Consider the following 115,343-nt stretch of genomic DNA (forward strand, 5'->3'; position numbering starts at 1 on the left):
CGACAAGGCCGTGCTCGTGCCCGTGGCAAAGGGCTACCGTTTCACCGTGCCGGAACCGGCGCGCGACATGGTTACGAACTTCTTCTCGAACGTGGGCGACGTGTATAACGTCGCCAACAACCTGCTTCAGTTGGAGATCACGGCCGCCGCGCAGGATCTGATGCGCCTGACGATCAACACCTTCTTCGGTGTCGGTGGTCTGTTCGACTTCGCCACGCCGGCCGGCCTGCCCAAGCACAGTCAGGACTTCGGCGTGACGCTGGGCAAGTGGGGTATTCCTGCAGGCCCATACCTCGTGCTGCCGCTGCTTGGCCCGAGCACGGTGCGCGACGGCGTCGGCATGGCGGGCAACATGTTCATCGACCCGACGTCGTACATCAAGCCGGACTGGATTAGCTACTCGCTGTACGGTGTGCGTCTCGTGAATACGCGCGCCAACCTGCTCGACGCGTCCAACCTGCTTGAAGCCGCCGCACTCGATCCGTACTCGTTCACACGCGATGCGTATCTTGCACGTCGCAAGTATCTGGTGAACGGCGGGGCGACGAGCGATACGTCGCTGCCGAACTACGAAGATGAAGATGGTGCGGGCGCTGCGGGTGCCGCAGGTGCTGCCGCAGCTGGCGGTGCCGGTGCGCAGCCGATGCCTGCCGCCAAGCCCGCTTCGGGCGCGAGCGCTCCGGCGGCTGCCTCAGGTGCGCAGGCCGAACCGGACGCGCCGCAAGGCTCACCCGTGCCGGGCAAGATGGTGCCGGGCGGATTGCCTTTCCGTCGCTAATCGTCACCGATCGTCGGCGACTGTCGCCGACTGTTGTTGAAACGGGGCTCGGCGCGCTATCCACGCGATAGCTGCGTCGTGTCCGGGCAACAGTTTGTTACACGACACTCCCGGCAATCCGAGAACTCCAGACGCCGCGCGGGTATCCAAACCCGCAACACTCGTCACTCGAAAGAGGAAGTCCACAATGAAGAAGTTCTGGCTCATTCCCGTCATGGCTTTCATGACGTACACCGCCGCTGGCTCTGCCATGGCGCAAGCGCAGTCCCCGGACGCACTCGTTAAACAGACCGTGACCGAAGTGATGGCTGCGGCCAAGAGCGACCCCAACATCCAGAAGGGCGATCTGAACAGCATTACGCGTCTGGTCGAGCAGAAAATCATGCCGCACGCCGATTTCACGAAGACGACGCAACTGGCGAGCGGCGCCGCATGGCGTCAGGCCACGCCCGAGCAGAAAAAGCAGCTGACCGAACAGTTCAAGACGCTGCTGCTGCGCACCTATGCCGGTGCCATTGCCCAGATTCGCGACCAGACGGTTGAGTACAAGCCGTTCCGCGGCCAGCCCGGCGATACCGATGCCGTGGTGTACACGAGCGTGGTCAACGCCGGTCAGCCGATCGAGCTCGACTACCGTCTTTACAAGACGGCAAGCGGCGAATGGAAGCTCTATGACCTGAACGTGCTGGGCGCGTGGCTGATTCAAACGTACCGCAATCAGTTCGCCGAGAAGGTGAATCAATCGGGCGTCGACGGTCTGATCCAGTTCCTGACGCAACGTAACCAGCAACTCGCAGGCGGCAAGTAAGCCCATGCTCGCGTTGCAAACCGACCTGACTCACGACACTGCCGGCGACGTCCTCGCGCAGGCCATCGATCGCATCGACGCGGGCGAGACCCAGATCGACTGCGCCGGGCTCACGCATTTCGACTCGTCGGCGCTCGCGGTGCTGCTGGCTTTGCGCCGTCACGCGAGTCGGCGTGGTGCGATGTTGGCGTTCACTAACTTGCCGACGGGGTTGGCCAGTCTTGCACTGGTGTACGGTGTCGACCATCTGCTTTCGAGCTGATTCGTCCGGCCGGACTGCCGCCCTTGAAGAAGCGCCGTCATGTGACGGCGCTTTTTTTATGGCCGAGCGGAAGGCAGCGGAGGCCATAGGCCTTCGGTGCCGTGCCGCTGGTGCGTTACCGAGGTTACAGACGGGCTAAGGTGGGTTAAGGCGGGCGCGAGCACGGCCGCCACCGGCTTCCTTTATAATCAGGGGTTTTCTGCCGACTTTTGGGCAGTGACCCCCGTCCGGACTCCGGCACCGCCATTATGGTGGGTGCAATCCCCCGACCCGGAAAACAATAATGGCGTACCCGCGAAGACGGGTGCGTGCAGTCATGGCCGCCATCGAAATCCGTAACGTCAAAAAACGCTATCAGGCGTTGCAGGCGCTCAAGGGCGTCAGCTTCTCGATCGAAGAAGGCGAATTCTTCGGTCTGCTCGGCCCCAACGGCGCGGGCAAGACCACGCTGATCAGCATTCTTGCGGGCCTCGCGCGCGCGGACTCGGGCAACATCAGCGTGCTCGGTCACGATGTGGTGCGCGATTACCGCGACGCCCGCCGCAAGCTCGGCGTGGTGCCGCAGGAACTCGTCTTCGATCCGTTCTTCTCGGTGCGCGAGACGCTGCGTATCCAGTCCGGCTACTTCGGACTCAAGCGCAACGACGACTGGATCGACGAAGTGATGGCTAACCTCGATCTGACCGACAAGGCGGACGCCAACATGCGTCAGCTCTCGGGCGGCATGAAGCGACGCGTGCTGGTGGCGCAGGCGCTGGTGCATCGCCCGCCGGTGATCGTGCTCGACGAGCCGACCGCCGGGGTCGACGTCGAACTGCGTCAGACGCTCTGGAAGTTCATCTCGCGTCTGAACCGCGAAGGTCACACGATCGTGCTGACCACCCACTATCTGGAAGAGGCGGAAGCGCTGTGCGACCGCATCGCCATGCTCAAGCGCGGCGAAGTCGTGGCGCTGGAGCGTACGGCGTCGCTATTGCAGCGCTTTGCGGGCACGCGTCTCGTGCTGCGGTTCAAGCAGGGCACGTTGCCGGCTGAGCTGCGTCCGTTGCTGGTCGACGGTCAGGACACGAACGGCCATCAGTTCGCGCTGCGTTTGTCGGGCTGCGACGAAGTGGAATCCATTCTCGCCACCTGCCGTGCGGCAGGCGGCATCGTCGAAGACATCGACATTCAGAAGGCCGACCTCGAGGACGTATTCGTGCAGATCATGTCGGGTTCGCGCGCGCAGGAGGTGGCAGCATGACCGGCTTCAGCACGTTGTTTTACAAGGAAGTGCTGCGCTTCTGGAAGGTAAGTTTCCAGACCGTGGCCGCGCCGGTGCTCACCGCGCTGCTGTATCTGATGATCTTCGGCCACGTGCTCGAAGACCGCGTGAAGGTCTACGACCAGATCAACTACACGTCCTTCCTCGTGCCGGGACTGGTGATGATGAGCGTGTTGCAGAACGCGTTCGCCAATAGCTCGTCGTCGCTGATCCAGTCGAAGATCACGGGCAACCTCGTGTTCGTGCTGCTGCCGCCGCTCTCGCATTGGGAGATGTATGGCGCGTACGTGCTGGCGGCGGTTGTGCGCGGGCTGGCAGTCGGGCTGGGCGTTTTCCTCGTGACGGTCGCGTTCACGCATCTGACGTTTGCCGCACCGCTGTGGATTTTGGGCTTCGCCTTCTTCGGCGCGGCGATCCTCGGTACGCTGGGGTTGATTGCGGGCATCTGGGCCGAGAAATTCGACCAGCTCGCGGCGTTCCAGAACTTCCTGATCATGCCTGCGACGTTCCTCGCAGGCGTGTTCTATTCGATTCAGTCGTTGCCGCCGCTGTGGCAGGCCGTGTCGCACTTCAACCCGTTCTTCTACATGATCGACGGGTTCCGTTACGGCTTCTTCGGCGTGTCCGATGTGGCCCCGACGACGAGTCTCGCCGTCGTCGGCGTGACTTTCCTGATACTCGCAACCGTGGCGCTGAATTTGCTGCGCCGTGGCTACAAACTGCGTCACTGAACTTCTCCAGGATCAGCCATGCTGCCTACCCCCGAACAAATCAAACAGTACATCGAAGCCGGTCTGGCTTGCGATCATGTGGCCGTCGAAGGTGACGGTCAGCACTTCTTCGCGACCATCGTCAGCGCGCAGTTCGAAGGCAAGCGCCTCATTGCACGTCATCAACTCGTGTACGGCGCGCTGGGCGACCGCATGAAGGCCGAAATCCACGCGCTCTCGATGAAGACGCTCACGCCGGCGGAGTATCAGGCGCAATGAGGATTACGCAAGAAAGCGCTGGCGCTGCCAGCAACGGCGAGGTTCTCGCCGGCGAGCGTGTGGCCGCGGACCACCTGGAAATCGAAGGCGGCGAGCGGCTGGAAGGCGAGATTACCGTCTCGGGTGCCAAGAACGCTGCGCTGCCCATTCTGTGTGCCAGCCTGTTGACGGCTGAGCCGCTGGTGCTGGGCAACGTCCCGGATCTGCACGACGTGCGCACCATGCTGACGCTGCTCGCGCGCATGGGTGTGAAGGTCGAGCGCAACGGCGAGTCGGTGACGCTGGACGCGTCGCAGATTACCGAACCTGCCGCACCTTACGAGTTGGTGAAGACCATGCGCGCATCGATTCTGGTGCTCGGCCCGCTGCTCGCTCGTTGTGGCGAAGCGCGTGTGTCGCTGCCGGGTGGATGCGCCATCGGCGCGCGCCCCGTCGATCAGCACATCAAGGGCCTGCAAAAGATGGGCGCCGAGATCACGCTGACGCATGGCGACATCGTGGCGCGGGCTTCACGTCTGCGCGGCGAAACGCTGGTCACCGACATGATCACCGTGACGGGCACCGAGAACCTGCTCATGGCGGCCACGCTGGCAGACGGCGTGACCGTGCTGGCCAACGCCGCCCGCGAGCCGGAAGTGACCGATCTGGCGAATCTGCTTGTGAAGATGGGCGCGAAGATCGATGGCATCGGGACCGACCGTCTGGTGGTCACGGGTGTCGCGCGCTTGCATGGTGCAACGCACGATGTCGTGCCGGACCGTATCGAAGCGGGCACGTTCCTGTGCGCAGCTGTGGTCACGCGCGGCGACATTACGCTGCGCCGCGTGGTGCCTGGCACGCTCGACGCCGTCATCGAAAAATTGCGCGAGACCGGCGCGAATGTGACCGGCGGTGCGGATTGGCTGCGCGTGCAGATGGATCGTCGCGCGCAGGCCGTGAGTTTCCGGACGTCGGAATATCCGGCGTTCCCGACCGACATGCAGGCGCAGTTCATGGCGCTGAATTGCATTGCGCAGGGCGCGTCGCAGGTTGTGGAGACGATCTTCGAGAACCGCTTTATGCACGTGCAGGAATTGATGCGTCTGGGCGCGAATATCGGCATCGAAGGCAACACGGCGCGGATTTCGGGCGTGGATCGTCTGTCGGGCGCGCACGTGATGGCGACCGATCTGCGTGCGTCCGCCAGTCTGATCGTCGCGGGTCTGACGGCCGAAGGCCGCACCCTCGTCGACCGCATTCATCACCTCGATCGCGGCTATCATCGTATCGAGGCCAAGTTGTGCGCCGTGGGCGCGCGAATCCGGCGTGTCGAAGCATGCCAGGGAGAGATTGCATGAGTACCGTGAAGCCGGCAAAGTCGGCCCAGCCGCTGGCCCAACCGCTTACGCTGGCGCTCTCGAAAGGGCGTATCTTTACGGAGACGCTGCCGTTGCTCGCAGCGGCCGGTATCGAGGTGACGGAAGATCCCGAAACCTCGCGCAAGCTGATCCTGCCGACGACCGATCCGAATCTGCGCGTGATCATCGTGCGCGCGACGGACGTGCCGACGTATGTCCAATACGGTGCCGCCGACTTCGGCGTGGCCGGTAAGGACGTGCTCATCGAACACGGCGGTGGCGGTCTTTATCAGCCAATCGATTTGAACATTGCGCGTTGCCGCATGTCTGTGGCTGTACCGAAGGGTTTCGACTACGCGAATGCCGTACGTCAGGGCGCACGTTTGCGTGTGGCGACCAAGTACGTGCAAACCGCGCGCGAACACTTCGCGGCCAAGGGCGTGCACGTCGACCTGATCAAGCTGTACGGCTCGATGGAGCTGGGCCCGCTCGTGGGTCTGGCCGACGCGATTGTCGATCTGGTGAGCACCGGCGGCACGCTCCGGGCCAATAATCTGGTGGAAGTGGAGGAGATCATGGATATCTCGTCCCGCCTCGTGATCAACCAGGCTGCGCTCAAATTGAAGCGTGAGTCTTTGCAGCCTATTCTGGATGCCTTCGAGCAGGCGTCCCGGCAAACAGCATGAAACTCGATATTCGCAAACTCGATTCGTCCGCTGAAGGATTCGCCGCGCAGTTGCGCGACGTTCTGGCGTTCGAAGCGAGCGAAGACGCCGCCATCGACCGTGCGGCCGCCGAAATTCTCGCCGACGTGAAAGCGCGCGGCGACGCTGCCGTCATTGAATACACCAACAAGTTCGACCGTCTCAGCGCCTCCGACATGGGCGCGCTGGAGCTGTCTGCCGACGTGTTGGCGGCGGCCCTCGAAGGGCTTGAGCCGAAGCGTCGTGCTGCCCTCGAAGCCGCGGCTGCGCGTGTGCGCGCCTATCACGAGAAGCAGCGCATCGAATGCGGCAGCCATAGCTGGCAGTACACCGAGTCGGACGGCACGGTGCTCGGCCAGAAGGTGACGCCGCTCGATCGCGTCGGCATTTACGTGCCGGGCGGCAAGGCGGCGTATCCGTCGTCGGTGCTGATGAACGCGATTCCGGCGCGTGTGGCAGGCGTCAAGGAAATCGTCATGGTGGTGCCCACGCCGGACGGCGTGCAGAACCCGCTGGTGCTGGCGGCGGCGCACATCGCCGGGGTGGACCGCGTGTTCACCATCGGTGGTGCGCAGGCGGTCGGCGCGCTGGCGTACGGCACCGAGACGGTACCGGCTGTCGACAAGATCGTCGGTCCGGGCAATGCCTTCGTGGCGGCGGCCAAGCGTCGCGTGTTCGGTACTGTCGGTATCGACATGATCGCCGGTCCGTCGGAAATCCTTGTGATCTGCGACGGTTCGACCGATCCCGACTGGGTGGCGATGGACCTGTTCTCGCAGGCCGAGCACGACGAACTCGCCCAATCCATCCTGCTGTGCCCGGACGCCGAGTACATCGCGCGCGTGTACGCGTCGCTGGAACGTCAGATCGACGACATGCCGCGCCGTGAGGTGATTGCGGCTTCCCTGCAAGGCCGTGGTGCGCTGATCAAGGTGCGCGACATGGCCGAAGCGTGCGAGATCGCTAACGTGATCGCGCCCGAGCACCTGGAAATCTCGGCCGAGACACCGCAGCAGTGGGGCGACAAGATCCGCCACGCCGGTGCGATCTTCCTCGGCAAGTTCACGAGCGAAAGCCTCGGCGACTACTGCGCCGGTCCGAACCACGTGCTGCCGACTTCGCGCACCGCGCGTTTTTCGTCGCCGCTGGGTGTGTACGACTTCATCAAGCGTTCGAGCCTCATCGAAGTGAGCGAGGGCGGTGCCCGCATGCTCGGCGAGATCGCGGCCGAACTGGCATACGGCGAAGGCCTGCAAGCGCACGCGCGCAGCGCCGAATACCGTCTGCATCACGAGTCCTGACATGCGCGACGACGCCCTGCGGCCCGCGTACTGTCCTTCGACGCCGGCCACTGCCCGGCGTCGGACCCGCGCAAACGCCACACTCGCATTCCCTCTGTTGGTTTCGCTGCCAGCCCGCGTCTCGCGGGCTGCGCTGCGTGCTGTCGTACGGACGGTCGTGCTGTTCGGTATCGGACTGACGGCGGCCACGGCGGCGCACGCTGCAGGCAGCTATTGCCAGCACGCCAGATTCGAAGGCGCATCCGTCGAGAAGATGACGGTGTGTGTGCGACGTCAGGCGTTCGATAACGACGTGTACGTGCTGCGTCTGGACGGCAAGACCGCGCTGCGCGGCACCGATGACGAAGTGGCGCATGGCGTGTTCGGCCGTGTCGGCAACCGGCTCGTCGCGATGCGCTGCGAGGCCGAGGAGTCGCCCGCACGGGTGAGTCCGGCCGTGGCGCAGGCGTTGTCGTGGCAGACCGGCGTGCGCGTGCAGCGCATCACCGACGCGCTTGGCAGCGTGGAAACCGGCCGCAGGTGCACCGTCAAGATCGACGGGGCCGACGCAGGCTTGCTGACGTTTGCGTTCAACTGAATCCGTTCATTCGCTCCTAACCCAACACCCATCGCCTTCGATTCGCCATGTCCGTCGACCAAGTGATTCGCCCCGATGTGCTCGCCATGAGCACCTATCCTGTGCCCGATGCCAGCGGTTTCCTGAAGCTCGACGCGATGGAGAACCCCTACGGTCTGCCCGATGCGCTGCGCACCGCGCTGGCGCAGCGTCTGGCGGATGTGGCGCTCAATCGCTATCCGGCGCCGCGTCCGCAGGCGTTGCTCGAGAAGCTCTCGCGCACGATGGGCGTGCCCGCTGGCGCGAAGCTGCTGCTCGGCAACGGCTCGGACGAAATCATCAGCATGATCGCGATGGCGACGGCGCGCCCGGGCGCGGCGGTCATCGCACCGATGCCGGGTTTCGTGATGTACGAAATCTCGTCGCGCTTCGCGGGTGTCGAGTTCGTCGGCGTGCCGCTCACGGCCGACTTCTCGCTCGATATGCCTGCGATGCTGAACGCGATTGCGGCGCATCCCGGCGCGGTGGTCTATCTGGCGTATCCGAACAACCCGACCGGTAATTTGTTTGCCGACGAGGATATCGAGACGCTGGTGCGCGCGGCAGGCAACGGGTTGGTGGTGATCGACGAGGCGTACCAGCCGTTCGCGCGCAAGACGTGGATGCCGCGTTTGCCCGAATTCCCCAACCTGTTGGTGATGCGCACCGTCTCCAAGCTCGGACTGGCCGGTATCCGGCTGGGCTATGTGGCAGGCAGCGCCGAGTGGCTGGATCAGCTCGATAAGGTGCGTCCGCCCTATAACGTGAACGTGCTGACGCAAGCGTGCGCCGAATTCATGCTCGACCACCTCGACGTGCTCGACGCCCAGGCGGCCGAGTTGCGCGCGGAGCGCACCCGGCTGGCGGCCGCCGTGGCGGCGCTTCCCGGGGTGACGGTGTTCGCCAGCGACGCGAATTTCCTGCTCGTTCGGGTACTGGATGCCGACAAAACCCACGCCGGCCTGCTCGCGCACAAGGTGTTGATCAAAAACGTGGGTAAAATGCACGTATTGCTGGCCAATTGCCTCAGATTGACGGTCGGCACCCCCACGGAGAATGCCGCAATGGCCAAGGCTCTGGCGGCATCACTCTAACAAGCTATACGACGAGAACTCACCATCATGCGCATTGCGGAAGTCGTTCGCGATACCAGCGAAACGCAAATACGCGTCAAGATCGACCTGGACGGCACCGGCCGGAAGACGCTCGATACCGGCGTGCCGTTTCTGGACCACATGCTCGACCAGATCGCGCGCCACGGCCTCATCGACATGGATGTCGAAGCCAAGGGCGATACCTATATCGACGATCACCACACGGTGGAAGACGTCGGCATCACGCTGGGTATGGCGGTGGCCAAGGCCATCGGCGACAAGAAGGGCATCGTGCGTTACGGCCATAGCTATGTGCCGCTCGACGAAGCCCTCTCGCGGGTGGTGATCGACTTCTCGGGCCGTCCCGGTCTCGAATTCCATGTGCCTTTCACGCGCGCTCGCGTGGGCAACTTCGACGTCGACCTGCTCATCGAATTTTTCCGCGGCTTCGTGAATCATGCGGGCGTCACGCTGCATATCGACAACCTGCGCGGCATCAACGCCCACCACCAGTGTGAAACGGTGTTCAAGGCGTTCGGTCGTGCCCTGCGCATGGCGGTCGAGATCGATCCGCGTGCGGCGGGTGTCGTGCCGTCCACGAAGGGAAGCCTCTGACATTGACGGATCTGTAGCGCTCGTGACGCCGGTCTGACCGGTGTCGCCAGCCGGATAGCCCGCCGGACGCGAGTCCGGCGCCCCTGCGAAGATTCATCGACCGGCCGGACGCCGGCGCCGTGTGCCCCTTATGACGCTCGACGCCTTCAAGTTCTTCATTTCGTTGCTGGCCCTGATCAATCCGCTCGGGGCGATTCCGCTGTTCATCAGCCTGACGTCCTCGCAGACACGGGAGGAGAAGCGCCACACGATCAACGTCGCGGCGATTGCCGTCGCGCTGGTGGTGGCGGGTTCGGGGCTGTTCGGCGAGGCCATCATCCGCTTCTTCGGCATCTCGATTGCGTCGTTGGAAGTCGGTGGCGGCGTGATCATGCTGCTGATGGCGGTGAACATGATCAACGCGCAGACCGGGAACACGCGGGCGACGGCGGAAGAGCGTCACGAAGCGGAGGAGCGGCCGAACATCGCCGTGGTGCCGCTGGCGATTCCGCTGCTCACCGGGCCGGGGACGATCAGTACCGTGATCATCTACTCCGGCCGCGCGCATGGCTGGGCGCAGATTCTGGCGCTTATGGCGATCGGCGTGGGGGTGGGTGCAGTGTGCTGGGTGGCGTTGCGCAGTGCCGGTCGCATCGAAGGCTGGCTCGGGCGCACGGGCATCAACATCGGCACGCGCCTGATGGGGTTGATCCTCTCGGCGCTCGCCGTTGAATTCATTATCGATGGTTTGAAAATACTGCTGCCGGGTTTGAGATGAATAAGATTGCGATTGTCGACTACGGAATGGGCAACCTGCGCTCGGTCTATCAGGCGCTGCGTGCCGCAGCCCCGGAGGCCGACGTGAGCATCAGCAGCGACGCCGCCGAGATTCGCGCCGCCGACCGCGTGGTGCTGCCGGGTCAGGGCGCGATGCGCGACTGCATGGGCTGCCTGAACGAGTCGGGCCTGCGCGAGGCCGTCGTCGAAGCGGCCGCTACCAAGCCGATGTTCGGCGTGTGCGTGGGCGAGCAGATGCTGTTCGATATGTCGGACGAAGGCAACACCCCTGCGCTGGGCCTGCTGCCGGGCCGCGTGGTGCGCTTCGATCTCGAAGGTCAGGTGCAGGATGACGGTTCGCGCTTCAAGGTGCCGCAGATGGGCTGGAACCGCGTGCGTCAGACGCAGGGCGCTCACCCGATCTGGGCCGGCGTGCCCGACGACAGCTATTTTTACTTCGTGCACAGCTACTACGTTGTGCCTGCGAAGCCCGAACTGACGGCCGGTGAGACGGTCTACGGTGTGCCCTTTACCTGCGCAGTGGCCCAAGATAATATCTTCGCCACTCAGTTTCACCCGGAAAAGAGCGCCCAGGCGGGCCTTGCGCTTTACCGCAATTTTGCACAGTGGAAGCCCTGATGACGACCCGTGCGACGCGCCGGACTCCGGTTTCCTTCCCGAGCGTGCTCTCCATCACGGCTTATACTGTGTCATGTTGATGAACCCGATCCCGACGCGCCGAAGTCCGGCAAGACCGGGGTCGGTTTTATGTTGTCCGCGTAACTTGCGAATTCCTTTTACTTCCCACTAGCGACGTTTCACGATTGCCTATGCTGCTCATCCCGGCCATCGACCTTAAAGACGGTCAATGTGTTCGCCTTAAACAAGGCGACATGGATCAAGCCACCGTATTCTCGGAGGACCCCGCCGCCATGGCTCGACATTGGGTCGAGCAAGGCGCGCGCCGCCTCCATCTGGTGGACTTGAACGGTGCATTTGCTGGCAAGCCGCGTAACGAAGCGGCCATCCACGCCATCATCGAGGAAGTCGGCGCCGACATCCCCGTGCAACTGGGCGGCGGCATTCGCGACCTGGGCACCATCGAGCGCTTTCTCGACGCCGGTCTGTCGTACGTCATCATCGGTACGGCAGCCGTGAAGAACCCCGGTTTCCTGCGCGACGCCTGCAGCGCGTTCGGCGGCCACATCATCGTCGGCCTCGACGCCAAGGATGGCAAAGTCGCCACCGACGGCTGGAGCAAGCTCACCGGCCACGAAGTCGTGGATCTGGCGCGCAAGTTCGAGGACTACGGCGTCGAATCGATCATCTACACCGACATCGGCCGCGACGGCATGCTCCAGGGCATCAACATCGAAGCGACGGTGCGCCTCGCGCAGGCGGTGACCGTACCGGTGATCGCCAGCGGCGGATTGTCGAATCTGGGCGATATCGATGCGCTGTGCAAGGTCGAAAACGAAGGCGTCGAAGGCGTCATCTGCGGCCGTGCCATCTACTCGGGCGATCTGAATTTCTCGTCGGCGCAAACGCGCGCGGACGAGCTTTCCGAAGGAGCGGCATAAGCGGGACTCCGGCTGCGGCCGTCTCGCGTGCCAACATCATGGCTCTCGCTAAACGCATCATCCCGTGTCTGGACGTGACGGCCGGCCGCGTGGTCAAGGGCGTCAACTTCGTCGAACTTCGCGACGCTGGCGACCCCGTCGAGATCGCCCGCCGCTATGACGAGCAGGGCGCAGACGAACTGACGTTCCTCGACATCACCGCGACCTCCGACGGACGCGATCTCATCTTGCCGATCATCGAAGCGGTGGCCGCGCAGGTCTTCATCCCCCTCACGGTGGGTGGCGGCGTGCGCGAAGTGGCAGACGTTCGCCGTCTGCTCAACGCCGGTGCGGACAAGGTCAGCATGAACTCGTCGGCGGTCGCGAATCCGCAACTGGTCGCCGACGCGGCGGCCAAGTACGGCTCGCAGTGCATCGTCGTGGCCATCGACGCCAAGCGTGTCTCGGCCGACGGCGAAGCCCCGCGCTGGGAAGTCTTCACGCACGGCGGTCGCAAGAACACCGGCCTCGATGCGGTGGCCTGGGCCAAACAGATCGAGGCGCTGGGCGCTGGCGAGATCCTGCTCACGAGCATGGATCGCGACGGCACCAAGAGCGGCTTCGACCTGGCGCTCACGCGCGCCGTGTCCGACGCCGTGAGCATTCCCGTGATCGCCTCGGGCGGCGTGGGTTCGCTGGCCGATCTGGCCAACGGCGTGACCGAAGGCCATGCGGATGCCGTGCTGGCCGCGAGCATCTTCCACTACGGCGAGCACACCGTCGGCGAAGCGAAGCGCTTCATGGCCGACAAGGGCATTTCCGTACGTCTGTAAGGCCTCTGAACGGGACTCGACGCATCATGACGCAAGACTGGCTGGATAAAGTAAGTTGGGACGCGCAGGGCCTCGTGCCCGTGATCGCGCAGGAAGTCGGCAGCAACGACGTGCTGATGTTCGCCTGGATGAACCGCGAAGCGCTCGCGCGCACTGTGGAAATCGGCGAGGCCGTCTACTACTCGCGCTCGCGCAAGCGGCTGTGGCACAAGGGCGAGGAGTCGGGCCACGTGCAGAAAGTGCACGAGATCCGTCTCGATTGCGACGAAGACGTCGTGCTGCTCAAGGTGACGCAGAACGATGGCATCGCCTGCCACACGGGCCGTCATTCCTGCTTCTTCCAGAAGTTCGAGGGCAACGCCGCGGAAGGTCAGTGGACCACCGTCGAGCCGGTGCTCAAGGACCCGAACAAGATCTACAAGTGATTGCCATGAACGATACGCTCGAGCGTGTTGCCGAAGTGATCGCGTCGCGTAAGGGCGCCGATCCCGACAAGTCTTACGTTGCCCGTCTGTTTCACAAGGGCGACGACGCCATCTGCAAGAAGATCGGCGAAGAAGCGACCGAAGTCGTGCTCGCGGCCAAGGACATTCGCATTGGCGGGGCGGACGATCTGCGTCAAAAGCTCGTCAACGAGACGGCCGATCTGTGGTTCCACTGCATGGTGCTGCTGGCCCACCACGATCTGAGCCCGAACGAAGTGCTCGCCGAGTTGGCGCGTCGCGAAGGGCTGTCGGGCCTCGTCGAGAAAGCACAGCGCGGCACGCGCGGCGAACACGCGGACTGACATTGACGGCTGCCGCTGTCTTGCGGCAGCACACCCAGCCCACTTTGCTCCCTGCACTCCATTTGTCCGACACTGCCGAGTCATCACGAGACATCACGCAGGCTCTCAAGAGGAGACGCTTCATGAACGACCCACAACAATCCGGCGGCCCGGGCCATCCCTATACCGTCAATACGACGACGGTCACGAACGCCCCGAGCGAGGAGCAGGAGCGTGCGATGCGTAAGCTCACGCACGTGCTCTACGCGCTGTATGCGCTGTTCTGGCTCACCGGTGGCGTGACGGCCATCGTGGCCATCATCATCAACTACATCAAGCGCGACGACGCGGCCGGCACGCTGTACGCGTCGCATTTCACCTGGCAAATCCGCACCTTCTGGTGGTCGGTGGTCTGGGCGGTGCTGGGCGTGGCGCTTGCCGTCGTGGTGGTCGGGTTCGCGATTCTCTGGGTGCTCGGCATCTGGACGCTGTACCGGATCGTCAAGGGCTGGCTGTATCTGAACGACAACAAACCCATGTACGCGGCGCGCGCCTGACGGACGCTGGGCGGCGCTTCGATTCATCAGAGCATTCGAGAGGAAGACACAAGCATGACGCACGACAACTGTATCTTCTGCAAAATCGTCGCCGGGCAGATCCCGAGCGCGCAGGTGTATAGCGACGACGACGTCGTGGTGTTCAAGGACATCAATCCGGCCGCCGATCTGCACCTGCTGATGGTTCCGCGCAAGCACATCGCCACGTTGCAGGACTGCCAGCCGGAAGATCAGGCGCTGCTCGGCAAGATGATGCTGCTCGCGCCGAAGCTGGCTCGCGACGCGGGTTACGCCTTTGATGGCGACGCGTCGAAAACCGACGGCAATGGGTTTCGCGTGGTGATGAACACCGGACCGGGTGGCGGGCAGGAGGTTTATCATCTTCATATGCACATTCTGGCCGGACCGCGGCCGTGGAAGCGCATGTAAAGTCCGAGGGACTGCGAAGTCCGGGAATATCGCGACGGTTTGCCGCGTTATGTGATGGAATGGTGCAACGCTCCCGCATCGGGAAAGGTTTCACGAAACATTTATTTCTACCCGGCGTCGCGCCCGGTTACGATGCTGGACGTGACGCGCAATGTGCCACAATGGGGCACATGGTTGCGTCGCATGAGTAACACGGGGCAGACATAGCGCACTGCGCCGAGGGCCGGAAGGCCTGCGCAGTGGGGCTCGATAAAACCTCGTCGCGACGCGGCAGAGGTAGGTAAACGCAAGGAGAGTGGTCATGGGTTCGTTGAGTATTTGGCACTGGCTGATCGTGCTGGTGATCGTGATGATGGTTTTCGGCACCAAGAAGCTGCGCAACATGGGTAGCGATCTGGGCGGTGCGGTCAAGGGCTTCAAGGACGGCATGAAGGAAGGCGAAGCCTCCCCGTCCAAGGAAGATCCGGCGGCTGCCAAGGAACTGCGCGATTCGACCACCATCGACGTGCAGGCCAAGGACGCGAGCAATCACAAGCAAGGCTAAGTCGGCGTCGACATGATCGATCTCGGCCTTTCCAAACTGATGTTGATCGGCGTGGTTGCGCTGGTCGTGATCGGTCCCGAACGCCTGCCCAAGGTGGCACGCACGGCGGGCGCGCTGTTTGGTCGCGCCCAACGCTATATCAACGATGTGAAGGCCGAAGTGAGCCGCGAGATGGAACTCGACGAGCTGCGCAACATGCGCAACCAGTTCGAAGACGCGGCCCGCAGCGCGCAGAACACCGTGCAGAAGCAGTTGCATGAGCAGGAGGCGTCGCTCAACGACGCCTGGGCGAGCGCCACCGGTACGTCGTCGAACGAGATCGCCGGGGGCGGCACCGATGCCGCGACCGGGTACTCCGACAGCTACCTGTCCGAACCGGTGGTGACGTCGAGCCTCCGCGCGAAGCCCAAGCGCCGCAACTGGCGTGTGCGCCGGGCCGCGACGCCCATGTGGTTCAAGCAGGCCAGCACGACGCGCACGCAGGTGCAGTCGGGTGCGGCGCGCGTGGCGCGTCACACACCGGCCAAGCTGCGTCGACCCATCAAGTTCTTCTGAGGCCTTCCGAGGCATAATCGCGCCGAACTTCCCGCCATCGGGCACTGTGCTGGCTTCATTCCTGGATAAGTCGACGTGAGCGACGAGAAACAAATCCCCGACGGGGGCACCGAAGAGACCTTCATCTCGCATCTGGTCGAGCTGCGCAACCGCATCATTCGTGCGGGCACGTCCGTGATCGTGGTCTTTCTGTCGCTGGTCTACTGGGCCCCGGACATCTTCCGGCTGCTCGCCCGCCCGCTCACCCAATCGTTGCCCAAAGACGGCAAGCTGATCGTCACCGACATCACCGGTTCGTTCTTCGTCCCGATGAAGGTCACGCTGATGGTCGCGTTCGTGATTGCGCTGCCCATCGTGCTGTATCAGGTGTGGGCGTTTATCGCGCCGGGGCTGTATCAGCACGAGAAGAAGCTGGTGATGCCGCTGGTCGTGAGCAGTTACTCGCTGTTCCTGATCGGCATGGCGTTCGCGTATTTCCTCGTCTTCCCGACGGTGTTCCACTTCATCGCGCACTACAACGCACCGTTGGGCGCGGAGATGAACACCGATATCGATAATTACCTGAGCTTCGTGTTGACGATGTTCATGGCGTTTGGCGTGACGTTCGAAGTGCCGGTCGTCGTTGTCGTGCTCGCACGCATGGGCGTGGTGAGCATCGCCAAGCTCAAGCAGATTCGTCCGTATGTGGTGGTCGGTGCGTTCGTGCTGGCCGCTGTCGTCACGCCGCCGGACATTCTTTCGCAACTCCTGCTGGCCGTGCCGCTCTGTATCCTTTACGAACTCGGTCTGATTGCTGCACGGATCTTCGTCAAACAGGGACAAGCGCCCAACGGCGAGAACAGCGAAGAGGACGGCAAGGCGACGTCTTAATCGCAGCGTGCCGGGTCAACACAGAAAAGCACGGGTTTCGTCCCGTGCTTTTTTGTTGGCCATAAAGAAAAACGGCCGCGCCGAGGCGCAGCCGTTGTTTCTTGGACCGGGACCGGGACTTCAGTCAGCGTTGTTATCGTCGCTGCCGTCGTCCTCGTCCTGCACCGCGCGCTTGGGCGGCGGCGGACGCTTGCCGATCGTCACCGTCAGATCCAGTTCCTTCTTCTTGCGGGTGACGTGGATCTTGGCCTGCGTGCCCGGCTTGATCTGGGCAATGACGTTGAGCAACTCGGTCGTATCGCGAATCGACTCGTCGTTCACCTTCGTCAGGATGTCACCCGGCTGGACGCCTGCCTTATCGGCCGGACCACCCTGCACGACGCCCGCGATGATGACGCCGGAATCCTGTTGCAGGCCGAACGACTCGGCGATGTCCGAGGTGATGTCCTGCGGCTCGACACCGACCCAGCCGCGCGTGACGCCGCCGGTCGTGATGATGCTTTCGAGCACTGAGCGCGCCGTCGACACGGGAATCGCAAAGCCGATGCCCATATTGCCGCCGCTGCGGGAGTAAATTGCCGTGTTGATGCCCAGCAGATTACCGTTCACGTCGACCAGCGCGCCGCCCGAGTTACCGGGGTTGATGGCGGCATCGGTCTGAATGAAGTTCTCGAACGTGCTGATGTCGAGGTGATTGCGGCCCAGCGCGCTGATGATGCCCATCGTGACCGTCTGGCCGACGCCGAACGGGTTGCCGATGGCGAGGACCACGTCGCCCACGCGCACCTGCTCCATGCGGCCGAGGGTGATGGCGGGCAGATTGTCGAGCGTGATCTTGAGCACGGCCAGATCGGTTTCCGGGTCGCTGCCGACCAGTTTGGCGCGGGCTTTGCGGCCGTCGGCGAGGGCGACTTCGATCTCGTCGGCGCCGTCCACCACGTGATGATTCGTGAGAATATAGCCTTCGCTGCTCACGATCACGCCAGAACCGAGGCTCGACACCGGGTCCTGACGCACCGTGCCGCCGCCGTCTCCGAAGAAATAGCGGAACAGCGGATCATCGAGGCGCGGGTCGCGATTCTGCTTTTGTTCCTTGCTGGAAAAGATGCTGACGACCGCGGGCATGGCTTTTTGTGCGCCATCCGCATAGGAGCCTGCTGCCGGTTTGTCGGACAGACTCGGCGCGACTTCCTGCAAGGCGATGATCGGATTGGCGAGTTGCTTGCCGAATGAACCCTGGCGTTGCAGCCACTGAGGCTTGAGAGTGGCGATGATGAAGAGCAACGCAAGCAGCACGGTGACCGCTTGCGCGAACAGTAGCCAGAAGCGTCTGAGCATGAAGAAGCGAGGCCTTATATGAATCGTGTTGAACTCGAATTGTATCTGAACGATACCCTGCAAACCGCGCAATTTCGCGATTACTGCCCGAATGGCCTACAAGTCGAAGGGCGCAGCGAGATAAAGAAAATCGCCAGCGGTGTGACCGCCAGCCTGGCGTTTCTCGAAGCCGCCCGCGACTGGGGCGCGGATGCCGTGCTCGTCCATCACGGTTATTTCTGGAAGAACGAAGAAGCCCGCATTACCGGGATGAAGCGTAAGCGTCTCGGGTTGTTGATCGGTAACGACATCAACCTGTTCGCTTACCACCTGCCGCTCGACGCACATCCCGAACTGGGCAATAACGCCCAACTCGGCAAGCTGCTGGGATTCGCCGACGATGGCGGCCGTTTCGGCCCCGATCAGCTCGGATGGCTCGGCGCGCCCGCGCAACCGATGACGCTCGCGGCCCTCGCGGCACACGTCGAAACGCAATTGGGACGCCAACCGCTGGTGCTGGGCGACCCCAGCCGTCAGGTGAACCGGGTGGCTTGGTGTACCGGCGGGGCGCAGGGCTTCTTCGAAGCGGCGATTGCCGCCGGGGCGGACGTGTACATCAGCGGTGAGGTGTCCGAACCCACGCAGCACCTCGCGATGGAAAGCGGTGCGGGGTATCTGGCGGCGGGGCATCACGCGACCGAACGCGGCGGTGCCCGCGCACTCGGCGAGCATGTCGCCGAACGCTTCGGACTCGAACATCGCTTCTTCGATATGCCGAACCCGGCCTGAGACCGGGGAGCGCAGCACAGGCCGCCACCCGAGGGGCGGCGGCTTCAAGCGGTTCTGGCGGTTGCCTTACCCGTTCTGCTTCTTGAGGCTGTCTCGGATTTCGCGCAGCAAAACAATGTCTTCCGGGGTCGCTGCCGGGGCGGCCGGGGCTTCCGGCTCCGGACGCTTCAGGCGGTTGATCTGCTTGACCATCATGAAGATGATGAACGCCAGAATCAGGAAGTTCAGGGCGACGGTAATGAAGTTGCCGTAGCCGAACACGGCAACACCGGCCTTGGTCAGGTCGGCGTAGGACGTGGGGTTGCCTTTGAAGTCAGGTGGAATGGTGCCGAGCAGGATGAATTTGCTCGAGAAGTCCAGTCCGCCGAAGATCGCGCCGACGATCGGCATGATCAGGTCTTTGACGACCGAGTCGACGATCTTGCCGAAGGCACCGCCGATGATCACACCGACGGCCAGATCGATCACATTGCCTTTGACGGCAAATTCCTTGAATTCCGACATGAAGCTCATGCCATTCCTCCGCTGTTTTAATGAGTGGCCAGGGGAGCATCGCCGTCGCGCACGATGTCACCGGGGCGAGACAGGGAAAATGATGACTAAATGTCGTGCACGCGTCAACGAAAGCGGCGATGATAGCGGTTCTCGAGCAGCATCCCAAAAGCGAAACCCCGGGTGGGCGGTAGCCACCCGCAGGGTACGTTAATCCTTTGAAAATACGCGAAAACCACTAGGAGACTGAGGCGTTTTGCCGTTGTTTCAGGCATTTACGCTCGCGTATGATTTAAGGTTGACGGAAATACAAATTCAACCGTGTGGGGCTTGTGATGAGTAACAATCAGAAACGTGCCGTCGACAGCAACCGCCGGAACCTTTTGATTGCAACGTCCGTAGTAGGAGGCGTAGGCGGCGTTGTAACCGTGGTTCCTTTCGTCAGTTCCCTCGAACCTTCGGAGCGCGCCAAGGCTGGCGGAGCGCCCGTCGAAGCCGACATCAGCGGGTTGCGGCCCGGAGAGAAGATGACGGTCGCCTGGCGCGGCCTTCCCGTGTGGATCGTACGCCGCACGCCGGACGAAATGGCTTCGCTGTCCAAAGTGACCGCCGAACTGGCCGATCCGGACTCCAAGGAAACGTTTTCCTTTCCGATGCCGGATTACGCCAAGAACGAGTTCCGCACGCGCGTCGAGCATAAGGATCTGCTCGTCGTCATCGGCGTCTGTACGCACCTCGGCTGCATCCCTTCCGGCCCTTACGTAGCGAATACCATCCCGGCCCTTGGCCAGGACCCGGGCTTCCTGTGCCCGTGCCATGGTTCGACCTACGATATGTCTGGTCGTGTTTTCAAGAACAAGCCGGCGCCAAAGAATCTCGACGTTCCTCGTTTCATGTTCCTGAGCGACAGCAAGATCGTGATCGGTAAAGACGAAAAAGGAGAAGCGTAAATGGCCGCCGACAAACAAGTCGACACGACGGGCTTGCTGGGCTGGATCGATCGCCGGTTTCCGCTCACGCAGCTCTGGAAAGACCACGCATCCGAGTATTACGCCCCAAAGAACTTCAATTTCTGGTACTTCTTCGGCTCGCTGGCCATGCTGGTGCTGGTGATCCAGATTCTCACCGGCATCTTCCTGGTGATGAACTACAAGCCCGACGCCAACCTCGCGTTCGCGTCGGTCGAGTACATCATGCGCGAGGTGCCGTGGGGCTGGCTCATCCGCTACATGCACTCAACGGGCGCCTCGATGTTCTTCGTCGTGGTGTATCTGCACATGTTCCGCGGGCTGCTCTACGGCTCGTACCGTAAGCCGCGCGAGCTGGTGTGGGTATTCGGTTGCCTGATCTTCCTGTGCCTGATGGCCGAGGCGTTCATGGGCTATCTGCTGCCTTGGGGCCAGATGTCCTACTGGGGCGCGCAGGTGATCGTGAACCTGTTCTCGGCGATTCCGTTCATCGGCCCGGACCTCTCGCTGTGGATTCGCGGCGACTACGTGGTGTCGGACGCCACGCTCAACCGCTTCTTCGCGTTCCACGTGATCGCGATTCCGCTGGTGCTCATCGGGCTGATCGTCGCGCACATCATTGCGCTGCACGAAGTCGGGTCGAATAACCCGGACGGCGTCGAGATCAAGGACAAGAAGGACGCCAACGGCCGTCCGCTCGACGGAATTCCGTTCCATCCGTACTACACGGTTCACGACATCATGGGCGTGGGCGTGTTCCTGATGGTCTTCTCGGCGATCGTGTTCTTCGCGCCGACGATGGGCGGCTACTTCCTGGAAGCGAACAACTTCATCCCGTCGGACCCTCTCAAGACGCCGCCGCACATCGCTCCGGTATGGTATTTCACGCCGTTCTATTCGATGCTGCGCGCCACGACCGATGACTTCAAGCATCTGCTGATGGGCATTGCGGTGCTGGTCACGGCAGTCTGGTGGATCAAGGGCAAAGCGGCGGTGACCACCAAGGTGGCCGCGTCGGGCGGCGTGGTGTTGCTGCTGCTGGCGATGTACCTGACCGAGGCGAAGTTCTGGGGCGTGGTGGTGATGGGCGGCGCGGTGGTGACGCTGTTCTTCCTGCCGTGGCTGGACCATAGCCCGGTGAAGTCGATTCGTTACCGTCCGGGATTCCATAAGGTGTTGCTGGGTATTCTCGTCGTTGTTTTTGCGGTGCTGGGGTATCTGGGGATCCAGGAGCCGACGCCCGTGAAGACGGCCATCTCGCAGATTGGCGCGCTGTATTACTTCGGATTCTTCTGGCTGATGCCGCTGTGGAGCAAGCGCGGCACCTTCAAGCCGGTGCCGGATCGCGTGACCTTCGCGGCGCATTGAGCGCACTCAAACGACGACTAGGGATATCAAGATGAGAAAACTGTTGCTTATCCTGGCGCTCCTGAGTGGCTTCACGGCGCCGGCTTTGGCTGAAGAGGGTGGAGCGCTGGACACGGCGCCCAACCGGATTGACGATCTGGCGTCGCTGCAGCGGGGCGCCAAAATGTTTGTGAACTACTGCCTGAACTGCCACTCGGCGGCGTCGATGCGGTATTCGCGGCTCAAGGATCTGGGCTTGTCGGATGTGGAGATCAAGAACAATCTGCTCTTCACGACCGACAAGATCGGCGAGACGATGACGGTCGCCATGCGCACGGCGGACGCCAAGGAGTGGTTCGGCTCGGCCCCGCCCGATCTGTCGGTCGAGGCTCGTGCCAAGGGCACGGACTGGCTGTACACCTACCTGCGTACCTTCTACCGGGACGATTCCCGTCCGACCGGTTGGAATAACGTCGCGTTCCCGAATGTGGGCATGCCGAACCCGTTCTGGCAGTTGCAGGGACAGCGGGGTCTGAAGCATGCGGAGGGGGCGGAACATGGCCCGGCACAGTTCGTGCAGATCACTCAAGGGACGATGAAGCCAGTGGAATTTGATTCTGCTATGGCGGATTTGGTATCTTATCTGGATTGGATGTCGGAGCCGGCGCAACGGACGCGTCGGCAGTTGGGTGTCTGGGTTCTTTTGTTCCTTGGACTCTTTACGGTACTTGCCTGGCGCCTGAATTCGGCCTATTGGAAGGACGTGAAGTAAAATAACGTCTGTACGACGGGGCCAGGGTTTGGGAAGCTCGGTTTCCCGCCCCGGCCCCGTTGGTTTTTAAGGAAGACGCGCTATGATGGTTTTGTACTCGGGCACGACGTGCCCCTTCTCCCAGCGTTGCCGGCTGGTTCTGTTCGAAAAGGGCATGGATTTCGAAATCCGTGACGTCGATCTGTTCAACAAGCCGGAAGACATTGCGGTGATGAACCCGTACGGTCAGGTGCCGATTCTTGTCGAGCGCGACCTGATTCTGTACGAATCGAACATCATCAATGAGTACATTGACGAGCGATTCCCGCATCCGCAGCTGATGCCGGCCGATCCGGTGCAGCGTGCGCGTGCGCGCCTGTTCCTGTTCAACTTCGAGAAAGAGCTGTTTGTGCATGTGAGCTCGCTCGAGAACGAAAAGGGCAAGGCGGCGGAGAAGACGCACGAGAGGGCCCGTGCTTCGATTCGCGATCGTCTGACGCAGCTTGCGCCGATTTTCGTGAAGAACAAGTACATGCTGGGCGAGGAGTTCTCGATGCTCGACGTGGCGATTGCACCGCTGCTGTGGCGTCTGGATCACTACGGCATCGAACTGTCGAAGAACGCTGCACCGTTGATGAAGTATGCCGAGCGGATTTTCAGCCGTCCGGCGTACATTGAAGCACTGACGCCGTCCGAAAAGGTCATGCGTCGCTAATGTGTCGATATGCCCGCTGGCGAGGCTGGTTTGCCGGGGAATGGCGAACGGGTTTCGCGGCGGGATAAGTTGGTTATATGCCTGAAACGTCTACCAAGCCTTATTTACTGCGCGCGCTGTACGAGTGGTGTACCGACAATGGGTACACACCGTATCTGGCCGTGCATGTCGATGCCAGAACGCGTGTTCCGCGCGAGTTTGTGAAAGATGGCGAGATCGTGCTGAACATCAGCTTCGATGCCACGAGCGGATTGCAGATGGGCAACGACTCGATTGAATTCAGCGCCCGCTTTGGCGGCATCTCGCAGAAGGTGGAAGTGCAGGTGCCGAACGTGCTTGCGATTTATGCTCGCGAGAATGGTCAGGGCATGGCGTTCCCGGTCGACAAGCAGGCGTCTGCGGACGAGGGCCCCGAGCTGGAAGCGGTGCCGACGGCGCAGGAGCCGGAAGGCGACGACCCGGATCCGACGCGGCCCGGTGGTAATGGCGCGGCTGGCGGCAACGCCGGACGTGCGCATCTGAAGGTCGTGAAGTAATTCGTGACGGCGGTGAGACGCGAGGCTTTCGGGCGTCGCGTCGAGCTGCGAAATATCGAACGATTTCGCACCGACAGGTGGTCGCAGTGACCGACGAATCGGTTATACTACGCGACTTCGCCGGCTTAGCTCATCTGGTAGAGCAGTTGATTTGTAATCATCAGGTGGCGGGTTCGAGTCCTGCAGCCGGCACCAAACAAGACAAGGGGTTACGTGATTTCACGTAACCCTTTGTGCTTTCTGGGGGATGATGGGACCTGCGTGGCCGCTGTCCCTTCAGCACCGGGACGGCTCGATATCCCGAGCCAATCCCCGTACTCCTATCTCTTCTCCGCGTAACACTGCGCACGCAAATCGCTGTTGTTGATGTTTGCGCAGCTCACTTTGCCCTGCTTGGCATAGCAATAAGCACGCTGATCGCTGTTCCCGATGTTCGCGCAACTAACATTCCCCTTCTCGGCATAGCACTGCGAGCGCAGATCGCTGTTGTTGATGTTTGCGCAGCTCATTTTGCCCTGCTTGGCATAGCAATAAGCGCGCTGATCGCTATTACCGATGTTGGCGCAACTGCTATTGCCCTTCTCGGCATAGCACTCCGCGCGGAGATCGCTGCTACCGATGTTTGCGCAGCTTCCGTTGCCTTGTCTGGCGTAGCAGAAAGCACGACGGTCGCTATCGCGTATGTTTGCGCAACTCTGCGCAAAGGCTGAACCCGATGCGCTACAGATCAGCATCGCGAAACAGATCAGGACTTTCTTCATGATGTTCATTTCAGGTTTTTTTGCTCAACCACGCCATGATCGCAATTCATAGAGAAAGCCTCAATTACTACATGGAATCCTAAGTATCTGGATGAATTCCTATATCTGTTAGACGTTGCTTTCACAACTATTTAGCCATGAATGCGCTACTTCGTGCCCGATGCAACCCAAGAAATCAATAAGCTGCGTGATCCTACGTAGTTCGATATAAATCGACGTCTAGAGTGATAGCTTGATGCATTTATTCGTCCCGAAAAAAGCATCGGAGTAAATAAAAACAAATAAAAACGTCGAAACCCTAAAGAAATCTACATCTCGATCCGTAATGCTCTGTCTGGGCTGGTTCTCACCAGTTAGGAATCCGAGGGGCGCGGCGTCTTGCGCAAAGCTGGCACATCACGATAGCCGGCGCACGAGAAGCCGTTTCGGGGAACGCAGACGATGTGACCGTAGGTCACGTTCGACGCGGCCTTCGGATGTTGCGAGCAGTATCACAATCAAAAGAACGAAGATCAGATGCCTTGGCAATCAACGCGCGAAGTCTCGCCGTTGGCCGGCGGGATTGGCGGGCACAGCAAACGCAGCAATCGCAGTTCGGGGATTCAGCGGTTTCAACAGTTTCAACGGGTATCGAGGTACGGCCTGGCGACTTTGCTCGCTGCGGCCGCGCATTGCCATGCCGCGGGCATTGTCCCGGACGGCGGCACCGCGACCTCCGTCACCGTTGGCGCGGACGGACGCCAGAACGTCAACATCGCAGCCCCCGTCTACGGCGTCTCACACAACACCTATACCAGCTTCAACGTCGACCGCGCCGGTGCGACCCTGAACAACACAGGGGTGAACGCACGGACCATCGTCAACGAGGTGACGGGAACTGCCCCTAGCCAGATTCAGGGACAGATCGCAGTGGCCGGGCCGCGCGCGAACGTCATCCTCGCGAATCCGAACGGCATTACCGTCAACGGGGGATCGTTCGTCAACACCGGCCACGTCGCGCTCAGCACCGGGCAAGTGTCGTTCAACGACGTCCTCGTTGCCCCCGGCCTGTACCAGCGCAACGTTGTGCTCAACACCGGCCAGGGCACCATCGAGATCACCGGCGGCGGGCTCGCGGGCACGCTGATCGGTCTGGAACTCATCGCCAAGACGGTCAAGGTCAGCGCGCCCATCACCAACGACTTCTCATCGCCCACGGCGTATGTGCGCGTCATCGCCGGTAGCAGCAAAGTCTCGCTTAACACGAGTTTTTCGCCGGACGACAACAACAACGACTGGGTGACGTTCGCCAATAGCCAGCAATCCAACCCGAACGCCATCGCGCTCGACATCGAGCCCGCAGGCAGCATCACATCCGGCCGGATTCAGTTGTTGACGACGGACCTCGGCGCGGGGGTGCGTCACGCGGGCGCGATGATGGCCAACGCGGGCGACTTCTCCCTGACTTCCGCAGGCGACGTGCTCCTCGCCCCGTCGAGCAAGATCAACGTCGCTAACAATCTGTCGTGGCAGGCGAGCGGACAAACCGCCATGCGCGGCGCGTCGATCCTCACCGGCGGCTCGATCAACCTGTCCAGCGGCAGCGTACTCGTGGCGAACGCGGGCGCGATTCAGTCGACGCTCGTGTCCTCGCGCAGCGGCATCGTCGTCAACGCTCAGGGCGACATCACGAACATCAGCAGCCTGATTCAGGGCGTCACGCGCGAGCGTGCGTTGACGTCCTCCGAAGGCGCAATCACGTTCAACGCTGGCGGCACGATCACCAACACCTCGGACCCTACGAATCCGGGCGGTGCGTTCGGCGTCGTCTTTGGTGTGAGCGACGACGTCGTCATGCGTGCCGCACGCGACATCGTCAACCTGAACGCGCGCGTCGAATCGAACCAGTCGGTCACGATGGCGGCGCAAGGCGATCTCAGCAACGTCATCTCCCACACCGAAGGCGCGAACGGCGGCGTCTCGACCGCCTACGCCAACAGTGGCCGACGCTGGTTGTTCTTCTCCGCCCGCGACGAAGGCTTCTCCGTCGACTACGGTTCGCTTCCCGCGCCGAGCCAGCTCTCCTACATCATTGCGGACGCTGGCAACGTCACCCTCTCCGGACGTAACGTCTACAACACGGGCGGCACCGTGCTGACCAACGGCGGCGATATCCGCGTGACGGCGACGAACACGCTCGTCAATCAGGCGATCATGACGGGACAGGCGTCGTATCAGCGCTCGTGCTTCATCTTCTGTCGGGCAGAGGCGTCGAGCACGACAGCGTCCTTCGGCGGCCAGATGCAGGCATCGGGCAACATTTCGCTCGCCGCCGGACAAAGCGCAACGAACATCGGCGGCAACGTTATAGCCTGGAGCGGCAATCTGACGGTCGACGCGCCACTCGTCACCGCACAGGGCCTGCTCGGATACACCGCCTACAACGGCACGCGTGGCCTGAAGGCGTGGTTCGGCAATCGCTGGGCGGCGATCTACGCGCAGAACGACGGCGGCTTGTTCTCGGCGGCCTCGGGTGAGGTTGTGCTGACCGGGCGCGGTGTGATCAAGGGCGGTGTCATCGCCGGGGCAAAGGGCGTGCGCGCCGCGCAGGGCATCGAGACGGCCTTCGTGCCGTATCGCGACCCGGTCAGGATCGGCACGCATCTCGGTCTGACGACGTGGTTCGGACTATGACGATGCGCCTCCTTAATCCCGCATGCATCGTTGCTGCGTCGCTGGTGGTCGTCTCCGGGACGATGCACAACGCATTCGCGCAAACACCGCCCGGGTTGCCGCCGATACCGTCCGCTCCCGCGGGCATCACGCCACAACAAGACCCCGCGCAGCGCCTGCTCGACGAACAACGCAGCCGCGAGTTGCAGCGCGAACTCGACCGTCAGCCCGCACAGATCGAAGTGGCACCGGCGGCGTCGCCACAGGTGCCGGATCTCCCGGCAGACGCCGACATCGACACGCTGCCGGACCCGGAGCCGACGTTTCGCATCGACCGCATCGTCTTCAAAGGCGACACAGTCCTCAGCGCCTCCGAACTCGACCGGATCACCGCACCGTTCCTGCACAAATCGCTCGGGCGGCGCCGCATCGACTTACTGATGCGTCGCCTGACGGAAGCCTTCGTCGCACGCGGACTCATCACCACGCGCGCTTACCTCGCTACGCCGCAGAACCTGTCGTCCGGCACGCTGGCGATCACGGTCGTCGCAGGCCGCATCAGCGGTTTCACGTTGAACGGCGGCGCGTTGCGTCCCTCGGCCACGGGCGACGGCAAACAAGGCGATGGCGGCGGCCTGCTGACGGACGCCGGGACGGCATGGGCCTTCCCCGCATCGGTCGGTGACGTCCTCGAACTCCCGGCGCTCGAACAAGGTGTCGACCAGATCAACCGTCTACGTCGCAATCAGGCGCAGATTCAGATTCTTCCGGGGCAGGCGGCGGGCGAGTCGATTGTGGCGATCCAGAACCCGTTCGGCAGCCGTCTGAACTACAACGTCGGCTTCGACAACTACGGCAGCACGACGACCGGCAAATGGCGCACACGCGCGTCGGTGGAGGCGGGGAACGTCATCGGCTTGCAGGAATCGCTGAGCTTCTCCTACGTAGGCACGCGTGACAGCAATGCGCTCGTCGTATCGGCGGCCGTCCCCTACGGTTTTCAGACGTTCAGCTACACCGCAGCCCTCTCCGAATACCAGCAGATCATCGGCGGCACGGCCTTGCTTTACGGCCGCACGCTGAGCCAGATTTTCGGCTGGAACAACGTCCTTAGACGCTCGTCCTCGGGGCGAGTGAGTCTCGACGTCACCCTCACGAAGCTCTCGACCGAGCGCGACGTCAACGACATTCCGCTCTCGCCGCAAGACCTGACGATCCTTCGCGTCGGGGTCTCCGGCCTCTGGCGCTTCACGCGCAACGGTCAGTCCGGTGCGTTGACGGCGTCGCTCGGCGTGTCGCAGGGCTTGCCGTGGCTCGACGCCTCGCGCGACTTCGACGGCATTCAGAAGCAGGACGCCCACGCACAGTTCACCAAGCTCGACGCCAGCACGACCGTCCAGATGCCGCTCGCGCAGATCGGCCCGACGGTCTGGACGTGGCGCACCACGCTCACCGGCCAGTACAGCGCCGTCGCTCTGTTCGGCAACGCGCAGATCTTCCTCGGCGGCACGGACTCCGTGCGCGGCTTCATGCAAGGCGGCATCGCGGGCGACAGCGGCTTCTACGTCCGCAACGAAGCCGTGTGGGCCAACGCCCCTGTCTGGCAAGGCCTGCGCTGGGAGCCGTACGTGTTCCTCGACGGCGGCAAAGCGCATCTGGTGGCCGAAGCCGGGTGGCCGACGCTGATCGGCGCCGGTGCCGGGGTCCGCGCGCAATGGCAGTTCCGTGGACAGACGTTCTCCGGCGAGCTGATGGCGGGCCGCGCGCTCGTGCAGCCGTCGTCGATGGGGCCGAAAGGCAGTGTCGTTCTCGTCACGCTCAACTGGGCGGGATGAATTCCGAAGACGCGGACGTGTGGGCGACCGGCTCGCAGCGTCCGTCAACGTTGTGGGAGAGGTATCGATGAAAGCGAAGTTCAGCCGTATGTGGATGGCTGCGGGCGTATGCGCAGCATTGGGCGTGGTGACGTTACCGGCGATGGCAGCGAAGTCGGCGGCCGCGCCGTCGTCAGCGAAGGCAGATGCCAAGGGCGACAGCAAGGCGAACGCACAGAAGCCGTTACCGGCGGATGCCGTCGCCAGCGTCAACGGCGTGGCGATTTCGAAGGTGTCCGTCGACGCGATGGTCAAGGCAAGTGGCCAGCCCGACAGCCCACAACTGCGCGAGCTGTTCAAAGGGCAACTGATCGCCAACGAGCTGCTCAAGCAGGCGGCACAGAAGCAGCACTACGACACGCGTCCTGAAGTGCAGGCGGCCGTCGAAGCGGCGAAGACGATGATCGTCACGCGCGCATTCATGACGGAGCACCTCAACGCTGCACCGGTCAGCGACGCCGACGTCAAGGCGAAGTACGACGCGGTCGTCGCCACGCTCGGCGAGAACGAATACCACGCGAGTGTGATCGCCGTGCGCGACGCCGTCACCGCGCAAACCGTGCTCGATCAACTGAAGAAGGGTAGCGATTTCGCAGCGTTGGCGCGTCAGTACAGCCAGGGGCCGAACGCTGCGCAGGGCGGTCAGTTGAACTGGGTGTCCTTCAAGACGCCGATCACGGCAGGCAACACGCAGAACTGGCCGCAGCCGATTGCCGAAGCGTTGGTGAAGCTGCCCAAGGGCGGCGTGTCGAGCGAGCCGTTGCAGATCGGCGAGCAACTGTGGATCTTGCGCGTCGACGACAAGCGCGCCACGCAGATTCCGAAGTTCGAGGAAAGCGCGCCGCTGCTGCGCAAGCAACTCGAACAGGTGGCGATGGAAAAGGCCACGGCACAAATGATCGGCGATCTCGTCAAGAACGCACGCATCCAGCAGTAATCGGTAATTCATCGAGCGAAGCCGGGCGCGATTGAGGCGCACGGCATCGCTCGACATCGTCGGCCTTCGACGATCCGCAGTTAGCCGTATTCGGTACTCAGCAGTCCGCAGGTCATCGAGTCGCCGCAGGTGGTGTGGCGGTCTCGCGCTAAGCACGTCAAAAACGAACAGGTCACGTCATGAACACATCTTCGCGAGGCATCACCGAAGCTGGAGAAAACGCACGTCAGTCGATGGACATCGACGACGAGGCGATGGATTTCCACTTCCCGGAGAAGCCTGCGATTCGTCTTTGGCAGCGTGCCGTTGCGGCGTGCGTTGCGCTGACGTTGCTTGTCAGCCCGATCTCGGTGACGTTCGAAATAAGCCAGTCGGCCGCACGTGAACTGGCGGTAAACACCGCCGGGAAAGCGGGCTTCGACGAGACCGCTCTGACGGTGATGCGCTCGCTCGCGTCGTTGCGTGTGCACGTCGGCATGCAGACGGCGTCCGCCGCGCCGATCACCGATCCGACCGCACCGGTCGTCTTCGCACCGAAGATCACCACGAGCGGCAACGGCATCCCCGTCGTCAACATCACGGCGCCGAACGCGGCGGGTATCTCGCTCAACCAGTACCAGAGCTTCAACGTTGACGCTGCGGGCCTGATCCTCAACAACAGCCTGCTTAACGGCACGTCGCTCAACGGCGGCGCGATTGCTGCCAACCCAAATCTGTCAGGCCGCACCGCGAGCACCATCGTCAATCAGGTGACGTCATCCGGAGGCGCTTACGCGACGGCACTCAACGGTCCGCTCGAAGTGTTCGGCGCGCCCGCGACGGTGATCATTGCAAACCCGAACGGCATCTCCGTACGCGGTGCGGGCTTCACCAACACCATCGGCGTCACACTGACGACCGGCACACCGCAGTTCCTCTCGGGCCCGGGCGGTACGCCCACCGATTTCGCGAACGCCAACGCGCTCGGCTACAACGTCAACAGCGGCCATATCCAGTTGGAAGGGAATGCCGGGATGAACGGCCCCGGCAGCGGTATCGAAGGCACCGTCGGCGCGATCGATCTCATCGGTCAGACGGTTGGCATCAACGCGCCGTTGTACGCGGGCACGCGCATCAACGTCATCACCGGCAATCAGCAGGTCTTGACGGGGGCGGTGGACGGCACAGGCACGCGCTACATCACGTCGGCCAACGGTGCGGCCAATACGGCGCAGGCCATCCAGAGCGCGACGGGCAATGCGCAGGCGTTCGCCATCGACGCGACGCGCTTCGGCGCAATGACGGCCGGGCAGATTCAGGTCATCGGCACGACGGCGGGTCTCGGTGTTCGCATGGCGGGCGATCTCGCGTCGACGACGGGCGACCTCACGCTCTCGTCGGGCGGCGATCTGACCGTGGCCAACCACGCGGCGCAGCAGCAGGTGCAGATGACGAGCGCGGGCAACGTCGCGCTCAGCGGCACGGGTCTCGGCGAGACCGGCTATCGACTGACGGCGACTGGCGATGTGACGTCGGCCGGATCGCTGCAATCGGGCAAGGCGATGGACGTGCAGGCGGGCGGCAATCTTACGCTCGCGAACCTTCAGTCGAACGGCGATGCCGCGTTGAGTGCAACGAAGGCGCTGGCGCTGAAGGAGGCGCAAATCGGCGGCAATCTGTCGCTCTCGACGCATGACAATGCGCTGGGTGACATCCGTCTGACGGGCCCGGTAACGGTGGGCGGCACCCTCGTCGCAAACGCCGCGCGCGGTCTTGTCGTCACCGACAGCACGGGCGCGAACGGCAATGTGTCCATCGTCACTGGCGGTGATTTCCAGATCGCACAGGGCGCACGTCTGACGGGCCACAGCGCGGTATCGACCCAATCGGGCGGCGATACGCGCATCGACGGCACGCTGGCATCCGGCGCACAACTCGACATGACGTCTAATCGCCGTCTCGACGTGCAGGGCGATGTGGCGTCGAGCGGCACTGCACGCCTGAGTGCGGGCGAGACGCTGAACGTCGACGGCACGTTGCTCGGACAAGCCGACGCGACGCTGCGTGCAGGCAGCGACATCACGGGCAAAGGCAAGCTCGCTTTCGGCACCGATGCCACATTGCGCGCCGGGCGCGACATCTCGCTGACCGGGGCGTTGCTCGCAGGCGCACTGGACGCCGAAGCGGCGAACGGCATTTCACTGGCCGATGTACAAAGCACCGGTGTCGCCGCGTTGCGCGCGTTGGGCAATGCAGGCGGTGGCGACATCGCGCTGCAAGGCAAAGTCTCGTTCTACGGTGCGGCGGCGCTCACGGCAGCGCGGGACATTCTCGTGAATGGCACGACGGCCGGTGCGGATGCCGTGACGCTGAACGCCTCGCGCGACGTCAACGTCGCAGGCTCGCTTCAGACGGCAGGCACCGCGAATCCGCTGACGATCACGGCGGGCAATGCCGTCACCGTCCCCGGAACGATTCAGGCGAGCGCGGACCTCAAGGCGACGGCCGGTACGACGCTCGACGTAGCGGGCACCGCGACCGCAGCGGGCGACGTCGCCCTGCAATCCGGCGGCGACATGCGCGTGACGGGCAACGTGTCCGGCCAACGCACCGGAAAGCTCGATGCCGGTGGCAATCTCGATATCGGCGGCGGCGCGCATTTCCTTGGCGACACCTGGCTGACGTCCGGTGCGAACGCCACGCTGAGCGGCAAGTTGCAGACGGCGAACCTCGTCGTCACGAGCCGCAATGTGGTCACGCTGGGCGATGTTCAGACTGGCGGCACGCTCGACGTGCTGGCGCGCGGTCTCGACGGCAGCGGCGATATCCGGGTGGCCGGACCGTTGGCGTCGTTCGGCGTGGCGACGTTGAATGCCGCGCGCGATGTTGTCATTACCAGCACTGGCAAGATTGAAGCGAACGACAAGCTCGTCGTCACGGCACAGCGCGATGCACAACTCGACGGTGGTGTGACGGCCGTCGGCGACGTGGCGATTACCGCGACGTCCGGCAATCTGACCACGACGGCGAACCTGAGCACGAATAGTCAGCTCGCACTGACCGCCGGGCAAACGGTGACGCTCGGCGCACCGCAGACGAGTGCCATCGGCAACGCCACGGTCACCGCAGGGCAGGACATCGTGCTGAGCGGCGCGCTCGTCGGACTCGCGGGTGTCTTGCAAGCCGGACGCGATCTCGTCGGCACAGGGGCATCGGCGTTCACCAACACCGCGACGCTCGGCGCGAACCGCAACGTCAACCTGTCCGGCGTTTTGCAGGGCAACGGTGTGAGCGTGACGGCGGGCAACAGCGCGACTGTTTCCAGCGTCACGTCCAATGGACTGTTCTCCGTATCGGCCAACGGCAACGCGGGCGGTGGTGACGTCGTCGTCAACGGCGAGTCGAGTGTGGTGGGTGCAATCACGCTGAAGGGCGCGCGCGACGTCACCGTCGCAGGCACTTTGCAGACGGGCGAAGACGCCACGCTCTCCGGCGCACGCGACGTCAACATCACGGGCACGGTCCGCACGGCCAAGGATGCGACGCTGACGGCGACGCAAGGCAGTGTCAACGTCGACGCGCAAGGCAAGCTCGGCGTCAACGGACAACTGACCGTGTCGGCGGGGACGGACGTCGTCATGAACGGGCAGACGGCTGTTGCGGGCAACACGACGCTCACATCGGGTCGCGACACCGTTATCCAGGGCGCATTGAACGGTCAGGGCACCGGACGCATCGATGCAGGCCGCGATGTCAGCGGCGCAGGTTCGGCCTCGTTCACTGGCGCGCTCGACGTGAGCGCAGCGCGCGATGTCGACCAGAGCGGCCTGTTGCAAGGCGGCGGTCTGACGGTCGTCGCGGGCAACAACGTGACCGTCAAAAACGCACAGTCGACCGGCGCATTGGCGCTCACTGCCAAGGGCCTCACAGGCGGCGGCGACATCGTCGTCAATGGCGAATCCGGCGCACCGGGCACGCTCGGCGGCGGCGCTGGCACCACGCTCGACGCGCGACGCGACATCGTTGTGGGTGGCGCGATCCAGTCGGTAGGCGACGCAAACCTGACGGCACGTGGGGGCAGCATTCGCGCGACGGGCGGCGTGAGCGGCGGGGCGAATCTCTTCTTCAACGCAGCGCAAGACGTCACGCTGGGGCAATCGACGAGTGCGTTGCGCGACGTCACGATCAGCGCCGGGCGCGATCTGCAACTCGGCGCGGTGTTGCTCGGGGTGAATGCGAACCTGACGGCGGGGCGCACGTTGCTCGACACAGGCGACGGCAGCAGCAAGGCCGTCTTCACGGGCAACGCCACACTCACGTCGGCGGGCGACACGCGCCTCTCGGGCGGCGTGCAGGCGAATGCCATCGACGTGACGGCGGGCGGCAATGCAACGCTCGGCGTCCTCAACTCGGCCACCGGCATCAAGGTCACGACGACCGGCACGGCGGGTGCGCTGGGCGGTCCGGGTGACATTGTCTTCAATGGCGCAGTGTCTTCGCCGAACGCATTCTCGGCGACGGCCGCACGCGACATCCTCCTTGCAGGCAGCGTGGCGTGCGGTGCGGCATGCGAACTGACCGCACAACGCAATCTGTCGGTGACGGGCACGGCGCTCACGATGGGCGACCTCTCACTGATCACGCAGATGGGCGACCTTGCCATCAGTGGCGAGGTGACGACAGCAGGTGCGCTACTGGCGACGAGCGCAGGCAACGCAACGCTCGGCGGCAAGCTGAGCGTGCAGGGCGATTTGCGTGCAACTGCTGCCAACGATCTCACGCTGACGGGGCAAACCAACGTGCAGGGCATCGGCGCGTTGCGCGCCGGTCGCGACATCCTCGGGGACGGCACGGCATTGTTCGGTGGCGACGTCACGCTCGATGCGGGGCGCAACACAGCGCTGACGGGCGCACTGTCTGGCCAGAACGTCGACGTCCACGCCGCGAACAACGCGGGTCTGCATAACGTGCAGGCGACCAAGGCACTGACGGTAACGGCGGACGGCGGCGATGTGGCCATCACTGGCGACGCCGTCGCACTCGGCACGGTGACACTGACTGGCGCACGCGACGTCGCCGTGACCGGCAAGACGGTCGGTGGCGACAACGTCACGGTGACCGCAGCGGCGGGCGACATTCGTCTGCAAGGCGACACGGCTTCCGAGCGCAACCTCACGCTGACGGCGGCGAACGGCGCGATCGCGACGGGCAACGCGGGCGCGCAGGGCGACGTCACCGTCAATGCGGGCAAGTCGCTGACGATGCAAGGCGACACGACGGCCAACGGTCTGGTGCGTCTGACGTCCGGTGGCGACATGACGCTGGGCAATGTGCGCAGCGTCGTCGCAGACGCTGTCGCGGGCCTGCTGACGGCAGGTGGCAAGCTCAGCGCTACGTCGCTCACGTTCGGCAATGGTGGCCTCACCGCGGTGTCAGGTGGCGCGACGCAAGTCACGGGCGCCATCGTCGTAGGCGATGCCCTGACGATGACCACGACAGGCGACCTGACGGCGGGCTCTATCCAGGCGGGCAAGTCGGCCACGCTCACGGCGGGTGGCGCGGGAGACGTTCGCGTTGCGGGCGACGTCGGCACGGGCACGAGCTTGACCGTCAATGCAGGGCGCGATGTGACGCTCGGTGGCGCAGTGACGGCAGGCGAGGGCGTGACCGTCACGGCCGCGCGCGACCTGACAGTGACTGGCGCGCTGTCGGCGAATCAGGACATCGCACTGACCGCGACGCAAGGCAACGTCACGCTGACCGGCCCCGTTACTGCGATTCAGAACTTCACGGCGAAGGCGGGCAGTGCGCTGACGATGGGGGCTGCGCAAGTCAACGGCGACACGACGCTGACGTCCGGCACCACGATGGCATTGGGCGGTCATCTCATCGGTAAGGGCACGGCGACGCTGCAATCCGGCGGCGACATCACGGGAAGCAACGGTGCGCTGACGTTCGGTAAGGACGTCGCGATTACGTCCGGCGGCAAGCTGACGCTCGGCGGCGTGGATACGGCGGGCGACGTCAAGGTGACGTCGGCAGGCGACGCGTTGCTTGGCGCATTGACCTCAATGGGTAAGGCGTCGCTCATCAGCACGTCGGGCAGTCTGACGCTGGACAAGGTGCTCGTGGGCGGCACGCTCGATATGGCTGCTGCGACGAACCTGACGGCACTGCAAGGCGTGTCGAGCATGGGCGCGATGACGTTGACCGCGCAAAACGGCAATCTCAGCGTCGCGAACGTCTCCGGCAACGATACGGTCGCGCTGCGTGCAGGACAGACACTCACGTTGGGAGGCACCAACACCGTCGTCGGCGACATGACGCTCGATGGCGGCAACGTCGTTATCACCGGTGCGACGACGGCATCCAAATCCTTCACGGTCACGGCAAGCGGTGCGCTCGACGCGAGCGGCGGGCAGCTCTTCGTCACCCAAGACGCGAAGCTGAGCGGCGCACGCATCGACACGGGCGCGATGATCGTCGGTGGTGCGCTGGATGTGACGGCGACGCAGTGGATCAAGACGCACGGCCTCGCGCTCATCAATGGCGCGACGACTTTCAACGCAGGCGCAGGAACGTTCACCAACTCGGCGGGGGCATCGGTACTGAGCGCCGGGCCGTTGTCGGTGACGGCGGGCGGCATCGTCAACGAGGCGAACGGGCAATTGGCGTCGACGAAGGCACTGACGCTGACGTCCACCGGCAACATCGCTAACAACGGGCTGATGAACGGCAGCACGACGTCGGTCACGGCGGGTGGCGCACTGACCAACACCGGGACGGTGCTTGGCGCGAACGGCGTCACGCTCAACGTCGGCGGTTTGAACAACAACGGCGGCATGATCCTCGCGGGCGACGTGACGGGCGCGACACCGGCGAGCGCGGATCTTGCGCTGACGGTCAACGGCGCGGGCACGGTCACGACGGCGGGTGGCGAGCTGGCCGCGACGCGCAACCTCGCGGCGTCGATGGGCGCGGCGACGTTCGATGTGACGGGCGGCGCGTTGCAGGCTGGCGGCACGATGTCGATCACGGCCAACGTCATCAACAACACCGGGTCGCTGCAACTTGGCGGCGCGAACACCGTGCTGACGGGGCTGGCGTCGTTCCTGAACAGCGGCACGATCCAGAGCAACGGCGCGCTGACGCTCGCGAGCAACGGCTGGTTCACGAACAGCGGCAGCGTGGTGGGCGGCAGCGATGTGACGATCAACGCGGCAACGATCAACGGCGTAGGCGCGACGATTCACGCCGACCGCGATCTGTCGCTGACCCGCGACGTCATCAACAGCGGCCTCATCGAGGCGAACCGCAACCTGAGCGCCACTGGCGGCAACTTCACGAACGCGGGTGCGAAGACACAGGCGGCGGGCGACATCACCTTCTCGTTGCCGGGCACGCTGAACAACATCGGCGGCACGATCATCGCAGGCAACAACCTGACGGTGAATGCGGGCGCGGTGATTAATGATCAGGCGGCAGGGTCGGGCGCCGTGACAACTACGACGACGGTCGTCGATCCGAGTCTGATCTGGAGCGCGATTATCGGAACCCGTGGCTCGAAGCTCAGCCTGGGCGCTGGTGGCGGTGAAGGCGACATGAACGTGCGGTGGCTCGATGTGACATCCGCTGCAACGCTCGGAGATTTGCTGTCGCCGACGGGCGTGACGCTGGAAGGTAAGCCGGACGGCGTCAATCCGTGGACGGGGGACCGCTGCAACGGCGGAATCTCTCCGCTGTCGTGTAATGCGGGCACTGCTGCACCGACGACCGGCTCCGGAACGTTCTACATGAACAAGTTCAGGGGAAGTCGCATGGTCGGCGATAACCCTGTCGATTACGACTATTGGCAGGCGAGTGCGTCGCCGATGCCGAACGCGTTGACGTCTGTGGCCATTAACTTGCCTACAGTCAATCAAACGTCCACCGTGACGCAAATGGGCGCGAACGGCGTCATGATTGCGGGTGGCGACATCTCGGTCACGACGTCCAGCCTGTCGAATCGCGGCGGACAGATTGCAGCGGGACGCAACTTGACGCTCAACGTCGGATCGATGGCAAACGGCGCGGTATCGCCGACGACCACCAGTTCGGTGGTGAATGCGGTCGATCAAGGGCAGTACTCCGCGTTCCTCGCTCAGCTCGCGTCGCTGGGGGCTATCGAGGTTCCTACATACCAAAACGAGAATCTGTCCGACGCGCAGCTCGCGCATCAGACGGTGTCGTTCAACATCGCGACAGGATCGGCGGCACCCACCTCGACATCGACGATTGGCTGGTCGACGCCTCTCGGCCTGATCACCGCCGCTAACACGATCAATCTGTACGGCGGCAATCTCGTCAACGAGGGCATGATCTATGCCCAGAACAACGTCAATATCTTCGCGTCGAGCGTCACGAATCAGGGCGGCAATACGCAGCAATTCACGTCGCAGGCCGGATGTGCTGCGGGCACGAGTAACGCCTCCTGCTACCGGGGTAACGACGTTCGCGGGCAGAACCCGAACACCACTTCATTCACCTTCGCGCAGAACAACGCGGCAATCATCGCGGGCAACAACCTCACGATTGCTGCGGGGACGATCAACAACAAGTACGGCGATCTGATTGCGGGTCACGATCTCGTGATCGGCGGTGTCGGCTCGTCGGCGACGGGCACGACTGCTGCTGACTCGCTGACCAACACGTCGGGCAACATCCTCGCGGGTAACAACCTGACTCTGAACGTCGCGGGCGGCATCACCAACACGTTGCCGCCGCCGGTTCAGGTGCATGAGAACTACGGCAAGCTGGAAAAGTATTCGGGCTGTATGACGGCGGGTGGCTACAAGGAGAGCTACTGCGAGGCGTACGTCGATCAGCAGTCGGGCAACTCGTCGATCATCGGCGCAGGGAACAATCTGACGATCAACGCCGGGTCGCTGACGAACGTCGGCAGTTTGATCACGGCGGGTCTTAATGCGACGATCAACGTCAGTGGCCCGGTGGTGAACAGCGCACAGACGCTCAATGCCTACTGGCACTCGCACTGGGTGCAAGAGACGGGCATGTTCGAGTCGGACAAGCGTCATGACGTGTGGAGCTGTGGGAGTGCTGCGGAATGTACGTCGCTGTATGGCGATGCGTACACGAGCGTGGGTGGCGTAATCAACCCGCCGACGCCGGTGGGCAACATCGCGGCGACGATTCAAGCCCCGAACCTGACGGTGACGTCGGGTGGTCAGATCGTCAACGTGGGTAACGTGGTGGGGCAGTCGGTGTCGCTGACTGGTACGAGCCTGATCAACGGCATCACGACGGCGAACACGTACACGCCGCAAGTCGGCAACGCACCGCGAGTGATCAGTCTGGCTCCGGCGAACGGCGGCCTGAATCTGACGATCCCGGCGAGCTTGGGCGGTGCGGGTTCATCGATCCTGATGGGAGCCACAGGCCAGCAGAACGGCCCGAGCTATGTTGTGGGTGGATTGGGCGCAACGCTCGATCCCGTCTCCCCGCAAGTGCTGATCTCTAACTTGCCTGCGTCGCTGCAACCGAGCACGACGACGTTCTATTTCTCACCGCAACAGGAAGCGATCCAACTCCAGCAAGCGGCCCTGATGCAAACGGGCAAGGCGAGTTTCATCAATGGGTTGTCGACGGACAGCACGTCGCAGTTGAGCGTCAACGACCAGCAGAAGCTGGTGATGTACGGCAACGCCGTCGAGTATGCGAAGACGAACAACATCCAGTTGGGTCAAGCCCTCACGCCCGAGCAGGTCGCAGGGTTGTCGCAACCGATGCTGTGGTACGTCGAGCAGACGGTGCCTGAGCCGGGATGCGCGGCAACGGGTAATGCGAAATGCCCGACCGTGACGGCACTAATGCCGCAGGTGTACCTGCCGGAGAACTTCACAGCGCTGTCCGCAGGCGGACAGATTCTGGCGAGCAATGACCTGTCGTTGAACTTCGGCAGCACGGCGACGGGCGGCAGCATCCTGAACACGGGCTCGATCACCTCAGGCGGGACGCTGACGGTGAACACCGGCACGCTGACGAACCGCGCGAACGTGGTGGACGTCGGTGAAATCTGGAGCTACATCAAGGACGCGGGCTACCTGAAGACCACCGGCACGATGGTGCAGCCGGGTGGCTTCATGAGCGCAGCAGCGGGCGGGTTGACGCTCAACGTCGACCAGTTCAACCAGATCGGCGGCGCACTCCAACTACTCGATCCGAACGGCCAAGTCGACCAAGCGGCAACACAAGCGTTCATCGCGGGCGTTGCTGCACAGTTGGGCGACAAGTTCGTCCAGCAGACGCTGCAAAACGACCTGCACACGGATTTCGTGAAGCAGGGCGGCAGTTTCGGGATTCAGCAGGTTGGGATGATCATGGCCTCGGCCATGCTGGCCGGGGCATTGGCACCGCTGATGGCCGGATTGGTCGCGGCGCAACTTGGATCGGTCGCCGCGACATTCGTAGCAGGCGGGTTGGGCAACGTGATGGCGAGCGCAGCGCTCACCGCGATGGCAAGTTCGACCCTCACGCAGGCCATGTTCACCGGCTCGTTGGACTTCGGTTCAGTGCTGAAGACAGGCCTCTCGGCGGCGGTTACGGCTGGATTGCTGAACGGGATCACGTATTCGAGCGCCGATGGCTTGGGGTTCTCGACGACAGCGTCTCCGAATAGCTTGAGTAGTCTGGCTGGCGTAAAGCCAACTTTTGTGGAAGGTACCGCGAGCCAAGCTAGCACGGCCTCCGCGAGCTTCTCAATCACTCAAGGCATGGCGATCTTCGGTCAGTCTGTGATTCAGGCCGGGGTGCAATCAACGATTCAAGGTGGCAGCTTTTTGGATGCGTTGCAGGCAAACGGGATCAGCAACCTTGGCGCAGCGTTGGCGTTCCAGATTGGCGAAGCGAAAGCCGACGGTCTATTTGGGGACGGTCTAAGCAAGAACATCCTTTCTATCGCGGCACACGCAGCGCTGGGTTGCGCGGGAAGTGCGGCGTCCGGAAATGGATGCGCAGGCGGCGCAATCGGTGGGGCAGCAAGTGCGGCATTTACACCGGACTTCATTAAAGGAATCGATCCAAGCGGTGCGCCACTCAACGAGGGCCAACTGGCCGCGCTCTCCATGCTGTCGAGCTTGATGGGGGCGGGGCTGTCGGGGGCAGCGGGAGCAGACGCTAATGCTGGAGCGTTCTGGGCGCAGAACCAAGCGTTGAATAACGATTCTAGATCTTCGAAGCATCGGGAAGATGCCGCGAAGAACGGCGGCGCCTTCTATGCCGTGGACAACTTGCTAGCTCAAGACCCTGATCAATGGCTTCGGAACTTCTTTTCGATCGGGAGCAGGAATGCCAACAAGGCAGAGTCTGACCCTAACCGTCAAATTGATCCGACCGACGGCCCGCGCAATAATGGACCTGGTGCACCGTCCCCGGTTACACCTGCAGTTGTTTTGAGATGTTTGGCAGGGGGCCCGGTAGGATGTGTGGTCGCTGCCATATTAGGATCATTGGTTCGACCGGCTTCTCCGCCACCTAGTAATTGGACATTTTCGAGTGGCGATGGTGGTGCGGATAAGAGCACGACTGACGGCACAGTTGCCAATCCCACTTCGAACGTTCAATTTGGTGCAAATAAGAATCAAACTGATCATGCATTTCGTCATGTAATTGATGGTGGTTATGACGCCGCTGCGGTGCAAAAATCGGTGTCGGATGATCTTGGGAAAATTGGAAAAATGATCCCAGAAGGTTTGTATAACGGTACCGTTTTTGTTGATGGCGTGGAGTTTAACTACAGCGCTTTCAAATTTCCGAATGGAAAAATAAATGTTGGAAGAATAACTTCTCCGAGGTAATGATGGGAAAAAGAAGAAAGTTAAGCGCTCGTGAGTACTCGCTGGTGGTGGGTTTGATTTCTCGATCAGATCTTGGCGAGGATAAAAAAAGCGCATTGATCGAATCGGCTCGCGATGCTCCCGTCGAAGAGTTGTCTGATGGTGGGATGGGAAGTTTGAGGTTTTTTTGGGGTGGTTGTGAAATTAGAAAATTTGGTCGAAAAATAGCGGAGCGTGAGTTTTTTGATTCTGATGGTGTGGAGATTTCCGTGGCAATTAATTTGGACCAATTGGGGGATCTGTATGAATTGGATCTGTGGAAGGTCGATTTTTCCAAGGTGAAGGTTTTTCCATCGATTTGATAGGGTATTTATTCTCGGAAATTGAAAGTCTAATAACTGTCTCGTAGGTGGATTGGGCGCGACGCTCGATCCCGTCTCCCCGCAAGTGCTGATCTCCAACTTGCCTGCGTCGCTGCAACCGAGCACGACGACGTTCTATTTCTCACCGCAACAGGAAGCGATCCAACTCCAGCAAGCCGCCCTGATGCAAACGGGCAAGGCGAGTTTCATCAATGGGTTGTCGACGGATAGCACCTCGCAGTTAAGCGTCAACGACCAGCAGAAGCTGGTGATGTACGGCAACGCAGTCGAGTACGCGAAGACGAACAACATCCAGTTGGGTCAAGCCCTCACGCCCGAGCAGATCGCAGGGTTGTCGCAACCGATGCTGTGGTACGTCGAGCAGACGGTTCCGGAGCCGGGATGCGCGGCAACGGGTAACGCGAAATGCCCGACCGTCACGGCGCTGATGCCGCAGGTGTACCTGCCGGAGAACTTCACGGCGTTGTCCGCAGGCGGACAGATTCTCGCGAGTAACGACCTGTCGCTGAACTTCGGCAGCACGGCGACGGGCGGCAGCATCCTCAACACAGGCTCGATCACCTCAGGCGGGACGCTGACGGTGAACACCGGGACGCTAACGAACCGCGCGAACGTGGTGGACGTCGGCGAGATCTGGAGCTACATCAAAGACGCGGGTTACCTGAAGACCACCGGCACGATGGTGCAGCCGGGTGGCTTCATGAGCGCCGCAGCGGGCGGGTTGACTCTCAACGTTGACTAGTTCAACCAGATCGGCGGCGCACTCCAACTCTTAGACCCGAACGGACAAGTCGACCAAGCGGCAACGCAAGCCTTCATCGCAGGCGTTGCTGCACAGTTGGGCGACAACTTCGTCCAGCAGACGCTGCAAAACGACCTGCACACGGATTTCGTGGAGCAGGGCGGGAACTTCGGGATTCAGCAGGTTGGGATGATCATGGCCTCGGCCATGCTGGCCGGAGCATTGGCACCGCTGATGGCCGGATTGGTTGCGGCGCAACTTGGATCGGTCGCAGCGACATTCGTAGCAGGCGGGTTGGGCAACGTGATGGCGAGCGCAGCACTCACCGCCATGGCGAGTTCGACCCTCACGCAGGCCATGTTCACCGGCTCGTTGGACTTCGGCTCAGTGCTGAAGACGGGCCTGTCGGCGGCGGTTACGGCTGGATTGCTGAACGGGATCACGTATTCGAGCGCGGATGGATTGGGATTCTCGACGACAGCGTCTCCGAATAGCTTGAGTAGTCTGGCTGGCGTAAAGCCGTCCTTCGTCGAAGGTACGGCGAGCCAAGCTGGCACGGCCTCTGCGGGTCTCTCAATCACTCAAGGCATGGCGATCTTCGGCCAGTCTGTGATTCAGGCAGGCGTGCAGTCAACGATTCAGGGTGGAAGTTTCCTTGATGCGTTGAAGGCAAGTGGAGTAAGTAATCTGAGCGCGGCATTGGCGTTCCAGATTGGCGATGCAAAGGGTGATCTCAGTCAAATCTTCGGGCAGAACGGCGGCGAAATTGTGTCCACAATTGCGCACGGCGCTTTGGGCTGCGCAAGTGCGGCTGCGTTGGGCAATGGTTGTGCGGGTGGTGCGATTGGTGGCGCGCTTGGTTCTGCACTAAATTCGATATTCGACCCGAGCCAGGTACTCCCGCCTGAGCTACATGTTGGCCTTATGGGGCTGGCCGGTGCACTAGTTGCTGGCGTATTGGGGCAGGACGCGAATGCTGCGGCAACCGCAGCACAGAACGAGACGCAGAACAACTGGCTTAAACATAAGGCCGAAGCATTTAACAAGCCATCGGAGGCGGATCAACTCAAGGCGGCAGCGTTAGCTTGTAGTGCTAGCGGAAGTCTCAGCTCTGAGAGTTGCGGAAAGCTCAATGAATTGAGGGCGGTGTCTCTAGCTCGCGATCAAGCATTGACGAGTGCTTGTACCGACGCCAGCTCGGCAGCGTGCATGCTCGCGGTGGCAGACGCCAAAGCAAATGGCAACATCGTTGTCCGTGCTTCGAATGGGCAAATGTTTGCAGTCGATCCTGCTGACTCTCAAATCCTGTCGGGAGACTTGAATTCCAAGGCGACATTGCTGGACAAGCAGTTGGGTAGCCCGCTGGGGGCGATTCTCTCAGCCTTAGTCGTTGCGCTGGGCGGTTCTACAGAGACAGCCTTGGAGGGGGCGCAACTGGGGCAGGCCGTGGAGGGAGTGGGGGGCGGTCTCACGTCGCTCGGTGTATCCCCCATTGTCAGATGGCTACATCGCTCCTCGAGTAGTTCGACGCCGCAGACGGTTGCCCCGCAATATGTCTTTGAGGTCGGAGCGAACATAACTCCGATGTCGACGGCAAACGCATATCGGTTCATTGGAGCAAATGGTACTTTCGTGACACCATTGGCGAGCATTGAGTCAGTGATTGGACCGATCGGGTCGATGGCTCGGGAAGTGACGATTTCTAGAAACCAAGCAACGGCGCTAGAAGGTGCTCTCGGACTTAATCCGGGCTCATTAGGAGCATCGAACTTGCTTTCAATCGTCAGCAACATAAGTTCCAGAGCCCCGCGATCCCCACTCTCGGGCAACGATCACTTCCTTGGCGGTGGACAGGGACTTCCGGGCGGTGGGAAGGAGTTGGTCATTGACTCGATACCCAGTGCCGGTGGTGCAGGAATTCGACAAATTACTGTAAAGGTTAAGTGACGATATGAATCCGACTCGGATTTTCCCCGGGCGAATCACGCAGTGCCCAAGTTGTCACGGCGACGTCGCGTATTCATGGTTGACGGGTATGGGAGGGCCTCATTTTCATGTATACGCTATTGAGAATAACGATGTTCTGATCAGGCGAGAATGGTTCGAAAATCTTGAAAAGATGCGTCTCGCCGGTGCCACGGACGCGATGCTCCTAGATGCCATTGAAGATTTGCTGATACCTGCAACTGCGGAGCGGTCGAAGTATTCCTTGTGGAGTAACGTCAAATGTCCCCATTGCCACATTGAATTCCCATATCGGTTCCGTGGCAACCTGGCGTTACGGCTCAGTGATTATTCGGTAGTTTTGGTGGACGGGTGTCAACTCGATACGGATGAAGGTGTTTTTTTGGTGCGTGTAAGTAGCTGAGAGACGAACCTCGGTTAGTGAGCGATTCAGGCTCCGAATCTGACGGTGACGTCGGGCGGTCAGATCGTCAACGTGGGTAACGTGGTTGGACAGTCGGTGTCGCTCACGGGCACGAGTCTTGTGAATGGCATCACGACAGCGAACACCTACACACCGCAAGTCGGCAACGCACCGCAAGTGATCAGCTTGGCTCCGGCAAACGGCGGCCTGAACCTGACGATCCCAGCGAGCTTGGGTGGCGCAGGTTCGTCAATCCTCACGGGAGCCACAGGCCAGCAGAACGGCCCGAGCTATGTCGTCGGTGGATTGGGCGCAACGCTCGATCCCGTCTCCCCGCAAGTGCTGATCTCTAACTTGCCTGCGTCGCTGCAACCGAGCACGACGACGTTCTATTTCTCTCCGCAACAAGAAGCGATCCAACTCCAGCAAGCGGCCCTGATGCAAACGGGCAAGGCGAGCTTCATCAATGGGTTGTCGACGGATAGCACGTCGCAGTTGAGCGTGAACGACCAGCAGAAGCTGGTGATGTACGGCAACGCGGTCGAGTATGCGAAGACGAACAACATCCAGTTGGGTCAGGCCCTGACACCTGAGCAGATCGCAGGGTTGTCGCAACCGATGCTGTGGTACGTCGAGCAGACGGTTCCGGAGCCGGGATGCGCGGCAACGGGTAACGCGAAATGCCCGACGGTCACGGCCCTGATGCCGCAGGTGTACCTGCCGGAGAACTTCACGGCGTTGTCCGCAGGCGGACAGATTCTGGCGAGTAACGACCTGTCGTTGAACTTCGGTAGCACGGCGACAGGCGGCAGCATCCTGAACACGGGCTCAATCACCTCAGGCGGGACGCTGACGGTGAACACCGGGACGCTGAAAAACCGCGCGAACGTGGTGGACGTCGGCGAAATCTGGAGCTACATCAAGGACGCGGGTTACCTGAAGACCACCGGCACGATGGTGCAGCCCGGTGGCTTCATGAGCGCCGCAGCGGGCGGGTTGACTCTCAACGTTGACCAGTTCAACCAGATCGGCGGCGCACTCCAGCTACTGGGTCAGAACGGACAAGTCGACCAAGCAGCAACGCAAGCGTTTATCGCGGGTGTGGCTGCACAACTGGGCGACAACTTCGTCCAGCAGACGCTGCAAAACGACCTGCACACGGACTTTGTGAAGCAGGGTGGTGACTTTGGCATTCAGCAGGTTGGGATGCTGGTCATCATGGCCATGACGGTTATCGCGACGTATGGCTCGTCGCTAACACTGGCGACGGCGGAAACCGCCGCACAGCAGGCCGCACTCGATGCAGCGATGACGGCGATCATTGAAGGTGGTACGGCAGCCGCAGCCGAGACCGCCGCTGCGGGCGTCACAGGTGGGTTGCTCTCCAGCGGACTGTTTGCAGCAGGTACGTTGGGCAATGCGATGGCATCGGCGTTTGCCGCAAGCGCGTTCGCTTCGGCTGCGTCACAAGTGATGTCGAATGGCTCGCTGAACTTCGGAGACGTACTGAAGGCGGGCGTAGTTTCGAGCCTGACGGCGGGCCTCACGCGTGGCATCACGTTCAGCGAAGCCGACGGATTTGGCTTCTCGACGGCAGGCTCATCAGACACCCTCGCGAACATTGCTGGGACGAATCCGAGTATTGCCCAAGGCTTAGCAAGCAACGCAGTAAGTTCGACAGCGAGCGACTTCGCCCGACAACTGGCTGCGATGGCCGGAGTGTCGGCAATCCAAGCTGGTGTGCAGTCGGCGATTCAAGGGGGGAGTTTCCTTGAGGCGTTGAAGGGCAGTGGGATTAGCAATTTGAGTGCAGCACTGGCCTACCAGATTGGTTCGCTTGGTCCGGAAGGCCTCGGACAGTTGGGGTACGTGGGAGCACATGCGGCGCTAGGCTGTGCAAGTTCTTCTGCGCTGGGAACCGGATGCGGTGGTGGCGCTATTGGCGCAGCTACCAGCGCCGTGCTCACCCCATTGTTGCGTGACGCGCTTTATAACGGGTCGGAAACCGTTACGTACACGGATAACGGTGACGGAACCGTCACGAAGACCACGAGTTATGACAACCCTGCAATTAATGCGAGCATCGCGCTAATCGCTGCACTTTCTGGTGCTGGCCTATCGGGAGTGCTCGGTCAGAATCCGAATGGAGGTGTGACGGCGGCGCAGAACGAAGCGGTAAATAACGCTTTGAGCGCAAAACTGATGACGATCATGGTTCCCACGCCATTGGGCCCGATGCTGATGTTCGTCCCTGTGCTGACCGACGATCCGGTAATCGGTACGCCGAACAACGGACCCAAAGGAACGGACCCGCTGGTCAATCCGATTGAAGCGGCGAATGACGGCAACATCATGACGACGCCGAATAATGGAGTCCGTGGTGTAACTGTGACCGAGACGCCGCTGGGCGGTCCACTGACGCCTACGATTTTGGACAATCCCGGTTGTCTCTTGGTACCGGGGCTGTGCGCCGGTCTTATGATCATGGCGCAGGTCCGAGATGGCGCCGACAAAATCTCAAAGCTTCTCGGTACCGGTGGTTCTGACGTCGGCGTGAGGCCTGGCGAGACAACCGTTTATATTTCGAGAGATGAGAACGGGAATACGCAGTATGTAGGTATTACGGATGATCTGGGCGCCAGAGCTCGAGCCCATTTGGCTCAAAAAGGCATATTTATTGAGCCAATAGCTGGTCTTCAAGGAATTGCGCGTGAAGACGCAAGGGCAATTGAGCAGGTTTTGATTGAGTATAATGGTCTGGGGAAAAATTCCGGATCATTGATGAATAAAATAAATAGCATATCAAATAAAAATCCGATTTATGCTGAATCTCTAAAGGGGGGCGTAAAATTGCTGGAGGATATTAAATATGAGGGGTTCGTTAAATGATTAGGATTGGTGACGTATTTTCAATAAAAACTTCGAAAGGGTTGGCGTATTTTCAATATGTTTTAAAGCATAAGTTTATGGGGTCGATGATCAGGGTTTTGCCGGGGGTTTTTGAAGGAGCTCCGGGAAATGTGACGTCTCTCGTTAATGAGGTGACAAATTTCTTTGTCTTCTTCCCGGTTGCGGGGGCGCTGAAGCTAGGGATCATTAGCAAAGTCGGGAATTTTGAAATTCCGAAGTACTCTCGAGGGATGCCACTTTTTCGCGCGGGTAACGCCAATTCAGTCACAAAAAGAGTTGAAAATTGGTGGCTGTGGGATGGTGAAAAAGAGTGGATGGTGGGAGAGATCACGGACGACCAGAGAAAATTGCCGATTCGTCAAATATGGAATGACACCTTGTTAATCAAAAGAATCGAGGACGGCTGGTTGCCCGAGCGCGATAAGACCTAACGTCTCGCAGGTTGGATCGACCATCAACTGAGACTGAGGTCGATTTTGAGGGGCTCAAGTGTTGAACTGTGATTGTTGTTCGGCAGTGCCACAACGCGACGACCAATGCCTGTGGTCGTGCGGTAAACCGCGAGCAGGCGCTCATCGCCTACCGGAACCTGCAGTCCTACGGAATGTACGTCGCTGTATGGATACGCGTACACGAGCGTAGGTGGGGTGATCAACCCGCCTACGCCGGTGGGCAACATCGCGGCGACGATTCAAGCGCCAAACCTGACGGTGACGTCGGGCGGTCAGATCGTCAACGTGGGTAACGTGGTTGGGCAGTCGGTGTCGCTGACCGGTACGAGCTTGGTCAACGGCATCACGACGGCGAACACGTACACGCCGCAAGTCGGCAACGCGCCGCAAGTGATCAGCTTGGCTCCGGCGAACGGTGGCCTGAATCTGACGATCCCCGCGGGCTTGGGCGGCGCGGGTTCGTCGATCCTGACGGGAGCCACCGGCCAGCAGAACGGCCCGAGCTATGTTGTGGGTGGATTGGGCGCGACGCTCGATCCCGTCTCCCCGCAAGTGCTGATCTCGAACTTGCCAGCGTCGTTGCAACCGAGCACGACGACGTTCTACTTCTCACCGCAACAAGAAGCGATCCAACTCCAGCAAGCGGCCCTAATCAGTTCGTATGCCACAACCCGCGTGCAGGAAAATCTCGAAGCGAAGCTCACGCCCGGTTGTAGGCCGATTGCCAACGGACGTCTGAATATCACACCATGAAAGCTGAAATCAAATCGTTGCATTCCTTGCTGTTGGAAGACAGGTTGATCGACTACTGGCCAGATGATGTGTCGAACTTCGGCACATGGATTCGAGCCTACATTGGTCCACGAGGTGAGGTGAGTTCCGAATCGTTCGACATTCACGTTTGCACGCCGGAATGGCTCAAGGCGCAGTGTGCCACTCAAAGTCCGCTTTGGGGCAGGCACATGCTGATTGTCGAAGTCTACGATTACGACGCCATTAAGACGGCTATTGAACGTTACGTAGCAGCTGTCGACGGTGACGATTGGGCGGACATCGCCGCAAAGTTGAGCCGAGTTGGTGCATGGGAGTTTGAAGATTATCAGGATCGGTAACGGGACCACCCGTCATAGGATTTTTGACCACACGCTCGCAGAGCACATTCAAACGGTTGCGGGTGAATTGCCTGTTGACGAAGTCGGCTTGTGGTAAATCGTACCGGCAGGTCGGCAAGGGTTTAGCTTAAGTGGTGCTGACTTGGAAGAGTTTGTGCGTTGCTACAACCGAGCACGACGACGTTCTACTTCTCGCTGCACCAAACAAAAAAAGGGTTGCGTGATTTCACGTAACCCTTCGTGCTTTTTGCGTGACGCACTACTCGTCCCTAGTCCAGTCCCGTCGCGCCCCTATCGCTTCAATGCGTAGCACTGCACGCGCAAATCGTGATCATTGATGAGTCCGCAACTGCTGGCATCCTTCTTTCCATAGCAGTACTCACGCTGATCGTGATCGGTTATATCACCACAACTGCCGCTTCCGTTCTTCATATAACACTGTGCTCGTAAGTCGCGGTCATTGATGAGTCCGCAGCTGCTGGCATCCTTCTTCCCGTAACAGTACTCACGTTGATCGTGATCGTTGATATCACCACAACTGCCACTTCCCCTCTCGATATAGCACCTTGCTCGCAAATCGTGGTTATTGATGTTCCCACAGCTGCCACCGCTCTGCGTCGCGTAGCAGTAAGCACGTTGATCGCTATCGTTGATGTTTCCACAGCTCTGGGAGAAGGCTGGACGCGACACCCCGAACATCAGGATTGCCAAGCTGAGCAGTATTTTCTTCATCATCCTTATTCATCCTTATCTCACGTGTGATTATTCGATCGTACTGTGAAAGTGATTCCTGACGAGAGCGTTAGTAGTCACGTGGAATCCTGAATATATAAATGGATTTAACGCATCTTTGGTTGACGGAGGATTTTTGAAAGACCTCACCCCTGCGCCATCACCTGCTGCGCAATCGCCGCAGTAATTCCAGCCTTATCGTGCCGCGTCCGCTCCAGCAGCCCGATACTCCGTTGCTCCGTCACCCCGGGAAGAGGAATCACGCGCAACGCATCCTCATGCGCCCAGCTTGCGCTTCTCAGCATCGGCACCACGGCCACGCCGACCCGTTGCCGCACCAGCGCCACGATCCCTTCGATGGACGACAGCTCCAGAAAGTCGCTGACCTTCACGTGCTGACGTCGCACCGCACGATCAATCAACGCCCCAGTCCGCTGCGTCCGATCAAACCGCAGAAACCGCTCCGTCTCCAGCAGCTTCGCCACCGACGAAGACTTCAACGCCGACGACGCTAGCAGAACCAACGGCTCCCGATACAACGGCGTCCACCGCACCCCTGCCGGGCGTCTTCCAGATGCTTCCACCAGCACTGCGCAATCGATCTCCCCGGCGTCGAGCTTTGCGGTTAGCTCAATCGACCGTGCCGTCTGAATCGATATCTCCAGATGCGGCTGCGCGTGCTTGATCTGCGACACAGCCCGCGCCAGCGCACTCACCGCTGATTCCACCGCACCAATCGTCACCGGCCCGGCCGTCGATTCGATGCCAGCGGCCAGCGTGCGCATCGTCTGGTACTGCGCCAGCAACTGCTCCGCGTGCGGCAGCAGCAACCGTCCCATCGCATTGAGCGCCACGGAGCGCCCCACGCGATCGAACAAGGGATGGTCGAATTCTTCCTCCAGCGCGCGCATTTGCATGCTGACCGCCGATTGGGTCATGGCGAGATGTTCGGCTGCCGAAGCGAACGAGCCGTATCTCGCGACCGCCGCAAACGTCCGCATAAATCGCAGGTTGCTCATGGGTGACTCACGCTAAACATCTGAATATTCGAAAGAAAGCCCCGGAGAGGCTCGTTGAAAACCGCCATCAACTCATCAAAAAACTTGCGATGACGAATCACAAATTCTAGCTTTTATTGGTTTTTTGGCACAAGCAGAATGGGGCGAAGCGAGTGCGGTCGGCTTGCCACGAAAACACTTCATAGAAGAGGAGTATCCCCATGGAAGTTTCGGTCGGGCGCGACGGCGCCTCGAATACCGCAAATACGGCGCAAACCGAGCGATCGAGCAAACGTATCGACGTCAAGGTCATTGCGGTGTCCACCGTCGGCAATGCGCTCGAATGGTTCGACTTCACCGTCTTCACCTTCTTCGCCGCGAACATCGCGCGTCAGTTCTTCCCCAGCGATAACCCCACCGCCGCACTGCTCGCGGCATGGACGACTTTCGGCGTCGGCTTTCTGACGCGTCCGCTCGGTGGCATCGTGCTCGGCGCTTACGCCGACAAACATGGACGAAAAGCCGCACTGCTCCTGACGATCACCGTCATGGCGCTCGGCGTCGCCGTCATCGCCTTCGCGCCGACCTACGCACAAATCGGCATGGCCGCTCCGGTGCTCATGCTCGTCGGTCGCTTCCTTCAGGGCTTCTCCGCAGGCGGCGAAGTGGGGAGTGCCACGGCATTCCTCGTCGAGCACGCACCGGTCGAGCGTCGTGGCGTGTATGGCAGCTTCCAGATGATCGCGCAGGCGTGCAGCATGCTGCTGGGTGCCATCGTGTCCGTCGGCATCACGCAAACCCTCACACCGGAACAGATCGACGCCTTCGGCTGGCGCATTCCGTTCGTCATCGGCCTGCTCATCGTGCCGGTCGGTCTCTACGTGCGCTCGCGTCTGGATGAGTCGCCGGTCTTCAAGGACGCCCGCAAACAAGACGCCGAAAAGCGCTCGCCGTTCATCGAGTCGGTCACGCAGCACTGGCGTCAGGTTCTGGCGGGCTTCGGCCTCACGGTGTACGGCACCATCGGCACGTACATCTTCTATTACTACATGCCGAGCTACGCGACGAAGTCGCTGGGCATCCCCTTCAAGAGCAGCGTGATCGCGTCGTTGTGCGCAGCCGTCGCCTACATCGTGGGGACGTTCGCCTCGGGCCGCATCTCCGACGCCATCGGCCGCAAGAAGCCGATGACGGCCTCCGCACTCATCAGCCTGATCATCGCGTACCCGCTGTTCCTCGCCGTCAGCCACGTGCCGACGCTCCCGATGCTGATCTTCGTGCAATGTTGCCTGATGCTCTCGCTCGGGCTGTTCCAGGGATCGTATTGCGCCTTCGTGTGCGAACTGTTCCCGTCGCGCGTGCGTGCCACGTCGATGGCCATCGGCTACAACTTTGCCGTGATGATCTTCGGCGGCTTCGCCGGTGCCATCGCAACGTTGCTCATCGGCTGGACGGGCGACAAGCTTGCCGTCGTCTACTACGGCCTCTTTGGCGCAGCCGTGGGCCTCGTCACGATCCTGATGCTCAAGGATCGCTCGCGGCAACCTCTGCTCTAAGACACCAAAAACCACGGTATCCGGCGGCCATTTCAATGGCTCGCCGGTGCACCACTGCACTGCCTCCCCAAACCTGCCCCTGTCCAATGCGCGCGACCTGCTGACAGCGTCGGCGAGCGTCGCGCCTTTCGGGGCATTCTCAAGAGACGACTCTCATGTCCATCATTCCGGAAATCGCCGAACGCTCGGCCGAACTGCAAGCTATCCGACGCGACATCCATGCCCACCCCGAACTGCGCTACGAAGAGGCGCGCACGTCGGACATCGTGGCGAAGCTGCTCGAATCGTGGGGCATCGAAGTCACGCGCGGGCTGGGTAGGACGGGCCTCGTCGGTGTGCTGCGAAACGGCACGGGCAAGAAAGTCATCGGTCTGCGCGCAGACATGGACGCGCTGCCGATTCAGGAACTCAACACGTTCGAACATGCGTCGCAGTACGCGGGCAAGATGCACGCCTGCGGTCACGATGGCCACACCGCTATGCTGCTCGGCGCAGCGCAGCATCTGGCCGCACATCGCAATTTCGACGGCACCATCATCTTCATCTTCCAACCGGCGGAAGAGGGCGGCGGTGGCGCGAAGGCGATGCTCGAAGACGGTTTGTTCGAGAAATTTCCGGTCGACGCGGTCTTTGCGCTGCACAACTGGCCCGGCCTCGCGGCGGGCAGCTTTGGTGCGCGTGTGGGCGCGACACAGGCATCGAGCAATGAATTCCGCATCGTCGTCAAAGGGACGGGCGCACACGCCGCCATGCCGCACGATGGCATCGATCCTGTCCTCACGGCGATGCAAATCGGCACCGGCCTGCAAAGCATCATGACGCGCAACAAGCGCCCCATCGACGCCGCCGTGCTCTCCATCACGCAGATGCAAGCAGGCGAAGCGATCAACGTCATTCCGAATACCGCGACGCTCGCGGGCACGGTGCGCACGTTCTCGCTCGAAGTACTCGACCTGGTCGAGAAGCGTATGCGCGAGTTCTGCGAATCGACGGCTGCGGCGTACGGTTGCACGGTCGAATTCTCGTTCCTGCGCAACTATCCGCCGACGGTCAACACCGCCACCGAGACACAGTTCGCACTCAACGTCATGAAGGAGATTGTGGGACGCGATCACGTCGTCGATCCTATCGATCCGACGATGGGCGCCGAAGATTTCTCGTTCTTCCTGCTGGAGCGTCCGGGCTGCTACGCCTACATCGGCAACGGGACCGGCGACCATCGTGCGCACGGTCACGGTCTCGGTCCGTGCATGCTGCACAACACGAGCTACGACTTCAACGACGATGTCCTCACGCTCGGCTCGACCTATTGGGTGCGCCTGACCGAAGCCTTCCTGGCGGAGTGAGACGCGATGACCCCGAGTCCGTTTTCCAGCAGCTATCTTCAGGCGCGCGAGCGTTTCGCGACAGCGGCCCGGCAGGCCGGTGTCGATGTGACGAGCCACGCCATTCCCGACATCGTCGGCCGTGAGGGTGAGACGCTCGCGACGGACGTCGTGCGTCTCGGCTCACCCGATGCGCGACGCTTGCTCATCCTCACCTCCGGCACGCACGGCGTGGAGGGATTTTGCGGCAGCGCTGCGCAGATCGCGCTGCTGGGCGACGAAGGGCTGAAGTCGCGTCTCGCAGCGGCGGACGTCGCCATTCTCGTCGTGCACGCGATCAATCCGTACGGCTTCTCGTGGCTGTCCCGCACGAACGAGGACAACGTCGATCTGAACCGCAACAGCATCGACTTCACGCAGACGCTGCCGGTCAACGCGGCTTATGCCGATCTGCATGATTTGCTCGTGCCGCCCGAGTGGCCGCCGTCCGACGACAACGTGCGGGCCATCGCCGACTACATCGCGACGCACGGCGAAGCGGCGTATCAGCGCGCGCTGACGATCGGACAGTACGCGTTCGCCGACGGACTGTTCTACGGGGGACGAGAACCCGTGTGGAGCACGCGGCTGATGCGCACGTTAATCGAGACGCACGGACAGCGTTGTGAAGCCATCGGCTGGATCGACTTCCATACGGGTCTCGGTCCGCCGGGGCATGGCGAAAAGATCTGCGTGGGCGGTCTCGACACCGCAGAGCTAGCACGCGCTCGCGCTTGGTGGGGTGCCGATCTGGCCAGCCCTATCGACGGCACGACCGTGGCGTCGAACGTCGGTGGCCCATTGCTCGACACGCTGCGCAACACGGCGAAGCACGCGCAAGTGACCGCCATCGCCATCGAATATGGCACGGTGCCGCTCATCGACATGCTGCACATGCTGCGGGCGGATTCGTGGTTGAGGCGTCACCCGGAAGCGACGGATGCACAAGCGTCGGCCATCCGCGCTTCGGTACTGGCGGCATTCTGCTTTGACGACGGCGTATGGCAGGGCCAGATTCTCGGGCAGGCACGCGTGGCCATCTTGCAGGCGGTGACGGGGTTGAGTCGTCAGGGCGCTACCGGTTAGGGCAAAATCGGGCGACAATAGCCCGCCCCTAACCGCACAAACGCTCATGGCATCTCACGTGAAGAAGTCTTTCGTCGGCCGGATTCGCGATCAACTCGATCAGCTCTCGCCGTCAGAGCGGCGTCTGGCCGAATTCGCGCTCGATCTGCCGGGCGATCTGGCGGGCTATTCGGCATCCGAGCTGGCCACACTGGCTCAGGTGTCGAATGCCACCGTCACGCGCTTCGTGCGACGTCTGGGCTATGAGTCGTTCGACGACGCGCGCAAACACGTGCGCTCCGAGCAACGCGCTGGCTCCCCGCTCGCGATGGCTGCGACCACCCACACAACCGAAGCGGTGGCCGACAACGTCGTCGGCGCGCATCGTCAACAAAGCCTCGCCAACATCGACGCGACCTACCGTCGTCTCTCGTCCAACGAGATCGAACAGATCGCCGCTGCCATCCTGTCGGCGCGCAAAGTCTGGGTCGTGGGCTTTCGCTCCAGCTTGCCGCTCGCGATGTATTTCCGCTGGCAGTTGCTGCAAATCGTCCCCAGCGCACAAGTCATCCCCGGCGCTGGCGAGACGCTCGGCGAGCATCTCGCAGGCATCGGCGCAGACGACATCGTGATCGTGTTCGCGCTGCGTCGTCGCGTTCGTCAGATGCCGACGATCGTCGCGCAACTCGCCAAGGCGTGCCCGAATCTCGTCTACATCACCGAGCGCAATGCCGCGACGAAGACGCCCGCAAAGTGGTCGTTGCAGTGCGACGTGCAAGGCCCCGGCGTGCTCGATAACCACACGGCGGTGATCGGCCTGTGCCACCTGATCGTCACGCAGGTGATGACGCTTGCAGGCAATCCGGGACGTCGTCACCTCGGCCTCGTGGAAGCGTTCCACGACGCACTCGACGAAATCTGACCCACCGCCGTCGTCCGACGGCGCTCCGCCTCAAACCTCCCCATCATTGGCATCTCCCGCCAAGGCCGACGCTCGTCCGCGTCGTCCGCATCGTCAGGCTAAACCCTGATATGAAAAATAATTTTCAAAAACAAATAATCTGAAAAAATATTAACCGAACAGGTTCATCAGAGGGCGAGGCAATTCGGTCGCATAGGCGCCAATCGTGGCGCAGGGAGTTTTACGATGGGCGCAGAAGTGGTCGTATCGTCGTCGGAACCCAGGTTGCAGCAGCTCGAACGGGCGCTCGACGACATTGGCGTGACGCCGTCACACAAGAAGATCCTCGCACTGATTCTGTTTGGGGTGCTGTTCGACGTCTTCGAGCAGAATGCCGTCGGCCTCGTCGGGCCGCTGCTGCGCGAGTACTGGGGGATTTCCGCCGCGCAGATTGGTTTTCTCAACACGTTGACGTTCGGTGCCGCTGCCATCGGCCGACTCGGTTCGGGCTACATCGCCGACCGCTTCGGGCGTCGCACGATGCTGAGCATCAACCTGATGCTGTTCACGCTCGGCGCACTGATCTGCGCGTTGGCGACGAACTACACGATGCTCGCCGCCGGACGCTTCATCGTCGGCTTCGGCCTCGGCGGCGAAATCTCGATTGCCGTCACCATGCTTGCGGAGTTCTGCTCGTCGCGCTTCCGTGGTGTGGCCGTGGGCGCGATCAACGTCGCGGGCGGTGGGCTGGGCAACATGCTCGCACCGGCGTTCGGGCTGGCGGTCTTCGCCTTCTTCCCCGGGCCGGATAGCTGGCGCTGGTTGTTCGGCTGCCTCGTGCTTCCGGCCTTCTTCGTGCTGCTCTATCGCCGCTTTATCCCGGAGACGCCGCGCTTTCTGCTCTCCAAAGGCCGCGTGGAAGAGGCCAACCGGGTGCTCAACATTCTCGCCTCCGGCAAGCTGGGCAAGTCCGCCGGTGGCGGCACGAAGCGTTACCTGAGTGAAGCGTCGAACGGCGCACACCGTGCGGAGAAAGTGCGGCTGAGCGAAGTGTTCGTCGGACCGCTGGCGCGTCGCACGGTGGCCGTCGGCATAGCAGTGTGCATGACCTATGGCGCCCAGATTTCGGTGCTCACGCTGATGCCGACGATTCTGATGGCGCAGGGCTACACGCTGAGCAAGAGCTTCGTGTTCACCATCGTGATGCAGTCGGGCAGTCTGCTCGGTGCGATCACGGCGTCGTACTTCGGCTTCCGCTTCCCGCGCAAACGCGTGCTGACGCTCGGCGCTATCGCCGCGTGCGTGATCGGTCTGTGCTTTGGGTTCTTGTCGAAGTCGCAGCCGCTGATTCTCGCGTTCGGTGCGGCTTTCCAGTTCTGCGTGCTGCTGCTCAATACGTCCATCTGGATCTACGCGCCGGAACTCTATCCCACACGAGTGCGAGCGTTCGGCACGGCGTTCATTCTGGCGCTGGGCACGTTGGCCGGTGCGGCGATGCCGCTGGTGGCGGGCCGTGTATTCGACCAGTACGGCATCGGCGGCATGTTCGGGATGATGGCCGCGATGTACGCCGTGTTCGCTATCGCACTGACCTTTGCGCCGGAGACGTTCGGCAAGCCCATTGACGGCCCCGACGCGCCGGGCGACAGCGATCCGCAAGCGGCAGATGACGCGTCTGCGTCGTCGTCCGCTTCCGCCCCATCCGCTTCGCATGCTTCCTGATTTCCTGATTCGCCGAGATTTCCATGACTCACATCCTGCTCATTAACCCCAACACGTCGACGGCGACGACGCAAATGATGGTCGACATCGCCCGCACGTATTTCGCCAGCGTGATGACATCGCCACCGACGGTCGTTGGTGCGACGGTCACACGCGGCGCGCCGATGATCGTCGACGAGCAGGACCTCGCGGTGGCAGCCGACGCCGTGAACGATCCGCAAATCGTCGCACTCGCGGCGCAGGCGGACGGTGTGATCGTCGGCGCGTTCGGCGACCCGGGCATCGAGGCGCTGCGCGCGCGTCTGGACGTGCCGGTGGTCGGGATCGGCTCCGCATCGGTGCGTGAAGCGGGCGAGGGCGGACGTCGTTTCGGCATCGCCACGACGACACCGCAACTGGCCGACTCGATCGCGTCGAACGTCCGCAAGCTGGGCCTCGCCGCGAGCTTCACGGGCGCGCGTTTCACGACCGGCGATCCACTTGCGCTCGGCGACGTGCCTGCGCAACTGGAAAGCAGCCTTGCCGGTGCCGTCGACGCATGCGTGCGGTTGGACGGCGCGCAAGCCGTCGTGATCGGTGGCGGCCCGTTGGGCGAGGCGGCACAGGCGCTCGGCGAGCGGTTTACCCTGCCGGTGATCGGTCCGGTTCCAGCGGCCTGCCGCGCACTGCTTCAGGCAATGCGTCTGGACGAAGCCGCCTGATTCAAATCCTCCAAAGTCGTCGTGCGTCGCAACGTCAACGGTCAATACAAAACAAAGCAGGAGAAGATATGAACCAACAGCCAACGTCGCGTACGAGCGACGGCACAAACGCGTTCGCCAATCCGCAGGACCGCATGCTCGATCCCATCTACCGAAAGATCATGTGGCGGATCATTCCGTTCATCTTCGTGCTGTGGATGCTCGCGTGGATCGACCGCGTGAACGTCGGCTTCGCGAAGCTGCAAATGCAGCAGGACCTCGGCTTCAGCGAGACGGTGTACGGCATTGGCGCTGGCATCTTCTTCCTTGGCTACTTCTTCCTGGAAATCCCGAGCAACTGGCTGTTGTTGCGCATTGGCGCGCGACGCACGCTCGCACGCATCACGTTGGGCTGGGGGACGATCTGCGTGCTCATGATGTTCACGCACTCGCCCGCGTACTTCTATGTCATGCGCTTTCTGCTCGGCGCGTTCGAAGCGGGTTTCCAGCCGGGCGTGCTGCTGTATCTGACGTTCTGGTTCCCGGCGCACCGACGCGCGAAGGCATTTGCGTGGTTCATCTCGGCATCGGCCGTGTCGTCTGTGGTGGGTGCTCCGCTCGCGGGCGCCATCCTGAACGGCATGCATGGCGTGAACGGCTGGGCGGCGTGGCAATGGCTGTTCCTGCTCGAAGGCGTGCCGACCGTCCTCGCGGGCGCGCTGGCAGTCTGGTTCCTCGTCGACAAGCCGGAGCAGGCCAGTTGGTTGTCGGAACACGAGAAGCGCTTGCTGCAAGCCGATCTGGACAACGACCGCAAGGGCGCGGGACAGCGGGAGCATAGCTTCATGCTCGCCGTGCGCAGCCCGAAGCTGTGGCTGCTTACCGGCATCTACTTCGGCATCGTGGCCGCGAACGCAACGCTCTCGTTCTTCGCGCCGACCATCGTGCGCGCGTTGGGGCCGACGAATCCGTTGCATATCGGGTTGCTCGTCGGTGTGATGTACGTCTTCGGCGCGATCTTCCAGATCGCCATCGGCTACAGCGCGGACAAGCGTCGCGAAGCGCGCATGCATTGTGCGATTCCGGTTTTCATCGGGGCGTGTGGGCTGGCGGGCGTTGGCGTGTTTGCCGGAAGCAACGGCGTGGCGGCGTTCCTGTGTCTTGTGATCGCCGTGTCCGGCACGATGGGTGCGATTCCGGTGTTCTGGCAGTTACCGAATGCCTATCTCGCGGGCGGTGCTGCCGCGATGGGCGTGGCGTTCATCAACTCGGTGGCGAACCTTGCCGGGTTCGGTTCACCGTATCTGCTGGGCATCGTGAAGGATGCGACGGGCAGCTTCAACGGCGGCCTCTGGATCGTGGCGGCGCTCGAAGCGTTCGTCGCCATCCTGATCTGGTGGCGGATGAATCGGCGTGAGCGAGTGCCGGGGGTGCCTGCGGCGGCGTGAATATTTGTATCGGAACGCTAAAGAAACACGCGTAGTTATCCGTAATGCTCTGTCAGGAGTAATTCTCGTTGGGTGAGAACTTCAGCGAGATTCCCCTCAAATGACAAAACGACAGATCAGATATTGGGATAACACGTGAAACTTAACGCTACGAAAGCGCTTGCGGGTTGGGTCAGGCTGGTGGGGGCATGCGTCGTCGCTGCCGGAATATTGTCGGCATGCGCACCGGCTGCGGTGGTGAACAAGGACAAACTGGCGTCGGTGAAGACCGTGGCAGTCGTCACGGCGGACAAGCCGGTGTACCGCGCCAATTCGGTCGACAGCGCGCGGATGATCGGTTTTACGCCGACGGACCTGATTGTGGCCGCGGTGGCTAACGTCGCGGGGGCCGTTGGAAACGCGAATCGGGAGAAGAACACAGCGAGCTTCGATGAACTTGTGACGCAGCGGGTCGGTGACACAGGGGTGAACCGCAAGGTGACGGACGGCGTGATCGACGTCTTCCGTCGCCAGGGCTATAACGTCGTGGAAATTTCCGCAGAGCAATTCAAGGCGGTTCGCGATGGCGCTGCGCCGGAGCAAAAAGTGGATGCGTATGTGCAATCGACGCTCGCAGAGAACTATTTCGCAGCGAGTTCTCTTGCCGCATTCATGCGGACCGTCAAATTGAGCGTGCAGATTCTCGGGCCGGATGCCAAGGACGTCATCTACTCGTCTTCGCATACCAAACTGCCGCACGATGCGCCGTACTACAACACGTACGCACGCATGGTGGAGGACCTCCCGACAGCGGTGCAGGGTCTCGATACCGCGCTGTTGACACAACTGCCGGAATTCGCAGCATCGTTTAAGTCGGCCCGCTGACCAACCGTTAGGCAGTGAAGGCGTCGCCCTGTTTCGGGCGACGCCTTTTTATTGGCGCCTGATTAGAACGCCCGCAGGAAAATCGCTTCGATTTCCGCTTGCTCAGCGCGACGCGGGTTGGTGAACCCGCAGGCGTCCTGCATTGCGTTGACAGCGAGCGTCGGGACGTCTTCCTTCTTCGCCCCGAGTTCGGCCAGCCCAGCCGGAATGCCGATGTCCTTCGACAACCGGCGAATCGCGGCGATGGCGACCTTCGCACCTTCCTCGTCGCTCAACCCTTCGACCTTTTCTCCCATCGCCTGCGCAATGTCTTTCAGACGTGCCGCGCTGGTGCTCGCATTGAACTCTTCCACGTGCGGCAGCAGCACAGCGTTGCACACGCCGTGCGGCAGATCGTAGAACCCGCCCAACTGGTGCGCCATCGCGTGCACGTAACCGAGCGATGCGTTGTTGAACGCCATGCCCGCCAGGAACTGTGCATACGCCATGTTCTCGCGCGCGGTCATGTCGTCGCCGTGCGACACCGCGCGACGCAGGTTCTGCGAGATCAGCGTGACGGCCTTCAACGCACACGCGTCGGTGATCGGTGTGGCCGCCGTCGACACGTAAGCTTCGGTGGCGTGCGTCAGTGCATCCATGCCGGTCGCGGCCGTCAGCCCCTTGGGCATCGCCGCCATCAGCGCCGGATCGTTGACGGACAACAACGGTGTGACGTTGCGGTCAACGATGGCCATCTTCACATGACGCTTTTCGTCCGTGATGATGCAAAAGCGCGTCATCTCGCTTGCGGTGCCCGCCGTCGTGTTGATCGCGACGAGCGGCAATTGCGGCTTCTTCGACTGATCGACGCCTTCATACTCCGAGATGTGACCGCCATTCGTCGCGCACAGCGCAATCCCCTTCGCGCAGTCATGCGGCGAGCCGCCACCCAGCGAAATCACGAAGTCGCACTGGTTCTGTTTAAGGATTGCCAGACCCGCTTCGACGTTGCTCACCGTGGGGTTCGGCTTGGCACCATCGAAGACGACGGCCTGAATGTCCTGCTGCGTCAGCAGCTTCGCCACTTTCTCGGCGACGCCCGCCTTCGCGAGACCGGCATCGGTCACGATCAGGGCGCGGCGGAAATGGTATTGGCGCAGGGCGGCAATCGCTTCGTCGAGACTGCCCACGCCCATCATGTTGACGGCGGGAATGAAGAAAGTCGTGCTCATCGTCATGCTCCTTATCTGTTCTGTGAGGGGTACGCCCCGCGCGCCAATGGCGCGACGGGGTGTCCAGAATCATCTTTTGCATGCATCAAAGACAGCATCGCACTCGCTGCGCGATGCGTCTTTGATCTACTGCAAGGTCACATACGACTAGAGGGATTGCTCAGAAGAAACCGAGCGGATTGACGTCGTAACTCACGAGCAAATTTTTCGTCTGCTGGTAGTGGTCGAGCATCATCTTGTGCGTCTCGCGGCCGATGCCGGACTTCTTGTAGCCGCCGAACGCCGCGTGGGCCGGGTAGAGGTGATAGCAGTTCGTCCACACACGCCCCGCCTGAATGCCACGGCCCATGCGATAGGCGCGATTGATGTCGCGCGTCCATACGCCAGCGCCCAGACCGAACTCCGTGTCGTTGGCGATGGCGAGGGCTTCGGCTTCGTTCTTAAAGGTCGTCACGCCGACCACCGGGCCGAAGATTTCTTCCTGGAACACGCGCATGCGGTTCTCGCCCTTGAGCAGGGTGGGCTGGATGTAGAAGCCCGACGCGAGCGGTCCGTCGAGCATCTCGATGCCGCCGCCCGTCAGTACCTGTGCACCTTCCTTACGCGCCAGATCGAGATACGTGAGGATCTTGTCGAACTGCTGTTGCGACGCCTGTGCGCCCACGGCCGTCTCGGTATCGAGCGGATCGCCGCGCTTGATGCGCTCGACCCGTTTCATCACCACCTCCATGAAGGGCTCGTAAATCGACTCCTGGACGAGCGCACGCGACGGACAGGTGCAGACCTCGCCCTGATTCAGGAAGCCCAGCACGAGGCCTTCTGCGGCCTTCTCGATGAACTCCGGCTCCCCATGCATGATGTCGTCGAAGAAGATGTTCGGCGACTTGCCGCCCAGCTCGACGGTGCTCGGAATCAGGTTGGCGGCGGCGCGCGTCAGGATGTGATTGCCGACGGGCGTCGAACCCGTAAAGGCGATCTTTGCGATGCGCTTGCTCGTCGCCAGCGCTTCACCCGCCTCCTTACCGAAGCCTTGCACGATGTTGAGGACGCCGGGCGGCAACAGATCGCCGACCAGTTCGGCAAACAGCGTGATCGTCAGCGGCGTTTGCTCGGCGGGCTTGAGCACCACGCAGTTGCCTGCCGCGAGCGCGGGAGCAAGCTTCCATGCCGCCATCAGCAACGGGAAATTCCACGGGATGATCTGACCGACCACGCCCAGCGGCTCATGGAAGTGATACGCGGCAGTGTGCTCGTCGATCTCGGCGGCGGTGCCTTCCTGCGCGCGGATGCAACCGGCGAAGTAACGGAAGTGATCGACGGCCAGCGGCAAGTCTGCGGCGAGCGTCTCGCGCACAGGTTTGCCGTTGTCCCACGTCTCCGCCACGGCGAAGCGCTCCAGTTGCGATTCCAGCCGGTCGGCGATCTGCAACAGAATGCGTGAGCGGGCCTGTACGGACGTCTTCCCCCACTTGGCCGCTGCCGCATGCGCTGCGTCGAGCGCCAGTTCGATGTCTGCGCCGTTCGAGCGGGGGAATTCGCCGATGACCGCACCGGTGACCGGCGATGTGTTGGTGAAGTACTGGCCCTCCACGGGTGGCACGAACCTGCCGCCGATGAAGTTCTCGTAACGCGGTTGTAGGGACAACAGGGCACCGGGCGTGCCGGGCGGGGCGTATTTCATGTTGTGTCTCCGGATATCGTTGTAGCGCGGACGTTGGCTGCGCAAGACGCTACTAAGCAAGTCGTGGGCCAGACATCCGAATCCGCGCAACGACGCGCCCTGGCGGCGAGCTGGACGGCGCGGTGTGTATCGATTCCGTGACACCTGTGTCCTGCGGTGTGGCACACGCTGTCTCAGGACTGTGACAGCGCCGTCAGCTTCAGAACCTGCGTCAATCGCTTTGCGTTTTCCGATTGATACAGCGCATTGCAATCGCTTCGCGCATAGGGGATGCTTCGTGAACGATACGAGATCATCAGATCATCCGGCACGGGGGAGACGACCAATGCCAGCCAGTACGGAAGCCGCACACGCACGCCGTGTGCTGAACGTCGCGCAGGGCCATTTGCCATCGGGCTCGGTGGCGACCGACCCGAACATCGCCAGTTCATGGCGGCGCTGTCTCGACACGCATGCGCTCGACCCGGGCGCCCGCATGGCACCGCGCGTGCTCGAATCCTCGCAATTGCGCGAACGCCGCAGCGCGATGGAGCGCTTGCGCAACGTCTCCATGCCGGTGCTGGAACGTCTGCAACGCCAGTTGATGAACCCGCGTCAGGCTGTGTTGCTCACGGCCCCGGACGGCGTGATCGTCGACTCGCGTCTGCATGACGGCACCCGCGACGACTTCCATCGCGCCGGGCTGTGGCCGGGCGCGGACTGGAGCGAATCGTGCGAGGGGACCAACGGTATCGGGACGTGTGCCGTAGAGCGCGCGCCCGTCATCATCTGTCAGCAGGACCACTTTCGCGCGCTGCATACGCCGCTCACTTGCACGGCAAGTCCGGTGTTCGCGCCGCAGGGTGAGCTGCTGGCGGTGATCGATGTGTCGTCCACCAGTACGGATCTCACGCGTCAGAGCCAGTTTCATACGCTGGCGCTCGTCAATCTGTCGGCGAAGGTCGTCGAGAGCGAGTATTTCTTTCAGCACTATCGCGACGAATGGCTGCTGCAATGGCAGGAGCAGGCCGACCATCTTGGCGGGTTCGCGCAGGCGTTGCTCGCGTTCGACGATGCGGGGCGCGTGCTCGCCGCCAATCAAAGCGCATTGAACTGTCTTGGGGTGACGCGCGACGCGCTGGTGGGCACGCGCGTCGACCAATGGTTCATGCAGACGCTCGACACCTTGCTCGCGCAGGCGCATCCGTCGCCGAGCACATGCTGGCCGCTGCACGCCAACACCGGCGCGAACGCCGGTGAGTCGTTGCTGGCGATGCTGCGCGCGCCTGCGCGTGCACTCCGGCGCGCGCCCAGTGTGTCGCGCCCTGTGCCGGAAGTTGTCACGGAGCCGTTCTCCGATCCCACGCTAGCGCGCGCGTTCTCAAGGGCGTGCCGCGTCTTCGCACACGACGTGCCTGTACTGATTCGCGGTGAAACGGGAAGCGGCAAAGAAGTGTTCGCTCGCGCGGTACACGCGGCGAGCGCACGTTCGGCCGGGCCGTTCGTCGCACTGAATTGCGCGGCGATTCCCGAGTCGCTGATTGAAAGCGAGTTGTTCGGCTACGTGGGCGGCAGCTTCACCGGTGCGCGCAAGGAAGGGATGACGGGCAAGCTGTGGCAGGCGAACGGCGGCACGTTATTCCTCGACGAGATCGGTGATATGCCGTTCGCGATGCAAACGCGTCTGCTCCGGGTGCTGGAGGACCGGATGGTGTCTCCGCTGGGCGGTGGCGAACCGGTGCCGCTCGACATTCGCGTGCTGAGTGCCACGCATCGCGATCTCTCCGAACGTATCGACGAACGTCTGTTTCGCGAGGATTTGTTCTATCGCCTGAGCGGACTCGAAGTCACGGTGCCACCGCTGCGCGAGCGCGAGGACAAGGCAGAGGTGATTCAGCGGCTATTTGCACAGGCGGAATCAATGGGCCATTGCCCCGCCATGCATGTGACGCCCACCGCGCTCGACCGGTTGTGCCATTACGCGTGGCCGGGGAATGTGCGTCAGTTGCGCAGCGTCATCCGCACGCTGGTGGCGCTCAGCGAGAACGGCGTCGTCACCGTTGACGATCTGCCGAACGAACTGCGCGAAGCGGACATCGCGATGGCGGATGCTTCAACATCCGATTCACCGGGCGACGGACTGTCCGAGGCACCGCTGGAGGCAGCGGAGCGTCAGGCGCTGCGTGCGGCACTCGACGCCTGTCAGGGACAGGTGAGCGCCGCAGCGCGACGGCTCGGCGTGAGCCGCAACACGCTGTATCGCAAGCTCAGGCGCTTCGGGTTGCTGCGCGGGTGACGTCGCGCAGCACGGCCTCGACGTCAACGCCCGCCCTCGCGAGCGTCACTTCATCGGAATCGGCGTTGCGCGATCTACCGGCACGGCCGTGACGCTGTTTTGCGGCGAGCCGTCGATGAGTTTGTCGGAGTAGGTGAGATAGACGAGCGTATTGCGTGCCTTGTCGACCATGCGCACGATGCGCAGCTTCTTGAAGAGGGGAGAAAGCCCTTCGGAGAAGACTTCTTCTTCCTTGGGGAGCGGGCCGGTGAAGGAGATCGGCCCGACCGGACGGCACGCAATCGATGCCTCCGACTTGTCCTCGGCGAGCCCGACCATGCCTTTGAGGCCGCCGGTCTTGGCGCGCGAGACGTAGCAGGTCACGCCTTTTACCTTGGGATCGTCGAACGCGTCGACGACGATCTTATGATCCGGCCCGAGGAACTTGAATGCGGTACTGACATCGCCGATCTTCTCGGCATGGGCCCAACTCGCGGCGAGCATCAGCGCCAGCGCGACTACTTTCTTCATGAGCGTGTGTCCCGTCAAAACTGCGGAAGCGGCGACGATCGCCAGCCATACGCGTTGCGGATTCTACTCGCGTCGCGTGACGGGCGGCCATCGCCGCTCCAGCCCTTACGGGAACCGCTCATACGCCGTCGTCGCGCGCCCTTGTATCGGACGGACGCGACGGGCATGGGGTCTTACCACTTGTCGTCCTGCGCGGGCGCTGCCTGAGCGCCAGCCGACGGCGTGGACTTCTTCGCAGCCTTCGGACCGGCCGATGCTACGGCCTGCGTCCCGGCTTGCGCCGCAGCCTGCTGCGACGCTTGTGCCGGATGTCCCGTCAACTCGCCGCGCACCTGAAGACCGGCAATCGGCAGCGAATCGAGGTTCAGACCGGGTCGCACGCTGTCCAGATGGCCGTACGACAGATTCTGCGTCACGCGCTCCACGATCAGTTCGCAGCACGGGTTCTCGGTGCGGCCGAGGCTTTGCCCCGTCTGCGGATCCTTGAACTCGTTGCCCATCGCCACGACCGCGTAACGGCCGCCTTCGCGCAGCGCCTGACCGCCCTGGCTGACGACGACATTGGTACCGTCGCGGGCGAGCACCGTGATCGGGAACGTCGATTGCAGAATCGCGCTCACGATCGCCTTGCTGGCCTGATCGGTCATCTCGGTGAGAATGCGCTGGCTGTCGACACCGTTGCTCAGCGTGGTCGGGGCCGTCGCAGGCATCGCGTTGCTCAGCGAACCGGCCGCCGTGACCTGACGCGTCGCCACGTTCACCATCTTCTGCGAGAGTGCCCAGCCGCCCGAATAGCTCACGAGCTGACGATCGCTCGTGCGCAGTTGGCGGGCCATGCGGGTGTAGTTGAACGCACTCACGCGCGCACTCCACACCAGATCCGCGCTGGCTGCCTGCGAGAGCTTCGTCAGTTCGGCGCTCGGGGCCTGACCGGACGCGATGATGTCCAGTTCATGCTCGATCTCCGGGCTCATCTCGCGATCGAGCACGGCGAAGCGTCCGGTCTGCACCAGCGCATCGCTCACGCGTTGACGCAGCACGGCCGCCACTTCGCTCGACGGCACGGCGATGTCGCCCATCGGCAGACGATCCTGCGTAAACAGCACCGGACCGACGACGACCTTCAGCTTCTGCATGTCGGCAGACGGCTTGAACTTCGCGATGTCGGCTTCGATGGTGGCCTTGAAGCGCTTGTTGAGCACGCCGGGTTCATCGAGGCTCAGCACGCGCAGGTGCTGAATCACACCGCCCGAACGCTGTGCGACGACTTCGGCAAAGGCATTCGCGCGCAGCGATGCCGAATCCTGACCGAGGCTGACGTCGAGGCCATACTTGGCGACGACGCTCTGGGCCTGCACGACCGCGCCGTTGACCTGCAACAGCGCGAGCTTCATGGCTTCCGTCGTGGCTTCGCCAGCGGTGTCGCCGAAGCCCGAGGCCGTCACCTTCTCGGTTTCGACCTTGCCTACATCCGGCACCGAAGCCGCGGCGGAGGGTGTCGAGGCAGGGGCCTGCGTCTGAGAATTGTCAGCCGCCTTTTCGGAGCAGCCCGCCATAAAAAAGAGGGCCACCAGGGCCCCCGTGAGCGATTTACGCATCATGTCGTTGTTATGTGTGATGTCGGCTTGCCGTGCTTACAGAGCGGCGAGGGCCTTCGTGGCGTCCGACGGCACTTCGATGCCGTTGCTGCGCGCGAAGTCGATGGCGTTCTTGAGCGCCTTGCCAGCTTCCGTCATCGAGCCCGGGAAGTTCGACACGACGTAAGCTGCGCCGCCCAGCGACGTCAGCGCCATCGGCGATGCGCTCTTCATGTTCGTGCCCATCGACGTGACGTCGTTACGCATGCCAGCGTAGTGCACCATGCCCAGCGCGAGGTGGCCGAGGCCCTGTGCGAAGGTCTTCTTCGAAGCGTCGTCGAGCACCGGCTTTTCCTTGAGCTTTGCAGCGATCGCGCCGCTCGTGTCGCCCACGGCATTCACGGCCTTCGACGCCGAATCCTTATCCTGCGTCGAACCCGACGACAGTTGCGCCACGACAGCAGCGGCCTGCTCGGCTTGCGTCTTCAGGCCCAGTGCTTCGCCCATCTTGGCGTTCGCGTTGAGCACGTCGACGTTAGCGGCGACGTAGTTCTTCACGAGCGTGGCTTGCTGGCCGCTCAGGTCCACCGAGCTGTCCGACTTGCTGCCACCACCGACCAGGCTGGTCAGGCCGCCGAGCTGGGCGTACGCAGCGCCCGAAACACCAACGAATGCGGCTGCAACGGCGCAGGCAATGATCTTCTTCATGAACGTCTTCTCCACAGGGGATGAATGAAACGGTTTAGTGAGTCGTGCAATTAACGCAAGCTGAGATTGGTGATCTGGCTGGTCAACTCGCGCGAGGCGTTGTTGGCCGCCAGACGCAGCGCATTGGTACGTGCTTCTTCTTCCGTCGGGCCGGTGCCCGCGTACTGCACGGGGCCGACCGACGCCACGGTGTCGGGAATGGTCTGGCCGATGTCGAGCAGCTTCGCGTTGACCGTGACGGCCACGCGCATCAGGCCGGAGTTCGGATCGCGGTCGGCGAGGCCGACGTCGAGCGTGCCCAGCGCGATGTAAGCCATCTTCGCCACGCGCATGCCATTGACCATCGACGCGAGCGTTGCTGGCTTCAGATCCATGCCGCTCTTGTAGTCGTTCTCGACGTTGGCGACCTTGAACTGCCCGCCGGTGTACGGCTCGACCAGCGCCGCTTCGTTGACCTTGAAGCCCGCCTTCGCGAACGTCGACGTGAAGACTTGCGACAGGTTGGCGCTCGGAATGAGGTGGTAGGTCGAATCGGTGGCGCGACGCGTGGTGCTGCCGCCGGTCTCGACCGACGCCGAGCTATGCACCGACGCTGCGACCTTCGAGTTCGTCGACGCATTCGTGCCAATCGAATTGCCGCGAATGTTCTCGCCTTCGACGCCTTGCTCGGAGGCGCTGACTTGCGCATTCACGTCCGCTTTACGGTCGATGCGCTTGTAGACGCGGTCGTCGTAAGCGCGCGACGTGCCGACTTCGCGCGAAACGAAGATGAACGCGAGCGGCGAGCGTGCGGCCGGGCCGCCCTTGACGACGGCGGAGTTCGACTTCACGGCGTTGCGCAGGTTGGCGACGTTGAGCGAGACGCGCACGGCCACCGTGTATTGCTTCTTGTCCGAGTTCTCGTCTTCGGCGAGGATCGTCGAATCGAGAATGTAGCGATCCGGCTCGGCGAGAATCTTCTGGCGAATCGCGTCGAAGTTCTCCGACTCGGCTTCGCCCGCTTCGGCGTAGTAGAACTCCACGGCCTTCAGTTGCGCGGCCGACAGGGCGCGCGCCTTGTCGTCACGCGAGATCGACCAGCCTTCGTAGGTCACGGTCGCCTTGCCGCGGGCTTGCTGCACCTGGGCCATCGCGCTCGATGCGAACAGCGCCGCAGCGAACATCAGCATCAGTTTCTTCATCACTTGCATAGCTTCATCAATCCCATCGTCTTGTCGATTTGCGACGAAATGTCCGACGCCGAAGCGGCAGACTTCACCCATGACGTGTCCTTACCGGCCACCGATTCGGCCAGCTTCACGAACAGTCCGTTGACGGAGTCGTAATACGCAGGGAAATCGTCCACCCACGTTTGCGACGCCGGTACTGGCTTCACTTCGCCGTTCTTGAGCGACGTGTTGAGGTACGTCGCGCCGGTCAGCGGCTCGCGAATGGCGATATCCGCATAGCTGCCGTAGATGTACGCGGTGCCCACGGCGTTTTCGCTGTACTTGATCTTCTTGAAGTTCTTGAGCGAGACGTCGATTTCGTAATCGGGCTGCGGCAGCTTCAGGTTGTAGATGGTGCCGTCCATGATCTGCATCGACATCACGTTGCCGATGGCGTAGCCCTTCGAGTACGGCACGACCGGCACGCCGATGCGCGTGGAGATGGCTTCGCTCACCATGTCGGCGACCCAGGTCTGGGCGGCGGCAGGCGTCGCCTTCAGATAGTCGGGCAGGAATGCGGCGGCTTCGGGCGTCACGTCGACGTGGGTGACTTGCAGGTAGCGCGGGGCCTGATCGGGCAACTGAGCCTCGGCGACGGACGACGCGAAGCGCGCGTACAGTCCGGGCTTGCCGTTCGCGCCGTCGTACACCATGCGCACCCGGTCGAGGACCTCGGCGCGCGTCGGCTCGTGGTCGAGGTTGTCGACGTAGCCGAAGCTGACCGGATAGGAGCGCAGCACCGTCATCGACTTGAAGTCGAAGAACAGCACCTGACCGCGCAAGAGCACGAAGAGTTTGCGAATCGCACCGAAGCGTTCGACGGAGACCGTCTCGGTATTGACGACGAGCGACACAACGAGTGCCTGATCGCGCCCTTTGAGCTGATCGATGGGACCCGTGGTCAGCTTGAAGTGCTGCGCAGGATTCTGATTCACGGCGGCCAGCAGACGCTTGTAGGGCGAGTCGCCCGTCGCCTTCAGGCTGGCTTCGTAAGCACGCGAATAGGGAAATCGTTTGTCGATGCTGGCGGCGTCGCCGCCGTAGGCTGCGCCTGCAAAGGTGACGGTCTTATCCGTCGTCTGGGCTTGAGCCTGCCCCGCAAACGTTATCGAGAATGCCGTCGAAATAGCGACAGCAAGACGGAAGAGAAACCCGTCGGCTTTCATATTGTTATGCTCCCCGTTACGCATCCGCAACTAACGGATGCGAGATCGCGGAATACTGGATTACTAACGATTTTCCGTCAATGAAATGCGTCGACATCCTATCTAAATTGATAGGTACTTTGCCAGACGTCATGTAGGGGGTATGTACGCGAGTTGCCGGGGTCTGTTGCCGGGTGGAGTTGCGGGTTTTCCCCAAATGCGCTATAGTCACGCCTCTTCGCACGGGGGTATAGCTCAGCTGGGAGAGCGCTTGCATGGCATGCAAGAGGTCAGCGGTTCGATCCCGCTTACCTCCACCAAACGAATGACAATTTTTGTCCCCTTCGTCTAGAGGCCTAGGACATCACCCTTTCACGGTGAGTACAGGGGTTCGAATCCCCTAGGGGACGCCATCTAACGGCAACGGTGTGACATTGGCACATCGAAGTCGACCGGCGTCAGATTCGCACAGCGTCGGTAATGCAAAACAGAAAGCCGGGTGTCTTCACGACATCCGGCTTTTTTGCGTATTTTTGGAGTTTTCGATGAGCAAACCCGCGCTCACCCTCAAGTTCAAGTGCACCAAGTGCGCCAAACCCGTCACGCTGTACTTGCAGAAGACGACCGCGTGCTCACACATCACGCCCTATCAGGGCTGGTGCAAGTGCGGCCAGTTGATGCGCCACGCCACGGGCGATAAGGACGCGGTCGCATCGTTCGTCGACTCGATGGACCCGCTCTGGTCGCATCACCACCATCACCATCATTGAGCGTTAGCGGGTTGGCTGGCTAACGGGCGGCGTTCGTCGCCGAGCGCCCGCCGATCCACGCCAGACGCCGCCGAAGGAACGTCTGCGCCGGTGCTTCGAACACACGGAACACCCAGCGCGCGAGCGAGAACACCGCGATCAGATACGCCGCCAGGAACCACGGGTTCAGGGCGAGCGTCGCGCTCGACATGCCCAGGCGGTGCAACACGATCACCGTCGTCAATTGCAGCGGAAAGTGGATGAGGTAGCTGGAATAGGTCGTATTGCCCAGATCGGCGATGGGCCGTGCCAGCCGCTCGGGAATCCACGGCTCGATCGCGTGTAGCAGAACGATGGAGACCGGCGCGATCACCGTCGCCGCCAGATATTTCGTCCCGCCGAAGACCGCGCAGAACGCGATCAGCGCCACATAGGCCAGACAGCACAGCACGACCGTCGTACGACGATGCTGCTCGATCACGTCGCGCAACCGCTCGTAGATCAGGTGCACTGCGCCGCCCATGAAGAAATAGAAGGCGCAGAAGACGATATTCGACTCGCTGCCCTTGATCTGCAGATGGATCAGCCATCCGCCCGCCGCCGCCGACGCGCACATCAGCAGCAACGTCCACACAAGCCCGATACGGCAGAAGCGCGCGAGCAGGAAGAACGCCACGTAGATCACGATTTCCGTCGAGACACTCCACACCGGCCCGTTGAAGGAGTCGGTGTACGGCGTGAGCCAGCCGGACGCGAAGATCACGTTGACGAAGAAATCGTACGGTGTGTTGTACGGATAGATGAAGAACGCGGCGTTCTCACGCACGTAATACGCCTGCAATAGCGCCACTGCGACGAGCGTGACGATATGCAACGGATAGAGCCGCGAGAAGCGATTCAGGAAGAACAGGCCGCCGGAGACCTTGCGCGCCACGATCTTCGACAAATAGCGATTGAAGAAGATGAAGCCGGAGATCGTCCAGAAGACGTTGACGCCGAGCCATCCGAAATCGTAGAACGGATGCAGCAGCGAGTAGAGCGGCTGGGCGCCGCGCACGACGTCGATGGACGCCGTCTCCGGGCGGAAGAAGAAATGCTGGTAATGCCAGATCAGCACCGCGAACGCGCTGAAAAAACGCAGAATCTCGATGCCGACCATCCGGCCTTTGGTGCTGCTTACTGCCGTGTTCACTGCACTGTCCACGCCATTACCCGTCTTGCGACTGCCCATCAAACTACCCCGGTCACTTGATACCCGTTCCGTTGCCCAGCAGCTTCTGGACCATCTTCAGTCCTTTGCGGACTACGGCGGAGTATAGCTCGGCGCCCTTGAGCACCGGATCGACGTGACGGTCGTACGGCTGAATCTTGATCGGGAAATACGGCGAGAGTTTTGTCACCACCTGATCGAGCGGGATCTTCGTGTTGCTTTGAACCACGGCGAACAGGCCGTCGCTCTCGGGCGCGAAGTAGTGAGCGGCGTCCCACTCCTGCATCTTGTCGGCAAACCACACGCTTTCGTCTGCGTGCAGCGTGCGCTGCGGCGGCACCGCTTGCGTGTGGTACTTGTCGAGCAACCCGGCCCGTTCGGCGTTGAGCCAGTACAGCGTGTATTCCGTCCAGTCGATAGCGTAGTTCGCGAGCAGCACGCGCTTCCAGTCGGTGCCGTTCACGGCTTCGAGCCGCTCCTGCAACGACACACACAGCGAGCGCGAGAGCGTGGCGGGGGTCCACCACACGCCTTCGCGATCCAGGTGCGGATCGACGTCGAGCAGCTTGGCCGACGCTTCCCAGTAGTACGGCTCGACACTGCGCCCCTTGAGGTGCGTAATCGCGCGGCCGTCGACGATCAGTGAGTCGTAGTCGAAGCTGTGCGTGGCGAAGCAGTCCGGATCGAAGATCAGGAAGTACTCCGTCTCGATCCACTCCGGCGCATTGATCTTGATGATCTGCTGACGGTGCCAGTTGCGAATCTGGTGACGCTGCGAGAACTCGTTGAACGCGCCCATGTACAGCGATTCGTCGATCACTTCGATGGGGAAGTCGGACCACGCTTTCGCGTAGCCGCGCACTTCCTCCACTTCGTCGTGCGGCACGATGATCACGAACCGATGGAACAGCGACGGCGTCGTGAAGTGACGCAACGACGAGAACAGGATGTCGCATCGGCCGATGTTGTCGGCGTAGTGACGTCCTCGTGTCTTGATCGGCAGAATCGCGCTGATTTGTTGCATGTTGGGCTGAACCGACGACTAGAAGAACCGGTAGATGAAGCTCGGAATATAACCGCGACGATGCGTGAGCGCCACGCCGATCAAACGTCCACCTGCGTCTTCGACCTGCGCCTTGAGCCCGGCGATGACCGGCTTGCGCGTGGCTTCCGCGCGCACGACCAGCACCGTAGCGTCGGCCAGCGGGGCGTTTTCGATGCCGGTGAACGACTGGCTCGACGGCGGCGCATGGACCACGATGTAGTCGTGCGACTCACGCAGGGCGTCGAACAGACGCGTGACCAACTGCCACGACGACGGCACCGCGCCACTGTGAGGCTGTGCCACGACAATATTGTGACGGTCGACACGCGTGAACGTCAGATCGGTCAGTACGCTCGATTCGTCCGTGCCGGTCGGCTTGACCGCGTCGACGCTGGCCGTGCCGCTGCCACCGTTCGACGGCCACTCCAGCAGGCCCTGGGCGTTCGGCTTGCCGTACATCGGCGAATCCGGCGTGGAAGCGATGTCGAGAATCAGAATCGGCTTGCTGGAGCGATGTTCGAGTTCGCTGGTCAGGCCCTGAATGACGGACGAGAGACCGTCGTTCTTGCCGGTGGACAGCGCCATCACGACCTTGGCGACGCCGTCCGTGCTGCTGTTGATCGCGGCAATCATGCGGCCGTAAGCCAGATGTGCTGGCCGCGCGTAAGCCGGTTCGACGTTCGCGCCAGCACCGCCTGCGCCACCTGCTGCGCCTGCGGCAGCTCCGCGACGATCGCTGCCCAACAACACCGGGGCGTTCACCACCGGCAGCAGCAGGGCGCGCTCGACTTGTTCGGGGCTGAGGAAGGTCTCACGCATGCTCGACAGGATCAGCACCGTCAGGGCGGAGATCAGCAAGCCTGCGGCAATCGATGCAGCGATCAGCAGACTGGCCGAGACACTGCGTTGCGACGGCGGGAACGGCGCCTGAATCACGCGCACGTTGGTGCCGTTGATCTGGCTGACCTGACCCTGCTGTACACGAGCGAGTTCGACCTGGCGCGAGCGGTCCTTGAAGCTGTCGGCAAGAATGTCGCGACGCGCCTGCAACTGGCTGAGCTGACTCGACACGTCGCTCATGCCTTGCAGTTTGTCGCGCGTTTCCTTGATCTGGGCTTCGAGCGCAGTCTGCTGTGCGACACCACCGGCAATGCTGGCATTCAGTACGGCCAGACGTTCCTGCACGACGTCGAAGTAGTTGTTATGCCCCATGCGCGTCGCCGTCATCATTTCCTGACGCTGCTTCGCGATGTTCGCGCGCATGTCGGCGATCTGCTTGTCGAGCTGCACGACGAATGGCGACGTCGCCATGTAGCGCGACGCGAAGTCCGCACGCTTGTTCTCGAGTTCGCTCAGCGAGCCTTGCAGAATGTTGATCGCGCGGCTGGTTTCGGAGTCGTCCGTGTAGATCGGAATCGTGGTGCGGACATCCTTCGTCGACGTCTGCAACGACTTCAATTCGCTACGGTCCTGCGCGAGCTTCGCATCGGTTTCGAGCTTGCGCTGCACCAGTTGCGATTCGAGCAACACGGCGCGCGACGTCTGATCGTCGATCTTCACGATGCCGTGTTTCTTCTGGAACGCGAGCAGATCGGCGTCGGCTTTGTCGAGTTGCTTGCCCACGTCGTCACGCTGGCTGACCAGCAGATTGACGCGACCTTGCGTGAAGATCGACGCGCGCTGACGGAAATACTTGTCGAGCAGGCGCGCCAGCGCATCGGCGGCGGCCTTCGGGTCCGTATCCGAATACGTCAGCGTGATCGTGTTGGCGAGATCGTTCTGCTCAATGTGCAGACGCTTCTCGAAGTTCTGCAATTCGCGGTCGATGTCGCTGGCCGTCGCACCCGGTCCGAGCTTCGAGAGAATGACGTCCCGATGCAGTTCCGGACTCGACAGGATCTGCGCTTCCACGCCGTTCAGCTGCCCCGGCGGCGGTTGCAGCGAGACGCCGCCGTTCGGATTGTTCGTCTGGTCGTAATACCCCGCATTGAGCACGAGCAGCGTGGCCTGTGCGCGATACGGAATCGGCACGAAGAGCGCAATGAGCACGCCGAGCGCCACGATGGCGAGGAACACCGTCGTCGCGATCTTGCGGTAGTAGAAAAGTGTGTTGAGGTAGTCCCGGATCGTCACGTCGACGACCGCGGCGTGCCGGTCAGGCCTTGTTCTAGTCGTAATTGCCATAGGGATGCAAGAAGCGGAAAGGTTGCCCGGCCATGGTTAATGGTTTCAAGGCGCATATCTTACGCAAGAAAGTCCCCTTAAAGTCCCCCTAAATCGGGCATTATCGTAAATCCGACGCTGATTTATCGTGCTTGGCGAGACGGCAGAAGTGCACTAGAGTACGGTCCAAACCGTGAAACCACCTAGGCCTCGTGCCATCTGTCCCATGAATATGCTCCGCCCGGCCTGCGTACTGGCGCTGATGACGCTGACGGCCTGCTCCCACACCTGGGTCGACACTCAATACCAACAACGTGATCGCTTCGCGACGTGGGTCGACGCCACGCCGACGCAGTACAAGTTGTTGCCCGGTGACGACATTTCCGTCGTGTTGCCTTTCAACATCGAACTCAACTACAAGGGCCGTGTGGCTCCCGATGGCACCGTCGCGATGCCGTTCGCAGGCAATCTGCCTGCGGCCGGTCAGACGCTCGCGCAGTTCGGCGATACGGTCAACCGAGCGCTTGCGAACAACCACATGACGGCCAACGCGATGGCGATGGTCGCCGTCACGCAAACGGCTGCGCACGTCTTCGTCGGCGGTGAAGTCGGCAAGCCGGGTGAGCTCGCACTCACGCCGGGTATGAGCGTGATGCAGGCGATCATCACCGCGCAGGGCTTGCTCGATACCGCACGTACCGGCGAAGTCGTGCTGATTCGTCGCAGCCCGGACGGTCGTCCGATGTTGCGTACTGTCGACATCAAGACGCTCACGCAGCAAGGCGATCCGGCGCAGGACATCGTTCTGCAATCGAACGACACTATCTTTGTGCCGAAGTCGTCCATCGCCGAAGTGGATCTGTGGGTCGACCAGTACATCAACAAGGCACTGCCGTTCAACAAGAACGTCAACTACGACATCAACGGCGCTCGCAGCTTCTGATCGCCGGACGTCAGCCGTCGCACGATGTTCACGACGGCTGACGGTGTCGAGTGCGTAGTGCAAACCCGTCAAGTCTACTTACCGATTTCAACCGCTTCGTGACAGCTGCGCAGCCCTCTTTCGAAATGAAGCCCACCCTGCCCGGTGAGATGCCCGACACGATCGACACAGTCGACGACGTGCCGGAAGTCTTCTCGGGTGGTTTGCCGCGCACGTTCGTCGTCGGCCTGCTTGTGGTGTTGCTGCCCATGTTCGGTCAGACGTTCCACTACATCACGGCGCTATATCCGCTGTGGGCGCTCTCCAAAGCGTTCCCGATCCTGACGCTGCCGCTTGTGCTGCGACTCGGCAGTCAGCCGCGTTTTCCGATCACGCGTCAGGTGTTGCTGAGCTTCGCGTGGCTCGTGTTGGTGCCGAGCTTTGCGGCGGTGATCTACTTCCACGAAAGTTTTTTCACCAGCGTGACAGCGCAGGTGAAGCTGTTGCCGATTCTGTATTTCTTTTCCTTTCTCGCGTTGCTGCTCATGCTCAAGCCCACGCTGCATGAGCTGGGACGCAGTTTCGTGATTCTCGGCGCGGTCATCGTCGGCGCGCTGATTCTCATGTGGCTGCTGGTACCCGCAAGCTGGTACAAGGAAACCTACGTTTTCGGACAAGCGCCGTTCTTCACGAGCGACAGTCGCGGGCATCGCATCCGGATGTCGATGTACTTCCCGTTCATTCTGTTGTTTTTCTGCTATCGCCGTGCGTTCTTCGAGCGTCACGTCGGCTACCTGATCAGTGTGCTGATCGGTCTGGCGGTGGCGCTGCTGATCGTGAAATCGCGCGCGCTTGCCATCGGCATCATGGGCGTGCTCGTCATCAACACGTTCGTGTGGGCGCGCCCGCGTGCGCGCATCGGGCTGATGCTCGTGGCCCCGATTGTGCTGGTGGGCGTGTTCTCGATGGGGTATCTCGCGACCATCTTCAGCGCCAACGCGGAAACCGGTTTCGATACGCGCCGCATCTCGGCGGCGCTGGCGACACGCTTCCTTGGCAACGATTCGCTGCGCTGGCTCTTCGGCGTAGGCACGATCAGCCCGGCGAGCGGCGATACGCTGACGACCTATTTCCACCACTTCTTCTTCCTGGCCGACATTACGTGGCTCGGGATCGTGTTCGAGTACGGCCTGATCGGCGCGTTCGTCATTCTGTGCTTCCAGTTGCGCGGACTGTTCTTCTATCGACGCTTGCGTGCGGAAGTCGAGGACGATTTCCTCGGCGCGCTGTACGACTATCTGGTCTTCGTGCTGCTGGTGTCCTTCTTCTATCCGCCAACGCTCGCCCCGGGTGAGACCGCCGTGATTCTGGCGATCTTCGTCTACGTGTGGCGTGTGGGTGGCTTCGACCGTCGTGCCGTCCCCCGGAGTCTCCATGCGCGTGTTGCCGCGCCGTAGTGCGTCTTCCCAGTCTTCCTCGTTTTCCCGCGTCATTCCCCGTCTGATTCAGCTTGCGGCCGCGGGCGTGATGCTGTCGTCCGCCGCGTGCACCAAGGCCACGCCCGGCGGACCGTTGCCCGTAGAGATCGCCGTGGACGCGGCAGCCAACCGGCATCCGATCAGTCCGCTGATCTACGGCATCAATTTCGGTACGACCGCGATGCTGCAGGATCTGCGCGCGCCGCTGAACCGCTCGGGCGGCAACAGTGCGTCGGCGTACAACTGGCGGCTCGACGCGCGTAACGCCGGTCGCGACTGGTATTACGAGAGCCTGCCCGTCAATCCGGCGGACATCAACGACCAGTTCGGCGACCGTTTTGTCGCGCTGACGCAGGCCGCAGGTGCGCAGCCGATCGTCACCATCTCCATGCTCGGCCGTGTGGCCACGCTCTCGCGCTCGCGCGACCGGCTGGCCAGCTTCTCCATCGCCAAGTACGGCCCGCAGCAGAACCACGACGTGGACGGCATGACCGACGCGGGCAACGGCATTCTGCGCGACGGCACACTCGTCAAGAACGATCCGGACGATGCCACCGTGCCCGATGATCCCGCGAGCCAGCAGGCCCGCGTGACGGCGCTGGTGCAGCAGTTCGGCCCGGCGCGCACGGGCGGTGTGAAGTATTACGCGATGGATAACGAGCCGAGTCTGTGGCAGTTGATCCACAACAACTCCCATCCGACGGGCGCACACGCCAGCGAGATCGCTGCCAAGGTGATCGCGTATTCGCGTGCGGTGAAGACGGCAGACCCGAGTGCCAAGGTGCTCGCGCCGGAAGAGTGGGGCTGGAACGGCTACCTGTACAGCGGTTTCGACCAGCAGCATTCGGTCACGCACGGTTACGCGCAAGCACCGGACCGTCTGGGCGAGACGGGCGGCATGCCGTACATTCCGTGGCTGCTTACGCAATGGAAGAAAGCCGGTCGTCCGGTCGACATCTTCAGTCTGCACTTCTACCCGCAAAGCAAAGAGTACGAGGAACCGGCCGACGGCAATTCGACTGAGATCGCGCTCATGCGTAACCGGTCGACCCGCAATCTGTGGGATCCGAATTACAAGGATCCGACGTGGATCAACAGCGTGGTCGCACTGATTCCGATGATGCGTCAGTGGGTCGACACGTATTACTACCCCGGCACACCCATCGCGCTGACCGAGTACAACTGGGGCGCGGATACGCGCATGAACGGGGCGACGGCGCAGGCCGACATCCTCGGTATCTTCGGGCGTGAGAAGCTGGATATGGCCACCCGTTGGGGCACGCTCGATCCGTCGATGCCGGTCTACAAGGCGATCAAGCTGTATCGAAATTACGACGGCCACGGCGGCGAATTCGGCTCGACCAGCGTGTCGGCCACCGTCCCCGATCCGGATACGGTGTCGGCGTTCGCGGCAGTGCGTCCGAAGGACGGCGCGTTGACCGTCGTCGTCGTCAACAAGCAACTCGACCGTGCGGCGCAGGCCAACATCTCACTCGCCAATTTCGCTGCGTCGGGCACGGGTGAAGTCTGGCAACTGGCGGATAACAAGCTGACGCGTCAGCCGGACGTCACCTATTCCGGCGGCGCGTTGCGCGCCGATCTGCCGCCGCAGAGCATTCTGCTATTCGTGCTTCGCAAGGCGGTGAACTGAGATGTCGGACAGGCCGAACACGTCCGCGCCGTCCGCGAAATCCGGGGCTTCGATGCTGCGCGGCAGTGTGATCAGCCTCGGCGTGCGGCTGCTGGATTTGCCAAGCCGCTACGGCTTTCACCTGCTGATTGCGGCGGCGCTGGGCGTTGTCGAGACCGGTAACTTTTACATCGTCTTCAGCACGATGGTCGCGCTCGCAGGCTTCGGGCGTCTCGGGATGGATCAGGCGCTCACGCGTCAGTTGGCGATGGACATCGCATCGGGCGAGTTCGCCGCCGTACGCCCGACGATCCGTCGCGCGCTGATGCATGTGTTCATTGCGTCGGCGGCCGTCTCGTTGCTGCTTGCTGGCGGAGCAGCGCTCTTTGCCAACGATATCCTGAAGAAGCCCGAGCTTGTCGTGCCGCTGATGCTGGGTGCACTTTCGTTCATCCCGCAGAACATGGGCGCGGCGGTGGCCGGTGCGCTCGCCGGATTGCAGCGCGTAGGCTTCAGTCAGATGATCTACTCGTGGCTGTGGCCTGCGATCTTCTGCGTGGCGGCGATTCCGCTGGTGGCGACGGGCAAGCTGACGGTCGTCAACACGCTGATCCTCACGGCTGCAAGCTTCACGGTGGCCGCGTTGGTGGGCGCGGTGCTGCTTCGCCGCTTCCTGCGCGACGTGCCTGCGGGTGAGCCGCATGGCCCGATTCCCGGCTTGCTCAAGCCGGGTCTGTCGCTGTTCTCCCTCGAACTCACCAAGCTGCTGATCACGTCGGCACCGGCCATCGTGCTGGGGATTGTGGCGTCGTCGCGCGAGACGGGTTTGTTCGCGCTGGCGTGGCGTCTGGCGCTGGTCGTCAACATTCTGATCAGCGGTGTGACCGGCATGGCCGCACCGCGATTCGCCAGTCTTTACGCGCGTCAGGATCTCCCGGGGCTGGAGCGGAGCGCGGCGCAGGCCATCGGGCTGGTGCTGTGTCTGGCGTTGCCGGTCACGCTCGGCATGCTCGTCATTCCGCAGTTCCTGCTGGGGTTGTTCGGTCACGGGTTCGACGATGGTGCGAGCGCCTTGCGCGTGCTTGCGCTCGGTCAGATCGCTGCTGCGTGTTTCACCGCGATGCCCGAATTGCTCGGCATGACGGCGCACACGCGCGCGCTGATGCGCATCAACGTGGTGTCGGTTGTGGTGCTGCTCGTGGGGCTGGCGGCGCTCACGCCGATGGGTGGCAGTGTCGGCGCGTCGGTTGCGGCGTCGCTGGCGATTGCCGTCAACGGTGCCGCCGCCGCATGGGCCGCACGCCGGTTGCTCGGCGTGTCGCCGTTCGCGACGCTCTGGCGGTGGACGGCGGGGCGACTGTCGCGTCGTTAGGCCGGTGGTTAAGCGCGGCATTGATGTGACACATCGCCGCGCACCTGTTGCGTCGTAGCGACCGTCTTAACGGTCGCGTGCTGCTTCCGCCTGAACTGCATCGCGCCACGGCGTCCACGACAGATCGAACGTCTTCTCCGCGCGGCTACCGTCCAGCACGATGTCCTGCTGCCACAGACGCGCGAGCGACGGCGGCAACGGCGCAGGCAATCCCTTCACACCGATCTTTCGTCCCGCGATCTCGGCGATCTTGAGCGCCGGGGCGACAAGCTTCGTTTCGATCTTCAGACGACGTCCGCCGATGCGCTTCACGGGCGTAGCACCCAGCGCCATCGCGTAAGCGGTGAAGTACTCGTTCCAACGCGGCGAGCCGGTCATGGCGAGGTTGTAGGCGTGACCGCCTGCCGCCGGGTTGCGCAGTGCGTTCAGCGCGACCTTCACGACGTCGTCCACGTGCACGAGGTTGCTGTGCGCGTCGCCTGCGGCACCGAGGTCGCCGAGGCGTCCGGCGCGCAGCAGTTCGGCGATGCGCGCGGACCATTGCGGGCTGCCGCCGCCATACACACACCCCGGACGCAACATCGTCACCGTCGGCAGACCGGCCAGCGCCTGCTCGGCTTCCACCTTCGCCATGCCGTAGGGACTCGCGCCTGCGAGTGCAGCGGATTCGTCGACATGCCCCTCGGCAACGCCGTACACGGCCATCGAGCTGAAGTAGACGACAGGCAGCGGTGTGCTGCGCGCGTCCAGCGCCTGACGCAACGCGCGGGCATTCGCTACGATCGTTTCCGGCGATCCGGCGACGCAGTTCACCAGACCGTCGACGTCGGCGAGCGCTTCACCCAGCGAGGCGGCAGACAACGCGTCGACCACGCGCATGCCCGAACCCGGACGGCGCGATGCGGCGACAGGCTCCGCCCAATCGCTGGCGGCGAGTGCGTCCACAATGTGGCGGCCGATGAATCCGGTCGCGCCGGTAACAAGAATGCGAGCTTTCATAGGGCGGACGGAATCAGTTGGCGGTGGAGGATGTCGAGGTGACGGGAACGGGCAGGGCGGTCACATTCGCCTGCCGCTGCAAATGGTCTGCGAGGCGCAGCGCGAGCGCCACGATGCTCAGCGTGGGGTTGGCCTGACCCGAGGTCGGGAAGACCGCCGCGCCCGCAATAAACACGTTGTCGGCCTCGTGCAAACGGCCATTGGCATCGACCACGCTCGTGCGCGGATCGTCGCCCATGCGGGCGGTGCCGATGTGATGGCCGCCGTAAGCACCGTAGCGCGTCATCTCGGCCTCGACTTCGGCGGGATCGTAGGCGAAGCTGCCGACACCGGTTCGGTGGATCTCCTGCGCGAGCGCGGCCAGCGAGCGCGTGACGGTCTCAACGTCCTGCCGCGTGTAGCGCCAGTCGATGTGAATGCGCCGCATGCCGAGCGCATCGCGCTCGTCGCCGACCATGACGCGACTGTCCTCGCACGGTGCCTGCTCGGCGTGGAAGTCGAGACTGAAGCGCAGGTTGGCCGGACGCACGATCACCGATGGGAACTTGCGCGTGGCGAGCGTGCGGTGCGTCAGCCAGTGCGTGAGGAAGCGCACGGTGTTGGGCGCATCCGTGATGACGTTGCGCGCGTGCGCCAGCCAGTTGCCTGCGCCACCCGGCGCATCCCCGTACAGACGCTTCGCATACTCGTACGGCACGATGGGCCGTGCGAGATAAAGCGCCGACAGAATGCCGTTGCCGTGCCCCGCGTCCGGAATGCGCGGGTGATGCAGACGGGCGATGAAGTTGCCTGCGTGGAGGTCGTGCTGTGCCTGTGGGCGCAATGCGAGACGCCGACGGCAATAAATGCCTTCGTCGGAGACGTCGTAGCCGTGCCACACGGAACTGGCCCCCGACAGATCGAGCGTGCCGATGGTCCCGGCGATGTGGCTCATGTAGTAACGGCCGACCACGTCGTGTGCGTTCCCCAGTCCGTTGCCGCTGACACCGGGACTGTTGAGGAGCAGACGTGGCACTTCCAGCCCGCCCGTCGCCAGCACATACGCGCGAGCCGCGACCGTGAAGGCCTTCCCGTCGAGCGTCTTCACCTGCGCGGGGCCGACGAGGCGCGTTGCGTTATTCGTCTGAGGCAGATGGCAGAGATTGGCGTGCTGCACTACACGCACGCGACCTTTGGCGAGACGGTTGCGGTAACGTGCGCCGAAGTCCGTCGGACAACTAAACCTCTCCAACGTGTTCGTCGAGAAGACGTCGCTCTCGAAGTTGCCGATCATCGGGGGCGAGGGATGGTCGGCGCGCGGAAATGCCTGCTCGGCGGTATAAGCGAACTCGCCTGCTTCGCATAGTGCGTTGGCTTGTCCGTACCACGGCATCAGCGCGTCGAGCCCGATGGGCCAGCCGCTGTGCGGCATGTAGTCGCGCGCTTCGAAGTCGATGGCGTCGAGCGGCATGCAGCGTCCACCCCACAGCGTGGTCGAGCCGCCGAAGCGGCGCACGCGATAGCTGTCGGCGGGTGGGTGCAGGCGTGCGTCCGCGACGGTGCCCGTGTAGAGCTGCTGCACGGCGGGCTCGGGGGCGTCGCCGCCACTCTCAAGCAGAATCACGTCGAGACCGCTGGCTTCGAGCGCCAGCGCGAGCGTGATGCCCGCCGCGCCTGCGCCTGCGATGCACAGGTCGGCTTGCAGTTCGGTACCGGCAGGAATGTCGTTGGCGTCGAGGATCATCGTGTGTTCAAAATACGCGACGTGTTGTGAAAAGTGTCACTGACGTGCGCGAAGTGCGCTGCTACTATCGTGCCTGCTCTCGAATGCGTGCGGACGTCGCACGTCAAAATAGCAGGGATACCAGGGGTACGAAACGTCATGAGCCGCGACACCGATCTGCAAGCTGCACCGGCATCTTCCGTACGCGAAGTCTTCGAGCCTAACGTCGCACTGTTCGGTCTGAACATTGCCGCCGTACCGTTCGAGACTGCCGTCGAGGTGCTCACGCAAACCGCCATGCTTCGCGATGGCCGCTCGCGCATCGTCGTCACGCCGAACGTCGACCACATTGTGCGGCTCGACACGCTGCCGGAATTCAAACGCGAATACCGCAAAGCCGACTTTCTCTTTGCCGACGGCATGCCCATCATCTGGGCGAGCCGCTTGTTCGGCAAACCGCTGCCGGGGCGCGTGACCGGTGCCGACCTGCTGCCCGCGCTGTGCGACAACGCACGTGCGTCGGGCCGTAAAGCTGTGTTCGTCGGCGGACGTCCCGGACAGGAAGCCGAACTGACGGAAGGCTTGTCGCGACGTTTTCCCGGACTCGACTTCACACTGCTGATCCCGTCGATGACGTTCGATCCGACCGGTGCCGAAGGCCAGGACGTCGCACAGCGCGTTCGTGCTCTCGCACCCGATCTCATCTTCGTCTGCCTCGGTATGCCGAAGCAGGAACGCTGGGCGATGGCATACGCCGACACGATGCCCGGCGGGCTGATGCTCTGCGTCGGGGCCGCCATCGAATTCGCTGCTGGCATGCAAAAGCGTGCGCCGAAATGGATGCAGCGCACCGGTTCGGAATGGATGTATCGCATCTTGCAAAACCCCGGCCGTATGTGGCGTCGCTATCTCGTCGACGACCGCCGTTTCATCGGCATCTGCTGGCGTCAGTGGCGCGAACTCGGACGCGAGTGACCTGAACCGGGCCTCGCGCCCCGTTCGAATCAGACTGCCTCAGACAGCATTACGTCCCGTCACCATGACGGGAATCGTCTTGAGCAGAATCTTGATGTCGAGCCACAACGACCAGTGCGTGATGTAGTAACGGTCGTATTCCACGCGCCGCTGCATCTTGTCCGGTGTGTCGGTTTCTCCGCGCAGACCATTGATCTGCGCCCATCCCGTGATCCCCGGTTTAACGCTGTGACGCAGCATGTAGCCGGGAATCACGCGCCGGTACATTTCGTTATGTTCTTCCGCGTGCGGACGCGGCCCCACGAGACTCATCGAACCGGCGAGCACGTCGAAGAGCTGCGGCAATTCGTCGAGCGACGTGCGGCGCAGATGCTTGCCGATCGAGGTAATGCGACTGTCGCCTGCATGCGCCTGACGCAGTCCGCCCGTGGCTGCGGCTGCGGCATCTTCAGGCTGCAGCACACGCATCGAACGGAATTTGTGGATGACGATAGGCTCGCCGCGTTCGCCGTAGCGACGCTGACGGAAGAGGATCGGGCCGGGTGAGTCGAGTCGTACCGCGATGGCTACGGCGACCATCACCGGGCTGAGCAGCAACAGAATCAGCGATGCGCCGACCAGATCGATGCCGCGCTTGATCATGCGCAGCAGCCCCTGCACCGTGACGTCGTGCAGCGCCAGCAGCGGCACGCCTGCGATGTCGGTGCTCGACATCGGCAGATCGCCGGGGAAGCTGAACTCCGGCAGCAGATAGATGGCCGCCGTCGAATCGTACAGACGGTTGACGATCTCGCTGGTGAGTTCCTTGTTGTCCTGCTGGCCGATGGCGATGAAGACGATCTCGTACTCGTTGGCCTGAATGCGCGCGGCGGCGTCGGCGTAACGGCCGAGGTAGGGCGGGAGGACTTCGCCGTCGTCCGGCGTGATCGGCGCTTCGTTGTAATAGCCCGCGACCTGAATGCCGAGGATCGGCGAGCGTTGCAGACGCAGATTCAACTTGCGCGCTTCGGGCCCGAGGCCGAAGAAGGCGGCGCGTCGCTGGTTGCCGGGCGCGTTGTTGATGCTGTGCGCCATGCCGCGCAGCACGGCAAGCCCGATCATTTGCAACGGCAGCGCGAGGAGCAGCCACTGGGCCACCATCATGCGAACGTCTTCGGTGCTTTCGTACGTCAGGAACAGCAACACGATGGCGGTGACCAATACGCGGCACCAGCGCATGGCACCGCGTCCGAGCATCCATCCGAGATTGCGGGCACTGGCGAGCAGATGAAAGCGCGCGAAGACGATGAACGCCGCTGCGCCCAACGTGCAGACGAGGGTCAGCCCGTATGGGGTATAGGGGTTGTGTCCGTTCAGTCGCAGGACGGTGAAAAAGGCGCCTGCATTAAGCACTGCGCTGAAGCCGCCGACCATCGCCATGAAGAGCCGATGGTGGTAAGTCGTCTGAGTCGACATGACGAAATTCGAAGGGTAGCGGTTACTGACGGACTCGACAAAGATCCGGAACGGCGGGGGCCCTCCGATGGTCGCACCGATTGCGCGCGCATCTTAGCAGGTCATATTCGCTTTGCGTGTGACGTGCGAAGACCGTGTGATGATGCGCGCTGACCGTCAATTATGGGAGGCCGCCGTCCCCCGGGCGTCCCCCGTCGCCATAAATGTCGGGCCTGAAAACAACAACGCCCGCCGGGCGCAAACCCGGCGGGCGTTGTTGCTTGCAACGAAGGCCGATCAGTACGGGTACACCGTATCGTTCGACACGGCGGCGCGCTGGCCTTGCTGCACGCGCAGCGGCGGCGCTTGCGTGACGGTCGCAACACGGCCGTCGTCCAGACGCACGGTGATGCGATACAGCACGTTCGGCTCGCCCATGCTGTTTTCGATGCGGTTACCGGCAATACCGCCGATGGCCGCACCGGCGATGGTCGTGGCGGTGCGTCCACGTCCGCCGCCCATCGTGTTGCCGAGCAGACCGCCGGCGGCAGCACCCAGGACCGTGCCGAGAATGTTCGGGCTGTTGTTAGGACCGTTCAGCTGCTCGATGGACTGCACCGTGCCGTAAAGCGCACCTTGTTGTTGCGGAGGCTGCTGGTATCCCTGTTGATAGCCCGGCTGTTGGTAGCCTTGCTGATATCCCTGTTGCTGATAACCATATTGCGGGCCCGGAGCCACGCAACCGGCGGCCAGTGCCGCGCTGATTCCCGTAAGTGCCTTGATCTTCATTTTTCGTCCTCGTGAGCGTGAGGTATTGATGTTTAGTAAGGACATGTGACTGCCCAGTAGTGCCCGGTAGTGCGCATCTGTTACGACCACGATGCGGAATGTAGGGTTCCGCGGACCTTTTTGCTGTAAGAAAAGGTAAGCGACTGTAAAGACTGTGCATCCGCCCGGACGCGGCGAAGCGAGCGGGTTTGCCGCTGCGTCAAAGCCCATGCGCGACGATTCGAAGTGTTCCTCGATCATATTCCCATCTGGCGAGACGTGGTGTCATGCTCTGCGAACGCTTAACTCGTGAGTGGGAATCGCTCGAAATTTGGGATTGGCACGTTGGTTTTTGGCGCTAAATGAGCGAATTTTGACGTGTGACGCGGGAATCGTCTAAGCATATAACGAGAAAACACTTGGGCTGACTCAGTACCAAGCGGTAACATCGCGACCTTTGGTATTCCGCTTTCTCTGGTCCAGTCTCATGTCAGTCGACGTTTCCCTGTCTTCCGCCGCGCCTGCGCAGGCGAGTTCTGCGGCATCTTCCGCCGCACGTGCCGGTGCCCCGGCCGTTATCCGTTCGGCCGCCGATGTCGCGCAACTCGTCAACGAGGGCGGCGCACGCGTCTCTAACGCACGCTGGATCGTGGCGATTGCCCTCGGCGGCGTCTTCCTCGACGCTTACGATCTCGGCGCGCTCGCCTTCGGGTTGAAGGACGTTGCCCGTGAGTTTCAACTGACGCCCGCTGGCACGGGCATGGTGGCGTCGGCCATCACGTTCGGGGCCATCGTCGGTGCCTTCCTCGGTGGGTACTTCACCGATCGGATCGGCCGTTACCGCGTGTTCATGGCCGACATGCTGTGCTTCGTCATCGCCGCCATCGCCTGTGCGCTGGCGCCGAACGAGTACGTGCTCGCCGGTGCGCGCTTCGTGATGGGGCTGGGCGTCGGCATCGACTTGCCCGTCGCCATGGCGTTTTTGGCCGAGTTCTCGAAACTCAAGGGACGTGGCAACAAGGCGGCGCGGGTGGCGATGTGGTGTCCCACCTGGTACGCGGCGATTTGCGGGTCGTATTTGCTGGTGCTGCTGTGCTACTCGGTGTTGCCCGCGTCGCATAGTGCACTGCTGTGGCGGATCATCCTCGGCTTCGGCGCGATTCCTGCACTGGCCATCATTGCCGTACGTAGCCGCTACATGAGCGAGTCGCCGGTGTGGGCCGCCAATCAGGGCGACCTCGAAGGCGCGGCGAAGATTCTCAAGCGTTCGTACGGGATCGATGCCGTCGTGGCGAAGGATGCGGAGCGCGTCGCGCAGAAGCGTCCGGCCGCGTGGAGCAACTACGGCAAGCTGCTCAAGGGCGTGTACCTGCGCCGTACGACGCTCGCGACCATCATCGCGGTGGCTTCGTCGTTCGCGTATAACGCAGTGGCGTTCGGGCTGCCGGTGATCATCGCCAGTTTCCTCGCGCAGTCGATGCTCACTACGATTCTGATGTCGCTCGCACTGAATTTGTTGTTCGCGTTCACGGGCGGTTTGCTGGGCGTGCGTCTCGTGCCGAAGGTTGGTGCGTGGAAGCTGACCGTCGTGGGTTACGCGTTCCAGTTGACGGCCCTCGTGGGGCTGGCGCTCGTCGGCAAGCCGAGCAGCGGCGGTGAAGTGGCATGGGCGCTCGGTTTCCTTGCGCTGTTCCTGCTGGGGCAGGGCTTCGGCCCGGGGGCGCATTCGATGACGTTCGCATCGCTGAGCTACCCGACGTCGCTGCGCGGCGTGGGCTTCAACCAGACGTTGATGCGCGCGAGCTCGACCGTTTCGCTGTTCCTGTTCCCGGTGCTGGCGGCGGCGCTGGCCACCAAGGTGTTCTGGGTTATCGCCATTGCCCCGGCCATCGGTTTGCTGGCGTTGCTGGCGATTCGCTGGGAGCCGTCGAACTACGACGTCGACGCAGAAGATTTCTGAGCGCTGACGATTTAGCGCGACGAACGGAACGCCACGCTAGCGCAAAGGCTAGCGTGGCGTTTTTCTTTGTCGTCGACAAAAAAAGCGGCGCTTCGCGTGAAGCGCCGTGCCCCTGATTACGCTGTCGGCGTTAATTCTGGCGCGCGTCTACCTTAACTCGGGCGAGATGGCGAGCTGCCAACCAACGCAGCGCTACCGCCCATAATGTAGCTCTCCAGCTGGTCGATTGTGAACTGCTGCTCGGAGATGATGGCTTTGACCAGGTCGCCGATGGACAGTAGGCCCACCAGTTCGCCGTCCTTCATGACAGGCAAGTGACGAATACGGTGTTCCGTCATCAGCGACATGCACTCTTCGTTGGTCTGTTCGGGGCTGACGTAGCGCACTGCGGAGGTCATCACGTCGCGCACGGGCGTGTTGACGGAGGTTCGTCCCATCAGCGCGACTTTGCGGGCGTAGTCGCGCTCGGTAAAGATGCCGACGATGGCGCGATCGTCTTCGCTGACGAGTACCGCGCCAATGCGGGCTTCGGCCATCAGGGTCAGGGCATCGAGTACCGAATCGGACGGCCGCACTTTATATACCGTGTCGACCGATTTGGATTTCAGGATCTGAGCGACTGTTTTCATGGTCATTCTCCTGCGGGCTACGGGTACTTACAGCATAGTTGAGTGCGCGCTGCGCGTCACATCCGCGTTGACCCCGAGGGAAACCTGGCCGCCGACGAGCCTCATTGGTGCATTGCGCCACAATTAGGCGACAAAAGCGTTCAAATGGGCTTGTGCGAGCCATATTTTCCACACGGGCGACGGAGAAAGGCGTATCCTTCCCGGATCGGCGAAAATTCGCCGATCATCGCCTGACGATCGCGAAATGCTTTATCGGCGCCGCTGACAGCCATGTCCTGCGAGCCGGATCACTCGCTGTGCCGATGACGCAGACCGAACCGGTCTTCGCCCTCCCGACACGCACTGCTCGTCTTTGTGGCACTGCCGCAATGTGCCTTGTTCCTTCGAACCATCGCCGCTTTCGGTGCACCGTTTGCCTTCGTGGCCGGTCGACCGGGTAGGCTCCTTTTGGCGTTCGATGTGCACCCCCGCTAGTTTTCAGGGTGCGGGGACGGTATTGGCGAACGAACTTACAGTAACACCGGTGCTGCGCCCCTCGCGAGCGGCACCCTCAAGAGGACACGATATTGGCCAAGGAAGAACTGATCGAATTCAGCGGACACGTTTCGGATGTGCTGCCGGATAATCGCTTTCGCGTTACGCTCGAAAACGGCGTGGAAGTGGTGGCATATGCGAGCGGCCGCATGCAGAAGAACCGCATCCGTATTCTCGCGGGTGACCGCGTGACGCTGGAAATGTCGCCCTATGACCTGAGCAAGGGCCGCATCAACTACCGTCACAAGAATTAAGTCAGCGACGACGTCTGGCTTTTGCGCGCCAGTCTTTGCCCATCGCGGGCATAGCCGTGGCGCGCATAGAAGCGATGCGCGGCGACCCGATGGTCGCTGCTCGTCACTTCGAATTTCTCGCATCCCCGCTCGTTGAACCAAGCGTGAGCAGCCGCCATCAGCGCGTGCCCGACGCCCGAGCCTCTCGCACTCTCCTCTACCACCAGCGCTGTAATGCGCCCCAGCCGCCCCGCCAGATGAAACATGGTGAGCGCGTGCAATCCGATACATCCCACAATCTGTGCGTTCTCGTCCACGGCGACGAAGGCTGCGTCATCCCCATCGGCATTCGATAGCGCGATATTGCGACGAACGATGTCGAGCGGTGTCTCGTAGCCCAACTGCGCGAGCAGCGTGACGATGCGGGGTGCGTCGTCGTGCGTGGCGCGACGTGTGCTGGGCGTAGGCGTTGGCATCGGGATCGGAGGCAGGGTTGGAACGGACAAGCGCTTGCGCGCCGGTTTCAGATCAAAGTTGTTCGAACCGGTCGAAACGACGGCCGGTGTACTCCACTTCGCTTTCGAATTCCATGACGCGCGCGCCGGGCGGTCCGCGCCGCATCCATTCGAGCATCTTGTCGACCTGATCGGGCGTGCCTTGCACCATGGCGAGAATGTCGCCCTCGGGCAGTGCCTGCACCCATCCGCGAACGCCGATCAGATGCCCCTCGCGCACGGCCGCATGACGGTACCCCACGCCCAGAATCTTGCCGCGCAGACGCACAGCCACGGTTTCCAGCGAAGCGCTGCCGGAGGAAAGAGACTTCATCGCATCGAATCCCGTTAAACCTTGCCCGGCACGAGCCGAATGCGCGTGATTTCCGACGGCGCGCCGAAGCGCTTCGGCGGTCCCCAATAGCCCGTTCCCCGGCTCACATAGATGGCGAGACGCCCGAGACGATGCAGCCCGTGCACGAACGGTTGTTGCAGCGGCACGAAGTACATCCACGGCCAGAATTGTCCGCCGTGCGTGTGTCCGGAGAGTTGCAGATCGAATCCGGCTTCCTGCGCGGCGGGGGCGCTACGCGGTTGATGCGCGAGCAGCACGCGCGGCACGCCTTCCGGTGCGCCCGCGATGGCCGCCTGCGGATCGCTGCGCTTTTCCGGATCGAATTGATGGGCGGTGAAGTCCGTCACGCCGGCCACCGTCAGCGACGCCCCTTCATGGTCGAGCACCACGTGCTCGTTTTCGAGGACGGTCAGACCGATGCGTCGCAATTCCGCGACCCACGCCGGTGCGCCCGAGTAGTACTCGTGGTTGCCCGTGCAGACGTAGGTGCCGTGGCGTGAGGTCAGTTGGCCGAGCGGCGCGATATGGTCGCGTAGCGCGGGCACGCCGCCGTCCACCAGATCGCCGGTGATGGCAACGAGATCCGGCTTGAGCGCGTTCGACGCCTCGACAATCGCTTCGATATAGCGGCGTCGAATCGTCGAACTCACATGAATGTCGCTCAACTGGACGATGGTGAAGCCCTTGAGCTCGGACGGCAGGTTGGCGATCGGAACGTCGACGTCGACCACGCGGGCGAGGCGTCGTGCGTTGTAGAAGCCCAGCACCGTCGATGCCGCCGTCAGTATCAGCACGATGACTGCCGAACGGGTGACGAGCTGCGCGTCGAGTACCGAGAAGGCCATCGCGACGCCGAGTACCACGTCACGCAGCAGCGTCAGCACGAAGAGCGACGAGAAGATGCCGATGGCCGTCATTCCGGTCCACGTCAGCAGTGTGGCGAGCGGTTCTTTCTGGATGGCGCGGCTCATCAGACCGAGCGGAATCAGGACGGTCGAGACGGCGAGCCACAACCCACCCAGCACCTTCCAGCCCATGGCCACCGGCAACGGTGTCAGCAGACGCCAGCCGATGTACGCGTGCAATAACGCGATGATGGCGAGCATCAACCAGCGCGGACGTGCGGGGAGTGTGCGCTTCGACGGCTTGCCGTGCGTGTGACTCGCGCCGGGCGGCACGTCTGACGTCTGGGAAGCCTGTGAGGATTGGGACATAGCGTTGTCGGATCGAAATTCGGGGGCGGACCTGGCCGTTATGCGGGCGCGACGTCCGATTGCAAGAGGCGGACGCTCAAATCAGCGCTTCGGCACGATTTCCGCCGTGCCAGGTCACGCCTTGGTTGCCGGGTACTTCTGCGCGTTCAGGACAAGTTTGTCGGCGACCGCGCGATTCAGGTCGATGCTGAGCACCATCGTCAGACGCACCAGATACATCGTGATGTCGGCGAGTTCCTGCTCGACGTGCCGCGCCTCACTCGACTGCATGACGGCGTTGGCCTGCGCCTCGGTATGCCACTGGAAGATCTCGACGAGCTCAGCCACTTCGACCGACAGCGCCATCGCGAGGTTCTTGGGCGAATGGTACTGATGCCAGTCGCGGGCATCGGCGAAGGCTTGCAGTTCGGCCGCGAGACCGGCGGTATCGATGAGCCGGGCGGTGGGATCCTTGGGTTCGGCGGACATGGGATTCGGAACTTGGAAGTGGGTTATGGTAGCGCGTTGGCGCAAGATACGCCGTTTAGCATCTGTGTGATCATCCTTGGAACGTTCTTCCTCCCAGATCTCTCGATCCTGCGCCGAGCGCGATGCATTGACACCGCCGCGCGTCACACTCCTGCCCTCGGGCTGGCAATTCGATGCGCCACCGGACACGCCGATCCTGCTCGCCGCACAGGCTGCTGGCATCAAGCTGCCGAGCCTGTGTCGTAACGGAACGTGTCGTGCTTGTTTGTGTCAGGCACAGACGGGTGGGGCGAGTGCGCCGGTGACGTATCGGATCGAGTGGCCCGGTCTGTCGCGCGACGAGAAGATGCAGGGCTGGCTGCTGCCGTGCTGCGCGTACGCCAGCGCCGACCTCGTGATCGACGCGCCCGATGCCGTGCGTGCCGCGCTTTGATAAACTTGCCGCTATCTGGCGCTCGCCTATGAGCCGTCATAACCGTTTCAGGATCAGGAAAGCCGAATGGCACAGTACGTATTCAGCATGAACCGCGTGGGCAAGATCGTGCCGCCCAAGCGTCACATCCTCAAGGACATCTCCCTGTCGTTCTTCCCGGGCGCCAAGATCGGCGTGCTGGGCCTGAACGGTTCGGGCAAATCGACGCTGCTCAAGATCATGGCCGGCGTCGACAAGGAGATCGAGGGTGAAGCGATCCCGATGGCCAACCTGAACATCGGTTATCTGCCGCAGGAGCCGCAACTCGATCCCGAGCAGACCGTGCGCGAAGCCGTCGAAGGCGGCATGGGCGAGATCATGGAAGCCCGCACGAAGCTCGACGAAATCTACGCCGCGTACGCCGAGCCGGATGCCGACTTCGACGCGCTGGCCGCCGAGCAGGCCAAGTACGAAGCGATCCTCGCTGCGAGCGACGGCAACAACATCGAGCAGACGCTGGAAGTCGCCGCCGACGCGCTGCGTCTGCCCGCATGGGACGCCAAGATCGGCGTGCTCTCCGGTGGTGAGAAGCGTCGCGTGGCGCTGGCGCGTCTGCTGCTCTCGAAGCCGGACATGCTCCTGCTCGACGAACCGACCAACCACCTGGACGCCGAATCCGTCGACTGGCTCGAACAGTTCCTCACGCGTTTCCCGGGCACGGTCGTCGCGGTCACCCACGATCGCTACTTCCTCGACAACGCGGCCGAGTGGATTCTCGAACTCGACCGGGGTCACGGCATTCCCTGGAAGGGCAACTACAGCTCCTGGTTGGATCAGAAGGAACAGCGCCTGAAGCAGGAAGAGTCGAGCGAATCGGCACGTCAGAAGGCGCTCAAGAAGGAACTGGAGTGGGTGCGTCAGAACCCGAAGGGCCGTCAGGCGAAGTCGAAGGCGCGTCTTGCCCGTTTCGACGAGCTGAACAGCCAGGAATACCAGAAGCGCAACGAAACCCAGGAAATCTTCATCCCGGTGGGTGAGCGTCTGGGTAACGAGGTCGTCGAGTTCAAGAACGTGTCGAAGGCTTTCGGCGACCGCCTGCTGATCGACGATCTGAGTTTCCAGGTGCCGCCGGGCGCCATCGTCGGCATCATCGGCCCGAACGGCGCCGGTAAGTCGACTTTCTTCAAGATGCTCACGGGTCGCGAGCAGCCGGACAGCGGCGAGATCAAGGTCGGTCCGACGGTCAAGATGGCTTACGTCGACCAGAGCCGCGATGCGCTGGACGGTACGAAGACCGTGTTCGAAGAGATTTCGGGCGGTGCCGACGTGCTGACGGTGGGCAAGTACGAAACGCCGTCGCGTGCCTACATCGGCCGCTTCAACTTCAAGGGCTCGGACCAGCAGAAGCAGGTCGGCTCGCTCTCCGGTGGTGAGCGCGGTCGTTTGCACATGGCCAAGACGCTGATCTCCGGCGGCAACGTGTTGCTGCTCGATGAACCGTCTAACGATCTGGACGTCGAAACCCTACGTGCACTCGAGGACGCGCTGCTCGAGTTCGCCGGTTGTGTGATGGTCATCTCGCACGATCGCTGGTTCCTCGATCGTATCGCCACGCATATTCTGGCCTTCGAAGGTGACTCGCATGTCGAGTTCTTCCCGGGCAACTATCAGGAGTACGAGGCCGACAAGAAGAAGCGCCTCGGCGAGGAGGCAGCAAAACCGAAGCGAATCCGCTACAAGCCGATCGCGCGGTAATGCAGGAAAAGGCGCCGCAAGGCGCCTTTTCTGTTTGTGCGGCGGCCGGACCCGCCCATCGATGCGGGGACGTCCGCCATCAGCCAGTGTTCGACGAGCCATGTGCACGCGTTGCTTCGCGTCGCATGGTCCGCCATTTTGACGAATCAGGAGTGTGCAAATGAGCCAGTCGGTGAATCAGTTGAATGGGAAAGTCGCGGTGGTGACGGGGGCTGCCAGCGGCATCGGGAAAGAGATTGCGCTGACGCTGGCGCGTGCCGGTGCGGCCATCGCGATTGCGGATCTGAACCAGCAGGGCGCAGACGCCGTTGCCGAAGAAATCAAGGCGGCCGGTGGCAAGGCCATAGGCGTGGCGATGGACGTGACCAACGAAGAGGCGGTGAATAGCGGCATCGACAAGGTCGCGGAGACCTTCGGTTCCGTCGACATCCTGATCTCGAACGCGGGCATTCAGATCGTCAATCCGATCGAGAACTACGCGTTTTCCGATTGGAAGAAGATGCAGGCGATTCACGTCGACGGCGCGTTTCTGACGACCAAGGCGGCGCTCAAGCATATGTACAAGGACGACCGCGGTGGCATCGTCATTTACATGGGTTCGGTGCACTCGCATGAGGCGTCGCCGCTGAAGTCGGCGTACGTGGCGGCCAAGCATGCGTTGCTCGGTCTCGCCCGCGTGCTGGCCAAGGAAGGCGCGAAGCATAACGTGCGCTCGCACGTCATCTGCCCGGGCTTCGTGCGTACACCGCTCGTCGACAAGCAGATTCCCGAGCAGGCCAAGGAGCTTGGCATTTCGGAAGACGACGTCATCAAGAAGGTGATGCTCGGCGGCACGGTCGACGGCGTGTTCACCACGGTCGACGACGTCGCCCAGACGGCACTGTTCCTCGCGACGTTCCCGAGCGCGGCGTTCACCGGACAGTCGTTCGTCGTGAGCCACGGCTGGTTCATGCAGTAAGCGCACGTGGCAGTTCGCCGTCCTGGCAGCGACTTTGCCAGGGCGGTGTTGATCATCAGGCAGCAAGCATCAGGAGAACGGTCATGACGGCCAATCCGCCCAAAGTCCCCAAACGCGCCATCGATCTACCGCCGTACGAGACGGTGGCGCTCGTTTTGCAGGGGGGCGGTGCGCTTGGGGCCTATCAGGCGGGCGTGTACGCCGGTCTGTACGAGTCGGGTATCGCACCGAACTGGATCGCTGGCATCTCCATCGGTGCGCTGAATACGGCGATCATTGCGGGCAATGCGCCGGAGCGTCGCGTCGAACAACTCGAAGCGTTCTGGCGGACGATTTGTGAGCCTGCGGTCTTCCCGCCGCTCCCTGCGCCGTTCGAAGCCGCCATCCTCAACGGCCCGGAGTCCGGACGCATTGCTTACAGCGCCTGGCAAGCGTGGCGCGCGATGACGGAGGGGCAGAAGGGCTTCTTCACGCCGCGCTGGCCGCAGCCGTTGCCGACCGCAATGGGCGACCCGGCGCATGCGAGTTACTACGACACGTCGGCGTTGCGCGGGACGCTGGAGCGGTTCGCCGATTTCGACCGGATCAATGCGCGCGAGATTCGCGTGTCGGTCGGTGCGGTCAACGTGCATACCGGCAACTTCGTGTATTTCGACAATACGCGCGAGACATTGCGGGCGGAGCACTTCATGGCGTCGGGCGCGTTGCCGCCGGGATTCCCGGCCGTGGAGATCGACGGGCAGTACTTCTGGGACGGTGGCCTCGTGTCGAACACACCGCTCTCGGAGGTGCTGGGCACGTCGCCACGCCGGGACACGCTCGCGTTTCAGGTCGACCTGTGGAGTGCGCGAGGACCGTTGCCGGACAATCTGAACGACGTGGCGGGACGGCAGAAGGACATCCAGTTCTCAAGTCGCACTCGTCTGGTGACGGACAACTTGCAGCGTGCCCAGCACTATCGACGCGTGTTGCGCGAGGTGCTGGATCGCGTGCCCGCGGATGTCCGTGCACGGGATCCGTGGTGTCATGCGGCGGAAGAGATTGCGTGCAGCAAGCGCTACAACGTCGTGCAGCTGATTTATCGCAACAAGGAATACGAGGGGCACTACAAGGACTATCAATTCGGACTGTCCACGATGCTCGATCACTGGGCCAGCGGTCTCGACGATGTCCGTCGCACGCTGGCACATCCAGATTGGCTAGCGATGCCGGATGACGCCCGAGGCTTCATCACGCACGATATTCATCGTCATGAAGTGATCTGAGGAAGCGCTCCGAGAAAGCAAATCTTGGGAGTGCACCGAAAAACAAAAAACCGGCGTGAGCGGGTTTTTTGTGCGATTCGGATGGCCCCACGTGGGTGAGGCCAAATACATACCTAGCGTCATCACCAGTATGGAAGCTGGGAGAGGAAGTTTAGGGCAACGGCGAAAGTATAATCGTTCGGCTCTGGAATACCACCCCTGCGGCGTGCCCCCCGACACGCCGCAGGGCCCTGCACCGGCGCTCGCGAATCCACCGGTTTTGCTTCGGTACTACATCCCGCGCTTGCCGCTTCCTCACCCTTGAACTGCCTTGTTGCTCCTACTCATTGCGCCAACGCCGTCTCCAGTCGCATCTTGAGCGGCTGAAGATCGAGCAGCATCGCCGTGCGCGCAGCGCCGTCCGCCGTCGGGAGTTCCACCGCTTCACGCATGTCGTTGCGCATCTCGTGCGTCGCACGTCCGAGCAGCACGGCCGGGACCGGCAACTTGTCCGCTTCGTCCAGCGTGACGATGTTCTCGATGGCGTCCACCAGCAGCCCGAACTTGTCCTTGCCGTGTTCGATGACCAGAATCTTGCGCGCCTGCGCATCGTCCTGTATCGGCATGCCGTAGAGCGCACGCAGATCGACGATGGTCACCAGCTCGCGCCGTAAATTGAGCATGCCGCGCACGAACGACGGTGCACCCGGCGCAGGCATCACATCCGGCGAGTCGTGAATGATCTCGCGCAACTGGTCGAGACGCACCGCGAGCATGTGCTGCAAACGGAACGACACATACGCGTGACGCGTCCCGCGCGACGACTTCGCGCCTCGCCACGCGGCCTCCCCGGCCTTCGCCCGTTGCGCCGGATCCGTCTCGCGATACAACTCGCGATGCCCGCGCGTCAGTTCGAGCACCTGCGAATGCGTGAAGAGTTCGTCGGCGTTGAGCAGCACGATGTCGTTCGACGTGACGGTCGCACCTCCTGCTTCCGACGGCTCGCGGGGAATGCATCCCGCAAAGAGCTGCGCGTGCGATGCGCTGAACGACGGCATCGCCAGCAACTCGTCCGCGTAATAGGTGACGATGCTGTCCACCGCGTCGACCAGCAAACCGAAGTGCACGTCCTCCTGTTTGACGATCAGAATGCGGCGCGGGTCGGACGCCGTCCCTGCGATCTCCGGCTCCGGACGGCTTGCCTGCAACCCCAGAAAATGCGCGAAGTCGATGACGGGCACGACCGTGCCGCGCAGGTTCAGCATGCCAACGCAAAAGACACTCGCCAGCGCCGAGTTCTGCAAATCGGGGATGCGGATGATCTCGCGGATCGCGCTCATCGGCAGCGACAGACGTGAGTGTTCGACCGTGAACGACACGCATTGCAGCCGTTGCCGCTGCTGGCGGCGCTGCGGCGCACTGAGCGCCTGACGCGCCAGCAATTGCGGCATGTTCTCGATGTGAACGAGCGCACCCGGCGCGAGGATCTGCAAAATGCGGTCGCCGCCATCGAGCTTGATAGCGCCGGATACCACCTGCGGCGCAACGTGCGACGGATCGTATTCGAATCCCGTGCGCTGCGACGCCCGCACACGCAGAATCTCGCTCGTACTGTCGAACAACAACCCGACGCGAATGCCTTCGACATCGACGATGGCGATCTTCTCCGTCACCGGCGCGGCATTGCTGGACCCGGCACCCATGACGTTCGTTGCGCCAGAGATCGCCAGCAACGGCTTCAGATCGACGATGGGAATGAGCGTGCCGCGCAGGTTGAACAACCCCAGCAGAAAGGCAGGCGAGAGCGGCACCGGCGTAATGCGCTCGGGAAAATTCACGACCTCCTGCAACGCCGCAATCGGCAACGCAAATTCGACGTCGCCCAGATGAAACGAGCCGAACACCTCGATATCGTCGGGGGCGGCGTTGCGCGCTTTCGTTGGTGTCGCTGACGTCGTCGGCGTTGCGTCGGCAGACGTTAGCGATTGCGGCGTCATGTCCATCGGCGCGTCGTCAATTGACACATCTGGCAACGCATGCGCATCCGGTGACGGCGAGTGCACGGCATCACGCACGCGAGTCGTCACGCCTGGGAGCGGACCGTAGCCGCATCCGCCACCCTTAAGACCTTGATAACCCTGATAGGGCGATACCGTGGGCGGCAGGACGGTCGTGCCCGCGACGGCGTCGCGCTGGAGAAACGGAAATCCCGGTGTCCGTGCATTCATGATTCACGTCCCACGAGTCTGAGAGCGGGGCGACGCGGCACGGCGGCACCCCCGTTCGAGCCAATGGTGCGCACGTGAAACGCGTGACGCGCGCAATCGATCAACAGTTGCCGTCCGACTTCCCCGCCGACTTCGACGTGGACGATCGGTATGCCCGTCTCGGCGATCAACGCCTGCGCCATCTTGGCATTCGCCACGCCGATCAGGCCATGCTTGGCCGGTGGCTGATGCGGCATCATGTTGCCGCCACCGGCGATCACCGCTTCGATTTCGCTGCGGCGCGCGCCGTCCGCTTTCATCAGCGCGAGCAGCGACGGCACCGCCTGCGTGACGTACTTCGCACCGATGGCCAACGTTGGATTCGGCGCTTCCGGCAGCAGGCAGTGTGCGAGGCCGTATAGCCCGCGCGAGCGCCACATCAGCCCGATGCCGACGCACGAACCGAGGGTGGCCCGCAGCACGTCTTCACCGCGCCCGATGCGCACCTCGCCCATCAACACCTGAATGTCATGCGACGGCCCCATTCGATGCCCCCTGATTGCGGTAAATGAGCGGTTGCTCAAATTGATAGCCGGTGGACAGTCGCGAGAGCGACTCCGATTCGCCGACAATCAGCACGCCTTCGGGGGTAAGCGTGCGACGTACGTTCTCCAACACCCGCTCCTGATCGCCCGTCTCGAAATAGATCAGCACATTGCGCAGCATGACGAGGTCGAACGCCTCGCGACGCGCCAGGCGCTGGTAGAGGTTGTGCTCGCCAAACGTGATGTGTGCACGCAACTCGGGCGCGACCGTGAACCCGCCAGCGCTTGGACGGAAATACTTCGCGAGCATGGCCGGACGCTGTTGCTTGAGACCATCAATGCTGCGACCGCCGTAGTTGCCAGCCATTGCGACGGCCAGCACCTGGCTCGAAATGTCGGTCGCGTGGATCTGGTAATGGAAACCCGTGTGACGCGCCCGAAATTCCTCGCAGATCATGGCGGCGGAATACGACTCCTCTCCCGAGGAGGCAGCGGCCGACCACATATGGAAGGCGCGTCCCGGATTGGCGGCGTGCCAGCGCGGCAGGTAATGCTGAGCGAAGTAATCCCACACGCGCGGGGTGCGGAAGAAGGTGGTTTCGTTCGTCGTGACGAGATTCACGAAGTTGCGAATCTCGTCCGGCGTGTTCTCAAGCAGCGCCAGATAGTCGCGATAGCAGCGCAGCGATAGCGTGCGCAGGCGCGGGCGCAAACGGCCCTGCAACATCGTCCACTTCTTCTCGTTCATCGAGATGCCGGTATGCCGGTGAACAGCACGCAGGAGCGCTTGCTGGGTGACGGCGTCGGCGTCGGCTTCGATTTCCATATCGGGCCCTCTTGGCGGACGTGGGTTCCAGTGCGGCCAGTCGGTCGGCCGTCACCGGAAAAATACCGGCGAGCGTATTCCCGGGGTGCGAAGAATGGGGCTCGCCGGGTAAGGCCTACACCTTGAACCTCGAGACGGTGTGATCCAGTTCCTCTGCCCCCTGATTGAGGCCAGTCGTCGCCTGGGCGATGGTCTCGCACGCGCCCGCCGACTTCTCCGTCTCTTCCGCCACGTGCTGAATCGCGAGACTCACTTCGCGCGCGGCGACGAGCTGCTCTTCGGCGGCACACGAAATTTCGGAGATGGCCTGCGTGGTCCGCGACACACCGCTCACGATCTTCTCGAACGCTTCGCCTGCCTGACGCGACACGTCGCTGCCCTGCGACACGCGCTTGGTCGATTCGTTGATGAGCTTGGAGATTTCCTTGGTGGCTTGCGACGAGCGCTCGGCGAGCTTACGGACTTCGTCTGCCACGACCGAGAAACCGAGGCCGTGTTCGCCCGCGCGCGCCGCTTCGATGGCGGCGTTGAAGGCGAGCAGGTTGGTCTGCCCGGCGATCTCGCCGATCACTTTCACGATCTCGCTGATGTCTTCCGACGACTTGTTGATCAGCTCCATCGCTTCGATGGACCGGGCAATCGCGCGTGAGCCGGTTTCGGCTTCGTGCTGCGTCGACTTGGCGAGTTGGTCGGCACCCTTGGTGTTGTCGGCAATCGAGTTGATCGACGCCGTCAGTTCCTCGATGGACGCGTTCATCTCTTCGACCGTCGCGCCCAGCGCTTGTGCACCGGTCGCTACCGTATTGGCACGATCTGCAATGTCGCGCGACGCGCCGGAGAACTCGCCCGCCGAGTTGACGACCTTGCCGATCACGCCGCGCAGGTCGTCCATCATGTGACGAATGCCTTCGGCCAACTGATCGATGGGATCGGTGCCGTTCACCGCAATGGCGCCAGTGAGGTCACCGGCAGCCGCGCGGTTGACGGTGTCGAGCAGCAGCGCGACTTTGCGCTGATCGTCTTCCGCGCGACGCTTCACACTCGCTTCGAGCTCGACTTGTTGGGTGATGTCGGTGGCGAACTTCACGACCTTGTAGGGACGGCCGTTCGCATCGAGGATCGGGTTGTACGTCGCCTGAATCCAGATTTCACGTCCGCCACGACCGAGGCGCTTGTAGCGTCCCGCATCGAATTCACCGCGATTGAGCTTGGCCCAGAAGTCGCGGTACTCGTTACCGGCGACGTAGTCCTGTTCGCAGAACATGCGGTGATGCTTGCCGCGAATCTCGTCGAGCGAGTAGCCCAGCGTTTTCAGGAAGTTGTCGTTGGCCGTGATGACCGTGCCATCGAGATTGAATTCGATGACGGCCTGCGCGATGTCCATCGCGCGAACCTTGCCTTCGAATTCGGCCTGACGCGTGCGGTCGGCGGTGACGTCGGTGGCGAACTTGATCACCTTGTACGCCACGCCGTTCGCGTCGAAGACCGGGTTGTAGGAGGCGCGGATCCACACTTCGCGTCCGCCTTTGCCCAGGCGTTTGTACTCGCCGGAATCGAATTCGCCGCGACCGAGCTTCGCCCAGAAATCGCGATAGGCGTTCGAGGCGGTGTAATCGGGCTCGCAGAACATGCGGTGATGCTGGCCCTGAATTTCATCGAGACGATAGCCGACGGTCTGCAGGAAGTTCTCGTTCGCGTGAAGAATGCGCCCCTGCAAATCGAACTCGATGACGGCCTGCACGCGGTTGAGCGCGGCGGTGACGGCCTGTAGTTCCTGTTGTTCCATCTGGAATTCAGGCGTGGCGATTTCCATGACTTTTCCCCTGATACGCTTGCCCCGGCGCGTGTCGTGCGGCCGTCACGAAAGGGATGCTGCGTTCCCCCAATTGAATACGCAGTCCTCTATAGACGCGATTACGACAGCGAAGGAGTCAACTTGAGATCGGTGCGTACCCGCATGTGGTTTATGCCGATAAGGTTGAAAATCGCTTCGAAAGGCGCATCCAATAAGGCTTTAAAGATAAATGAAACACAAAGGAAGTCGACGCTGTTATAGCGTCGATACATTTCAAACGCACAGATGAAATGAGAAAAGCTGAGCGCCTGCACATTCGCGGTGCAGGAAAGAGTCGCGATCACGTGTCGGAGATTGGGCTCCGCAAGGATCGGAAAGATTTGAAAAAAAGCCTCCTCCCGTGTCTGCAACGGGAGGAGGGTTTGAGTCAAAGCCGCACTCTTCGGGGCAATTGAAAGGGCGACGCTTATCACTATGCAAGCGCCATGCCAGACAACGGGGTCTCGCGAAACCCGCGTCGTTGCTGGTTTTGCGAATAGTCGCGGTATCGGTGATGGGCCGATGTTACGGCCACACGCAGCGCGTGTTACGTAACAAAGTGCGACACTTTCCCCGTTTGGCAACCTTCGCTTACACGGCTTACAGACGCGTGATGGGCTTCCTACAGGGGCGGCGATATAAAGAAAGCGAACGGATTCGCGTTCTTACCTGTGGAGTCAGATCATGAAGTTAGTCGTCGCCGCGTTGCTTGCTATCACGCTTGCCGGATGCGTTGTCGTTCCGGCACGACCGTATTACGGAGGGGGTTATTACGGACATGGGTACTATCGATATTGAAATATTTACGGCTGAAGTTTTTTCTCGCAGCATCGGAAGTGTTTTGTTTGATGAACTACGAAGCGATTCGTCGCTTTAATACGAGGTCGTAAATGACTCGAATGGCGATGAATGCCTGAATGCGCGATGGCGCATGAAGCGTCGATAAATTGTCGAAGCTTCATGCGTGCATTGCATGGGTCGACGCAATCCGTTCGCAGCGACGTTCGTCAGAACGACGTTTTCAACGATGGACGTGCTTAAAAGTGAAAGCCCCGCAGGTCAATCGACCAGCGGGGCTCTTCTTTGACGCTGTGTGGCCGTAAAGGCCCGGAATTCTAGCGATGGCGATAGTCGCGACGATCGCGATGGTCCCATCCACGGCGATCCCAGTCGCGATCGTGATGCCAATGGCGCGGCGGCGGGCCTCGCCAGTAGCGCGGGGGCGGGCCATATACGACGGGAGGCGGAGCGACCATCATCGGTGCCGGTGCGGCGTAGACGGGCGGCGGGGCGTAGACCGGACCCGGGGCCACGATGGCCGGGCCGGGAATGCCGATGTTGACCGACACGTCGGTGCGCGCGAAAGCGCTACCCGACACGACGACTGCGGTGAGTCCCGCGAGGGTGGCGGTGGCCATCCAGAAACGACGTTGCATCTGTTCTCCTTATTAAGCGCTGCGCTGTGTGTGCTGGCGCGCGATCCGTAGTTGAAATTCTACGGACGAGGAGGCACTGCCGGTGCTACGGCGGCACTACAGATGTAACAAGGCGTAAGGGTGAAGAAGGTAAGCAGACCTACCGGCGTTCGTGGTCTCGCGGCGCGAGAAAACTTGCCGGACGGCGACCGCGTCGTTCTGAGGTCGCGAAGTAGGACGGACGACGCAAATCGTGCGTGTCGTTCGGCGAACGCCAGTACGGTGTGCGCGGCGTGCCGAGCAGATCGCCGGGACGGTGTGGGGAGAGCGGCGGTACGGCAGCAGGCCAGGCGACGTTGCGCCAGCGCGCGCCCGCAGGCACAACGAGAACCAGCATGACGAACACGAGCGTCACGACGGCGTAGACGACAACAGGCGAGAGGGTGGGCTCCATGACAAACTCCGGTCGCGTACATGTCACACCACTGGGGGGATGCGTGTTGCGGTGCGCCGTCCAGGGCAAGTGTATTCACGAGAAAGCACCCTGGAGAGACGCAACCATGCGGTCCGGCACGCAAAGTGTGGCGTTTTCACTATAGTCCATGCGGGTCTTGCTGACACTCGGTTGATGCCACGCAGGTTGCAGGACTACACTACAGGCGCAGTTTCCCGAATGCCATCACGACTTTGCCGTCCGGGGGATCGAGATGAACCAGGCGATGCTGGATCCCACTTCTGCCGTCGACTCCACGGCACACGGGCGGGCTACGCCCGCTGCACCGCCGGTCACGCCGGTGGCCATCGATCACGTCGCGTATCCCAGCTATGACGCGACGCTCACGCACCGATTCTACGTCGACGTGATGGGTTTCACACTCGCAGGTGCACAGACTGGCATGAGCCGGTTGTGGGGCAAGCCCTATCTGCTCGTCAGCTATCAGATCGAACCCGGACAGGCGCTGGCGTTTTTCAATTGCGACGGCCTCGCGCCCGAGCCCCATTCCGACACGCCTGCGACCCAGATCCATCACGTCGCGTTACGCGTGCGCGACCTTGAAGCGCTGGAGCGCTGGAAGGCGCGTCTCACTGCCCACGAGGTGCCGTTTGCCATCGAGCGGCATGGCGATGGTGAACATCTCTATCTGCTCGACCCGAACGAGATCATGCTGGAGTTGTGCGTGCAGACACCCGAGTCCGCCGCAGGACAATCGCAGGGCGCGCTCGACACGCTGCAACGCTGGGTCGACGGCGTGAGATAAGAAAGAGGGAGGGGGATACTGCGTGTGCCAGAAGAGACGGCGCGCGCGACGCTCAGCCTTCGACGTCCTTGCCCAGACCGTCCCAGCTTGAGGCGACGGGCGGCGCAATTCCGAACAGATCGATCACGCGGGCGACGGTGTCGTCGACCATCGCATCGAGCGATGCCGGGCGGTTGTAGAACGCGGGGAGAGGCGGGTACACGATGCCGCCCATTTCGGTGACGGCCGTCATATTGCGCAGATGCGCGAGGTTGAAGGGCGTCTCACGCACCATCAAAACCAGACGGCGGCGCTCCTTCAGGGTGACGTCGGCGGCGCGGGCGATCAGATTGTCGGACAGCCCGTGTGCGACGCTCGCGAGCGTCTTCATCGAGCAGGGCGCGACGACCATGCCAGCCGTGGCAAACGATCCGCTGGCGATGTTCGCGCCGATCTCCCGCACGCTGTGGTACTGATCGGCAAGCGCCTGAACGTCCGAGCGTTCCAGCCCGAGTTCGTGGCGCAGCGTGAGCCAGCCTGCGCTTGAGACCATCAGATGCGTTTCGACGCCGCCCATCGCACGCAGGCGTTCGAGCAGGCGCACGCCGTACACCGCGCCCGTCGCGCCGGTAATGGCGACGATCAGACGCGACGGTGCGGACGTTCGGGCGACACCCGTCGATGAGGTCGATAGGGTCATCGACTGTCGATCGGAGAGATCGGGCGCTAACGAAACTTAGACGAGTTCGGCGATGATCTGCTTGAGTTCGCCGCTCTGGTACATCTCCATCATGATGTCCGAGCCGCCGATGAATTCGCCCTTGATGTAGAGCTGCGGAATCGTCGGCCAGTTGGCGAATTCCTTCACGCCCTCACGGATTTCGTTGTCTTGCAGCACGTCGACCGTGAACAGGTCGTTGACTTCGCATGCCTTCAGGATCTGCACGGCACGGCCCGAGAAGCCACACATCGGGAATTGCGCGTTGCCCTTCATGAAAAGGACGACGGGGTGCTCGGAGACGATTTGCTGGATACGTTGCTGGGTAGTCATGTTCGGAAGCCCGTGGGGATGCCGGAAAGTCGGCGTATCCGGCATTTTAGCGGTTTTCCGCGCCGCCCGTCGGCGGCCGCTCCGATGTCCGCTCAGGGGCGGCGTCCGCCGGTGGTGCGCTCAATGCCCGCGAGGTCGCGCTCGGAGACTACATCCGCGAAACCCGCCGCCGTACAAAGCGCCCGGACATCGGCTGCCTGATGGTAGCCGTGCTCGCACAGCAGCCAGCTATCGGGCAGCAGCCGCGACGGTGCACCCGCCACGATGACGCGCAGGGCGGCGAGGCCGTCGGCGTGATCGGTCAGGGCGTCGACCGGCTCGAAGCGCAGGTCGCCCTGCGAGAGGTGTTCGTCGCCCGACACGATGTAGGGTGGATTGGAGACGATGAGGTCGAACGGTGCCTCGTCAGAGGGCAGTGCCTCATACCAATCGCTCGCCAGGAACCGAACGCGACCGTCCAGCCCGAGTTGCCGGGCGTTTTCGCGCGCGACGTCGAGGGCGTCGGCGGATCGGTCCAACGCTGTGACGCGCGCATCGGGACGGCTATGGGCGATGGCCAGCGCAATCGCGCCGCTGCCGGTGCCGAGATCGAGCACGCGTGGCGTCTGGCGTCCCTCGATACGGGCCAGCGCCAGCTCCACGAGCAGTTCCGTTTCCGGCCGGGGGATGAGGACCGACGGACTGACATTGAGCGTCAGGCCGAAGAATTCCCGCGTGCCGGTGAGATAGGCGATGGGTTCGCCCGCCACGCGACGCGCATGCAAGGCCCGGTAGACGGCGACCGTCTCGGGCGCGAGCGGCTCACGGTCGCGGGTGATCAGTTGGGTGCGGCTCCAGCCGAGCACGTGCGAGAGCAGAATGCGCGACTCCATGGGGGGCAGCCCCGGCTCGCGTAGCAGCGTCGCGACGGTGGCCACCCCGACGGGCGCTGCGCTGCCGTCTTGCGTGTTCTGCCCATCCGGCGTCATCAGGCCGCCTCGCCCAGCGACGCCAGCAGTTCGGCCTGATGCTCGGTCACCAGTGCGTTGATCATCTCTTCGAGATCGCCGTCCATGATGTATTCGAGCTTGTAGAGCGTGAGGTTGATGCGGTGATCCGTCATCCGCCCCTGCGGGAAGTTGTACGTGCGAATGCGCTCGGAGCGGTCGCCTGAGCCAATCAGGCTCTTGCGCGTGGCGGCTTCCTTCGCTTGCTGCGCACGCAGTTGCGCATCTTTGATGCGCGCGGCGAGCACCTTGAGCGCCTTGTCCTTGTTGCGGTGTTGCGAGCGATCGTCCTGACACTCCACGACGATACCCGTCGGCAAGTGCGTGATGCGCACGGCCGAATCTGTCTTGTTGACGTGCTGACCGCCTGCGCCTGACGCACGGAACGTATCGATGCGAATGTCGGCCGGATTGATTTCGACGTCGGCAACGTCGTCCGCTTCCGGCATCACGGCTACGGTGCACGCGGACGTGTGAATGCGGCCCTGCGTTTCGGTAGCGGGCACGCGCTGTACGCGATGGCCGCCCGACTCGAACTTCAGACGCGAGTAGGCGCCCTGACCGACGAGCCGCACGATGACTTCCTTGTACCCACCCAGATCCGATTCGCTCGCCGACATGATCTCGACCTGCCAGCGCTGACGCTCCGCATAGCGCGAGTACATGCGCAGCAGATCGCCTGCGAACAGCGCCGATTCGTCGCCGCCGGTGCCTGCACGGATTTCGAGATAGATGTTGCGGTCGTCGTTGGGATCGCGCGGCAGCAGCATGCGTTGCAGCGTGCCTTCCAGATCTTCCATGCGGGTGCGGGCGTTCGCGGCTTCGTCTTCGGCGAACTCGCGCATCTCGGGATCGGATGCCATTTCCTGTGCGGCCGCCACATCGCCCAGCGCCTGACGATACTGCTGATATTGCGCGACGACGGGCGCCAGCTCGGCATGTTCGCGCGTGAGCTTGCGGTAGTTGTCCAGGTCGCGGGTAACGTCGCCCTGGCTCAATAGGCCATCAAGCTCGACCAGACGTTGCGTCAATTGGTCGAGCTTGGCTTGCATGCTCGCTTTCATCTATTTGTCGGCGGATCCCGAGGTGCGGAACAGTTCGGGAATGAGGTGAAGGATTTGCTCGCGCGAATCGCCGCGCGCCGTATTGAGCGCGTGCGTCGGGCCGTGCAGGAATTTCTTGGTGAGGGACTGGGACAGGGCTTCGAGCACGGCGGCAGGGTCGTCGCCACGCGCCAGCATGCGCTGGGCACGCTCAAGTTCGGCCACACGCATGGCCTCGGCAGTGCCGTGGATATCGCGAATGACCGGCACGACGCTGCGCGCGTCTAGCCATTGCATGAAGTTCTGCACGCGCGTCTCGATGATCGCTTCGGCTTGCGCAACCGCTGCCTGACGCAGCGCGTTGCCTTCGCGCACGACTGCGCCGAGGTCGTCGACGGTGTACAGGAAAACGTCGGCCAGACGACCGACTTCCGGTTCGATGTCGCGCGGCACGGCCAGATCGACCATGAACATCGGCTTGTGCTTACGGGCCTTGATGGCGCGCTCGACTGCGCCCAGCCCGATCAGCGGCAACGTACTCGCTGTGCAGGACACGACGATGTCGAACTCGTGCAGCCGTTGCGGCAACTCCGACAGACGGATCGCCGTGCCGCCCAGACGCTCGGCGAGCTTCTCGCCGCGTTCGGCCGTCCGGTTGGCGATGTACAGGGCTTTCGGATTTTGTGCGGCGAAGTGCGTGGCGCACAGGTCGATCATCTCGCCCGCGCCGATGAACAGCACCTTCTGCGTGCTGATGCTCTCGAAAATACGCTGCGCGAGACGCACCGCCGCAGCGGCCATCGACACCGAATGCGCACCGATCTCGGTCTGGCCACGGACTTCCTTGGCCACCGCGAACGTGCGCTGGAAAAGCTGGTTCAGATACGTGCCCAGCGCACCGGCCTCGGCGGCGGTGCGCACGGCGTCCTTCAACTGCCCGAGAATCTGCGTCTCACCGAGCACCATCGAGTCCAGACCGCTGGCCACGCGAAAGGCGTGACGCACGGCGTCGGACTGGGGCAGAGCGTACAGATGGGGGGCGAGGTCGCTGGCGGGAATGTTGTGGAACTGGGACAGCCAGTGCACCGCGCGCTCACGCGCTGCGGCGTCGTCCGTCACGCAATAGATCTCGGTGCGGTTGCACGTCGAGAGGATCGCGGCCTCGGGCGCGCTCAACTTGCCGCTGCCGGTCCACAGACTCTTGAGGCCTGCCAGCGCAGGCTCGATCCGCTCGAACGGAAACGCCACCCGTTCGCGCAGCGAGACGGGCGCCGTGTGGTGGTTCAGGCCGAGAGCGAGCAGTTGCATGGTGTGGGGGATCTAATAGCCCCTGATTATAGCGCGTCGACGCGATGCCCGTTTCATTGGCCCCGCGTGCCCGCGCATTGGGACAGCGTGCCCCATCATCGCGCAGCCGTCGGGTTTTGACAAATAGTCATCCCTTATACCCGGCATAGCGAAGGCCCGCGCCGGGACGAGGACAGGGCGAAATTCTCTTGATATATCAGGCCATTGACGTCGCCGGACGACACGTCGCCATGGGCTTGGGATATCGAGTGCAGGTCTTCGGAAATCGGGTCTATACTGCGTTCGGGTTCCCGTCCTTGGAGATTCGTCATGGGCATCATCGGCACTATCGTGGTCGGTCTGATCGTCGGTCTCATTGCACGCGCCCTGCACCCCGGGCGGGACAGCATGGGCATCATCATGACGATCATCCTCGGCATCGCGGGCGCACTGCTCGCCAAGTATGTCGGTCAGTTTCTCCACCTGTATTCGGAAGGACAGTCCGCAGGCTGGATCGCTTCGATCATCGGCGCCATTGTGCTGCTGGCGATCTATGGCGTGATCAAACGCAATCGCGGCACGGCGTGAGCGCCATCCGCCCGATGCCTCGTCGGGCGGAAATTCTCATTGGGTGATAATTCAGCGCGCTTTGCGCTGCGACGATAGGTCGCAAGTTCGCATCGGATTTCGCGACGGTGCGCGTCGTTCTGCGGCAACGAGGCCAGTCATGCCGACGTGACGTGGAAGTGGCGAGCTGCCGTGTTCGCAATTTCGTCACCCGGAACCTTCCAAACCCTGGACCGGATCAGGGTCTTGTCTGTGCACAGCCTGCGAATCCGCAACGGGCATGGGCTGTGTGGAGCGCGCTTGTCCGTACCGATGAGCGTCATACGTGTTTTGCCGCATTCAGCTATGCTTGTCGCCATCGCCAGGCCCAAGTCGTCTTGACTACGCGTGCGGCACGACCGCCACGTTCGATCCCCGTCTTCCGCCATCTGGCAGCGGCGGCTGCACCCAAGATGGGTGTCGCGCCTTTCTCGCAAGTTGTTACGCCGTATCCCCCACTTCAAAAAAACACATGTCTGCGACACGCAATTCCGTGCGGCCATTGATTGTGGCATCCGTCATGGCGGCGACCTCTATGGTTGCCATCGAAGCCACGATCATTTCTACGGCCATGCCGCAAATCGTGGCTCAACTCGGTGGCCTGAATCTCTATAGCTGGGTTTTCTCCGCCTTCCTTCTCGCGCAAACGGCTATGACCGTGGTGTTCGGCAAGCTTGCCGATATCTACGGACGCAAGCCGGTCATTCTCGTGGGCATCGCCGTGTTTCTCGTCGCCTCGCTGGGCGGCGGTTTCGCCTGGTCGATGCCTGCGATGATCGCGTTCCGCCTGTTGCAGGGCGTGGGCGCGGCGTGCATTCAGCCGGTCAGTCTGGTGATCATTGCCGACTACTACCCGATCAGCGAGCGCGGCAAGGTGCAGGGCTATCTGGCGAGCGTCTGGGCTATTTCGGCGGTGCTTGGCCCGATGCTGGGCGGTCTGATCATTCGCGATATGTCGTGGTCGTGGATCTTCTGGCTCAACATTCCGATCGGTTTGCTGGCGGCGGCGGGCTTCATCGCGTATCTGCACGAAGAGGCACCGCGTCAGCGTCCGAGCATCGATTACATGGGCGCTGTGTTCTTCACGATTGCCGTCGCGGGCCTGATGATCGCGTTGACGGATGCCAATGCCTTCACCGACACGCACGTCTGGGGTGGTGTGCTCGCCTGCGTTCTGGCGTCGCTGTTGTTCGTCTGGCAGGAGCGTCGCGCGAAGGATCCGATGATCTCGTTCGCACTGTGGAGCCGTCGTCCGATTGCAGCGGCCAATGCGGCGACGCTGCTCTCGGGCATGGTGCTGATGGGCCTGACGACCTTCCTGCCGATGTACGCGCAGGGCGTGTTGCGTCAGACACCGGTCGTCGCCGGTATGGCGCTGACGATGATCATGGTCGGCTGGCCGATCGGTTCGACGATTGCGGCGAAGACGTTCACGCGTTTCGGCCTGCGTCGCGTGCTGGTCGGCGGCAGCTTGCTCATGCCGGTCGGGGGCCTTGTCTTTGCGTTGCTCGGACCGAGTAGCTCGCCGATGCTCGCCGGTTTCGGCTCGCTGATCATGGGCTTCTCGATGGGCACGGGCAGCGTCAGCGCGCTGGTGCTGATTCAGGAACTGGTCGGTCCGTCGGAGCGTGGCAGCGCCACGGCGTCGAACATCTTCTCGCGTAACCTCGGCAGCACGCTGGGCGCGACGCTCTTTGGCGCTGTGCTTAACTTCGGCCTGACGCATTCGAGCGGACTGGCACCGGTGACGTCGGACCAACTGCGTCACGTGCTGGAAGATCGCGGCGTGTCGTCGCTGGCCGATCAGGCGATTCGCGCAGTGCTGCAACACTCGCTGCACTTGACGTTCCTGTCGATCCTCGCGATCTCCATTGGCGTGATGCTGCTGTTCATGCTGGTGCCGACGAATGCCGTCGATAGTGCTCGCGGCAAGAAGCGCGACAAGCCGGAGTTCGTGCCCGGTGGCCATTGAGCCGAACGGCCTGACTTCGTAACGACAGTTCTCGAAACAGCCGGTGGGGCGTACCCACCGGCTGTTTTTGTTTCCGGCGATGCGGCTGGCTTACCTCATCAACGAGAGGTCTCCGGCACGAGGTGCAAACGCGATTCCGTCGCCGCTTCCACCGCCTCGCGCGAGTACGGCAGCTTGAAGTACTCGCCGTCGAGCCACTTCTGCGCCAGATCGCGATAGTGCGGGCTGTCGGGGTTGCCCGATTCACCCGGCAAGTTCATCGCACGCGTGTTGTCCCAGTTCCCTACGTCGACCACGATCCGGAAGGACGGCCCGTTTGTCTGACGGAAATCGCTCACGCGGTACGTCGACTGATTCGGTGTAAACGGACTGCCGCCCTTCGGCAACGGACCGACGTTGAGCTTGGCGCGCATCTCAGCGTCCACGGCGTCGGCGAGCGGGTGAGCGTTCAGGTTCGTCTGGAGCTTGCCCCACTGCCAAGCGCTCGGATCGGCCCCTTGCAGCTTGACCATCTCGTCCCACGCGTCGCCAAGGCTCGCGAGCAGTACGGCATCGCGTTTGGCGGTAGCGTTCTCGCCGAAGCGGGCGGCCGGTTGCTCGAGCGCGTCGAGCATCGATGCCGGGTCGGGTGCGCCGAACGTGTCGGCGGCGGCCTTCGGCAGCACCGCGTTCTTATACGCGCGACCCAGATGACGGCTGAACCAGACCTCTTCGAGCGCGGCCTGCGCCGAGTCCGCACCCATGTGCGCGTCCCATCCCTTCAGTAGCTGAAGCGCCGAGGACGTGCGCAGATCGTTACTCGACAGCGGTGCGAGCAAGGCCATCAGACGCCGCGCCGGAATCGACACGATGTCGTTCTGCAACTGCTCGGAGTCTTCCAGCGTGACCTTGTCCTTTGCCTTCAGCACTTCGTCGATGCGCGCATGCCGGGAGCCGTTCGTCCACTCGAAGCCGAGCTTGCGCTGCGCGTAGGGATAGCCTGCGGGCATGTTCATCTCGTTGGACGTGGTGAAGTAGCCACTTGCCGGGTTGTACGCGGACGGCAACTGATCGCGACGCCAGAAGCCTGCCCACTCATAGCGTCCGTCGCCGGGCACGGGCATGAGGCCATCCCAGTTCGGGCGAATCGGTGCCATGCCGCTCGGCACCCATCCGATATTGCCCGAGGCATCCGCATAGACCTGATTGACGGTCGGTGCACCCCACGTGTCGAGCGCCGTCTGGAACTGCGCGTAGGTTTTCGCGCGCATATAGCGCATCGCGTCGAAGTATGGCGACATGCCCGGTTCCAGCCATGCGGTGCGTACCGCATAAGCGCGATGCTTCGCGGCATCCACATAGATCACCGGGCCGTGCTTCGTGAACTTGAGGTCGGTCTGGACGGGCGCGCCGTCGCGCACTTCGATCGTCTCGTGCACGGTGCGCATCGGCACCCACTTGCCACGGTAACGATACTGGTCGGGGTTGGCAGGATTGAGTTCGTAGACGTATAGGTCTTCCTGATCGATGTTGAAGATGGTGAGACCGAAGGCGATGGTGCCGTTGTGACCGATGGCGACGCCGGGAATCGCAGGCTCGCCCGCGCCGATCAGGTTCAGCGTGGGCGTGCTGACCTGCACGATGTAGCGCAGACTCGGCGCGGCATAAGCGCGGTGCGGATCGTTGGCCATGATGGCGCGCCCCGTGGCCGACTTTTGCGGCGAGACGACCCAGTTGTTGCTGCCTTCCGCCGATTCGGTGGAGACGTCGTAAGGACCGCTCTCAGCGAGCTGGACGATGTCGGCGTTGGCGCGTTGCAGCGAATCCTTCGTGATCTTCACGCCTTGCGTGGCGAGGTCGAAGACCTTGAGCAGGTCGTCCGGCAGGCAGGGATCGAGTCCGTCAGGCACCTGCGTCTTCCACGCGGGTTGCAGGCCGACGCGCACGCTGTCGGCATCGAGCGATGCGCGGCACACGACCTTGGCGCGTGCCACTTCGCTCTTGAGGTTGCGCGTGAGGCCGTGGCTGCGAATACGCGCGATGTCCTCAGCCGACCATTTGGCTGGCCAGTAGCCGACCTTGCGGAATTCGTACGGCATCTGATCGGGGTTCCGCGCGAGCCAGTCTATGTAGGCGTTCACCCCGGCGGCGAACGCTTCCGCCGCCGGTTTCGCGTCGGGGCCGTAGCGGCGCCACTCCGTCGCCATGTCGCCCCGGTAGACGAAGCGTCTCGCCGCATCGTCCTGCGCCACGTAGGCGCGGCCGAACACTTCGGAGAGTTGGCCGAGCCCACGGCGTCGCCAGAGGTCGATCTGGAACAGACGATCGCGTGCGGCATTGAAACCTTGCACGAAGAAGCCGTCTCGCTCATTGGCGGCAAAGATGTGCGGCACGCCGTTGCGATCGATCAGAATGTCGGCAGGTTGCGACAGTCCGACAACGGTCAGCGTTTGCGAGGGAGGTGAGGCGGATGA

Annotated in this window: 101 protein-coding genes and 3 tRNA genes (2 of these 104 running past the window's edge); 67 read left to right on the plus strand and 37 right to left on the minus strand. The window is 62.3% G+C overall.

The features are described 5' to 3' along the window. The 23 genes from ACIQWO_RS24760 to tatC all read left to right on the plus strand — a co-directional run. A protein-coding gene (locus tag ACIQWO_RS24760) for a VacJ family lipoprotein (RefSeq protein ID WP_402829869.1) crosses the window boundary here: on the plus strand, positions 1-778 show its 3' portion. Its footprint begins 137 nt before the window's first position; 778 of the gene's 915 nt are visible here — the last part of the coding sequence; its start codon lies beyond the left edge, outside the window; its stop codon occupies positions 776-778. Between the two features lie 187 nt (positions 779-965). Beyond that, a complete protein-coding gene (locus ACIQWO_RS24765; RefSeq protein ID WP_402829872.1) occupies positions 966-1,586 on the plus strand; it encodes a phospholipid-binding protein MlaC in 621 nt (206 codons plus the stop codon). Positions 1,587-1,590: 4 nt separating this feature from the next. Further along, positions 1,591-1,848, plus strand: coding sequence for a lipid asymmetry maintenance protein MlaB (locus ACIQWO_RS24770; protein WP_402829875.1), 258 nt, complete (start codon positions 1,591-1,593; stop codon positions 1,846-1,848). A 316-nt stretch (positions 1,849-2,164) separates the two neighbouring features. After that, complete coding sequence (locus tag ACIQWO_RS24775) at positions 2,165-3,091, plus strand: ABC transporter ATP-binding protein (RefSeq protein WP_039393625.1); 927 nt, start codon at positions 2,165-2,167, stop codon at positions 3,089-3,091. Next, complete coding sequence (locus ACIQWO_RS24780; RefSeq protein WP_039393623.1) at positions 3,088-3,843, plus strand: ABC transporter permease; 756 nt, start codon at positions 3,088-3,090, stop codon at positions 3,841-3,843. Before ACIQWO_RS24775 ends, ACIQWO_RS24780 begins: the two co-directional genes overlap by 4 nt. A gap of 18 nt (positions 3,844-3,861) precedes the next feature. Continuing rightward, positions 3,862-4,101 carry a BolA family protein gene (locus tag ACIQWO_RS24785; RefSeq protein ID WP_039393621.1) on the plus strand — a complete coding sequence of 80 codons (240 nt, stop codon included), beginning with the start codon at positions 3,862-3,864 and terminating at the stop codon, positions 4,099-4,101. Then, on the plus strand, positions 4,098-5,438 hold the full coding sequence (gene murA / locus ACIQWO_RS24790; protein ID WP_402829879.1) for a UDP-N-acetylglucosamine 1-carboxyvinyltransferase: 1,341 nt from the start codon (positions 4,098-4,100) through the stop codon (positions 5,436-5,438). Before ACIQWO_RS24785 ends, murA begins: the two co-directional genes overlap by 4 nt. A gap of 32 nt (positions 5,439-5,470) precedes the next feature. Beyond that, a complete protein-coding gene (gene hisG / locus ACIQWO_RS24795; protein WP_095178579.1) occupies positions 5,471-6,124 on the plus strand; it encodes an ATP phosphoribosyltransferase in 654 nt (217 codons plus the stop codon). After that, entirely contained in the window at positions 6,121-7,443 is a 1,323-nt protein-coding gene (gene hisD, locus ACIQWO_RS24800; RefSeq protein WP_402829882.1) for a histidinol dehydrogenase, read from the plus strand. Before hisG ends, hisD begins: the two co-directional genes overlap by 4 nt. A 1-nt stretch (position 7,444) precedes the next feature. Then, a complete protein-coding gene (locus ACIQWO_RS24805; RefSeq protein ID WP_402829884.1) occupies positions 7,445-8,020 on the plus strand; it encodes a hypothetical protein in 576 nt (191 codons plus the stop codon). A 47-nt stretch (positions 8,021-8,067) separates the two neighbouring features. Beyond that, positions 8,068-9,132, plus strand: a complete 1,065-nt coding sequence (hisC, locus tag ACIQWO_RS24810) for a histidinol-phosphate transaminase (RefSeq protein ID WP_402829887.1) — start codon at positions 8,068-8,070, stop codon at positions 9,130-9,132. A gap of 27 nt (positions 9,133-9,159) precedes the next feature. Next, positions 9,160-9,747, plus strand: coding sequence for an imidazoleglycerol-phosphate dehydratase HisB (gene hisB, locus ACIQWO_RS24815; RefSeq protein ID WP_039393608.1), 588 nt, complete (start codon positions 9,160-9,162; stop codon positions 9,745-9,747). Positions 9,748-9,877: 130 nt separating this feature from the next. Further along, positions 9,878-10,504 carry a MarC family protein gene (locus ACIQWO_RS24820; RefSeq protein WP_402829890.1) on the plus strand — a complete coding sequence of 209 codons (627 nt, stop codon included), beginning with the start codon at positions 9,878-9,880 and terminating at the stop codon, positions 10,502-10,504. Then, positions 10,501-11,142 carry an imidazole glycerol phosphate synthase subunit HisH gene (gene hisH, locus ACIQWO_RS24825; RefSeq protein WP_039393605.1) on the plus strand — a complete coding sequence of 214 codons (642 nt, stop codon included), beginning with the start codon at positions 10,501-10,503 and terminating at the stop codon, positions 11,140-11,142. The genes ACIQWO_RS24820 and hisH overlap by 4 nt, the downstream gene beginning before the upstream one ends. A gap of 191 nt (positions 11,143-11,333) precedes the next feature. Further along, entirely contained in the window at positions 11,334-12,083 is a 750-nt protein-coding gene (gene hisA / locus ACIQWO_RS24830) for a 1-(5-phosphoribosyl)-5-[(5-phosphoribosylamino)methylideneamino]imidazole-4-carboxamide isomerase (protein ID WP_150740435.1), read from the plus strand. A 38-nt stretch (positions 12,084-12,121) separates the two neighbouring features. Further along, positions 12,122-12,895, plus strand: a complete 774-nt coding sequence (hisF, locus tag ACIQWO_RS24835; RefSeq protein WP_039393600.1) for an imidazole glycerol phosphate synthase subunit HisF — start codon at positions 12,122-12,124, stop codon at positions 12,893-12,895. A 26-nt stretch (positions 12,896-12,921) separates the two neighbouring features. After that, complete coding sequence (gene hisI, locus ACIQWO_RS24840; protein ID WP_039393598.1) at positions 12,922-13,320, plus strand: phosphoribosyl-AMP cyclohydrolase; 399 nt, start codon at positions 12,922-12,924, stop codon at positions 13,318-13,320. 5 nt (positions 13,321-13,325) lie between these two features. Beyond that, positions 13,326-13,682, plus strand: a complete 357-nt coding sequence (locus ACIQWO_RS24845; protein WP_039401587.1) for a phosphoribosyl-ATP diphosphatase — start codon at positions 13,326-13,328, stop codon at positions 13,680-13,682. Between the two features lie 218 nt (positions 13,683-13,900). Then, the gene (locus tag ACIQWO_RS24850) at positions 13,901-14,218 is read left to right on the plus strand and encodes a hypothetical protein (protein ID WP_150578368.1); all 318 of its coding nucleotides are present in this window, start codon (positions 13,901-13,903) and stop codon (positions 14,216-14,218) included. 54 nt (positions 14,219-14,272) lie between these two features. Next, positions 14,273-14,647 (plus strand): histidine triad nucleotide-binding protein, encoded by a 375-nt coding sequence (locus tag ACIQWO_RS24855; protein ID WP_402829897.1) that lies wholly within the window; start codon positions 14,273-14,275, stop codon positions 14,645-14,647. A gap of 301 nt (positions 14,648-14,948) precedes the next feature. After that, positions 14,949-15,191 (plus strand): Sec-independent protein translocase subunit TatA, encoded by a 243-nt coding sequence (gene tatA / locus ACIQWO_RS24860; protein ID WP_039393592.1) that lies wholly within the window; start codon positions 14,949-14,951, stop codon positions 15,189-15,191. A 12-nt stretch (positions 15,192-15,203) separates the two neighbouring features. Next, positions 15,204-15,746, plus strand: coding sequence for a Sec-independent protein translocase protein TatB (gene tatB / locus ACIQWO_RS24865; RefSeq protein ID WP_039393591.1), 543 nt, complete (start codon positions 15,204-15,206; stop codon positions 15,744-15,746). Positions 15,747-15,821: 75 nt separating this feature from the next. Then, entirely contained in the window at positions 15,822-16,616 is a 795-nt protein-coding gene (tatC, locus tag ACIQWO_RS24870) for a twin-arginine translocase subunit TatC (protein ID WP_402829901.1), read from the plus strand. Positions 16,617-16,736: 120 nt separating this feature from the next. Here the strand turns inward: tatC and ACIQWO_RS24875 are convergent, their stop codons facing one another. Then, a complete protein-coding gene (locus ACIQWO_RS24875; protein WP_402829903.1) occupies positions 16,737-17,954 on the minus strand; it encodes a Do family serine endopeptidase in 1,218 nt (405 codons plus the stop codon). An 18-nt stretch (positions 17,955-17,972) separates the two neighbouring features. On the opposite strand from ACIQWO_RS24875, the gene ACIQWO_RS24880 reads away from it, so the two are divergent. After that, the gene (locus tag ACIQWO_RS24880) at positions 17,973-18,722 is read left to right on the plus strand and encodes a Nif3-like dinuclear metal center hexameric protein (protein ID WP_402829905.1); all 750 of its coding nucleotides are present in this window, start codon (positions 17,973-17,975) and stop codon (positions 18,720-18,722) included. 66 nt (positions 18,723-18,788) lie between these two features. On the opposite strand, the gene mscL is transcribed toward ACIQWO_RS24880, so the two are convergent. Further along, positions 18,789-19,235: a large conductance mechanosensitive channel protein MscL gene (gene mscL, locus ACIQWO_RS24885; protein WP_150578347.1), complete on the minus strand. Its 447-nt coding sequence runs from the start codon at positions 19,233-19,235 to the stop codon at positions 18,789-18,791. 314 nt (positions 19,236-19,549) lie between these two features. Here mscL and petA point away from each other — a divergent pair, with 314 nt between their 5' ends. The 6 genes from petA to ACIQWO_RS24915 all read left to right on the plus strand — a co-directional run bounded on the left by petA (position 19,550) and on the right by ACIQWO_RS24915 (position 23,726). Continuing rightward, positions 19,550-20,164 carry a ubiquinol-cytochrome c reductase iron-sulfur subunit gene (petA, locus tag ACIQWO_RS24890; RefSeq protein ID WP_150666238.1) on the plus strand — a complete coding sequence of 205 codons (615 nt, stop codon included), beginning with the start codon at positions 19,550-19,552 and terminating at the stop codon, positions 20,162-20,164. Continuing rightward, positions 20,165-21,550, plus strand: a complete 1,386-nt coding sequence (locus tag ACIQWO_RS24895; RefSeq protein WP_402829909.1) for a cytochrome bc complex cytochrome b subunit — start codon at positions 20,165-20,167, stop codon at positions 21,548-21,550. A 31-nt stretch (positions 21,551-21,581) separates the two neighbouring features. After that, on the plus strand, positions 21,582-22,301 hold the full coding sequence (locus tag ACIQWO_RS24900; RefSeq protein ID WP_402829911.1) for a cytochrome c1: 720 nt from the start codon (positions 21,582-21,584) through the stop codon (positions 22,299-22,301). Between the two features lie 82 nt (positions 22,302-22,383). Next, a complete protein-coding gene (locus tag ACIQWO_RS24905) occupies positions 22,384-22,995 on the plus strand; it encodes a glutathione S-transferase N-terminal domain-containing protein (protein WP_150666236.1) in 612 nt (203 codons plus the stop codon). A 77-nt stretch (positions 22,996-23,072) separates the two neighbouring features. Next, a complete protein-coding gene (locus ACIQWO_RS24910) occupies positions 23,073-23,531 on the plus strand; it encodes a ClpXP protease specificity-enhancing factor (RefSeq protein ID WP_402829913.1) in 459 nt (152 codons plus the stop codon). 119 nt (positions 23,532-23,650) lie between these two features. After that, a tRNA-Thr gene (locus tag ACIQWO_RS24915) sits at positions 23,651-23,726 on the plus strand. A gap of 125 nt (positions 23,727-23,851) precedes the next feature. Here ACIQWO_RS24915 and ACIQWO_RS24920 read toward each other — a convergent pair. Then, positions 23,852-24,292: a hypothetical protein gene (locus ACIQWO_RS24920; RefSeq protein ID WP_402829915.1), complete on the minus strand. Its 441-nt coding sequence runs from the start codon at positions 24,290-24,292 to the stop codon at positions 23,852-23,854. Between the two features lie 516 nt (positions 24,293-24,808). On the opposite strand from ACIQWO_RS24920, the gene ACIQWO_RS24925 reads away from it, so the two are divergent. The 11 genes from ACIQWO_RS24925 to ACIQWO_RS24975 all read left to right on the plus strand — a co-directional run bounded on the left by ACIQWO_RS24925 (position 24,809) and on the right by ACIQWO_RS24975 (position 49,532). Beyond that, a complete protein-coding gene (locus ACIQWO_RS24925; protein ID WP_402829917.1) occupies positions 24,809-26,965 on the plus strand; it encodes a filamentous hemagglutinin N-terminal domain-containing protein in 2,157 nt (718 codons plus the stop codon). Between the two features lie 2 nt (positions 26,966-26,967). Next, complete coding sequence (locus tag ACIQWO_RS24930; protein WP_402829919.1) at positions 26,968-28,779, plus strand: ShlB/FhaC/HecB family hemolysin secretion/activation protein; 1,812 nt, start codon at positions 26,968-26,970, stop codon at positions 28,777-28,779. Between the two features lie 67 nt (positions 28,780-28,846). Further along, positions 28,847-29,755, plus strand: coding sequence for a peptidylprolyl isomerase (locus ACIQWO_RS24935; RefSeq protein WP_402829922.1), 909 nt, complete (start codon positions 28,847-28,849; stop codon positions 29,753-29,755). Positions 29,756-29,934: 179 nt separating this feature from the next. Then, entirely contained in the window at positions 29,935-41,586 is an 11,652-nt protein-coding gene (locus ACIQWO_RS24940) for a filamentous hemagglutinin N-terminal domain-containing protein (protein ID WP_402829924.1), read from the plus strand. Further along, positions 41,586-41,927 carry a DUF6984 family protein gene (locus ACIQWO_RS24945; RefSeq protein ID WP_257958778.1) on the plus strand — a complete coding sequence of 114 codons (342 nt, stop codon included), beginning with the start codon at positions 41,586-41,588 and terminating at the stop codon, positions 41,925-41,927. The genes ACIQWO_RS24940 and ACIQWO_RS24945 overlap by 1 nt, the downstream gene beginning before the upstream one ends. 52 nt (positions 41,928-41,979) lie before the next feature. Beyond that, positions 41,980-42,690: a hypothetical protein gene (locus tag ACIQWO_RS24950; protein ID WP_402829928.1), complete on the plus strand. Its 711-nt coding sequence runs from the start codon at positions 41,980-41,982 to the stop codon at positions 42,688-42,690. A gap of 96 nt (positions 42,691-42,786) precedes the next feature. After that, positions 42,787-44,637 carry a DUF637 domain-containing protein gene (locus ACIQWO_RS24955; RefSeq protein ID WP_402829931.1) on the plus strand — a complete coding sequence of 617 codons (1,851 nt, stop codon included), beginning with the start codon at positions 42,787-42,789 and terminating at the stop codon, positions 44,635-44,637. Positions 44,638-45,103: 466 nt separating this feature from the next. Then, positions 45,104-47,947: a DUF637 domain-containing protein gene (locus ACIQWO_RS24960; protein ID WP_402829934.1), complete on the plus strand. Its 2,844-nt coding sequence runs from the start codon at positions 45,104-45,106 to the stop codon at positions 47,945-47,947. Further along, on the plus strand, positions 47,944-48,399 hold the full coding sequence (locus ACIQWO_RS24965) for a hypothetical protein (RefSeq protein WP_402829935.1): 456 nt from the start codon (positions 47,944-47,946) through the stop codon (positions 48,397-48,399). Before ACIQWO_RS24960 ends, ACIQWO_RS24965 begins: the two co-directional genes overlap by 4 nt. A gap of 216 nt (positions 48,400-48,615) precedes the next feature. Continuing rightward, positions 48,616-49,173 (plus strand): hypothetical protein, encoded by a 558-nt coding sequence (locus ACIQWO_RS24970; protein WP_402829938.1) that lies wholly within the window; start codon positions 48,616-48,618, stop codon positions 49,171-49,173. Then, positions 49,170-49,532 carry an immunity 8 family protein gene (locus ACIQWO_RS24975; protein WP_402829940.1) on the plus strand — a complete coding sequence of 121 codons (363 nt, stop codon included), beginning with the start codon at positions 49,170-49,172 and terminating at the stop codon, positions 49,530-49,532. The genes ACIQWO_RS24970 and ACIQWO_RS24975 overlap by 4 nt, the downstream gene beginning before the upstream one ends. 291 nt (positions 49,533-49,823) lie before the next feature. Here ACIQWO_RS24975 and ACIQWO_RS24980 read toward each other — a convergent pair whose 3' ends face one another. After that, on the minus strand, positions 49,824-50,267 hold the full coding sequence (locus ACIQWO_RS24980) for a hypothetical protein (RefSeq protein ID WP_402829943.1): 444 nt from the start codon (positions 50,265-50,267) through the stop codon (positions 49,824-49,826). Between the two features lie 143 nt (positions 50,268-50,410). After that, positions 50,411-51,283 (minus strand): LysR family transcriptional regulator, encoded by an 873-nt coding sequence (locus tag ACIQWO_RS24985; protein ID WP_402829945.1) that lies wholly within the window; start codon positions 51,281-51,283, stop codon positions 50,411-50,413. A gap of 200 nt (positions 51,284-51,483) precedes the next feature. Between ACIQWO_RS24985 and ACIQWO_RS24990 the strand changes: the two genes are divergently transcribed. From ACIQWO_RS24990 to ACIQWO_RS25025, 8 genes are all read left to right on the plus strand, one after another. After that, positions 51,484-52,818 (plus strand): MFS transporter, encoded by a 1,335-nt coding sequence (locus ACIQWO_RS24990; RefSeq protein ID WP_402829948.1) that lies wholly within the window; start codon positions 51,484-51,486, stop codon positions 52,816-52,818. A 155-nt stretch (positions 52,819-52,973) separates the two neighbouring features. Further along, positions 52,974-54,164, plus strand: coding sequence for a M20 aminoacylase family protein (locus ACIQWO_RS24995; RefSeq protein ID WP_402829950.1), 1,191 nt, complete (start codon positions 52,974-52,976; stop codon positions 54,162-54,164). A 6-nt stretch (positions 54,165-54,170) separates the two neighbouring features. Then, positions 54,171-55,268, plus strand: coding sequence for a M14 family metallopeptidase (locus ACIQWO_RS25000; RefSeq protein WP_402829952.1), 1,098 nt, complete (start codon positions 54,171-54,173; stop codon positions 55,266-55,268). 58 nt (positions 55,269-55,326) lie between these two features. Beyond that, a complete protein-coding gene (locus tag ACIQWO_RS25005; protein ID WP_402829954.1) occupies positions 55,327-56,169 on the plus strand; it encodes a MurR/RpiR family transcriptional regulator in 843 nt (280 codons plus the stop codon). Between the two features lie 225 nt (positions 56,170-56,394). Continuing rightward, positions 56,395-57,870: an MFS transporter gene (locus tag ACIQWO_RS25010; RefSeq protein ID WP_402829957.1), complete on the plus strand. Its 1,476-nt coding sequence runs from the start codon at positions 56,395-56,397 to the stop codon at positions 57,868-57,870. A 23-nt stretch (positions 57,871-57,893) separates the two neighbouring features. Then, complete coding sequence (locus tag ACIQWO_RS25015; RefSeq protein WP_402829959.1) at positions 57,894-58,571, plus strand: aspartate/glutamate racemase family protein; 678 nt, start codon at positions 57,894-57,896, stop codon at positions 58,569-58,571. Between the two features lie 68 nt (positions 58,572-58,639). Beyond that, positions 58,640-59,998, plus strand: coding sequence for an MFS transporter (locus ACIQWO_RS25020; protein ID WP_402829962.1), 1,359 nt, complete (start codon positions 58,640-58,642; stop codon positions 59,996-59,998). 135 nt (positions 59,999-60,133) lie between these two features. Further along, positions 60,134-60,862, plus strand: a complete 729-nt coding sequence (locus ACIQWO_RS25025; RefSeq protein WP_402829964.1) for a hypothetical protein — start codon at positions 60,134-60,136, stop codon at positions 60,860-60,862. A gap of 62 nt (positions 60,863-60,924) precedes the next feature. Here ACIQWO_RS25025 and yiaY read toward each other — a convergent pair whose 3' ends face one another. Both yiaY and ACIQWO_RS25035 read right to left on the minus strand, forming a co-directional pair. Then, positions 60,925-62,073 (minus strand): L-threonine dehydrogenase, encoded by a 1,149-nt coding sequence (gene yiaY, locus ACIQWO_RS25030; RefSeq protein ID WP_402829966.1) that lies wholly within the window; start codon positions 62,071-62,073, stop codon positions 60,925-60,927. 160 nt (positions 62,074-62,233) lie between these two features. After that, positions 62,234-63,754, minus strand: a complete 1,521-nt coding sequence (locus ACIQWO_RS25035; RefSeq protein WP_402829969.1) for an aldehyde dehydrogenase family protein — start codon at positions 63,752-63,754, stop codon at positions 62,234-62,236. 325 nt (positions 63,755-64,079) lie between these two features. Between ACIQWO_RS25035 and ACIQWO_RS25040 the strand changes: the two genes are divergently transcribed. Further along, on the plus strand, positions 64,080-66,029 hold the full coding sequence (locus tag ACIQWO_RS25040; RefSeq protein ID WP_402829971.1) for a sigma-54-dependent Fis family transcriptional regulator: 1,950 nt from the start codon (positions 64,080-64,082) through the stop codon (positions 66,027-66,029). A gap of 45 nt (positions 66,030-66,074) precedes the next feature. Here the strand turns inward: ACIQWO_RS25040 and ACIQWO_RS25045 are convergent, their stop codons facing one another. The 5 genes from ACIQWO_RS25045 to ACIQWO_RS25065 form a co-directional block, all read right to left on the minus strand. Continuing rightward, positions 66,075-66,539: a CreA family protein gene (locus tag ACIQWO_RS25045; protein ID WP_402829973.1), complete on the minus strand. Its 465-nt coding sequence runs from the start codon at positions 66,537-66,539 to the stop codon at positions 66,075-66,077. A 173-nt stretch (positions 66,540-66,712) separates the two neighbouring features. Beyond that, positions 66,713-68,110 carry a CsgG/HfaB family protein gene (locus ACIQWO_RS25050; protein WP_402829978.1) on the minus strand — a complete coding sequence of 466 codons (1,398 nt, stop codon included), beginning with the start codon at positions 68,108-68,110 and terminating at the stop codon, positions 66,713-66,715. Positions 68,111-68,173: 63 nt separating this feature from the next. After that, on the minus strand, positions 68,174-68,824 hold the full coding sequence (locus ACIQWO_RS25055) for a hypothetical protein (RefSeq protein WP_402829981.1): 651 nt from the start codon (positions 68,822-68,824) through the stop codon (positions 68,174-68,176). 50 nt (positions 68,825-68,874) lie between these two features. Next, positions 68,875-70,014, minus strand: coding sequence for a hypothetical protein (locus ACIQWO_RS25060; RefSeq protein ID WP_402829984.1), 1,140 nt, complete (start codon positions 70,012-70,014; stop codon positions 68,875-68,877). Further along, positions 70,005-71,198 (minus strand): hypothetical protein, encoded by a 1,194-nt coding sequence (locus ACIQWO_RS25065; protein WP_402829987.1) that lies wholly within the window; start codon positions 71,196-71,198, stop codon positions 70,005-70,007. The genes ACIQWO_RS25060 and ACIQWO_RS25065 overlap by 10 nt, the downstream gene beginning before the upstream one ends. A gap of 223 nt (positions 71,199-71,421) precedes the next feature. Here ACIQWO_RS25065 and ACIQWO_RS25070 point away from each other — a divergent pair. The 3 genes from ACIQWO_RS25070 to ACIQWO_RS25080 all read left to right on the plus strand — a co-directional run bounded on the left by ACIQWO_RS25070 (position 71,422) and on the right by ACIQWO_RS25080 (position 71,947). Further along, positions 71,422-71,497 (plus strand) — tRNA-Ala (locus tag ACIQWO_RS25070). Between the two features lie 17 nt (positions 71,498-71,514). Then, positions 71,515-71,590 (plus strand) — tRNA-Glu (locus tag ACIQWO_RS25075). Positions 71,591-71,722: 132 nt separating this feature from the next. Further along, positions 71,723-71,947 (plus strand): hypothetical protein, encoded by a 225-nt coding sequence (locus ACIQWO_RS25080; protein WP_039393487.1) that lies wholly within the window; start codon positions 71,723-71,725, stop codon positions 71,945-71,947. Between the two features lie 19 nt (positions 71,948-71,966). Here ACIQWO_RS25080 and ACIQWO_RS25085 read toward each other — a convergent pair whose 3' ends face one another. Genes ACIQWO_RS25085 through ACIQWO_RS25095 form a run of 3 tightly spaced genes read right to left on the minus strand, consistent with a single transcriptional unit; the run spans position 71,967 to position 76,314 of the window. Next, positions 71,967-73,157 (minus strand): acyltransferase family protein, encoded by a 1,191-nt coding sequence (locus tag ACIQWO_RS25085; RefSeq protein WP_402829991.1) that lies wholly within the window; start codon positions 73,155-73,157, stop codon positions 71,967-71,969. Between the two features lie 13 nt (positions 73,158-73,170). Then, a complete protein-coding gene (locus ACIQWO_RS25090) occupies positions 73,171-74,160 on the minus strand; it encodes a DUF6492 family protein (protein WP_402829994.1) in 990 nt (329 codons plus the stop codon). Between the two features lie 18 nt (positions 74,161-74,178). Beyond that, entirely contained in the window at positions 74,179-76,314 is a 2,136-nt protein-coding gene (locus ACIQWO_RS25095; RefSeq protein ID WP_402829996.1) for a GumC family protein, read from the minus strand. A 256-nt stretch (positions 76,315-76,570) separates the two neighbouring features. On the opposite strand from ACIQWO_RS25095, the gene ACIQWO_RS25100 reads away from it, so the two are divergent. The 4 genes from ACIQWO_RS25100 to ACIQWO_RS25115 all read left to right on the plus strand — a co-directional run bounded on the left by ACIQWO_RS25100 (position 76,571) and on the right by ACIQWO_RS25115 (position 81,746). Continuing rightward, positions 76,571-77,287, plus strand: coding sequence for a polysaccharide biosynthesis/export family protein (locus ACIQWO_RS25100; protein ID WP_402829999.1), 717 nt, complete (start codon positions 76,571-76,573; stop codon positions 77,285-77,287). Positions 77,288-77,412: 125 nt separating this feature from the next. Beyond that, positions 77,413-78,723 (plus strand): hypothetical protein, encoded by a 1,311-nt coding sequence (locus ACIQWO_RS25105; protein ID WP_402830002.1) that lies wholly within the window; start codon positions 77,413-77,415, stop codon positions 78,721-78,723. Then, the gene (locus ACIQWO_RS25110; protein WP_402830005.1) at positions 78,701-80,395 is read left to right on the plus strand and encodes a glycoside hydrolase family 44 protein; all 1,695 of its coding nucleotides are present in this window, start codon (positions 78,701-78,703) and stop codon (positions 80,393-80,395) included. The genes ACIQWO_RS25105 and ACIQWO_RS25110 overlap by 23 nt, the downstream gene beginning before the upstream one ends. A 1-nt stretch (position 80,396) precedes the next feature. Next, the gene (locus ACIQWO_RS25115) at positions 80,397-81,746 is read left to right on the plus strand and encodes a lipopolysaccharide biosynthesis protein (protein WP_402830007.1); all 1,350 of its coding nucleotides are present in this window, start codon (positions 80,397-80,399) and stop codon (positions 81,744-81,746) included. A gap of 66 nt (positions 81,747-81,812) precedes the next feature. On the opposite strand, the gene ACIQWO_RS25120 is transcribed toward ACIQWO_RS25115, so the two are convergent. Beyond that, on the minus strand, positions 81,813-82,745 hold the full coding sequence (locus tag ACIQWO_RS25120) for an NAD-dependent epimerase/dehydratase family protein (RefSeq protein WP_402830009.1): 933 nt from the start codon (positions 82,743-82,745) through the stop codon (positions 81,813-81,815). 13 nt (positions 82,746-82,758) lie between these two features. Continuing rightward, on the minus strand, positions 82,759-84,468 hold the full coding sequence (locus tag ACIQWO_RS25125) for an FAD-dependent oxidoreductase (RefSeq protein WP_402830012.1): 1,710 nt from the start codon (positions 84,466-84,468) through the stop codon (positions 82,759-82,761). 138 nt (positions 84,469-84,606) lie between these two features. Here ACIQWO_RS25125 and ACIQWO_RS25130 point away from each other — a divergent pair, with 138 nt between their 5' ends. Next, positions 84,607-85,422 carry a WecB/TagA/CpsF family glycosyltransferase gene (locus tag ACIQWO_RS25130; RefSeq protein WP_402830015.1) on the plus strand — a complete coding sequence of 272 codons (816 nt, stop codon included), beginning with the start codon at positions 84,607-84,609 and terminating at the stop codon, positions 85,420-85,422. 39 nt (positions 85,423-85,461) lie between these two features. Here ACIQWO_RS25130 and ACIQWO_RS25135 read toward each other — a convergent pair whose 3' ends face one another. Beyond that, on the minus strand, positions 85,462-86,877 hold the full coding sequence (locus ACIQWO_RS25135; RefSeq protein ID WP_402830018.1) for an undecaprenyl-phosphate glucose phosphotransferase: 1,416 nt from the start codon (positions 86,875-86,877) through the stop codon (positions 85,462-85,464). A 276-nt stretch (positions 86,878-87,153) separates the two neighbouring features. Further along, a complete protein-coding gene (locus ACIQWO_RS25140) occupies positions 87,154-87,645 on the minus strand; it encodes a glycine zipper 2TM domain-containing protein (protein WP_402830020.1) in 492 nt (163 codons plus the stop codon). Between the two features lie 466 nt (positions 87,646-88,111). Here ACIQWO_RS25140 and ACIQWO_RS25145 point away from each other — a divergent pair, with 466 nt between their 5' ends. Beyond that, positions 88,112-89,584, plus strand: a complete 1,473-nt coding sequence (locus ACIQWO_RS25145) for an MFS transporter (RefSeq protein ID WP_402830023.1) — start codon at positions 88,112-88,114, stop codon at positions 89,582-89,584. A gap of 152 nt (positions 89,585-89,736) precedes the next feature. On the opposite strand, the gene ACIQWO_RS25150 is transcribed toward ACIQWO_RS25145, so the two are convergent. Next, complete coding sequence (locus ACIQWO_RS25150) at positions 89,737-90,213, minus strand: CBS domain-containing protein (protein WP_402830025.1); 477 nt, start codon at positions 90,211-90,213, stop codon at positions 89,737-89,739. Positions 90,214-90,779: 566 nt separating this feature from the next. Here ACIQWO_RS25150 and infA point away from each other — a divergent pair. Further along, on the plus strand, positions 90,780-91,001 hold the full coding sequence (infA, locus tag ACIQWO_RS25155) for a translation initiation factor IF-1 (protein ID WP_039393473.1): 222 nt from the start codon (positions 90,780-90,782) through the stop codon (positions 90,999-91,001). On the opposite strand, the gene ACIQWO_RS25160 is transcribed toward infA, so the two are convergent. From ACIQWO_RS25160 to ACIQWO_RS25175, 4 genes are all read right to left on the minus strand, one after another. Further along, positions 90,998-91,456, minus strand: a complete 459-nt coding sequence (locus tag ACIQWO_RS25160) for a GNAT family N-acetyltransferase (RefSeq protein WP_402830028.1) — start codon at positions 91,454-91,456, stop codon at positions 90,998-91,000. The genes infA and ACIQWO_RS25160 overlap by 4 nt on opposite strands. A gap of 52 nt (positions 91,457-91,508) precedes the next feature. Beyond that, positions 91,509-91,808 (minus strand): acylphosphatase, encoded by a 300-nt coding sequence (locus tag ACIQWO_RS25165; protein WP_402830030.1) that lies wholly within the window; start codon positions 91,806-91,808, stop codon positions 91,509-91,511. A gap of 14 nt (positions 91,809-91,822) precedes the next feature. Further along, a complete protein-coding gene (locus ACIQWO_RS25170; RefSeq protein WP_402830166.1) occupies positions 91,823-92,935 on the minus strand; it encodes a metallophosphoesterase in 1,113 nt (370 codons plus the stop codon). A 222-nt stretch (positions 92,936-93,157) separates the two neighbouring features. Then, entirely contained in the window at positions 93,158-93,511 is a 354-nt protein-coding gene (locus tag ACIQWO_RS25175; RefSeq protein WP_402830033.1) for a nucleotide pyrophosphohydrolase, read from the minus strand. Positions 93,512-93,587: 76 nt separating this feature from the next. Here ACIQWO_RS25175 and ACIQWO_RS25180 point away from each other — a divergent pair, with 76 nt between their 5' ends. The 4 genes from ACIQWO_RS25180 (at position 93,588) to ACIQWO_RS25195 (ending at position 97,901) form a co-directional block, all read left to right on the plus strand. After that, positions 93,588-93,944, plus strand: coding sequence for a 2Fe-2S iron-sulfur cluster-binding protein (locus ACIQWO_RS25180; RefSeq protein ID WP_402830035.1), 357 nt, complete (start codon positions 93,588-93,590; stop codon positions 93,942-93,944). Between the two features lie 66 nt (positions 93,945-94,010). Further along, positions 94,011-95,678, plus strand: a complete 1,668-nt coding sequence (ettA, locus tag ACIQWO_RS25185; RefSeq protein ID WP_039393466.1) for an energy-dependent translational throttle protein EttA — start codon at positions 94,011-94,013, stop codon at positions 95,676-95,678. 172 nt (positions 95,679-95,850) lie between these two features. Continuing rightward, positions 95,851-96,636: a 3-hydroxybutyrate dehydrogenase gene (locus tag ACIQWO_RS25190; RefSeq protein WP_402830169.1), complete on the plus strand. Its 786-nt coding sequence runs from the start codon at positions 95,851-95,853 to the stop codon at positions 96,634-96,636. An 83-nt stretch (positions 96,637-96,719) separates the two neighbouring features. After that, the gene (locus tag ACIQWO_RS25195) at positions 96,720-97,901 is read left to right on the plus strand and encodes a DUF3734 domain-containing protein (protein WP_402830038.1); all 1,182 of its coding nucleotides are present in this window, start codon (positions 96,720-96,722) and stop codon (positions 97,899-97,901) included. A 323-nt stretch (positions 97,902-98,224) separates the two neighbouring features. Here the strand turns inward: ACIQWO_RS25195 and ACIQWO_RS25200 are convergent, their stop codons facing one another. From ACIQWO_RS25200 to ACIQWO_RS25230, 7 genes are all read right to left on the minus strand, one after another. Beyond that, the gene (locus ACIQWO_RS25200) at positions 98,225-100,108 is read right to left on the minus strand and encodes a chemotaxis protein CheW (protein WP_402830040.1); all 1,884 of its coding nucleotides are present in this window, start codon (positions 100,106-100,108) and stop codon (positions 98,225-98,227) included. Further along, positions 100,105-100,632, minus strand: coding sequence for a chemotaxis protein CheD (locus ACIQWO_RS25205; protein ID WP_233328528.1), 528 nt, complete (start codon positions 100,630-100,632; stop codon positions 100,105-100,107). Before ACIQWO_RS25205 ends, ACIQWO_RS25200 begins: the two co-directional genes overlap by 4 nt. Then, positions 100,616-101,458, minus strand: a complete 843-nt coding sequence (locus ACIQWO_RS25210; RefSeq protein ID WP_402830043.1) for a CheR family methyltransferase — start codon at positions 101,456-101,458, stop codon at positions 100,616-100,618. The genes ACIQWO_RS25205 and ACIQWO_RS25210 overlap by 17 nt, the downstream gene beginning before the upstream one ends. Before the next feature lie 115 nt (positions 101,459-101,573). Continuing rightward, complete coding sequence (locus ACIQWO_RS25215; protein ID WP_402830046.1) at positions 101,574-103,271, minus strand: methyl-accepting chemotaxis protein; 1,698 nt, start codon at positions 103,269-103,271, stop codon at positions 101,574-101,576. A gap of 101 nt (positions 103,272-103,372) precedes the next feature. Further along, positions 103,373-103,684, minus strand: coding sequence for a hypothetical protein (locus ACIQWO_RS25220; protein ID WP_402830049.1), 312 nt, complete (start codon positions 103,682-103,684; stop codon positions 103,373-103,375). Positions 103,685-104,407: 723 nt separating this feature from the next. Next, a complete protein-coding gene (locus ACIQWO_RS25225) occupies positions 104,408-104,728 on the minus strand; it encodes a hypothetical protein (RefSeq protein WP_402830052.1) in 321 nt (106 codons plus the stop codon). Between the two features lie 139 nt (positions 104,729-104,867). Beyond that, positions 104,868-105,161 (minus strand): hypothetical protein, encoded by a 294-nt coding sequence (locus ACIQWO_RS25230; protein ID WP_402830054.1) that lies wholly within the window; start codon positions 105,159-105,161, stop codon positions 104,868-104,870. A gap of 265 nt (positions 105,162-105,426) precedes the next feature. Between ACIQWO_RS25230 and ACIQWO_RS25235 the strand changes: the two genes are divergently transcribed. Then, on the plus strand, positions 105,427-105,966 hold the full coding sequence (locus ACIQWO_RS25235; RefSeq protein ID WP_402830057.1) for a VOC family protein: 540 nt from the start codon (positions 105,427-105,429) through the stop codon (positions 105,964-105,966). Between the two features lie 52 nt (positions 105,967-106,018). On the opposite strand, the gene ACIQWO_RS25240 is transcribed toward ACIQWO_RS25235, so the two are convergent. The 5 genes from ACIQWO_RS25240 to hemA form a co-directional block, all read right to left on the minus strand. Further along, entirely contained in the window at positions 106,019-106,645 is a 627-nt protein-coding gene (locus ACIQWO_RS25240) for a UbiX family flavin prenyltransferase (RefSeq protein ID WP_402830059.1), read from the minus strand. A 36-nt stretch (positions 106,646-106,681) separates the two neighbouring features. Then, the gene (gene grxD / locus ACIQWO_RS25245; protein ID WP_402830062.1) at positions 106,682-106,996 is read right to left on the minus strand and encodes a Grx4 family monothiol glutaredoxin; all 315 of its coding nucleotides are present in this window, start codon (positions 106,994-106,996) and stop codon (positions 106,682-106,684) included. Between the two features lie 92 nt (positions 106,997-107,088). After that, positions 107,089-107,964: a peptide chain release factor N(5)-glutamine methyltransferase gene (gene prmC, locus ACIQWO_RS25250; protein WP_402830064.1), complete on the minus strand. Its 876-nt coding sequence runs from the start codon at positions 107,962-107,964 to the stop codon at positions 107,089-107,091. Further along, the gene (gene prfA / locus ACIQWO_RS25255) at positions 107,964-109,046 is read right to left on the minus strand and encodes a peptide chain release factor 1 (protein WP_402830067.1); all 1,083 of its coding nucleotides are present in this window, start codon (positions 109,044-109,046) and stop codon (positions 107,964-107,966) included. Before prfA ends, prmC begins: the two co-directional genes overlap by 1 nt. Then, positions 109,047-110,333, minus strand: a complete 1,287-nt coding sequence (gene hemA, locus ACIQWO_RS25260; protein WP_402830069.1) for a glutamyl-tRNA reductase — start codon at positions 110,331-110,333, stop codon at positions 109,047-109,049. It abuts the gene before it with no gap. Between the two features lie 309 nt (positions 110,334-110,642). On the opposite strand from hemA, the gene ACIQWO_RS25265 reads away from it, so the two are divergent. Next, positions 110,643-110,900, plus strand: coding sequence for a GlsB/YeaQ/YmgE family stress response membrane protein (locus ACIQWO_RS25265; protein ID WP_233328537.1), 258 nt, complete (start codon positions 110,643-110,645; stop codon positions 110,898-110,900). A gap of 490 nt (positions 110,901-111,390) precedes the next feature. Beyond that, complete coding sequence (locus ACIQWO_RS25270; protein WP_402830073.1) at positions 111,391-112,890, plus strand: MDR family MFS transporter; 1,500 nt, start codon at positions 111,391-111,393, stop codon at positions 112,888-112,890. A 98-nt stretch (positions 112,891-112,988) separates the two neighbouring features. Here ACIQWO_RS25270 and ACIQWO_RS25275 read toward each other — a convergent pair whose 3' ends face one another. Further along, positions 112,989-115,343, minus strand: partial view of a penicillin acylase family protein gene (locus ACIQWO_RS25275; RefSeq protein WP_402830075.1) — the 3' portion only. Its footprint extends 93 nt past the window's final position; the window shows 2,355 of its 2,448 coding nt (coding positions 94-2,448); its start codon lies off the right edge, out of view; it ends in the stop codon at positions 112,989-112,991.

It is taken from the genome of Pandoraea sp. NPDC090278 (genome assembly GCF_044772185.1).
Classification (GTDB): Bacteria; Pseudomonadota; Gammaproteobacteria; order Burkholderiales; family Burkholderiaceae; genus Pandoraea.

What these genes read in the sequence shown, in the direction of transcription:
- ACIQWO_RS24920 (WP_402829915.1), bottom strand. Translation starts at nt 24,292, where the DNA reads ATGAAGAAAGTCCTGATCTGTTTCGCGATGCTGATCTGTAGCGCATCG.
- murA (WP_402829879.1), top strand. Translation starts at nt 4,098, where the DNA reads ATGAGGATTACGCAAGAAAGCGCTGGCGCTGCCAGCAACGGCGAGGTT.
- ACIQWO_RS24940 (WP_402829924.1), top strand. Translation starts at nt 29,935, where the DNA reads ATGAACACATCTTCGCGAGGCATCACCGAAGCTGGAGAAAACGCACGT.
- ACIQWO_RS25010 (WP_402829957.1), top strand. Translation starts at nt 56,395, where the DNA reads ATGGGCGCAGAAGTGGTCGTATCGTCGTCGGAACCCAGGTTGCAGCAG.
- ACIQWO_RS24900 (WP_402829911.1), top strand. Translation starts at nt 21,582, where the DNA reads ATGAGAAAACTGTTGCTTATCCTGGCGCTCCTGAGTGGCTTCACGGCG.
- ACIQWO_RS25160 (WP_402830028.1), bottom strand. Translation starts at nt 91,456, where the DNA reads ATGCCAACGCCTACGCCCAGCACACGTCGCGCCACGCACGACGACGCA.
- hisH (WP_039393605.1), top strand. Translation starts at nt 10,501, where the DNA reads ATGAATAAGATTGCGATTGTCGACTACGGAATGGGCAACCTGCGCTCG.
- ACIQWO_RS24850 (WP_150578368.1), top strand. Translation starts at nt 13,901, where the DNA reads ATGCGTAAGCTCACGCACGTGCTCTACGCGCTGTATGCGCTGTTCTGG.
- ACIQWO_RS24990 (WP_402829948.1), top strand. Translation starts at nt 51,484, where the DNA reads ATGGAAGTTTCGGTCGGGCGCGACGGCGCCTCGAATACCGCAAATACG.
- ACIQWO_RS25140 (WP_402830020.1), bottom strand. Translation starts at nt 87,645, where the DNA reads ATGAAGATCAAGGCACTTACGGGAATCAGCGCGGCACTGGCCGCCGGT.
- ACIQWO_RS25205 (WP_233328528.1), bottom strand. Translation starts at nt 100,632, where the DNA reads ATGGGGCCGTCGCATGACATTCAGGTGTTGATGGGCGAGGTGCGCATC.
- ACIQWO_RS25265 (WP_233328537.1), top strand. Translation starts at nt 110,643, where the DNA reads ATGGGCATCATCGGCACTATCGTGGTCGGTCTGATCGTCGGTCTCATT.
- ACIQWO_RS25195 (WP_402830038.1), top strand. Translation starts at nt 96,720, where the DNA reads ATGACGGCCAATCCGCCCAAAGTCCCCAAACGCGCCATCGATCTACCG.
- ACIQWO_RS25130 (WP_402830015.1), top strand. Translation starts at nt 84,607, where the DNA reads ATGAGCCGCGACACCGATCTGCAAGCTGCACCGGCATCTTCCGTACGC.
- ACIQWO_RS25105 (WP_402830002.1), top strand. Translation starts at nt 77,413, where the DNA reads ATGAAGCCCACCCTGCCCGGTGAGATGCCCGACACGATCGACACAGTC.
- ACIQWO_RS25215 (WP_402830046.1), bottom strand. Translation starts at nt 103,271, where the DNA reads ATGGAAATCGCCACGCCTGAATTCCAGATGGAACAACAGGAACTACAG.
- ACIQWO_RS24910 (WP_402829913.1), top strand. Translation starts at nt 23,073, where the DNA reads ATGCCTGAAACGTCTACCAAGCCTTATTTACTGCGCGCGCTGTACGAG.
- ACIQWO_RS25085 (WP_402829991.1), bottom strand. Translation starts at nt 73,157, where the DNA reads ATGGGCAGTCGCAAGACGGGTAATGGCGTGGACAGTGCAGTGAACACG.
- ACIQWO_RS24965 (WP_402829935.1), top strand. Translation starts at nt 47,944, where the DNA reads ATGATTAGGATTGGTGACGTATTTTCAATAAAAACTTCGAAAGGGTTG.
- ettA (WP_039393466.1), top strand. Translation starts at nt 94,011, where the DNA reads ATGGCACAGTACGTATTCAGCATGAACCGCGTGGGCAAGATCGTGCCG.
- ACIQWO_RS25000 (WP_402829952.1), top strand. Translation starts at nt 54,171, where the DNA reads ATGACCCCGAGTCCGTTTTCCAGCAGCTATCTTCAGGCGCGCGAGCGT.
- ACIQWO_RS24805 (WP_402829884.1), top strand. Translation starts at nt 7,445, where the DNA reads ATGCGCGACGACGCCCTGCGGCCCGCGTACTGTCCTTCGACGCCGGCC.
- hisB (WP_039393608.1), top strand. Translation starts at nt 9,160, where the DNA reads ATGCGCATTGCGGAAGTCGTTCGCGATACCAGCGAAACGCAAATACGC.
- ACIQWO_RS24935 (WP_402829922.1), top strand. Translation starts at nt 28,847, where the DNA reads ATGAAAGCGAAGTTCAGCCGTATGTGGATGGCTGCGGGCGTATGCGCA.
- ACIQWO_RS24770 (WP_402829875.1), top strand. Translation starts at nt 1,591, where the DNA reads ATGCTCGCGTTGCAAACCGACCTGACTCACGACACTGCCGGCGACGTC.
- hisC (WP_402829887.1), top strand. Translation starts at nt 8,068, where the DNA reads ATGTCCGTCGACCAAGTGATTCGCCCCGATGTGCTCGCCATGAGCACC.
- ACIQWO_RS24785 (WP_039393621.1), top strand. Translation starts at nt 3,862, where the DNA reads ATGCTGCCTACCCCCGAACAAATCAAACAGTACATCGAAGCCGGTCTG.
- ACIQWO_RS25230 (WP_402830054.1), bottom strand. Translation starts at nt 105,161, where the DNA reads ATGGAGCCCACCCTCTCGCCTGTTGTCGTCTACGCCGTCGTGACGCTC.
- ACIQWO_RS25060 (WP_402829984.1), bottom strand. Translation starts at nt 70,014, where the DNA reads ATGCAAGTGATGAAGAAACTGATGCTGATGTTCGCTGCGGCGCTGTTC.
- ACIQWO_RS25065 (WP_402829987.1), bottom strand. Translation starts at nt 71,198, where the DNA reads ATGAAAGCCGACGGGTTTCTCTTCCGTCTTGCTGTCGCTATTTCGACG.
- ACIQWO_RS24905 (WP_150666236.1), top strand. Translation starts at nt 22,384, where the DNA reads ATGATGGTTTTGTACTCGGGCACGACGTGCCCCTTCTCCCAGCGTTGC.
- ACIQWO_RS24855 (WP_402829897.1), top strand. Translation starts at nt 14,273, where the DNA reads ATGACGCACGACAACTGTATCTTCTGCAAAATCGTCGCCGGGCAGATC.
- ACIQWO_RS25120 (WP_402830009.1), bottom strand. Translation starts at nt 82,745, where the DNA reads ATGAAAGCTCGCATTCTTGTTACCGGCGCGACCGGATTCATCGGCCGC.
- ACIQWO_RS25170 (WP_402830166.1), bottom strand. Translation starts at nt 92,935, where the DNA reads ATGCTCGCCATCATCGCGTTATTGCACGCGTACATCGGCTGGCGTCTG.
- ACIQWO_RS25175 (WP_402830033.1), bottom strand. Translation starts at nt 93,511, where the DNA reads ATGTCCGCCGAACCCAAGGATCCCACCGCCCGGCTCATCGATACCGCC.
- ACIQWO_RS25150 (WP_402830025.1), bottom strand. Translation starts at nt 90,213, where the DNA reads ATGAAAACAGTCGCTCAGATCCTGAAATCCAAATCGGTCGACACGGTA.
- ACIQWO_RS25135 (WP_402830018.1), bottom strand. Translation starts at nt 86,877, where the DNA reads ATGTCGACTCAGACGACTTACCACCATCGGCTCTTCATGGCGATGGTC.
- yiaY (WP_402829966.1), bottom strand. Translation starts at nt 62,073, where the DNA reads ATGAGCACGACTTTCTTCATTCCCGCCGTCAACATGATGGGCGTGGGC.
- tatB (WP_039393591.1), top strand. Translation starts at nt 15,204, where the DNA reads ATGATCGATCTCGGCCTTTCCAAACTGATGTTGATCGGCGTGGTTGCG.
- tatA (WP_039393592.1), top strand. Translation starts at nt 14,949, where the DNA reads ATGGGTTCGTTGAGTATTTGGCACTGGCTGATCGTGCTGGTGATCGTG.
- grxD (WP_402830062.1), bottom strand. Translation starts at nt 106,996, where the DNA reads ATGACTACCCAGCAACGTATCCAGCAAATCGTCTCCGAGCACCCCGTC.
- hisA (WP_150740435.1), top strand. Translation starts at nt 11,334, where the DNA reads ATGCTGCTCATCCCGGCCATCGACCTTAAAGACGGTCAATGTGTTCGC.
- ACIQWO_RS25240 (WP_402830059.1), bottom strand. Translation starts at nt 106,645, where the DNA reads ATGACCCTATCGACCTCATCGACGGGTGTCGCCCGAACGTCCGCACCG.
- ACIQWO_RS25100 (WP_402829999.1), top strand. Translation starts at nt 76,571, where the DNA reads ATGAATATGCTCCGCCCGGCCTGCGTACTGGCGCTGATGACGCTGACG.
- ACIQWO_RS25210 (WP_402830043.1), bottom strand. Translation starts at nt 101,458, where the DNA reads ATGGAAATCGAAGCCGACGCCGACGCCGTCACCCAGCAAGCGCTCCTG.
- mscL (WP_150578347.1), bottom strand. Translation starts at nt 19,235, where the DNA reads ATGAGCTTCATGTCGGAATTCAAGGAATTTGCCGTCAAAGGCAATGTG.
- prfA (WP_402830067.1), bottom strand. Translation starts at nt 109,046, where the DNA reads ATGAAAGCGAGCATGCAAGCCAAGCTCGACCAATTGACGCAACGTCTG.
- ACIQWO_RS25020 (WP_402829962.1), top strand. Translation starts at nt 58,640, where the DNA reads ATGAACCAACAGCCAACGTCGCGTACGAGCGACGGCACAAACGCGTTC.
- ACIQWO_RS24980 (WP_402829943.1), bottom strand. Translation starts at nt 50,267, where the DNA reads ATGATGAAGAAAATACTGCTCAGCTTGGCAATCCTGATGTTCGGGGTG.
- ACIQWO_RS24945 (WP_257958778.1), top strand. Translation starts at nt 41,586, where the DNA reads ATGATGGGAAAAAGAAGAAAGTTAAGCGCTCGTGAGTACTCGCTGGTG.
- ACIQWO_RS25200 (WP_402830040.1), bottom strand. Translation starts at nt 100,108, where the DNA reads ATGAATGCACGGACACCGGGATTTCCGTTTCTCCAGCGCGACGCCGTC.
- ACIQWO_RS25015 (WP_402829959.1), top strand. Translation starts at nt 57,894, where the DNA reads ATGACTCACATCCTGCTCATTAACCCCAACACGTCGACGGCGACGACG.
- hisI (WP_039393598.1), top strand. Translation starts at nt 12,922, where the DNA reads ATGACGCAAGACTGGCTGGATAAAGTAAGTTGGGACGCGCAGGGCCTC.
- ACIQWO_RS25110 (WP_402830005.1), top strand. Translation starts at nt 78,701, where the DNA reads ATGCGCGTGTTGCCGCGCCGTAGTGCGTCTTCCCAGTCTTCCTCGTTT.
- ACIQWO_RS24975 (WP_402829940.1), top strand. Translation starts at nt 49,170, where the DNA reads ATGAAAGCTGAAATCAAATCGTTGCATTCCTTGCTGTTGGAAGACAGG.
- ACIQWO_RS25090 (WP_402829994.1), bottom strand. Translation starts at nt 74,160, where the DNA reads ATGCAACAAATCAGCGCGATTCTGCCGATCAAGACACGAGGACGTCAC.
- hemA (WP_402830069.1), bottom strand. Translation starts at nt 110,333, where the DNA reads ATGCAACTGCTCGCTCTCGGCCTGAACCACCACACGGCGCCCGTCTCG.
- ACIQWO_RS25080 (WP_039393487.1), top strand. Translation starts at nt 71,723, where the DNA reads ATGAGCAAACCCGCGCTCACCCTCAAGTTCAAGTGCACCAAGTGCGCC.
- ACIQWO_RS24845 (WP_039401587.1), top strand. Translation starts at nt 13,326, where the DNA reads ATGAACGATACGCTCGAGCGTGTTGCCGAAGTGATCGCGTCGCGTAAG.
- ACIQWO_RS25040 (WP_402829971.1), top strand. Translation starts at nt 64,080, where the DNA reads ATGCCAGCCAGTACGGAAGCCGCACACGCACGCCGTGTGCTGAACGTC.
- ACIQWO_RS25145 (WP_402830023.1), top strand. Translation starts at nt 88,112, where the DNA reads ATGTCAGTCGACGTTTCCCTGTCTTCCGCCGCGCCTGCGCAGGCGAGT.
- ACIQWO_RS24775 (WP_039393625.1), top strand. Translation starts at nt 2,165, where the DNA reads ATGGCCGCCATCGAAATCCGTAACGTCAAAAAACGCTATCAGGCGTTG.
- petA (WP_150666238.1), top strand. Translation starts at nt 19,550, where the DNA reads ATGAGTAACAATCAGAAACGTGCCGTCGACAGCAACCGCCGGAACCTT.
- ACIQWO_RS25045 (WP_402829973.1), bottom strand. Translation starts at nt 66,539, where the DNA reads ATGAAGAAAGTAGTCGCGCTGGCGCTGATGCTCGCCGCGAGTTGGGCC.
- ACIQWO_RS24995 (WP_402829950.1), top strand. Translation starts at nt 52,974, where the DNA reads ATGTCCATCATTCCGGAAATCGCCGAACGCTCGGCCGAACTGCAAGCT.
- ACIQWO_RS24820 (WP_402829890.1), top strand. Translation starts at nt 9,878, where the DNA reads ATGACGCTCGACGCCTTCAAGTTCTTCATTTCGTTGCTGGCCCTGATC.
- ACIQWO_RS25055 (WP_402829981.1), bottom strand. Translation starts at nt 68,824, where the DNA reads ATGAAGAAGATCATTGCCTGCGCCGTTGCAGCCGCATTCGTTGGTGTT.
- ACIQWO_RS25035 (WP_402829969.1), bottom strand. Translation starts at nt 63,754, where the DNA reads ATGAAATACGCCCCGCCCGGCACGCCCGGTGCCCTGTTGTCCCTACAA.
- ACIQWO_RS25125 (WP_402830012.1), bottom strand. Translation starts at nt 84,468, where the DNA reads ATGATCCTCGACGCCAACGACATTCCTGCCGGTACCGAACTGCAAGCC.
- ACIQWO_RS24985 (WP_402829945.1), bottom strand. Translation starts at nt 51,283, where the DNA reads ATGAGCAACCTGCGATTTATGCGGACGTTTGCGGCGGTCGCGAGATAC.
- ACIQWO_RS24780 (WP_039393623.1), top strand. Translation starts at nt 3,088, where the DNA reads ATGACCGGCTTCAGCACGTTGTTTTACAAGGAAGTGCTGCGCTTCTGG.
- ACIQWO_RS25225 (WP_402830052.1), bottom strand. Translation starts at nt 104,728, where the DNA reads ATGCAACGTCGTTTCTGGATGGCCACCGCCACCCTCGCGGGACTCACC.
- prmC (WP_402830064.1), bottom strand. Translation starts at nt 107,964, where the DNA reads ATGACGCCGGATGGGCAGAACACGCAAGACGGCAGCGCAGCGCCCGTC.
- ACIQWO_RS24930 (WP_402829919.1), top strand. Translation starts at nt 26,968, where the DNA reads ATGCGCCTCCTTAATCCCGCATGCATCGTTGCTGCGTCGCTGGTGGTC.
- ACIQWO_RS24875 (WP_402829903.1), bottom strand. Translation starts at nt 17,954, where the DNA reads ATGCTCAGACGCTTCTGGCTACTGTTCGCGCAAGCGGTCACCGTGCTG.
- ACIQWO_RS25165 (WP_402830030.1), bottom strand. Translation starts at nt 91,808, where the DNA reads ATGAAGTCTCTTTCCTCCGGCAGCGCTTCGCTGGAAACCGTGGCTGTG.
- hisD (WP_402829882.1), top strand. Translation starts at nt 6,121, where the DNA reads ATGAAACTCGATATTCGCAAACTCGATTCGTCCGCTGAAGGATTCGCC.
- ACIQWO_RS24895 (WP_402829909.1), top strand. Translation starts at nt 20,165, where the DNA reads ATGGCCGCCGACAAACAAGTCGACACGACGGGCTTGCTGGGCTGGATC.
- ACIQWO_RS24765 (WP_402829872.1), top strand. Translation starts at nt 966, where the DNA reads ATGAAGAAGTTCTGGCTCATTCCCGTCATGGCTTTCATGACGTACACC.
- ACIQWO_RS25270 (WP_402830073.1), top strand. Translation starts at nt 111,391, where the DNA reads ATGTCTGCGACACGCAATTCCGTGCGGCCATTGATTGTGGCATCCGTC.
- ACIQWO_RS24925 (WP_402829917.1), top strand. Translation starts at nt 24,809, where the DNA reads ATGCCTTGGCAATCAACGCGCGAAGTCTCGCCGTTGGCCGGCGGGATT.
- ACIQWO_RS25115 (WP_402830007.1), top strand. Translation starts at nt 80,397, where the DNA reads ATGTCGGACAGGCCGAACACGTCCGCGCCGTCCGCGAAATCCGGGGCT.
- ACIQWO_RS24880 (WP_402829905.1), top strand. Translation starts at nt 17,973, where the DNA reads ATGAATCGTGTTGAACTCGAATTGTATCTGAACGATACCCTGCAAACC.
- ACIQWO_RS25235 (WP_402830057.1), top strand. Translation starts at nt 105,427, where the DNA reads ATGCTGGATCCCACTTCTGCCGTCGACTCCACGGCACACGGGCGGGCT.
- hisF (WP_039393600.1), top strand. Translation starts at nt 12,122, where the DNA reads ATGGCTCTCGCTAAACGCATCATCCCGTGTCTGGACGTGACGGCCGGC.